Below are 115,343 nucleotides of genomic sequence, written 5' to 3' on the forward strand. Positions count from 1 at the left end.
GACGAAGATGTGGACCGTTGTGTGGATGCCATCGTCAAGGCGGCCCGCACCGGCAAGATCGGTGACGGCAAGATTTTTGTGACCTCGGTAGAGCGTGTGGTGCGCATCCGCACGGGTGAGCAGGACGAAACGGCCATCTGAGTCGGCTCGTGTGCAGGGCTCCAAAGCCGGTCAGTGCCGGTGGGCCTGCACCGGAAATTTGAGGCGGACGGGGTGCCCCCGTCACACCCTCCAAGTCGGTCAGAGCAGTTCGACTTTGGCGCGGGGAGAAAAGCCCGCTTTTTGCACCAAGCTTTGCAGCAGTGCCTCGGGTTCAGTGCCCACAGTCACCAGTTCAGTTTGCCAATCGGCCATGAAGCCGTCTTGTACCACCTGGCCAATGAATGACATCAGGCCGTCGTAATAGCCCAGGCTGTTGAGAATGCCCACAGGTTTGTCGTGGTAGCCGAGCTGGCGCCAGGTCCAGACTTCAAACAGCTCTTCAAACGTGCCAATGCCTCCAGGCAAAGCCAAAAACGCATCGGCTTTCTCGGCCATCAGGCGTTTGCGCTCGTGCATGGTGTCCACCACATGCAACTCGGTGCAGCCGTGGTGTGCCCATTCCTTTTCAACCAGTGCGGTGGGAATGATGCCGACGACAGTGCCGCCAGCGGCCATCGTGGCTTCTGCCACCAGGCCCATCAGGCCGTTGCGTCCACCGCCATAGACCAATTGGCCGCCGTGCGCACCGATCCAGGTGCCCACTTGTATGGCAATTTGCGCAAATTCAGGTTGGTTGCCGGGTTTGGAGCCACAGTAAACGCAGACCGAGAATGCGGGAGAGGCTTGGGGTGCGGTTATGGAGGTCATGTGGGTCAGGCGAACCGATGCCAAACCGCGCTCAGCCAAACCCCGGCGCACAGCAGCAAGCTGAGCAACACGGCGGCGCTGCCCATGTCTTTGGCGCGTTTGGACAGGTCATGCCATTCCGGCCCGATGCGGTCGATGGCCGATTCCACGCAGGTGTTGAGCAATTCCACGATCATGACCAGCAAGACCGATCCGGCCAGCAAAGCGGTTTCGATCCAGCTTTGACCCAGCCAGAAGGCCAGCGGCACCAAAGCCATGGCCAAAATGGCCTCCTGGCGAAAGGCCGTTTCTCCCCAGCCAGCACGAAGGCCCTGGATGGAGTAACCCCCTGCATGAAGAATGCGGTTCAGGCCTGTGCGTGACTTTTGAGGGTTGACCTCGGGGTCTTGGGATGTCTGATTTTTGGACATATCGGTCGGAGTGGATGGAATTTAGTCCACAGAAATGAGTCGGGTGCCAGCCCAAGCATCGTGCCAAAACTGCCGATCAGAGCGCAAGCGGCTGAGCAATGCCCACACAAGCACCCACCCCAGCGTGAACAGGCCGACTTCGATGGCGGGCAAGTGAAAAGGGGCTGTTGCTGCAACCGGTGGCATGAACCACAGCCAACTGGCGATGTAGCGTTTGAAGGCTGTTTTGCGACTCAATCGGTGGCCCATCGCGTCCACGATTTCAATGCGCCAGGTTTTCATGGCCAAAGTCTGACCACGGTGCCAAAACCAAGTGAAATAAACGCCCAGAACGAAGAAGCTGATCGCTTGCAGGCCGGATTTGAGTTGGGGGTGCATGCTCATCTCGCCCGGAGCAAGGCCGGTCAGCCAATAGGCTGCAATGAAATAGGCCAAGCCAGCGGTCACCATGACGCCGAACAGCAGCATGCCTTCGTACAGCCAGCAGGCCATGCGGCGAATCAAGGGCGGGGCAAAAAGGTCTGAGGTCTGAGGGGTGGGGGCGCCGCGTTGCGTCATGAAGGTGCGGTTTCTGTAGCCTGCCGAGCCGCATCAGTGGCCGGGGCGGGCGTCGTGCTCGCTGGTGCGGCCACGGCGGGTGGACGTGGCAGCAGTGTTTTGCGGTTGATTTCGGTGCCGGGTGCGCGGTTTTCAGAGCCAGCGGTTTTGGCTGGCGTTTGAACCACGCGGTGGGCTTCCAGAGGTTTGGCTGTGGGGGCAGCACTCTTGATCGGTGTCGCAGAGCCCGCAGACAGCAGCCGTTTTTCTTCAGGGGACAGCGCTTGATAAGCTTCCCATTTGGCTTTTTTGTCTTCTTTAGGCAGATTTTGCAGCTTGTTGAAGTTCAATCGGGCCAATGTGCGTTGTTGTGGGCTCAATGCGACCCAATCCGCCATCCTGGCGTGCATGGTGATTTGCTCGGCAACGGGCAGTTGCGCAAAGTTCTGAGAAATGGCGATCCATTTGCTTTGTTGTTGCGCGGTCAGCGCGCCCCATTGCGCGCCCAAAGGTGCCAACGCCTGTTTTTGCGGAGGCGTCAGTTGTTGCCAGGCTTGAGATGCTGGTGCCGCTGGCGCAGCGGCGCTGACACTGGTTTTGGGGGCCGCTGTCACCTCTGGCGTCATGGTTTGACCGCCAGCGCTCATTAAATAAACCGACAGCAACAACCCGCAACCCATTTTCAGGGCTGTGCTCAGCTTGGGTTGAGCGTGATGCGTCATGTCAGTCATGCGAGGCGCTGGTGCCAAGCCCTTGCTTCAAAAATTGTGCGAAACCGGCATCTGTGTAAGCGTCCGGGGGCAACTCATCGGTGAGCAAGGCTGAGTCGATGGCTGCGATTTCGGAGGTGACATTGTCTTGTTGCACCCACTGAATCGTCATCAAGCCGACCACCAAGGCCAGCAAAGGCAGGGCAGAGGCCAGGATGCTCCAAAGGTTCAGACCTTCGTCAGCAGGCGCAGTCAAACTGCCGTCGTTGTTCGTTTGTGCATTTTTGGCCAGTCGTGACTGCATTAGCGGCTTGCGCTGGGCCAGCGCCAGTTGGCGCGCCACGCGCAGGCGCTCGGTGATGTCATGCGGCAGGCCCGGGGTGGCCAAATTCAGTTGACCCGAAAAGTACTGGCCCCAGCGGTCAACGTCTTGTTCGGTTGGTGTCATTTGGTTTTTCATGGTCTGATTCCTTGTGTTCCCAAGGTTTTGCTCAAGGCTTGAATGGCTCGAGAACAATGGGTTTTGACGCTGCCTTCTGAGCAGCCCATCACTGCAGCGGTTTCTGCAACATCCAGCTCCTCCCAGTAACGCAGCAGAAAGGCTTCCCGTTGACGTGCAGGCAATGCCATGACGGCTGTTTCGATGTGCTCCAGGGTTTGGACGCGACCAATCCACTGTTCGGCGCTCTCTGATGTGGCTTCGTCAGACGTGTTGGCGGTGACTTCCAGCAAGTCAAAATCGCCATCCCCGTCGCCGGAGTTGAAGTCACTTAAATTGGTGAACAGCGCATTTCGGGTTTTTTGCCGACGAAACCAGTCCAACATGGTGTTGGAGAGGATGCGCTGGAACAGCAGCGGCAGTTCGGCGACAGGCTTGTCTCCGTAGTTGGTGCACAGCTTGATCATGCTGTCTTGCAAGATGTCCAAGGCCGCATCTTCGTTCCGCACATGGTAGTAGGCGCGTTTGAACGCCTTTTTTTCCACGTTTTTCAGAAATTCTGAGAGTTCGGAGTCGGATGCCAACTTTTTTCAGCCCTCGCGAGGGGCGAGGCTTTTGCCTGTGTTTGGAAAGAGGAGGGCGAATTTGCCAGTCGCGCGGTGAACAGCCCGACCGGGGAGGATTATGGCACCGACATGATCGCGGCTGCATGGGTTTTGGGAGGGGCTTTCACAAATGCGATAATGTGCGATTGCAATTGAAAAAAAGCAAACGGATCACCGTCCGGCACTTTTACAGTTTGGTGCCCATGTCTGTGGTCTTAAGTCCCAAAGCCACTCCACAAGAGTCGAGCCCAGGGGCACCCAAGGTTTTTCGTTAGAGAAATTCACAAAGGTTGAATATGGAAATGAACAAAGCCGAATCGGCATCTGGTTCTGTGGGCGCTCAAGAGTTGCGCGGCGCAGAAATTCTCGTCAAAGCGCTTCAAGCTGAAAACGTGCAGTACATCTGGGGATACCCCGGCGGTGCCGTCCTTCACATTTACGACGCTTTTTACAAACAAGACACCATTCAGCATGTGCTGGTGCGCCACGAGCAAGCTGCCGTGCACGCGGCAGACGGCTTTGCCCGTGCAACGGGCGAAGTGGGTGTGGCATTGGTCACGTCGGGTCCGGGCCTCACCAATGCCGTGACCGGTATTGCAACAGCCTACATGGACAGCATTCCCATGGTGATCATCAGCGGGCAGGTGCCCACTGCGGCCATCGGTCTGGATGCGTTCCAGGAATGCGATGCCGTGGGCATTACCCGCCCGATCGTGAAACACAATTTCTTGGTCAAAGACGCCAAAGACATGGCCGAGGTCATGAAGAAAGCCTTCCACATTGCGCGCAGTGGCCGTCCGGGTCCTGTGGTGGTGGACATTCCGAAAGACGTTTCTTTCAACAAGGTGTTGTATTCGGGCTATCCCGAGTCGGTTGAAATGCGCTCTTACAACCCCGTGCGCAAAGGCCACGGCGGTCAGATCCGCAAGGCTTTGCAGTTGTTGATGGCGGCCAAACGCCCCTACATCTACACCGGCGGCGGCGTGCTGCTGAGCAATGCCAGCCCAGAGTTGCGACAGTTGGTGGACATGCTCAACTACCCGGTGACCAACACGCTCATGGGTCTGGGTGCGTTTCCGGCCACGGATCGCCGCTTTGTGGGCATGCTGGGCATGCACGGCACGCTGGAAGCCAACAACGCGATGCAAAATTGCGATGTCTTGTTGGCTGTGGGTGCTCGGTTTGACGATCGCGTGATCGGCAATCCCAAGCACTTTGCCTCGGTGGACCGGAAAATCATCCACATTGACATTGACCCCTCGAGCATTTCCAAGCGCGTAAAGGTGGATGTGCCGATCGTGGGCGATGTGAAAGACGTGCTGACCGAACTCATGGGCATGATCCGTGAATCAGGCCTCAAGCCGGATGCGCAGGCGTTGGGCCAGTGGTGGGAGACCATCGAAGGCTGGCGCAGCCGCGATTGCATGAAGTACGACAACAGCAACAGCTTGGTCATCAAGCCCCAAAAGGTCATTGAGACCTTGTGGGACATGACCAAGGACGCCGATGCGTACATCACCTCCGACGTGGGTCAGCACCAGATGTGGGCAGCCCAGTACTACAAGTTCAACGAGCCACGCCGCTGGATCAACTCGGGTGGCCTGGGCACCATGGGTGTGGGTATTCCTTACGCCATGGGCATCAAGCTGGCCAAGCCCGACAGTGAAGTGTTTTGCGTAACAGGCGAAGGCTCGGTGCAGATGTGCATTCAGGAGCTGTCCACCTGCCTGCAATACAACACCCCGATCAAGATCGTGGCGCTGAACAACCGTTATCTGGGCATGGTGCGTCAGTGGCAAGAGATTGAATACTCGGGCCGCTACAGCCACAGCTACATGGACGCGTTGCCCAACTTCGTGAAGCTGGCCGAAGCCTATGGCCACGTCGGCATCCTGGTTGAAAAACCCGAAGACGTTGAGCCTGCGCTGCGCGAAGCACGCCGACTCAAGGACCGCACGGTGTTTCTGGACATCCGCACCGACCCCACGGAGAACGTGTTCCCCATGGTCAAGGCGGGCAAAGGCATCACCGAGATGCTGCTGGGCTCGGAGGATCTGTAATCATGAAACACATCATTGCCGTACTGATTGAAAACGAAGCGGGTGCCTTGTCCCGTGTGGTGGGCTTGTTTTCGGCCCGTGGCTACAACATCGAGTCCTTGACCGTGGCCCCGACCGAAGACCCCAGCCTGTCTCGCATGACCATCCAGACCACCGGGTCTGACGATGTCATCGAGCAGATCACCAAACACCTGAACCGCCTGATCGAGGTGGTCAAGGTGGTGGACCTGACCGAAGGTGCTTACACCGAACGCGAGCTGATGCTGGTGAAGGTGCGCGCCGTGGGCAAGGAACGCGAAGAAATGAAACGCATGGCCGACATTTTCCGTGGCCGTGTGATTGATGTCACCGACAAGAGCTACACCATTGAGCTCACCGGTGACCAGTCCAAGAACGACGCCTTTTTGGAGGCGATCGACCGCAGCGCCATCTTGGAGACCGTGCGCACGGGTGCGTGCGGTATCGGGCGCGGCGAGCGCATCCTGCGCGTCTAAACCCACTCATTGAACCTGTTTATTCCTAAGGAGAACCCTGTGAAAGTTTTTTACGACAAAGATTGTGATCTGAGCGTCATCAAGGGCAAGACTGTTGCCATCATTGGTTACGGCTCGCAAGGCCACGCACACGCCCAGAACCTGAACGACAGCGGCGTCAAAGTGGTGGTCGGTCTGCGCAAAGGTGGCGCATCGTGGGACAAAGTCGGCAAAGCCGGTTTGACCGTGATGGAAGTCAACGACGCTGTCAAAGCCGCTGACGTGGTCATGATCTTGTTGCCCGACGAGCAAATCGCCGATGTGTACAACAACAACGTCGCTCCCAACATCAAGGCTGGCGCTTCTTTGGCGTTTGCCCACGGTTTCAACGTGCATTACAACCAAGTCGTTCCACGCGAAGACCTGGATGTCTGGATGGTCGCGCCCAAGGCCCCTGGCCACACCGTGCGCAACACCTACACCCAAGGCGGCGGCGTGCCCCACCTGGTGGCGATTCACCAAGACAAGAGCGGCAAGGCCCGTGCTTTGGCCCTGAGCTATGCCATGGCCAACGGTGGCGGCAAAGCCGGCATCATCGAAACCAACTTCAAAGAAGAGACTGAAACCGACTTGTTCGGCGAGCAAGCTGTTCTGTGCGGTGGCGCGGTGGAGCTGATCAAAATGGGTTACGAGACCCTGGTGGAAGCCGGTTACGCCCCTGAAATGGCTTACTTCGAGTGCTTGCACGAGTTGAAGCTGATCGTGGACCTGATCTACGAAGGCGGCATCGGCAACATGAACTACTCGATCTCGAACAACGCCGAGTACGGCGAGTACGTGACAGGTCCTGAGGTCATCAACGAGCAAAGCCGTGAAGCCATGCGCAATGCCTTGAAGCGCATCCAGACCGGTGAATACGCCAAGATGTTCATCTTGGAAGGCAAGACCAACTACCCAAGCATGACCGCTCGTCGTCGTTTGACTTCGGAGCATTCCATTGAAGTCGTGGGTGCCCAACTGCGCGCCATGATGCCTTGGATTGCCAAAAACAAGCTGGTTGACAAGACCCGCAACTGATTTTGCCTTGACGGTGATTTCAAAAAAGGCCACTGCGGTGGCCTTTTTCAATGGGCGCTCACGCTGGCTTAAACTTGTGTGACCAAGGCTGTAGCAGTGACACCTCATTACAGGAACAGACGATGAACAACGGTAGAGAAAAATCTGAAGACATGGACACGCCGATGCCTGTGCGCAAGCCCTCCAAAGGCATTTACATGTTGCCCAACATGATCACTTTGGCCGCCTTGTTTGCCGGTTTTTATGCGGTGGTCATGGCGATCAACGGTCGTTTTGATTTGGCGACAGTCGGCATCTTCTGTGCCATGGTGCTGGACAGCCTGGACGGCCGAGTGGCCCGGATGACGAACACCCAAAGTGCGTTTGGCGAGCAAATGGATTCGCTCTCCGACATGGTGTCTTTCGGGGCAGCGCCAGCGCTGATTGCGTATGTCTGGACACTCAAAGAGCTGGGCCGCTGGGGTTGGATCGCTGCATTCGTTTATTGCGCTTGCGCAGCTTTGCGCTTGGCCCGTTTCAATGTGAACACGGCGGTGGTCGATAAACGTTACTTTCAAGGCTTGCCCTCGCCAGCGGCTGCGGCATTGGTGATGGGTTTCGTCTGGATCATGTTCGACAACGCTGTGCCCGCCAAAGCCGTGGCTTGGGGCATGTTTGCCGTGTGCCTGTTTGCGGGCTTGACCATGGTGACCAATGTGCCGTTTTACAGCTTCAAGGACATGCACATGAAAAAGAGCGTGCCTTTTGCCACGCTGGTGCTGGTCGCCTTGGGCATTGCGGTGGTCAACATCGACCCACCCACGGTGCTCTTTGCGGTCTTTGTGGGTTACGGATTGAGCGGTTATGTGATCTATGTCTGGCGCAAGGCCAAAGGCCAGCCGACCAGCATGATCAGCACATCCACCGATGAGCCCGAAGAGCGTGGTTTGCACCAGTGATGTCGTGCGCACGACAAAGCCAGTTTTGAACTGTGCTACAGTGTTTGCATGAACTTTTCCTTGTTTGCACTACTGCTACTGCCCAACGGGCGGGATGTGTAGCGCACGCAAACATTTTCCCAAAAGGCCCGTATGCCATCCGCAACGGGCCTTTTGCATTTTTGCTTGGACTTGCGGGTTTCTGACCAGGAGTAGACATGACTGACAAACTGATTATTTTCGACACCACCTTGCGCGACGGCGAGCAATCGCCCGGCGCCTCCATGACCCGCGATGAGAAGCTGCGCATTGCCCGTCAACTGGAGCGTCTGCGCGTGGACGTGATCGAAGCCGGTTTTGCCGCCAGCTCCAATGGCGACTTCGAGGCCGTCAAAACCATTGCGGAAGCCATCAAGGACTCCACCATTTGCTCTTTGTCACGCGCCAATGACCGTGATATTTCGCGCGCAGCCGAAGCCCTCAAAGGGGCCAACAGCGGGCGTATTCACACCTTCATTGCCACATCGCCGCTGCACATGGAAAAGAAGCTGCGCATGACACCCGATCAAGTGTTCGAGCAGGCCAAGCAATCGGTGCGTTTTGCCCGTAATCTGGTCGGTGATGTGGAGTTCAGTCCTGAAGACGGTTACCGCAGTGACATGGACTTTTTGTGCCGCGTCCTGGAAGCTGTGATTGCCGAAGGCGCCACCACCATCAACGTGCCCGACACGGTCGGTTATGCGGTGCCTGAACTGTATGGCCAGTTCATCAAGACCCTGCGTGAACGCATCCCCAACTCCGACAAAGCCATTTGGTCTGTGCATTGCCACAACGACCTCGGGATGGCGGTGGCCAACTCTTTGGCGGGCGTCAAGATCGGCGGTGCCCGTCAGGTTGAGTGCACCATCAACGGTTTGGGTGAGCGCGCTGGCAACTGCTCGCTGGAAGAGGTGGTCATGGCCGTGAAAACGCGCCGCGACTATTTTGGCCTGGATGTGGGCATTGACACGAGCCACATCGTGGCGGCCAGCCGCATGGTCAGCCAGACCACGGGTTTTGTGGTTCAGCCCAACAAGGCGGTGGTGGGGGCCAATGCCTTTGCACACGCCTCGGGCATTCACCAGGATGGCGTGCTCAAGGCCCGTGACACTTACGAAATCATGCGTGCCGAAGATGTGGGCTGGACCACCAACAAAATCGTGCTGGGCAAACTCAGTGGCCGCAATGCTTTCAAACAGCGTTTGCAGGACTTGGGCGTCACGCTGGACAGCGAAACCGAAATCAACAACGCTTTTGCCAAGTTCAAAGAATTGGCGGACCGCAAGAGCGAGATCTTTGACGAAGACATTCTGGCCTTGGTGGGCGATGAGAGTGTCACCGTTGAGAAAGAGCAATACGGTTTTGTGTCCATGGCCCAGCACAGTGAAACAGGCGAGCGGCCTCATGCTGCCGTCGTCTTCACGGTGGAAGGCAAAGAAGTGCGTGCAGAGTCGGATGGCAATGGTCCTGTAGACGCATCACTCAAAGCGATTGAGTCGCATGTCAAAAGTGGCGCGGAAATGGTGCTTTATTCGGTCAACGCCATCAGTGGCTCGACCGAAAGCCAAGGCGAAGTGACGGTGCGCTTGCAAAACAGCGGCCGTGTCGTCAACGGTGTGGGTTCGGACCCGGATATCGTGGTGGCTTCGGCCAAGGCCTACCTCAGTGCACTGAATAAACTGCAAAGCAAAGCCGATCGGGTGGCTGCCCAAGGTTAAAAAGCATCCTTTGGATATACTTTTTGGCTTCAATAAAGTCACGCAAGTTGTTGTTCTTGCGTGACTTTTTTTATTTGAGTACACTCAGGCACAATATTCAGTTAATTCTTTCCAAGATGCCCTCCATGCGATCCATTTCCGTATTCAAAGACCCAGCCGCCAACCCGTGGGGGCAAGGGCTGGTTGGCGCTTTGACGGCTGCTGTTTTGGCCGCTGTTTTTGTGCTGCCCATGTCGGCGCAAGCGCAGGATACAAAGTCATCGGCCAAAAAACGGCCTGTGGTCACCGCTGCCAAGTCCGTTAAAAAGACAAAAGCGAGTACAGGCAAAGCGAACAAGCGCGTGCCTGTCGCAGCCAAAGCTGTTCCGATGCGCGCATCTTTTGGTCAGATGGCCGGTCTTCATGCCGCCTCGGATCCTTTGGATCTGCGCTCCAGTGTGGCGCTGGTCATTGACCAAGACACCCGTGAAGTCCTGTTTCGCAAGAACGACCATGCCGTGTTGCCCATCGCTTCCTTGACCAAATTGATGACCGGTTTGGTCATTTCCGAGGCCCAGTTGCCCATGTCGGAAATGATTGCCATCACCCAGGCCGATGTCGACACCGAAAAGGGCAGTTCTTCGCGTTTGGCTGTGGGCACCGTTTTGAGCCGGGGTGATTTGTTGCACCTGGCACTGATGTCCAGCGAAAACCGCGCTGCACACGCTTTGGGTCGCACTTTTCCGGGTGGTTTGGACACCTTTGTGGCCCGCATGAATGCACGCGCCCAGGCTTTGGGCATGTCCGATACGCGTTATGTCGAACCGACAGGGCTGTCCAGTCGCAACCAGTCCAGCGCCAATGACCTGGCTGTTTTGGTGGGGGCCGCTTACAAAGAGCCCGTTTTGCGCGAACTGTCGACTTCACCCGGCCGAGAGATTGAAGTGGGCAGCCGCACTCTGCAATACAACAACACCAACCGATTGGTGAAAAGCCCGCAATGGGACATTGGCATCCAGAAAACAGGCTACATCTCGGAAGCAGGCCAATGCCTGGTGATGCAGGCCCAGGTGGCGGGTCGCAAGCTGATCATGGTGTTTCTAGATTCGGCCGGCAAACTCAGTCGCATTGCGGATGCTGAGCGCGTTCGGCGTTGGGTGGAAAAGTCGCCTGCTGTTTCCGCAAACAAGCATTCGGCGCTGACCGATCGCCTGCCTGGTTGAGTTGAGACCGTTCAGATGTGAAAAAGGCCTCTGTTGAGGCCTTTTTCACGTCTTGTGCGACTCAATGGTCTCCGTGGTAGCCCAAGGTTCTGGAGATGTCGTGCGCAGTGGCCTGCAGCTTGGGCAGCCAGCCTTCGTCCAGGCGATCGGCCGGAGCCGAGATGGACAAGCCTGCCAGCAATTTGCCTTGATCGTCGTAGATGCCGGCGGCGATACAACGCACGCCCAGTTCCAGCTCTTCGTTGTCACGGGCGATGCCGTATTGCTTGACGCGCGCCAGCTCTCTTTCGAGCACTTGCAGTTGCGTGATGCTGTTGCGTGTTTGGCCCACCAAGCCGGTGCGCGTGGCATAAGACCGCACGCGCAGAGGATCGTCCGCAGCCAGGAAAAGTTTGCCAACCGAAGTCAAATGCAAAGGGGCTCGCCCACCAATGGCCCGAACCACCTGCATGCCTGAGCGTTCGCTGTAGGCGCGCTCGATGTAAACGATCTCGTCGCCTTGTCGCATGCTGAGGTTCACCGGCTGCTGAATCAGCTTGTGCAAATCACGCATGGGGGTCAGGGCTGCATCGCGCACATTCAAGCGACCCTTGACCAGATTGCCCAACTCTAAGAGCCGCATGCCCAGGCGGTAATTGCCTGCTTCCGGGCGGTCTACAAATCGGCCTGTGGCCAAGTCATTGAGAATGCGGTGAGCGGTGGAGGGGTGCAGGCCCGTTTTTTCGCTGATCTCTTTCAGTGAGATGGCTTCCTCGCGTGAAGCGAGGACATCGATCAGCGAGAACATGCGCTCTATGACCTGGATCGTGGGTGTTGGCGTGAGTGCAGGGTCTTTTTTCATGGTGTCCGTGAGCAATCGAGAAATTTTACACTGTGAAAACTGCTGGGGCGCTCACGTCAACGCCTGCCACTGGCCCTGAACCCGTATTTCGCACGGACGGAACTTCGACTTGTAGTTCATTTTGGGACTGCTCTCTATCCAGTAACCCAGGTAAACATAGGGCAACTGGAGGTCTCCTGCTTGCTGTATTTGCCACAGGACACCGTAAATGCCATAGCTCGCGTTGTCTTCAGGTTCATAAAAAGTGTAGACGGCCGACAGGCCGTGGTTCAGCACATCCACGATGCTGACCATTTTCAAGCGGCCCAAATGGCCATCTGCGGCAGGCGAGCGGAACTCGACAATGCGCGAATTGACCCGGCTTTGAAGCAAAAATTGCCTGTATTGGTCCACACTGTCGTGGTCCATCCCGCCACCGGGGTGGCGCGTCGTCTGGTAGCGCAGGTACAGGGCGTAATGCTCGGGGTCGAATTGCAAGTCAAGGACCCGGACGTCCAGGTCTTTGTGGGCGAGCCATGCACGGCGCTGGCTGCGATCGGGCTTGAAGTCTTGGACTTTGACACGCAAAGGCTGGCAGGCGTGGCAACCATCGCAGTAAGGGCGGTAGGTGAACATGCCGCTGCGGCGAAATCCTTGCGCCACCAGGTCAGAGTAGACCTCGTTCTGGATCAGGTGGCTGGGTGTGGCCACTTGGGAGCGTGCCGAGCGATTGGGCAGATAGCTGCACTCGTAGGGTGCTGTGGCATAAAACTGCAATGCCTGGATGGGAAGGTCTTGAAGATGGGTCACAACGTGGTGTCCAAAGCCGTCAACGCATCCCAGTATAAAGTTTGCTCAGCCCACGGGACGGGCTGCATGAGCCTTGCTTGCTGGACACCTGTTAAAAACGCCGAACGCGGGATTTCTTGTGCACCCAACGAGGCCAAATGGCGGGTGTTTTGCTGGCAATCGATGGCCGTGATGCCGTGCTTCAGGCAAACGCTGACCAAACAGGCGAGGGCCATTTTGGAGCCGTCGGTCACCGTGGTGAACATGGATTCGCCAAAAACGGCATGGCCCAGCGCCACAAAGTAAAGACCCGCCACCAGTTCACCATTGAGCCAAACCTCGGCACTGTGCGCATGGCCTGCGCGGTGCAGATCTTCGTAAGCGGTCACCATGGCCGGAACGATCCAGGTGCCACTTTGCCCTGGCCTGGGCGCCGCACTGCAGCGGCGCACGACTTGGCTGAAGTCCTTGTCAAAGCTCAGTGAGAATTCGGGGTTGTGCAGCCAGCGTTTCATGGTCTGGCGCAAAGAGCGGTGAAAGCGGAAATGTTGGGCATGCAAGACCATGCGCGGGTCCGGACTCCACCACAACACAGGCTGACCTTCACTGAACCAAGGGAAAATACCGTGGCTGTAGGCCTCGATAAGCCGAGTGGCAGACAGGTCATGGCTGGCAGCCAGCAAGCCTGGCGCAGGCGATTGCGCATCCCATGCCAAGTGGGTGCTGGGCAAGGGTTCATCCGCTTGAATCCAGATCAGGTCCGGCATCTTGGGGGCACGTGGCATGGCTTCATTACACAATAAAAGGGTCGTGTGATGGGCTCCAGCTGTCCATGGTCTGGGTTTTTTCGGTTTATCCTTGATGACACCACATCAGGTTTGCTTGTTTTTAAAAGGCCAGCGTCCGACTCATGAACCCTCTTTTGCACAGTTGGCTGCGGCCAGAATGGCCTGCACCATCCCGGGTACAGGCCGTCATGACCGACCGAGAGGGCGGTGTCTCCGTGGCCCCATGGGACAGCATGAATTTGGGTGACCATGTGGGAGACCACTGGCAAAGCTTTCAAACCAACCGTCAGCGCTTGCAGGAGACCATCGGTGTTCGGCCTGTTTTTTTGAAGCAAGTGCATGGTGTTGATGCCGTCGTGCTGGATGCGTCCAGCCCAGATGGCGCAGAGGCCGATGCGTGCGTGACCAGCGTGACAGCGGCGGCTTGCACCATCATGGTGGCCGATTGTCTGCCCGTCTTGATGTGCGATGCCGCAGGGCGCTGGGTGGCGGCTGCGCATGCAGGCTGGCGCGGTTTGGCGGGTGTTGATGGCACCGGGGTGCTGGAAAGTTTGTTGAATTCGGCGTTGTTGTCGGGGACGGCGCGTCAAGACATTCTGGTTTGGCTGGGCCCTTGCATCGGGCCTCAAGCTTTCGAGGTGGGACCCGAAGTCAGGGGGGCTTTTTGTGCCGACGATCCCCAGGCTGCTTCGTTTTTCAAATCTGCCGCCCATGAGAAATACCGGGCGGACTTGGCTGGTTTGGCCAGGTTGCGCTTGCAGCGCATGGGCGTGCTAAGTGTATTTGGCAATGACAGTGGCGCAGCTTGGTGCACGTTCACACAGCATTCAAGATTCTTTTCGCACCGCCGTGACAGCCGCATCCTCGGTCAATCCGGGCGCATGGCCGCTTGCATTTGGCTCGCCGATTGATGTCAGCGGCACTTGTTGAGTTTGCTCTTCTGCCTGTCGTTGGGCTTTGCGCCGCAAAGGCGTTCCCATCAAGTACACCACCAAAGAAAGAGGCAGTGCGCCGTACAGCATGAACGTGATGATCGCGCCCAGCACCGTTCCCTGTGTACTAAAGGCCTCGACCAAGGCCATCAGCAGGGTGACGTAAAGCCAAGCCAAAATAATCAAATACATTTTTTTAGTCTTTGTAATTTAGGTGACAACAAATTGACAGATACTGAAGCCAGTAAATATCAAAAAAACAATTTAGGAGACAACGCATGAGTGCTTCCACGCCGGAATTCTGGGCCCAAATGAGCGAAGGCTTTCAGCAAAACCTGTCCAAAAGCTGGGGGCAGGCCATGCAGCATTTTCAGACCATCGACTTGGGCGGTCTGAAACCCGGTGTCGATTCCGCAGCACCACAGCTCAAATTCTCGCCCGAAAAGCTCCAGACCCTGCAAGGGCAGTACTTCAAAGACGCCTCGGAATTGTGGAACCAGAGCCTGCACAACAGCTTGCAGGTCAAGGACCGCCGGTTTTCGGGCGACGCTTGGTCGTCCAACCCGGTGGCCGCTTTCAATGCCGCGACCTATTTGCTCAACGCCCGCACCCTGATGGGCTTGGCCGACGCGGTCGATGCCGACGACAAAACACGCACCCGCATCCGTTTTGCCATTGAGCAATGGGTGGCTGCTGCCGCCCCCAGCAACTTCCTGGCCTTCAACGCCGAAGCCCAGAAAAAAGCGGTCGAAACCAAGGGCGAAAGCATCGCCAAAGGTGTGCAAAACCTGATGCATGACATGCAGCAGGGCCATGTGTCGATGACCGATGAAAGCCTGTTTGAGGTGGGCAAAAACGTCGCGACCACCGAGGGGGCCGTGGTGTTCGAGAACGCGTTTTTTCAGCTCATCGAATACAAGCCTCTGACCGCCAAGGTCTATGAAAAGCCTTTCCTCCTGATTCCGCCGTGCATCAACAAGTTCTACATCCTGGATTTGCAGCCTGAGAATTCGCTCATTCGCTACGCGGTCAGCCAAGGGCACCGCACCTTTGTGGTGAGCTGGCGCAACCCCGATGAGTCGATGCAGGATAAAACTTGGGACGACTACATCGAACAAGCGGCCATCCAGGCCATTCACACCGTGCAGGAGATCACTGGCGCCCCCAAGATCAATGCGCTGGGCTTTTGCGTCGGCGGCACCATCTTGTCCACCGCCTTGGCTGTGTTCGCTGCCCGTGGTGAAAAACCAGTGGCCAGCGCCACTTTCCTGACCACCCTGATCAACTTCACCGACACCGGCATCCTGGACGTGTTCATCGACGACAACTTCGTCAAGTTCCGTGAAATGCAAATGGGCCAGGGCGGTTTGCTCAAGGGCCAGGACCTGGCGTCCACCTTCAGTTTCCTGCGCCCCAACGACCTGGTCTGGAACTATGTGGTGGGCAATTACCTGAAAGGTGAGACGCCACCGCCTTTTGACCTGCTTTACTGGAACAGCGACTCAACCAATTTGCCCGGCCCTTTTTACGCCTGGTACCTGCGCAACACGTACCTCGAAAACAACCTGGTCAAGCCGGGCAAAGTCAAAGTTTGCGGTGAAAGCATCGACCTGGGTAAAGTGGATTTGCCGGTTTACATCTACGGTTCGCGCGAAGACCACATCGTACCGATTGGCGGCGCTTACGCCAGCACTCAGGTGCTGCCCGGCAAGAAGCGTTTTGTCATGGGTGCGTCGGGCCACATCGCCGGGGTGATCAACCCGCCCGCAGCCAAAAAACGCAGCCACTGGCTCAGCGACAGCAGCAAGTTCCCGGCCGATGTGAACGACTGGATTGCCAACGCCAAAGAGCAACCTGGCAGCTGGTGGACCGACTGGTCAGACTGGCTCAAGGGCCATGCGGGCAAGCAAATTGCGGCCCCCGAAACCTACGGCAAAACCAGCAAATTCAAAGCCATCGAAGCGGCTCCCGGTCGCTACGTGAAGGCCAAAGCCTGATTTTTTATTCATTCAACGGAGACAACCAAATGGAAGACATCGTCATCGTCGCAGCAGCTCGCACCGCCGTGGGCAAGTTTGGCGGCTCGCTCGCCAAAACCCCTGCCACCGAGCTGGGCAGCATCGTCATCAAGAGTTTGCTGGAGCGCAGCGGTTTGCCCGTTGACGCGATTGGCGAAGTCATCATGGGCCAGGTGCTGGCTGCAGGTGTGGGCCAGAACCCCGCCCGCCAAGCCATGATGAAAGCCGGTGTGGCCAAGGAAACCCCGGCACTGACCATCAACGCAGTGTGCGGCTCGGGCCTGAAAGCCGTGATGCTGGCCGCGCAGGCCGTGGCCTGGGGCGACAGCGAAATCGTGATCGCCGGTGGCCAGGAAAACATGAGCGCCAGCCCGCATGTGCTGAACGGCAGCCGTGACGGCCAGCGCATGGGCGACTGGAAGATGACCGATACCATGATCGTGGACGGTTTGTGGGATGTGTACAACCAGTACCACATGGGCATCACCGCCGAAAACGTGGCCAAGGCCCACGGCATCACCCGTGAAATGCAAGACGCCTTGGCGGCAGGCAGCCAGCGCAAGGCCGCTGCCGCGCAAGAAGCGGGCAAGTTCAAGGACGAAATCGTGGACGTGCTGATCCCCCAGCGCAAGGGCGATGCCCTGGTGTTCAACACCGACGAGTTCATCAACAAGAAAACCAATGCCGAAGTGTTGGCAGGTCTGCGCCCCGCCTTTGACAAGGCCGGCAGCGTGACGGCGGGTAATGCCTCGGGCATCAACGACGGTGCTGCCGCTGTGATGGTCATGAGTGCCAAGAAAGCCGCTGCATTGGGCCTCAAGCCTCTGGCCCGCATTGCCGCCTTCGGCACCAGCGGCCTGGACCCCGCCACCATGGGCATGGGCCCGGTGCCCGCCTCGCAAAAAGCGTTGGCCCGTGCCGGCTGGAAAGCGCAAGACGTGGACTTGTTCGAGCTTAACGAAGCCTTTGCCGCGCAAGCCTGCGCCGTCAACCAGGCGCTCGACATCGATCCGGCCAAGGTCAACGTCAACGGCGGCGCGATCGCCATTGGTCACCCCATCGGTGCGTCCGGTTGCCGCATTCTGGTCACCTTGCTGCATGAAATGCAGCGCACCCAAGCCCAAAAAGGCCTGGCTGCGTTGTGCATCGGCGGCGGCATGGGCGTGTCGCTGGCCATCGAGCGCGTTTAAAAACCTGCGCCGCTCAAGCCGCGTTTGTTGGCGCACTGCCCACCGTATAAGGGCAGCCAACAATGTGCACTTGAGCGGACTTCAATGATTTCACTTCACTCATAACAAGGAGACAAACCATGAGTCAAAAAGTAGCTTACGTCACAGGTGGCATGGGCGGTATCGGTACCGCGATTTGCCAGCGCCTTCACCAAGAGGGCTTCAAGGTCATCGCAGGCTGCGGCCCCACGCGTGACTACAACAAATGGCTGGACGAGCAAAAAGCACTGGGCTTCACTTTCTATGCATCGGTCGGCAACGTCGGTGACTGGGATTCCACGGTTGAAGCTTTCAGCAAAGCCAAAGCCGAGCACGGCAGCATCGATGTGTTGGTCAACAACGCCGGCATCACCAAGGACCGCATGTTCCTGAAGATGACCCGTGAAGACTGGCAAGCCGTCATGAACACCAATCTGGACTCCATGTTCAACGTGACCAAGCAAGTGGTTGCCGACATGGTGGAAAAAGGCTGGGGCCGCATCATCAACATCAGTTCGGTCAACGGTGAAAAAGGCCAGGCAGGGCAAACCAACTACTCGGCTGCCAAAGCCGGTATGCACGGTTTCTCGATGGCTTTGGCTCAAGAGATGGCCACTAAGGGCGTGACCGTGAACACGGTATCGCCCGGCTACATTGGCACCGACATGGTCAACGCCATCCGTCCTGACGTGTTGGAAAAGATCGTGGCCACCGTGCCCGTCAAGCGCTTGGGCAAGCCCAGTGAGATCGCTTCCATCATCGCTTGGATGGCCAGCGAAGACGGCGGCTACACCACGGGCGCTGACTTCGCCGTCAACGGTGGTTTGCACATGGGCTGATGCTTGTTCCTTGCTGAGCTTGGCAACGCCAAGCTGGACAAGACCAGCACGCTGCAGACACAAAAAAACCCGCTTCGGCGGGTTTTTTGTTGTCTGCAGGTCGGCGTTCAGTTCCCGGCTTGCTTGCCCGTCCCCACCATCTGCATGGCCGACGCGATCAGACCCGACACCTCGGTCATGTTGCCCGGCACGATGAGCGTGGTCTTGGCGTCTTGCGCCACTTTGCCGTAAGCCTGCACGGCTTGTTCGGCCACTTTGAGCTGCACCGCCTGCTCACCGCCGGGTTGGCGGATGGCGGCGGCAATGCGCTCGATCGCCTGCGCTGTGGCGTTGGCCATTTCGGTGATGGCGGCGGCGTCGCCTTGCGCCTTGTTGATGGCGGCCTGCTTTTCACCTTCAGAGCGGGCAATGAAAGCCTCGCGCTCGCCCGTGGCGATGTTGATTTGCTCTTGACGGCGGCCTTCGGACGCGGCGATCAGGGCGCGCTTTTCGCGCTCGGCCGTGATTTGCGACTGCATGGCGTGCAGGATTTCGTTGGGCGGTGTCAGGTCCTTGATTTCGTAACGCAGCACCTTCACGCCCCAGTTGAGCGCCGCTTCGTCGATGGCCGCGACCACCTGTGCATTGATGATGTCGCGCTCTTCAAAAGTCTTGTCCAGCTCCAGCTTGCCGATCACGCTGCGCAAACTGGTTTGTGCCAGCTGCGTCACCGCCGTGATGTAGTTCGACGACCCATAGCTGGCCAACTTGGGGTCGGTCACCTGAAAGTACAGGATGCCATCGACCTGCAATTGCGTGTTGTCGCGTGTGATGCAAATCTGGCTGGGCACATCCAGCGGGATTTCTTTCAGGCTGTGTTTCTGGATCACGTTGTCCACAAACGGCACCACAAAGTTCAGGCCCGGTGTGAGGCTGGCGTGGTATTTGCCCAGTCGCTCCACGACCCAGGCGTGCTGCTGGGGCACCACTTTGACGGTTTTGATGACGAACAAGACGGCGATGACCAGAAAAAGAATGGCGATTTCCATGCGAAGACTCCCTTTTTAAAACGATGTTCAGATTTTTTCGAGCACCAGGCGACTGCCCTGGATGGCTTGTATGCGATGAGTGCCGGGTGAGGGTGTGTGACCCAATGGGCAAATGGCCGTCCAGTTGGCTCCCCTGTGTTTGACCTGGGCGGTGCCCTGTGCGTCCCAGGCATCGACCTGTACCGTTTCGCCGATGTCCAAGTGCAGCTCGGTGGGGACTTGTGCCTCGTGGCGCAGGCTTTTTTGCCGCCACAAAACGACCGCCAGACCCCCCACGACGGCCGCTGTCACCAGTTGCGGGGTCAGGCCCGTCCCCATGTGCGCAGCCAGTGCGGCCGCCACCGCGCCGATGGCCAGCATCAGCAAATAAAAGGTGCCGGTCATCAGCTCGGCAGCCACGAGGGCTCCGGTGATCAACCACCAGACGGTTGTGTCGTTCATGCGTTCTTCCTGAAATGGGATGCTCCGATGCTGCATGCTACCTTTTGTTCACGCGTTTGTACGCGTTGACCGCGCCCGGACACGGATAATCAGGACCATGCAATTTCCCGATACTCAACGCTGGCGCCTGTCTGTGGCCCCCATGATGGACTGGTCTGATAGGCATTGCAGGTTTCTGCACCGTCTGCTGACCCACCACACCCTGCTGTACACCGAGATGGTGACCACCGGTGCCTTGCGCCATGGCAGCGTGCAACGGCACCTGCGTTTCAACGCCGAAGAACACCCGGTGGCGCTGCAGTTGGGCGGCAGCGATGCCGCCGACTTGGCCCACGCGGCCAAGCTGGGTCAGGAATGGGGCTACGACGAAATCAACCTCAACTGCGGTTGTCCTTCAGACCGTGTGCAGCGCGGCGCTTTTGGCGCTTGCCTGATGAACGAGCCGCGCACCGTGGCCGATGGCGTCAAGGCCATGCTTGACGTGGTGGACGTTCCGGTGACCGTTAAGCACCGCATTGGCATCGACAAGATCGAAAGTTACGACTTCGTGCGCGACTTTGTGGGCACCGTGAGCGATGCCGGGTGCAAGGTCTTCATCGTCCATGCCCGCAACGCCTGGCTCGATGGCCTGAGCCCGAAAGAAAACCGCGAAATCCCGCCGCTACGCTATGAGTTGGCCTACCAACTCAAAAAGGACTTCCCGGGCTTGGTCATTGCGGTGAACGGCGGCATCAAGACCAACGAAGAGATCGCCAGCCACCTGCAACATGCCGATGGTGTGATGGTCGGGCGCGAGGCGTACTACAACCCTTGGCTGCTGGGCAGCTGGGACGCTCAGTTCTATGGCGATGCCCATGAAGTGCCCAGCCGTGAAGCGGTCGAAGAAGCCATGGTCGCCTACATGGAACGCGCCTTTGCCGAAGACGGCTGCCCTTGGTACGCCATTGCCCGTCACATGCTGGGCCTGTACCACGGCGAGCGCGGCGGGCGTTTGTGGCGTCAGGTCTGGAGCGACCACAAGCTCAAGCCCTTGCCACCGCGTGAAGTCTGGCAACTGGCCCGCGCTGCGCTGGCGCGGGGCGCGGTCATCACGGATTGATTTACTGCGCCGCTTGCAAGCCGTTCATGAAGTGCGCCGACATGCGTTCGGCGGCCACTTCGGGCTGGCGCTCGGTCAAGGCTTGCACGATGGCTTTGTGCTCAGCCAGAGATTGTTCGATGCGGCCTTCCTTGAACAGTGAGCTGTGCCGGTTGAGCTTCATGACTTTGCGCAGGTCAGCCACCATCTGGTCGCGCCAGCGGTTGTCGGCCAACTCCAGCAACAGCATGTGGAAGGCCTCATTGATTTCGAAGAAACGGTCCCGGTCATGGGTGGCTTTTTCAAGATCTTGCTGCAAGCTAATGATCCGTGCCATTTGCTCGGCGCTGGCGCTTTGGGCCACCACACGGGCTGCGTCGGATTCCAGCAAAGCCAGCAGGTGGTACACATCGCGCAGGTCTTTTTCGCTGACTTCGGTCACATAAGCCCCTCGGCGCACCTTCATGGTCACCAGGCCTTCGGCGGCCAGCACTTTCAGGGCTTCGCGCAAGGGGGTGCGGCTGATGCCCAGGGCTTCTGAGATGCGCAACTCGTCAATCCAGCTGCCTGGCTCCAGTTCCCGCGCGAAAATCCGCTGCCGCAAGAGTTCGGCAACTTCTTCGTACAGGGCGCGAGGGGCAAGGGACAAGGCGGACATGGCTTGATGGGGCAGGGCGTGAATCAGCGGTTGTTTGGGCGTTTCAGATGCTGAATTGTAAGCGGGTTAAAATATTCTGCATCAATAATTATGAATCACGGTGCTTGTAAGCGGGTATGCAGCCATGGGCTGCCAAAATCAGCGCAAGCAAATTTTTGTCTCGAAAGTGGTGAGCCATGTCGTCGAAATCCTTTGAATTCAATGCGTCCAATCTGGAAGCCTGGCAAAAAGCAGCCATCAAGTCGGCCCCCGGTGGCGATGTGTCGGCGCTGAACTGGAAGACGCCCGACGGCATCATCGTCAAGCCGCTTTACACCGCCGAAGACACGGCCAACCTGCCTTACGCCAACACGCTGCCGGGTTTTGAGCCTTTCCTGCGCGGCCCGCAGGCCACCATGTACGCGGTGCGCCCCTGGACGATTCGCCAGTACGCCGGTTTTTCCACCGCAGAAGAGTCCAACGCGTTTTACCGCAAGGCTTTGGCCGCAGGCGGTCAAGGCGTGTCGGTCGCGTTCGACCTGGCCACGCACCGGGGTTACGACTCGGACCATCCCCGTGTCGAGGGCGATGTGGGCAAGGCCGGGGTCGCGATTGACTCGGTCGAAGACATGAAGATCCTGTTCAACGAGATCCCGCTCGACAAAGTGTCGGTCTCGATGACCATGAACGGCGCGGTGCTGCCGGTGCTGGCCGGTTACGTGGTGGCCGCTGAAGAGCAGGGCGTGAGCCAGGACAAACTCTCCGGAACAATTCAGAACGACATTCTGAAAGAGTTCATGGTGCGCAACACCTACATCTACCCGCCTGAGCCGTCGATGAAGATCATCGGCGACATCATCGAGTACACGGCCAAGAACATGCCCAAGTTCAACTCGATCTCGATCTCGGGCTACCACATGCAAGAAGCCGGGGCCAACCAGGCGCTGGAGATGGCGTTTACGCTCGCCGACGGCAAGGAATACGTGAAGACCGCGATTGCCAAGGGCATGGACGTGGACGATTTCGCAGGTCGACTGTCCTTCTTCTGGGCGGTGGGCATGAACTTCTACCTGGAAATCGCCAAGATGCGCGCCGCGCGCCTGCTGTGGTGCCGCATCATGAAAGGCTTTGACGCCAAGAACCCCAAGAGCCTCATGCTGCGCACGCACAGCCAGACCTCGGGCTGGTCGCTCACCGAGCAAGACCCCTACAACAACGTGGTGCGCACGACGATTGAGGCGATGGCGGCCGTGTTTGGCGGCACCCAGTCGCTGCACACCAACTCGCTGGACGAAGCGATTGCATTGCCTACTGAGTTCAGTTCGCGCATTGCCCGCAACACGCAGCTGATCATTCAGGAAGAAACCCACATCACCAATGTGATCGACCCCTGGGCTGGTTCGTACATGATGGAGAGCCTGACGCAAGAAATGGCCGACAAGGCCTGGGCCATCATCGAAGAAGTCGAAGCCATGGGCGGCATGACCAAAGCCGTGGACAGCGGCTGGGCCAAGCTCAAAATCGAAGCCGCCGCCGCTGAAAAGCAGGCCCGCATCGATTCCGGTAAAGACGTGATTGTCGGCGTCAACAAGTACAAGCTGGCCAAAGAAGATGCCATGGACAGCCTGTCGATCGACAACGTCAAAGTGCGCGATGGCCAGATCGAACGCCTCAAGCACATTCGCGCCACGCGTGACAGCGCCAAGGTGCAGGCCGCATTGGCTGCACTGACCGCTTCGGCCGAATCCGGCCAGGGCAACTTGCTGGAATTGACCATTCAAGCCATGCGCCTGCGGGCCACGGTGGGTGAAGTTTCCGACGCGCTGGAATCCGTTTACGGACGCCACCGCGCCGACACACAAAAGGTGACCGGTGTGTACGCTGCCGCTTACGACTCGGCCGAAGGCTGGGAACAACTGCAAAAAGAAATCGCCGCATTCGCTGACCAGTACGGCCGTCGCCCCCGCGTGATGATTGCCAAGCTGGGCCAGGACGGCCATGATCGCGGTGCCAAAGTGGTGGCCACCGCCTACGCTGACCTGGGCTTTGACGTGGACATGGGCCCGCTGTTCCAGACGCCCGAAGAATGCGCCCGCCAGGCGATTGAAAACGATGTGCATGCCGTGGGCGTCTCCACCTTGGCGGCAGGGCACAAGACCTTGGTGCCCGCCATCATTGCCGAGCTGAAAAAGCAGGGCGCGGACGACATCATCGTGTTCGTGGGCGGTGTGATCCCGCGCCAGGACTACGAGATGCTGTACGACGCAGGCGTCAAGGGCATCTACGGCCCCGGCACCCCGATCCCCGCCAGCGCCAAGGATGTGCTGGAGCAGATCAAAAAGGCTGTGGCCTGATCGCCCGCGAGGGTGGCTTGGCTGAGCGGGATCGCGTGCAATGACGCCTGAGCAATTGCTCCAGGGACTGCTGCAGGGCAACGCGCCCGTGCAGCGCCGCGCCATGGCCAAAGCCATCACGCTGCTCGAATCGACGCGTGCGGACCACCGTGTGCTGGCCGACGAGTTGCTCACCGCCATTCTGCCGCACACCGGCAACAGCTTTCGCTTAGGCATTAGCGGCGTGCCGGGCGTGGGCAAATCCACCTTCATCGAGGCGCTGGGCCTGTACCTGATTGCTCAGGGCCATCGCGTGGCGGTGCTCACCATCGACCCGTCCAGCACGGTGTCGGGCGGCTCCATCCTGGGTGACAAAACGCGCATGGAACATTTGAGCGTGCACCCACAGGCCTACATCCGCCCCAGCCCCAGCAGCGGTACGCTGGGCGGTGTGGCCGAGAAAACCCGCGAGTCCATGCTGGTGTGCGAAGCCGCAGGCTACGACGTGGTGATCGTCGAGACCGTGGGCGTGGGCCAGAGCGAGACCGCCGTGGCCAACATGAGCGACATGTTTGTGCTCTTGCAGCTGCCCAACGCAGGCGACGATCTGCAGGCCATCAAAAAAGGCGTGATGGAAATCGCTGACTTGGTGGTCATCAACAAGGCCGACATCGACGCCCTGGCCGCCACCCGGGCCCAGTTGCAGATCACCAGCGCGTTGCAGCTTTTGGGTATGCACGCCTCGTCGGGCCACATGCACGGCGACGACAGCGTGTGGCACCCCAAGGTGGTGCAAATCAGTGCTTTGTTGAACCAAGGCGTGGACAGCTTCTGGGCCGCCGTGAGCGAGTTCAAGGCCATTCAACTGAAGAACGGCCGCTTGGCCATGCGCCGCCAGCAGCAGGCTTTGTCGTGGATGTGGGAGCGCATCGACGCAGGGCTTAAACAAAATTTTCGGGCGCAGCCGCGTGTGCAAACGCTGCTGCCCCAACTCAGCCAACAAGTCGCAGCGGGCCAACTGGCCGCCTCGACGGCTGCCCGTCAACTGCTCAGCGCTTACCAAGCGCAGGGTTAATTTGAAATCTTCCTGGAGAAAAGAGAGCCACCATGCAAGACATCATTGAACAACTGGAAAAAAAGCGCGCTGCGGCCCGCTTGGGCGGCGGGCAAAAGCGCATTGATGCGCAGCACGCCAAAGGCAAACTCACGGCCCGTGAGCGCCTCGAAGTCTTGCTCGACGAAGGCACCTTCGAAGAGTGGGACATGTTCGTTGAGCACCGTTGCACCGACTTCGGCATGCAGGACAACAAGATCCCCGGCGACGGCGTGGTCACCGGCTACGGCATGATCAACGGCCGTCTGGTGTTCGTGTTCAGCCAGGACTTCACCGTGTATGGCGGTGCCCTGTCTGAAACACACGCCGAGAAGATCTGCAAAATCATGGACCAAGCCATGAAAGTCGGCGCTCCGGTGATCGGCTTGAACGATTCGGGCGGTGCGCGCATTCAAGAAGGTGTTGCTTCTTTGGGTGGTTATGCCGACGTGTTCCAGCGCAACGTGATGGCCAGCGGTGTGGTGCCCCAGATCAGCATGATCATGGGCCCATCGGCCGGTGGCGCGGTGTATTCGCCAGCGCTCACCGACTTCATCTTCATGGTCAAGGACACGTCCTACATGTTTGTGACCGGCCCCGAAGTGGTCAAGACCGTGACCCACGAAGAAGTGACGGCCGAAGAGCTGGGTGGCGCCCTGACCCACACCACCAAGAGCGGTGTGGCCGACATGGCGTTTGAAAACGATGTGGAAGCGCTGCTGATGCTGCGCCGTCTGTACAACTACTTGCCGCTGAACAACCGCGAAAAGGCGCCCGTGCGCGCCAGCGGCGACCCCTCCGGCCGCCTGGATATGAGCCTAGACACCCTGGTGCCCGAGAACCCCAACAAAGCGTATGACATGAAGGAACTCATCGTCAAAACCGTGGACGATGGTGACTTCTTCGAGCTGCAACCCGACTACGCCAAAAACATCCTGATCGGCTTTGCCCGCATGGAAGGCCAGACCGTGGGCATCGTGGCCAACCAGCCTTTGGTGCTGGCCGGTTGCTTGGACATCAAGAGCTCCATCAAGGCTGCCCGCTTTGTGCGCTTCTGCGATGCGTTCAACATCCCCGTTGTCACGTTCGTCGACGTGCCCGGCTTCATGCCCGGTACTTCGCAAGAGTACGGCGGCATCATCAAGCACGGTGCCAAGCTGCTGTACGCGTACGCCGAGTGCACGGTGCCGAAAATCACCGTCATCACCCGCAAAGCCTACGGCGGTGCGTACGACGTGATGGCCTCCAAACACTTGCGTGGCGACGTGAACTTTGCCTGGCCCAACGCCGAAATCGCGGTGATGGGTGCCAAGGGCGCGGTGGAAATCATCTTCCGCGAAGACAAAGGCGACCCCGAAAAACTGGCCGCCAAAGAAGCCGAATACAAAGCCCGTTTTGCCAACCCCTTTGTGGCAGGTGCACGCGGCTTCATCGACGACGTGATCCAGCCGCACGAAACCCGCAAGCGCATCTGCCGCTCGCTGGTCATGCTCAAAGACAAGAAGATTGAAAACCCATGGCGCAAGCACGGGAACGTTCCACTGTGATTGCCAAGGAGAAGAACAAGATGTTTACCAAAATCCTGATTGCCAACCGTGGCGAAATCGCCTGCCGTGTCATCGCCACCGCCCAAAAGATGGGCATCAAAACGGTCGCCGTTTATTCGGAAGCCGACAAGGAAGCCCGCCATGTGATGCTGGCCGACGAGGCCGTGTTGATTGGCCCAGCCGCTTCACGCGAGTCGTATCTGGTCGCCGACAAGATCATCGCCGCCGCCAAAGCCACAGGCGCACAAGCCATTCACCCCGGCTACGGCTTCTTGAGCGAGAACGCCGAGTTCTCCAAGCGCTGCGAAGACGAGGGCATTGCCTTCATCGGCCCACGCCACTTCTCGATTGCCGCCATGGGCGACAAGATTGAGTCGAAAAAATTGGCGGGCGCTGCGGGCGTGAACTGCATTCCCGGTGTGAACGACGCGATTGAAACCGCCGAGAAAGCCGTCGAGATTGCCAAAGGCATCGGCTACCCGGTCATGATCAAGGCTTCGGCCGGTGGTGGTGGCAAGGGCCTGCGCGTGGCCTTCAACGACAAGGAAGCCTTTGAGGGCTTCACCTCGTGCCGCAACGAAGCGCGCAACAGCTTTGGCGATGACCGCGTGTTCATCGAGAAGTTTGTCGAAGAGCCTCGCCACATCGAAATCCAGGTGCTGGGCGACAGCCACGGCAACGTGGTGTACCTGAACGAGCGCGAGTGCTCGATCCAGCGCCGGCACCAAAAAGTGATCGAAGAGGCGCCATCGCCTTTCATCAGCGAAGCCACACGCAAAGCCATGGGCGAGCAGGCGGTGCAATTGGCCAAGGCCGTGAAATACCAGAGCGCTGGCACGGTGGAGTTTGTGGTCGGCAAAGACCAAAGCTTTTACTTCCTGGAGATGAACACCCGTTTGCAAGTGGAGCATCCGGTCACCGAAGCCATCACGGGGCTTGATCTGGTGGAGCAGATGATCCGTGTCGCTGCCGGTGAAAAGCTGGCTTTCACACAAGCGGACGTGAAGCGCGACGGTTGGTCCATCGAGTGCCGCATCAACGCCGAAGACCCGTTCCGCAACTTCCTGCCCTCGACGGGCCGTTTGGTGCGTTTCCAGACGCCCAAGCAAACCATGTTCCAAGGCAACACGGCAGATCTGCATGGCGTGCGTGTGGACACTGGCGTGCAAGACGGCGGCGAGATTCCGATGTTCTACGACTCGATGATCGCCAAGCTGATCGTGCACGGCAAGGACCGCAACGACGCGATTGCCAAGATGCGCGAAGCCCTGAACGGTTTTGTGATTCGCGGCATCAGCTCCAACATCCCGTTTCAGGCCGCCTTGCTGGCGCACCCGCGCTTTGTATCGGGCGACTTCAACACCGGCTTCATCGCCGAGCAGTACAGCCAAGGCTTCCGTGCCGAAGACGTGCCGCACGACGACCACGACTTTTTGGCGGCTTTGGCGGCCTTTGTGCGTCGCAAATCGCGCGAGCGTGCAGCGGGTTTGAGCGGCCAGTTGCCAGGCTACGACGTGCAAGTCGGTCAAGACTATGCCGTGGTGGAGTTGGGCAAAGCGGGTGACAACCGCTACGTGCCTGTGCATGTGTCCGAATTTGCGGGCAAGCACGGCGAAGCCCAGATCACGGTGAATGGCAAAACCTACGCCATTGCCAGCAATTCACGCCTGAACGACATCCGTATCGAAGGTACTTGCAACGGCAAGCCTTTCACGGCGCAAATCGAACGCGGCACCTTGAAGAACCCTCTGGCCCTGCAAGTGCAGCACAACGGCACGCGCATTGAGGCGTTGGTGATGTCGCCCCGCATGGCCGAGCTGCACAAGCTCATGCCGTACAAGGCGCCGCCAGACCTGAGCCGCTTTGTGTTGTCACCCATGCCCGGCCTTTTGGTCGAAGTGTCAGTGACGCCTGGCCAAAAAGTCCAAGCAGGCGAACGCGTGGCCGTGATCGAAGCCATGAAGATGGAAAACGTGCTCTTTGCTGCGCAAGATGGCGTGGTCAAGAAAGTGGTCGCAGCCAAGGGCGAGTCGCTCACGGTGGACCAGATGATCGTGGAGTTTGAATAATGAGCGCCGCAGGACCGCTCCAAGGCGCGAAGGCCCCCTCGGGGGGCAGTGAAGCACACGAAGTGGCGAGCGTGGGGGCCAATGTTCAACGCCCGTTCAAAGTGCTGGGCGTCCAGCAGATCGCCATCGGCGGGCCTGACAAGGGTCGCCTGCAAAAACTCTGGGTCGACATGTTCGGCCTGGAAGTGACCGGCACCTTCAAAAGCGAACGCGAGAACGTGGACGAAGACATCTGCGCCATCGGCACCGGCCCGTTCAAGGTCGAGGTTGATTTGATGCAGCCGCTGGACCCCGAGAAAAAGCCCGCCGTGCACACCACGCCGCTCAACCACATCGGCCTGTGGATCGACGATCTGCCGGTTGCCGTGGAGTGGCTCACAGCCCAGGGCGTGCGCTTTGCGCCAGGCGGCATCCGCAAGGGTGCGGCCGGTTTTGACATCACGTTTTTGCACCCCAAGGCGAACGACGAGTTCCCCATTGGCGGCGAGGGCGTGTTGATCGAGTTGGTGCAGGCGCCGGCCGAAGTGGTCAAGGCGTTTGCGGCATTGGCTGCAGCTTCGCATTGAGTTGTTGTCGGGGCCTCGCCCCGACACTGCCACCTCAAAAGCCCGTCAGACGCCCGTTTGACGGGCTTTTGCTTTGGCCAGCGCCGCTTCGATGATGGCGCGTTTGCGGTCCACTTCGGGGGCGTTTTCTGTGCCCTTGGTGTGCGCGGCCAGGTCGGCCAGTTTGTGTTCGGCTTTGGATTGCAACTGCTTTTGGTGCACCTGTTCTTCGCGCACAAAGCGTGTTTGGCGTGCTTCGTAGCGCTGGCGGGCGGTTTGTGCCAGTGCGGGCGACCAGGCGGCCCAACCAGTTTTTTCGCCGGTCACATTCTCCAGCGCAATGCAGTCCACCGGGCACACGGGGATGCACAGCTCGCAACCCGTGCACCAAGGCTCGATCACCGTGTGCATCAGCTTGTTGGCGCCCAGGATGGCGTCGGTTGGGCAGGCCTTGATGCACAGCGTGCAGCCAATGCACCAGGCTTCGTCAATGATGGCCACATGGCGCGGGCCTTCTGAGCCGTGTTCAGGGTTGAGGGGCAGCACGGGCTGGCCCGTCAAAGCGGCCAACCGTTCAATGCCTGCTTGGCCACCGGGCGGGCATTGGTTGATGGGCGCTTGCCCTTCGGCCATGGCGCGCGCATAGCTGGCGCAATCCGGAAAGCCGCAGCGCGTGCACTGCGTTTGGGGCAGAGCATCGTTGAGCCATAGAAAAAGCGCCTGGGTCTCAGGCGCTGTGGAGGGCGAAGCGGGCATGTGCCTCAGGCTTTTTTCTTCGCGTCAACCCAAGTGGTTTTCACCGCTGTGTTGGTTTTGCCTGCCGCAGCAGATTTGCTGGGTGCTTTGGCGGCCACTTTGGCTGCTGGCTTGGCGACGGCTTTGAGTGCCACTTTGGCGGGCGTTTTCACCGCAGGCTTGGTCGCGGTCTTGACGGCTGCAGGCACTGCCTTGGGGGCAGTTGCGGCCGTTTTGCCCGCCGATTTGGTGTGGCTCAGGATGAACTTGACCACTTGCGGGTAAACCACTGAGCGCCAGCGGCTGCCGCTGAAAATGCCGTAGTGGCCTGCGCCGGGCACTTCGAGGTGCAGACGGTCGCTGGCGTTCACGCCAGTGCACATGTCCTGCGCGGCGCGGGTTTGGCCCGAGCCGGAGATGTCGTCGAGTTCACCTTCCACGGTCATCAGGGCCGTGCCCTTGATGTCTTGCGGGCGCACGCGTTCGACCTTGCCATCGACGCCCTTGACGTCCCAGGTGCCGTTGACCAGTTTGAAGTCCTGGAACACGGTCTGGATGGTTTCCAGGTAGTAATCGGCATCCATGTCGAGGACGGCGTTGTACTCGTCGTAGAACTTGCGGTGGGCTTCGGCGCTGGCGTCGTCACCCTTGATCAGGTCCTTGAAGTAGTCGTAATGGCTGGTGGCGTGGCGGTCGGGGTTCATGGCCACAAAGCCGGTGTATTGCAAAAAGCCTGGGTACACGCGGCGACCGGCACCAGGGAAGTTGGCCGGGACACGGTAGATCACGTTGTTCTCGAACCACTCAAAGCTCTTGTTGGTGGCCAGGTTGTTCACCGAGGTGGGTGATTTGCGCGCATCAATCGGGCCGCCCATCATGGTCATGGTCAGCGGGGTCTTCTCGCCACGGCTGGCCATCAGCGACACAGCCGCCAAGACCGGCACGGTCGGCTGGCAAACGCTCACCACATGGCAGTTGCCATAAATGGATTGCAGGTGGCGGATGAATTCCTGCACATAGTTGATGTAGTCGTCCAGGTGGAATTCACCTTCGGACATGGGCACCAGACGGGCGTTTTTCCAATCCGTGATGTAGACCTTGTGGTCTTGCAGCATGGTCTTGACGGTGTCACGCAACAAGGTGGCGTAGTGGCCCGACAGAGGTGCCACGATCAGCACGGCAGGTTGGCTTTTCAGCAGTGTCAAGGTCGCAGGATCGTCCGAAAAACGCTTGAAGCGGCGCAGTTCACAAAAAGACTTGTCAATCTCAATGCGCTCGTGAATGGCGACATCGGTCTTGTTGACCTTGACCGTCTTGATGCCGAACTCTGGCTTTTCGTAGTCTTTGCCCAGGCGGTGCATCAGGGCATAGCCTGCAGACGTCCGTTGGGCCAGAGGCGTTTGAGACATCGGATTCAGTGGGTTGCTGTAGAGCTTGGCTGCTGCCTGCGCCAGATCGGAAAAGGGTTCCATGATCGAGCGTTGTGTTTCGAAGATCTGGTAAAGCATGTGACAGTTTCCCTGGGGGTGCAACAAATGGTGCGGTGCAGCAATACTACAGGACGCTGGGGTGTATTTTTGGAGTAAGGACCCTAATCGGCAGTCACTTTCCGGACCGCCCAAAAAGAAACCGCCCCGTCTGGGGCGGTTGCAAGCCGGTTGTCAGAATTGATGGATGTCAATTCACATGACTTTGGCAATGGCCTGGCAGACGTAGTCGATGTTTTTGCTGTTCAGCGCGGCCACGCACATGCGGCCGGTGTCGGTGCCGTACACGCCAAATTCATTGCGCAGACGCACCATCTGGTCTTTGGTCAGGCCCGAGTAGCTGAACATGCCGATCTGGCTGGTGATGAAGCTCATGTCCTGCTTCACGCCAGCGGCTTTGAGGCTGTCCACCAGCTTTTGGCGCATGGCCTTGATGCGCACGCGCATTTCGGCAAGTTCCTGCTCCCATTGGGCACGCAGTTCTGGGTTGTTCAACACGGCCGCCACCACTGCACCGCCGTGGATGGGCGGGTTGGAGTAGTTGGTGCGGATCGCGATCTTGAGCTGGCTCAGCACGCGCGAAGCTTCTTCTTTGTCAGAAGCCACCACCGACAGGGCACCCACACGCTCGCCGTAGAGGCTGAAGCTCTTGGAGAAGGATGTGGACACGAAGATGTTCAGGCCTGCGGCCACGAACTTGCCGATCACGGCGCCGTCTTCGGCAATGCCGTGGCCAAAGCCTTGGTAAGCCATGTCGAGGAATGCGGTCAGGCCCTTGGCCTTGACCACGGCAATGACCTGATCCCACTGGGCGTCGGTGATGTCGTAGCCTGTGGGGTTGTGGCAGCAAGCGTGCAGCACGACGATGGTGCCGGGGGCTGCGGCATTCAGGCTGGCCAGCATGCCCTCAAAGTTCACACCGCGTTTAACAGCATCGTAATAGGCGTAAGTGTCGACTTCAAAACCCGCGTTCACGAAGATGGCGCGGTGGTTTTCCCAGCTGGGGTCAGAAATCAGCACTTTGGCGTTGGGGCTGACCTTTTTCAGGAAGTCGGCACCAATTTTCAGTCCGCCCGTGCCGCCAATGGCTTGCACGGTAGACACACGGCCGGACTTCACCACATCGGAGTCGGCGCCAAACACCAGTGCTTTGACCGCGTTGTCATAGGCCACAATGCCGTCGATCGGCAGGTAGCCACGCGCTGTGGGGGCGGCCATCATGGCTTTTTCAGCGGCTTGCACGCACTGCAGCAGGGGCAGTTTGCCGTTGTCGTCGAAGTACACGCCCACGCCCAGGTTCACCTTGTTGGGGTTGGTGTCGGCGTTGAATTGTTCGTTCAGACCCAGGATCGGGTCGCGGGGGGCCATTTCGACGGCGGAAAACAGAGACATGAAAAGTCCTTGGATTGTTCAGTGGTGGCAGGAAACCCGATCCTCGGTTAGGCTTTCGGGTTGTCCCTGATTTTAACGGTCCTGGCCGCCTGGTTTTGCCAGAGGCTGTTTTGCAAAGATGTCCACCTTGTCTGAATCCTCCGTTGTTGAAGTTGTGTCTGATGCGGACAAATATGCCGCCGGGAAGTTCGTCAGCTACCCCGGCTCGCCTTTCGAGCTGTTCCAGCCTTACCCGCCCGCAGGCGACCAGCCCGTGGCCATTGAGCAGTTGGTCGAAGGCGTGCACGACGGCGAAGTGTTCCAGACCCTGCTGGGTGTGACGGGTTCGGGCAAGACCTTCACCATGGCCAACGTGATTGCCCAGCTGGGGCGTCCGGCCATTGTGTTTGCGCCCAACAAGACGCTGGCGGCGCAGCTGTACAGCGAGTTTCGCGAGTTCTTCCCCAAGAATGCGGTGGAGTACTTCGTCAGTTATTACGACTATTACCAGCCTGAGGCCTATGTGCCGCAGCGCGATTTGTTCATCGAAAAAGACAGCGCCATCAACGAGCACATCGAACAGATGCGCCTGTCTTGCACCAAAAGCATCATGGAGCGGCGCGATGTGGTGATCGTGGCCACGGTGTCGGCCATCTACGGCATTGGCGAGCCCGAGAGCTACCACCGCATGATCATGACGCTGCGCACGGGCGACAAGCTGGGCCAGCGCGATGTGATTGCGCAGCTGATCCGCATGCAGTACCAGCGCAACGACATGGAGTTCTCTCGCGGCAAGTTCCGGGTGCGGGGCGACACGATCGACGTGTTCCCGGCAGAACACTCCGAGCTGGCGATTCGCATCGAGCTGTTTGACGACGAGATTGAAAGCCTGCAACTGTTTGACCCGCTGACGGGCCGCATTCGCCAGAAGATCCCGCGCTTCACGGTTTACCCCTCCAGCCATTACGTCACACCCCGTGACAAGGTGTTGGCGGCGGTGGAGACCATCAAGGTGGAGCTGGCCCAGCGCCTCAAAGAATTGGTCGGCATGGGCAAATTGGTCGAGGCCCAGCGCCTGGAGCAGCGCACCCGGTTTGATCTGGAGATGCTGTCCGAAGTGGGGCACTGCAAGGGCATTGAAAACTACACCCGGCATTTGTCGGGTGCGGCCCCTGGCGACCCGCCCAGCACATTGACCGATTACATGCCGCCTGATGCGATCATGTTCCTGGACGAGAGCCACCAGATGATCGGCCAGCTCAATGCCATGTACAACGGCGACAAGGCCCGCAAAACCACGCTGGTGGAATACGGCTTTCGGCTGCCCAGTGCGCTGGACAACCGGCCGCTTAAGTTTGAAGAATTTGAAAAGCGCATGCGCCAGTGCATCTTTGTGTCGGCCACCCCGGCTGACTACGAAAAGACGCACGCGGGCAAAGTGGTCGAGCAGGTGGTGCGCCCCACCGGCTTGGTCGATCCCCAGGTCGAAGTGCGTCCCGCCACCCACCAGGTGGACGACGTGCTGCAGGAAATCCGCATCCGGGTCGAAAAGAATGAGCGTGTGCTCATCACCACCTTGACCAAGCGCATGGCCGAGCAGTTGACCGATTACATGAGCGACAACGGCGTCAAGGTGCGCTACCTGCACAGCGATGTGGACACGGTAGAGCGGGTCGAGATCTTGCGGGATCTGCGCTTGGGTGCCTTCGATGTGCTGGTGGGCATCAACTTGCTGCGCGAGGGCCTGGACATTCCCGAGGTGTCGCTGGTCGCCATTTTGGATGCCGACAAGGAAGGCTTCTTGCGGGCCGAACGCAGCCTGATCCAGACCATTGGCCGGGCGGCGCGCAATCTGAACGGCCGGGCGATTTTGTACGCCGACCGCATCACTGAGTCGATGAAAAAGGCCATGGGCGAAACTGAGCGGCGGCGCATCAAGCAGCTCGCGCACAACGAGGCCATGGGCATCACGCCCAAGAGCATCGTCAAAAAGGTCAAGGACCTGATCGACGGCGTGTACAGCGAAAAGTCGGGCAAAGAAGCCGAACGCCTGGAGCAGGCGGCCATGCAAAAGGCCAAGGTCGAGGACATGAGCGAGAAAGACATCGCTCGGGCCATCAAGCAGCTCGAAAAGCAGATGATGGAACACGCCCGCAACCTGGAGTTCGAAAAAGCCGCGCAGGTGCGCGACCAGCTGACCATTTTGAAAGAGCAGGCGTTTGGGGCCACAGGCGGCGACAACATCGTGCCCTTGATCCGGGCTTGAGAAGCGCGTGAATAACCCTTTAACCCGAGTGATTTAATCGGGATTGCGTTATACTTGACTCGTTTAGTCGGGAACCTGCACACGCAGGGCAAAGACCGAGCTTCCACCCACTTCAGGAGCCTGCCATGCGTCTCACCACCAAAGGCCGTTTTGCCGTCACCGCCATGATCGATCTGGCACTGCGTCAGGACGCCGGCCCCGTGACTTTGGCCGCCATCAGCCAGCGCCAACAGATTTCGCTGTCCTATCTGGAGCAGCTGTTTGGCAAGCTGCGCCGCCACAACCTGGTCGAATCCACCCGTGGCCCTGGCGGCGGTTACACCTTGGGCCGCAAATCGACAGACATCACGGTCGCAGACATCATTTTGTCGGTGGACGAACCCATCGACGCCACCCATTGCGGCGGCAAGGAAAACTGCCATGGCGGCGATGGCCGCTGCATGACGCATGACCTCTGGGCCTCGCTCAACGCCAAAATGGTCGAATTCCTCGATTCCGTGTCCCTGCAAAAGCTGGTGGACGACCAACTGGCCAAAGGCCTGGTGGTGGAATCCAAACCCAACATCAAACGCGCCATTTCGCCCATGCCGGTCGTCAAGCCGATCCGCGTGAACGCGCCCAATTCGGTTTTTGACCTGGGCAATATGTTTGCCAAATCCTGATTTAAAAAGAAGTACTGACCATGACCACGCCACACTTCCCCATTTACCTTGACTACGGTGCCACCAACCCCTGCGATCCTCGCGTGGTGGACGCCATCATTCCCTGGCTGCGCGAGCACTTTGGCAACCCCGCATCGCGCAGCCACGCTTGGGGCTGGGAGGCCGAAGCCGCCGTTGAAAAAGCCCGCGAATACGTGGCCGAATTGATCGGTGCCGACCCCCGCGAAATCGTCTGGACCAGCGGTGCCACCGAGTCCAACAACCTGGCCATCAAGGGCGCAGCGCATTTCTACAAATCGCGCGGCAAGCACCTGATCACCGTCAAGACCGAGCACAAGGCGGTGCTCGACACCATGCGCGAGCTGGAGCGTCAGGGCTTTGAAGTCACATACCTTGACGTGCAGGCCGATGGCTTGCTGAACATGGATGCCCTGAAAGCCGCCATTCGCCCCGACACCATCCTGATCAGCGTGATGTTCGTGAACAACGAAATCGGCGTGATTCAGGACGTGACCGCGATTGGCAACCTGTGCCGCGAAAAAGGCATCGTCTTCCACGTGGACGCCGCGCAAGCCACGGGCAAGGTCGAGATCGACATGACCCAGCTGCCCATCGACCTGATGAGCCTGGCCTCGCACAAAACCTATGGCCCCAAAGGCATTGGCGCTTTGTATGTGCGCCGCAAGCCCCGCATTCGCCTGGAAGCGCAAATGCACGGCGGCGGTCACGAGCGCGGCATGCGCTCGGGCACGTTGCCCACGCACCAGTGCGTTGGCATGGGCGAGGCGTTTCGCATCGCCAAGCTCGAAATGGCGCAAGACAACGCCAAGGCCCGTGCCCTGCACGACCGCCTGATCAATGGCCTGAGCGACATGGAGCAGGTTTTTTTGAACGGCCACGCCACCCAGCGCGTGCCGCACAACATCAACATGAGCTTCAACTTCGTCGAAGGCGAATCGCTGATCATGGGCATCAAGGGCCTGGCGGTGTCGTCCGGCTCGGCCTGTACCTCGGCCAGCCTGGAGCCCAGCTATGTGCTGCGCGCGCTTGGCCGCAGCGACGAGCTGGCCCACAGCAGCCTGCGCATGACGATTGGCCGCTGGACCACCGAAGAAGACATCGACTACGCGATCAAGACCATCCGTGAGAACGTGGCCAAGCTGCGCGAACTCAGCCCCCTGTGGGAAATGCACAAAGACGGCATCGACCTCAGCACCATCCAATGGGCGGCGCACTGATTGGGCTTAGCGGCATAAATTTAGGAGAATTGAAATGGCTTATTCTGAAAAAGTGGTTGACCACTACGAAAATCCCCGCAACGTGGGCTCCTTTGACAAAGGCGACGACAGCGTGGGTACCGGCATGGTCGGCGCACCGGCTTGCGGCGACGTGATGAAGTTGCAGATCAAGGTCAACCCGACAACCGGCGTGATCGAAGACGCACGCTTCAAGACCTACGGCTGCGGCTCGGCCATCGCGTCCAGCTCGCTCGTGACCGAATGGGTCAAGGGCAAAACACTCGACGAAGCAGCGGCCTTGAAAAACAGCCAGATCGCCGAAGAGCTGGCCCTGCCGCCCGTGAAAATCCACTGCTCCATCCTGGCCGAAGACGCCATCAAGGCGGCTGTGGACGACTACAAAAAGAAACACCTGAACTGACATGGCCATCTCACTGTCTGCTGCCGCAGCTCGGCATGTGACCCGCTACTTGGCCAAACGCGGCTCGGGTGTCGGTGTGCGCCTGGGCGTCAAGACCACGGGATGTTCCGGTCTGGCATACAAGTTGGAATATGTGGACGAGATCGCCCCGGAAGACGTGGTCTTTGAAGGCCACGGCGTGAAGGTGCTGGTGGACCCCAAAAGCCTTGCCTACATCGACGGCACCGAACTCGATTTCGTGCGCGAAGGCCTGAACGAGGGTTTCCGCTTCAACAACCCCAACGAGCGTGACCGCTGCGGTTGCGGTGAATCGTTCCGCGTGTGAGTTTTGACGCGTGATTTCGCTTCAGGCCAACGACTTCGAGCTGTTTGATGTGCCCGTGCAGTACGCACAGGACCGCGCACAGCTCGACGCCCGCTGGAAAGCCCTGCAACGCGAAGCCCACCCCGACCGCTTTGCCGCCGAAGGTGCTGCAGCCCAGCGCGTGGCCATGCAGTGGTCGGTGCGCATCAACGAGGCTTACCAGCGCCTGAAAGACCCGCTCAAACGGGCTGCCTATTTGTGCGAGCTGCAAGGCGCGCCCGTGCAGGCCGAGAACAACACGGCCATGCCCGCAGCCTTTCTCATGCAGCAAATGGAATGGCGCGAAGGCCTGGACGACACCGACACGGCCGAGGGCCTGGAAGCGCTGGCAGGCGTTGTGGCCGCCGAGCAGCGCCGTGTGCAGCAAGAGCTGGCCCGTTTGCTGGACGAAGCCAAAGACCCCGCACAGGCCGTGGGGCAGGTGAGGGCGCTGATGTTCATCGAGCGGTTCACCCAGGAGGTGAACGCTAAACTCGACCGATTGACCTGAATTTTCCCGATTGACCATGGCCTTACTGCAGATTTCCGAACCGGGCCAGTCGCCCGACCCCCATCAGCGCCGCATTGCCGTGGGCATCGACCTGGGCACCACGCACTCGCTGGTGGCCTCGGTGCGCAACGGCGTGGCCGAGTGCTTGCCCGATGACGATGGCCGGGTGATCCTGCCCTCGGTCGTGCGCTTCATGCCCGGCCAAGGCCGTCAGATCGGCTTTGACGCGGTGCAAGCCGCCAGCACCGACCCGGTCAACACCATCGCCTCGGTCAAGCGTTTCATGGGGCGAGGCCTGAACGACATCACCGACCGCAGCAAGCTGCCCTATGAATTCATCGCCAGTGAACAAGGCATGCTGTCCATCCAGACGGTCCAAGGCCCCAAGTCACCGGTTGAGGTGAGTGCCGAAATCTTGGCTACCCTGCGTTACCGCGCCGAAGACACCTTCAACGACGATTTGTATGGCGCGGTCATCACCGTGCCCGCCTACTTTGACGACGCACAGCGCCAGGCCACCAAAGACGCAGCTCAACTGGCCGGTCTGAACGTGCTGCGCCTGATCAACGAACCCACTGCCGCCGCCATTGCCTACGGCCTGGACAATGCCAGCGAAGGCGTTTACGCCGTGTTCGACCTGGGCGGCGGCACCTTCGACATTTCCATCCTGCGTTTGACGCAAGGTGTGTTTGAGGTGCTCTCCACCGGTGGCGATTCGGCTTTGGGTGGTGACGATTACGACCAGGCCCTGGCCGACTTCGCTATGGCCCAGCATCCCGGCTTGCAAGCCGTCACGGCCGAAGACAAAACCCTGCTCAAGGCAGCGGCCCGTGCGGCCAAAGAGGCTTTGACGAATGCCGATACGGCCACCTTGAATGTGGCCCTGTCCACCGGCGCTTTGTCGGTGCACCTCAGCCGCGCCGATTTCGAGCAAGCCACCCAGGCCCTCACGGCCCGCTGCATCACCGCCGTGCGCAAAGCCCTGCGCGACGCCCAACTGGCCAAGGATGATGTCCAAGGCGTGGTCATGGTGGGCGGCTCCACCCGTATGCCGCAAATCCAGCAGGCCGTGGCCGACTTTTTTGGACAGGCCCCGCTCAACAACCTCAACCCCGACGAAGTCGTGGCATTGGGCGCGGCCATTCAGGCCAACCAGCTGGCGGGCAACAACGCTGCTGGTGAATTGCTGCTGCTCGATGTGATCCCTCTGTCGCTGGGCATCGAGACCATGGGCGGTTTGGTCGAGCGCATCATCCCGCGCAACCAGACCATTCCCACCGCCATGGCGCAAGACTTCACCACCTACCAGGACGGCCAAACCGCCCTGGCGCTGCATGTGGTGCAGGGCGAGCGCGACTTGGTGCAAGACTGCCGCAGCCTGGCCCGTTTTGAGCTGCGCGGCATCCCGCCCATGGCCGCAGGGGCCGCCCGCATCCGCGTGACCTTCACGGTCGATGCCGACGGTTTACTCAGCGTGGGCGCCAAAGAGCAAATCAGCGGTGTGGAAGCACGCATCGACGTGAAACCCTCTTATGGCCTAAGCGACGAACAAATCGCCACCATGCTGCAAGAAAGTTTCACCACCGCGCAAGCCGACATGAAGGCCCGTGCCTTGGTGGAGGCGAAGGTGGATGCCGACCGCATGCTGCTGGCCACACGCAGCGCCTTGCAAGCTGACGGCCATTTGCTCCAACCCGATGAACGCCGCGCCATTGACGCACTGATGGCCACGCTGCAAGCCTCGGTGCAAACCGAGCAAGATGCCAAGGCACTGGAAGACTGCACCCAGGCGCTGGCCAAGGGCACCGAAGCCTTTGCCGCCGAGCGCATGAACCACAGCATCCAAAAAGCCCTGGCCGGTCAAAACATCCAGACCTTGTAAAAGCCTGATCTGCCCCGAATTCGGAAGACACCTATGCCCGTCATCAAAATCCTGCCCCACCCCGAGTACTGCCCTCAAGGTGCCGAAATCACCGCGCCTGCAGGCACCAGCATTTGCGAGGCACTGCTGGACAACAAAATCAACATCGAACACGCCTGTGACATGAGCGCGGCCTGCACCACCTGCCATGTGGTGGTGCGTGAGGGCTTCAACACGCTCACCGAGATGGAAGAAACCGAGGAAGACCTGCTGGACCGCGCTTGGGGCCTGGAGCCCAACTCGCGCCTGAGCTGCCAGGCCTTTGTGGCCAAGAGCGATTTGGTGATCGAGATCCCGCGCTACACCATCAACCACGCCAAAGAACTGCACTGAGCGAAAGCGAGCAAGCATGCGTCAAATCGTTCTGGACACCGAAACCACGGGCCTGTCGGCCGAAGGCGGCGACCGCATCATCGAGCTGGGCTGTGTCGAGCTGTATGCCCGCAAGCTCACGGGCAACAACCTGCACTTTTATTTCAACCCCGAGCGCGACAGCCACGAAGACGCGCTCAAGGTGCACGGCATCAGCAACGAGTTTTTGCGTGACAAACCGAAGTTTGCCCAGCTGAGCGATGAAATCCTGGACTATCTGAGCGATGCGGAACTGATCATCCACAACGCCGCTTTTGACGTGGGCTTCCTGAACAAGGAACTTGAGCGGGCGGGTAAAAAGCCACTCAAGGCTTACGTCAGCAACGTCATCGACACCTTGGCCATGGCCAAGGAAATGTTCCCCGGCAAGCGCAACAGCCTCGACTCGTTGTGCGATCGTCTGGAGGTCGACAATTCCGGGCGCACCTTGCACGGCGCTTTGCTCGATGCCGAGTTGCTGGCCGACGTTTACATCAACATGACCCGTGGCCAAGAGGCCTTGTTGATTGACGCAGGCGATGCGCCCACCGACACCCAAACTGTGGTGGTGCAGGTGGACTTGAGCACCTATGTGCTGCCTGTATTGCCCGCCAACGCACAAGAGTTGGCGGCCCATGCAGAGGTGTTGGTTCAGCTCGACAAATCCAGCGGCGGGAAAACCATTTGGCGACAAACCGAAGCCGTCTGAGGCCAAGGCAGCAGCTGCGCATGATTTTTTCGTGAAGGGTTCTTGGGTGGGGTATTTTTTATGCCATAATTCAAGTCTTCGCTGCAAAGCGATAGGGCGGTTAGCTCAGGGGTAGAGCACTGCATTCACACTGCAGGGGTCGCAAGTTCGAAACTTGCACTGCCCACCAAAAATACCCAATTAAATCAAGCACTTGGAGTAATCCAAGTGCTTTTTTTATGCCCGTAGAGTAGTACGAAAACGCCGTACTACTTTTTTGCAGCGTACTACGCTAAATCCTTTGCTTATTTGTAGGAATTTCTCTCAAAGCCTCGTACTATGTGGCTTTGGAGGAGTGCATGGCAACTGCTAAGAAGCGAACAGTGGCGAAAACCTCTGCTTTGGACAAGAAGTTTTCACAGAGAACACGAGCCACTGAAAAACACTACATCCCAAACTACCCAACCAAGCTGTTCATCTACAAGCAAGCTGCCAGCAAATATTGGTGGGTGAGGTACTTTGTGAATGGCAACGCTGTGCGCAAGACCACCAAGTCTGAGAGCAAGCGTGAGGCGATTGCTTTTGCCAAATCGTTTTACGACACAGTGACCTATAACCAGCGCCATGGCATCTCAGCAACGCTGAGTGCAACCAGCTTTGCGGCATGCTTGAAGGAAATGCTCAAGGCTGAAAAAGCCAAGCTGGACAGGGGTGAAATCTCCAAGATAACTTTTGACAACAGCGTGTATCGCTATGAAAAGTCCATCACGCCCTTCTTTGGCAAGATGGAAGTCAAAGACATTGACTACATGTGTGTTGATCGTTATCTCAATCAACTCAGCACACTGTCGCTCAGTGCATCCACCATAACGGCCTATCTGGGTTTGACACGCAAGGTCTTGGCCTATGCAGCACGCAGACGACTGATTGCGTCAGTGCCAGAGTTTCCCAGCGTGCGACTCAATGACAAGCCACGTGGATGGTTTACATGGAGTGAGTACATCAAGCTTTGGCATGCTGCTGGTCGCTTGGCTGGCAAAAAGATACAAGTTCGCAAGTACTACGATGACCTGGGCGAAAAGCAAACCCAGTACGTGGATGCCCAATCTGCAGAGTTCAAATTTGGCGAGTTGATGCGAAACGTGGACATGACTGAAGACCTTCGCAGACTGATTGTGTTCATGGTCAACAGCTACATTCGACCTACAGACATCAAGTTCATGCAGCACAAACATGTGGACGTGGTGCGAAATAGAAATGTGTTTTTGAGGTTGCGACTGCCACCAACCAAGGGCCACAGTGACCCAATCACCACCATGCCCAAAGCTGTGGACACCTACAACACGCTGGTGCAGTACCACTTGGCCAATGGCTTTATTGGGCCAGAGCACAGCGAAGACTATGTGTTCCTTCCCCAGTACAAAAAGAACAGGGACTACGCACTCAAACAGCTGCAGCGCCAATGGGAAGTGCTGATGTACGAAACTGGATTGGCAACCAGTCCAGCTGGAGAAGAGCGCACCCTGTACAGCCTACGTCACACGTGCATCATGTGGCGACTGATGCTGGGGGAGGGGGTGAACACCTTGGCCTTGGCTCGCAACGCCAGAACTGGCGTGGACATGATTGACAGGTTTTATGCCAAGCCCTTGAGTGGCGAGATGAACGTGGAAATGCTGCAGTCACGCAGACGAAAACGCAAGATCTTTGATGGCGATGCGGACATCTTCAAGGTCGACAGCAGCGCTACTTAGGTAACGCTGCCATGACTTTCATGCTGCTTTGCGCAAGGGAGCTTGTGGTGGCGTGGCTGCAGTGTTTGCTGATGGCTTGAGACTTTGCGCAACTGCCTTGGCTGCAGCAGCGTCCTTGATGCCATTTGCACCCATCCATCGCAGCAGCACGTCCATGTTCAAGCCATGCTGCTGGCAGCGTTCGTAGAAGCTGCTTTGGTCGCTGCTGCATGCCACATCCAGCATGGTCAAGTACTCGCTCATGGCTTGACTCTCTAGGGCGCTGCTGGGATACATCACGCCCACAATCTCGTGTGTTTTGGTCACATGGTTGTAGCGACAAAGCAAGTGCTGAAACTCCACGTCGCAAGTCTTGGGCAGTGTGTGGCTGACTGCTGACAAGTCCACATTGCCAATTGGTAGCTTTTGGGCAAGTTGACCACGCAGTTGCAGCTGCAGGGTTTTTTCTGCTGCCTTGATCTGCTTGCTGGTCTCTGCACTGTTGACTGCCATGCGCATCTTGTCAATGCCTCCCTTGCTTTGGATAAATGCAACCAAGCCACTTGAGTCAATGCCGTTGGCTATGGCAACTTCCAGCACGCGACTGTAAACGTGTGCTGTTTTGCGACTGGCTCTGGTCACGTATTTGGTCACCAGTGCTGTGGTCTTGGTGTTGGCTTGCGTCTTGATGTTGTGTACTTCGCGCAAGTGTTTGCGCATTTCCTTGATGACTCGCTCTTTAATGTCGCAAGCTTCAAGCTGTTCGTAAACTTTGAAAATATCAGCAAGTATTTGATATAGAGCTGTGTTGCCACGAGTTACGAATTGCTCTACGTATTGAGTATGCTGATCTGCAATTGAATTTGCTTTGGTAATGATTGGGTGTGAAATAGCGATTTGATTGTTTGTGGGTTTCATATTGTTAATTGAATTTTATGATCGTTAATAATGTGCAAATGTGTTGTATTAACACATTTGCACAAGCTATGTTGCTTTACCAAATATCAGCCAAAGCATCTGCACCTTGTTCAGCAATCCACGCAGCTACTTCTTGCGCAATTGCATCAGCAAATTCTTCTGCATATTCTGCAGCTTCTTCAAGCGTTGCAAATTTGTAGCAAACAATATCAAACTGCGTAGCATGCTCTGTTGTGTGTTCCAGCCACAATTCCTCAGTATCGCTAAGGCGTGGATTTACAATGGAGCGATAAAGGCGCTTGCGCAAGCTATTTGCAAAGTTTGTATTAATAGGAGTAATTGGGAAATGCACGAGAGTAACGAGAGATTTTGACATATTAAAGTCCTTTTAAAGTTTAAAAATATCAAAGCAGTTATTCGCTTCGAAGCCTTAATTATAGTGATTTGTGAATATTTTGTAATCCCAAATAGTTAATAATCAAGTCTTTGTAGATCAAGAACTTGATTACTGAGAGTTTTGCCTGTACAACCATGGCAAGGAGTTAAAAACGTAATGGCACGTGCAACTGGCAAAGAGGCAATTAGGCTTTGGTATGAGTTTTTGAAACGTGCTTGTGCTGATACCAACATCGCAGTGAATGCCAAGTACTACAAAGACTGGGGCGATGTCACTGCGACCAAGTTTGAAACTTGGTGGAAGACCAATGCTGAACAGCTGTTTCCTTATCGCAAGGTGGAGGTGGTGCAGCGTTACTTAAGTGACGCTGGCATGGTCCATGTCAGCGTGCCCATGGCTTTGACGCCCACTGAGGCTGCCAATCAAGTTAGGCAAGTGCTAATTGACCACTACAAAGGGATTGACCATGATCCCAAGCCACAGCGTGTGTATCAGCTAACGCCTGGTGCAGAGCTCAAGGTCAGTGCGCTGCGTGCCTATTTGGCTACCTACGATGCCAACCAGCGTTTGATGGCTACACTTGAACTGCCACGATTGCCAGCCAAGCTGTTGTTGGCTGAGGTGCGGCGTGTGTACATGGCGCGAAGCCACAAGTGGAAGAACACCAAGCGCAAGGTTGAAGGGTTGCCTATGGCGCTGGCTGGCGACATTGTTTATGATGTTGAGAACGACCAAGTGATCTCAAACGACAATGATGTCAGCGCAGAGCGTGCTGTTCGTCGCTACTTGGCAATTGCCAACAACCTTGTGAAGGCTGCAGCTGTGGGCGACTTCCCCAGCAGAGACTATTTTAAATTGTAAAAAGCATCATGAAGCTGTAGGATGTACTTGTTGCTTTGGGACTTGTCCCATAGGCTGATAAAGCTGTGCCACAAAAGCTGCTGGACACATGTGCATTCATTGAGGACTTGCTGGGCGAGGATGCTTGGCAAGCCAAGTTGAAAAAGCACCACAAGTTGCTGAATGATGTGTTCAGCAAAGTGCCTCTTAAAAGCGTTGTTGCTGATGATTTTTTGCGGTAATTGGAATTATTGAATGTCTGATACTATTATTTCATTGTTGCCCTTAATTCTTATGACATTGATTTTTTTCTTTGTCAATAGATGGATTGGAAAGCGGTGTGGTGTTTGGGGGGTTAAACATATTATTTTGTCTTTGACTCCTGTGTTGAGTTACTTTGCAACAATTTTGATATTTGTTGATGCAGTTGTAATTTTAAGAAAAAGAATTGATGAACTTGAGTCGACTGAAATTAAGCCCGAACCTATTCAAATTGAAAGAAAACATGATTAAAAAATTTGCTGCTATTTTCCTCCTGTTTTGTACAATGCAAGCCAATTCAGAACCATTGGCAAAAGACGCACCTGAACGTAAGCAATTGATAGCTATGGGCTATGATATTGAAAAAGAAGATGAGGGTGATACTTTTACTGTTGTAAATACAGGACTGAATAAGATTGCATTCTCAAAAAATGCTGAAAGATTGGCTATTTCACGATACTTTAATAGGGAAAGAAAGAATCTTACTCCTGCAGAAGAGTTCGAGTTGTTGAAATTGATTAACACTTTCAATAAAGAGTATTCATATCAGTTCTCAGTGGGTGATGGAGTATTGACTGCAGTAATTTATGAGTTTGGTCTGTATGATCCAAAATCATTTGCAAGAATGGTTAGATTGATGGATAGAGTTAATTTCATTTTTGACTTGCATCCTCAAATTTACAAGCTTGTAAATAAGTAAATTAACTTATATTAACTCCACAGCTGCTTTCATAACTGTTGGATTTAATTCGATATACCTCAAAGTATTTTGAACTGATTTATGCCCAGCAAGTGCCATCAACACACGTACTCCAACGCCTTTGTTTGCTAGTTTGGTGATGAAAGTTCTGCGTCCACTGTGGCTAGTTGCGCCAGTCATGTGTGACTGCTTGTAAATTTTGTGGAACAACTGGCAAAGTGTGTTGGCAGTGAAGCCACGCTTGGGGTTCTTCTGCGTGGGAAACAAGGCACGTTGCGTGTCTGTCAGCGTAACTGCCAGCAAGTCCTTCAATCCAAAGCGTTGCTGCAAGTATTGCTCTAGCTCATCGCGCAGTTTTTTGGGCACTAGAACTGTGCGTGCCTTGTTGCCCTTTGTTTGGCTGGCGGACAAGGAAATCTCTTCAAGAACAGTGCCATCTGCTGCCAGCACGTCACAGATGCGTAGTGCTGCTACTTCTCCAACACGCATGCCAGCCTGGTGTGTGCACAGCAGCATGACACGATTGCGTGCAGCGTGGGGCTGTGTGAGGCAGTAGTTGAGGACTTTGCGCAGTTCGCGTTCAGTGAGCACACGTGCTTGAGCCATTGGGGTTGCCTTAAAAGTTGTGTTTGTGTGCATGCAAGTATGTTTTCTTTGTTTTGACTGGACGACCACTTTTTGACTGTGCAAAAAGTTGTTGAAATTCAATGAGATACGCAGCAACCAAAGCATTTACTTATTTCCTTTGTTTGTGCGTGAGCATGACTGCTGCGCGATGAGCAGCAAGCCCTACAAGCTGCTTTTGGTGCTGTCAGCTGCCCAAGCCTTGCTTGTATGTATTTAGCAGCTTGTAGGGCTTGCTAGCTTGCTTTTGGTCAGTTGTATACTTAAAATGGTAACAAGTAAAATGTACAAGGGTAAAAAGATATGAGCAATATGAATGAAAAAAAATCTTTGATAGTTATTGTGTCCTCAATACTTTTGATGACTTCATTTGAAGCTAGAGCACAATGGTGGAATCCTTTGGCGCCAAAAGATTTTGAGGACTGCGTTATTAAAAACTTGAAGTCTGGTATGGGTGAGGATGCAGTAAGAGCTCTCCGTTCAGCTTGTAGAGCAAAATTTCCTACAAAAGAATCTGCTGCTGAAAAATTGGAAGCCCAAAAGAAAGATGCAAGATACTTAAAATGTAATGAGGAAAATAAAATTGATTTAGATCATCGCTTTATTGCTATTGGGAGAGCCAATCAAATAAAAACAAATGAAATTCTATCAAATTTGAAATCTATTAAATTCGACCAAAGTGGAGCAGCTCCGTTTGTGAATTTTCAAAATATGAATTCTTTTGGGATTTCAGGTGTTATGATAGGGTTGACGAAGGATAAAAGTTGTCCTAGAAAAATTGAGGATTATATTTACACAACTTACTGTACTCAGGGAAATACAGAAAAAGGTGTATCTGGAGGTTCTTTTGGTGGGTTGAGTTGTGGATGGCTCCCTAAAGAAGCAAAGAATATTGGTTTTTGCCCAATTGGATTTTCACCAATGTATAATAGATTTGATGACAGTCTTTTAACTTTTCAAGAAAATAATGGATATTGCAATTAAAGGATAATTTGACATTTCGATGCTAAAGAAAAAAATTTTAGGTTTTTTGACTTTTTTTATGCATTGCATTGTAAATGCAGCTATCGAACTTGAAAAAATTAAGAGTGAAAATTCTTACACAATTAAAATTAGCAAATCAGTTGGGCTTGGTGATGTGGAAAAATTTCAAAATGTTGTTGATGAAGTAAAACGACGAAAACTTATTCTACACATGAATGCTGTGCAGTTGGATGTGTATGGTGGCGAGCCAAGTGTGGCAAGAGGAATTGGAAGAATAATTAGAGAAAACAAGTTCAATACATTTGTAGCGCCAGACAAAGATTGCGTGAGTGCATGTGTCTATCTCGCTATAAGTGGCGTAAGACGCATGATTTATGGGAGTGTTCTAGTTCATCGCTTTGCTCTTGTGAATGAAAAATTGACGGATGCCCAAATAGCCCAAATCATCACAGAGCACTTGAAAGAAGCCAATGCATATGTGTTGGAAATGGGGGGTAGTGTCAAGCTGATTGAAGCTACAAGTTTCACTCCAAACTGGGCTTTGAGAAGACTGTCAAAAGATGAATTAAATCATTGGGGTGTGTTTGGCTCAGAGCATATTGAAGATGAAATATTATTTAGGCGAAGTGCAAAGTTAGCTGGAGTCACTCCTTTGGAGTTCAACTCTGAGTATGTCAAATATATGGATATTTGTAAAAAGCAAGAATACTCGTTTAAAGAGCTTTCAACTAGATGCGTAGTCACTCAAATATTGAAGTCAAAAGGTAAAGCCAGCACTAAGACACTACTGGGACAATAAGTGTCAGCAGACGTTGCTAACCTATAATCAAACTAACTTTAGTTTGTATTGATTGCGTTGCTGGGAATCTAAGAATTCTGCGCATCCCATGTGCCATTCGTGTCCCATGCCAACTGTTTTATGCTGTTAGCTTCTTTAACAATGTAGCCAAACCACTTTTTGTGGATTGGCTGGGTAGTCATTCTTGTGTGTCAAATGAAAGTAATTTTGGAGATGTACTTTAAATGGATGCATATCAATATGAATGCATAATTGATTAAAATATGTGAGAAGTTTTTATTGTTCCAATGTGATTTGCACCCTGTATGGAGGTATGCATTTTCCAACACCTATATTGACTACTAAAAAACGACCGTTTTGTCCTTGAACAGTAATTTTCTCAATGCCTTGCCAAATAGTATCGTTTTCCAGATCAAATATTTTTACTCTTACGTTTCCATTAAATATTTCACTATTCCTGTTTATCAAATCTCCATATATAGTTCTGTTATCAAGTGTACTGCACCTGTAGTTTTTAATAACAAGACCTGGCACATTTGTTTCTATGGTTTGAGCTTTTAAGTTGCTCGAGAGTAAAATCAAAAATGCGATTCCAGTTGCTTGAAATTTATTGAGCAGTTTCATTTGAAGTCCTTAATTTTACGCAAATTTTATCGATGAATTTTACAAAAAGCAATAGCACTTGAATTGCTGTAAACCCCAATGCCTACCTACTAAATGGTTCACTTCATGTAGCTAGCAAACGAAATTCTATGGAAATGCCAGATTCAACGAATGGGGGTATAGTGTTACTGACAATGTCCAACGCATCATTATTTGTGTATCTCACTCTTGTTGTTGGTTGAGTGAACTGCGTTCACTCAGTGCTTTCGCAAAGCTCATTCGCTATCGCTCAATCGCATTTGCTCAGCACTTTTTTAGAAGTAATTTAAGCAGTGTTTTATGTGAGCAACTTGTAAAGGTGTCCATTGTTTTGAGCCAAGTTCACCCTACTAAAAATAGGGGTGAACTTGTTAGAAACATTGTCCGTCGCCACGTGACTGTTCAGTTGGGATTTGCATAGCATGTGCACTCATACATTGAGTAATGCAAATCTGATTTTATGCTAGTTCTAGTTTTCAATGGGCTCTGCTCCTTACCCAACCAACAGCGATTTTTAAAGCATCTTTAAGGTGTCATGATGCTATTTGAAAACTTTACGGAATAGACTAGTCTTGCTTCTTGTTGCCAAGCCGTTACTGTTACGATGTGGAAAATGTTACTTGCCAGTGGGCAGTTCATTTAAAGCGTCCTTGCGAGGATAGTTCCACAAAGCGTGTGCAGAACATCACACAGTCTACCGTCACTACACGAAGAGAACGGATTTTTGGCATGCTTTCAAGTGATGCTAACTTGTAGTTCTGTTATGCATTTATTTATGCAAAACCAAAGCTAATCAATAAAAACCAAAGACTTTTTTGGTGAAATCAGTGTGATTTTGGTCGCGCTCAATAGATTTTGAAAATAAAGTTACTGCACTCGTTCAACACACAAGGAGTAGAAAATGAGTGCATTGAATACATTGAAATTGGTCAGCGCCAAACGTCCCCAAACTGCAGCTCCAATCGTTCTTCGTCGCAACAAGCTCAGCAATCAACTGCATGAGCAAATTGAGCTGGCACGTTGCCAAGCTGATGGCAAAACCTATGCTCCCACTCGTGTGCGCAGCATCAAAGACAAGCACACTGGCGAACGCAAGCTGGTGGAAGCAGTCAAGCGTGTGAAGCAGTGGTGGTTTGTTGCTGACAGTGGGCGTGTTTGCTTGCAAGTGCGCTATGGCACACGCATGCTGGAACTGGCAAAAGGCAAGAACAGCATTGAGGTTGGCACAGTGGCTGACTTGCTGTCAGTGCTGGAAAAAGTCAAAAAGTGCGTGGAGGCTGGCGAGCTTGATGCACAGATTGATGCAGCCAGCGCTGCTTTTAGAGAACGGTTTAAACACTAACGAATTTCCGCATCCCATATTAAATTATGGGATCTTAATTATTTAATATTAAAAAATTAGGATTTATTCAATGGTTATGTATGATTTTTTCTCGGAAGTTATTTCTATGCTGTATTCAAGAGGAACTATTATTTTTCCAAGATAAATGTTTTCGAAATTTAAATTTGCTTTGCAGCCTATGCTGCCAATATTTTTATCCAAGTGCTTTATTCTTATATCTGATATTGTTTTCTTTTGTGAGTTGGGTTCATTAATTGATTTTTCTAAAATCGTGGTTGCATCATTAACTATTTCTTCGGAGAGTGTGGATAATTTTTTCGAGGATTTTATGTAGGAGTTGGCTTCGGGTAAGTAATTGTATATTAGCCAATTATATAGATTTGTATTTTTAAAATCTAATGATGCTGATTGTAGTATGTTTGCGTCTTCTCTTGCTGTATGTGGGCCATAGTATATCACTCTATCTTTTTCGCATATTTTTGAGTAGTACTGGAATTTACTCCAGTCCGATTCATAATATCCAGCCCCTGTTTTGTAAAATTTTTTCTCACATATTTTTATTGTATCTATTAATTTTACTTCTGATGCATTTTTTTGTTCTTTAAGAATCTGGTGCATATTGTTTCTGGGGTCACTTGCAATCAGCTTCATGAGTGCATTGTCCCAAGCATCTTTGGAATAAATATTTCTAATATTTATTTTGTTGCTTGAATGATTTAATATGTAATTTTTTACTGGCATTTCTGCACAATTTAAGCTTGCGGAAAATGAGGTGCTTGTTAATGTGTAAATTATTATAAAGAGGAAATTTTTCAGTATATTTTTTTTAAATAATCTAAGCATGGATTTTCGCTATATGAAATGTGAAATTTACTTTGTGAAGTATAGATAAATATGTCTGGAGGTGCAATAGTGTTGATAAATGAAATTGCAAGTGCAGAAGAGCAGATGGGGTTGTGGAAGTTGGTGAGTGACAACGTTTGGCAAGCCATCAGCACACAAGCTGAACAAGAGTCTCGTGCCAAAGCTGAAAAAGCAGCTGCTGCCAAGTCCAAGCGTTCCAAGCGTGGAGGAGGGCGAAAGTCTTCGCCTAAATCTGTTGGCCCAGTTGCTATGCCATCGCTCAAGATAAGTGCGCCACCTCCACCCAAGGCAAGTGATGTGAAAGCAGCAGATGCTGATGCACAACCTCAAAAGTCAGCACAGCAAAAAGCAGCACCACAAGGTCAAGGCCCACTGCCACGTTTGGGTGCTGTGCAAGCTGCAAAAACACCAGCAATGCAGCAAGTTTTGCCATCAAGCATTGCTAGGCCACAGATGCCAGGCACTGCATTGCCAGCAGTGCAAACAGCACGCCCCAAGCTCAGTGCTAGGTATGGAGGGCTAGTAGCTGGTGACGCTCCCAAGTAATTGTTTTTTATCGTTGCTGGTGCGTACTACTGTGCCGTACTACAATGCAATTACTGGCTTTTAGACCGCATAAATGCTGGGTTCTTTAAAAAGTCAGGGGTCTTCACACTGCAGGGGTCGCAAGTTCGAAACTTGCACTGCCCACCAAAAATTCCCTGAAATAAAAAGCACTTGAGAGAAATCCCAAGTGCTTTTTTGTTTGTCATCGGCATCTCAGTGATTCTTCCGTGTGAATGAATTCGTCTGGACTTGCGCCTTCTAGTTGCAGTAAGCTACAAGGTTTTCCACGTAACTTGTTGTCGTTCATGGACAGTCCGCTTCCCTCCATCCCAGCCAAACGCTATTTCACCATCGGTGAAGTGGGCGAATTGTGCGGTGTCAAGCCGCATGTTTTGCGCTATTGGGAGCAGGAGTTCACCCAGCTCCGACCTGTCAAGCGTCGGGGCAACCGCCGTTATTACCAGCACCATGAGGTGTTGATGATTCGTCGTATTCGGGATTTGCTGTACGACCAAGGCTTCACCATCAGTGGTGCACGCAACAGGTTGCAGGAGTTGGTGCAGGCCGACCGCCAATTGCGCCGTGGGCCAAGCGAAGTGGCAGACATGGACGATGACATGCTCAACGAGACTGAACAGTCCGCCATGCCATCAGGGCAATTTGAGACAGCTGAGCTTGAATGGGTCGAAGAGGGCGCGCGTGGCCCTTCGCTTTACAAGGAACTGATTGAAATTCGTGCTTTGCTCACGCTTTGAGCGCCAATTTATGAGGTTATAATTTAAAGCTTGTCGGCGTGTAGCGCAGCCTGGTAGCGCACTTGCATGGGGTGCAAGGGGTCGCGAGTTCGAATCCCGCCACGCCGACCAATATTGATAAGGGTTAGCAGATGAAAGTCTGCTAACCCTTTTTCATTGGTGGGTCCAGAAACGATATATGCAGGTCGGTGATACCGGGTCTTGTGTAGGCGCCAGCCCTGCTGGCGATTGTTTGCGGACCACCGTCAATCGCTTGCAGGCAAGCTCCTACAAACTCACGGTTATTCGCAGGCGCCAGCCCTGCTGGCGATTGTTAGCGGACCATCGTCAATCGCTTGCAGGCAAGCTCCTACAAACTCCCGGTATTCGCAGGAGCCAGCCCTGCTGGCGATTGTTTGCGGACCACCGTTAATCGCTTGCAGGCAAGCTCCTACAAACTCCCGGTATTCGCAGGAGCCAGCCCTGCTGGCGATTGTTTGCGGACCGTCGTCAATCGCTTGCAGGCAAGCTCCTACAAACTCCCGGTATTCGCAGGAGCCAGTCCTGCTGGCGATTGTTCGCGGACCATCGTCAATCGCTTGCAGGCAAGCTCCTACAAACTCCCGGTATTTGTAGGAGCCAGCCCTGCTGGCGATTGTTCGCGGACCACCGTCAATCGCTTGCAGGCAAGCTCCTACAAACTCCCGGTATTCGCAGGCGCCAGCCCTGCTGGCGATTGTTCGCGGACCACCGTCAATCGCTTGCAGGCAAGCTCCTACAAACTCACGGTTATTCGCAGGCGCCAGCCTTGCTGGCGATTGTTCGCGGACCACCGTCAATCGCTTGCAGGCAAGCTCCTACAAACTCCCGGTATTCGTAGGAGCCAGCCTGCTGGCGATTGTTCGCGGACCACCGTCAATCGCTTGCAGGCAAGCTCCTACAAACTCACGGTTATTCGCAGGAGCCAGCCCTGCTGGCGATTGTTTGCGGACCACCGCCCATCGGTGATCGGCATCCGTGAAGAAAAAATTGTTTTAATCAAATTTGAGATATTTAAAGCCGGAAAAATAAAAAATTTTGGTATTTTGGGATGAATTTCCCTAATTAGGGATTCTATTTTTTTGGCATTTTTGTGATAGTTGTCGGTATGTGGCTAAAGGCCTCAATTTCGACAATTAATCACTTGAAGAGTACACCATGAACAAAAGTCTCTCCCATTTCGCTGCACTCGGTCTTTTGACTTTTGGCATGTCTGTGCAAGCTCAAAGTTTGCAGGAAGTGATTCAAGCTGCACTGACTGAATACCCCGGCGTCAAGGCGGCACAAGCCGGTGTGGTGGGTGCCCAAGCCGAGATCGATCGGGCCAAGGGTGCGCAAATGCCCACCGTCAGCTTGAACGCCAGCAGCAGCCGATTCGACGGTGCCGAGGCGCAAAACCTCGTCACCCCCTTGCTGGTTTACAAAACCCCGCTGGGTGGCCGTGTGCAAGCCGACATCTTGCGCAGCGAGCAAGCGGCCAAAGTCGCCCAAGCCAAAATGCAAGTCAATCGCGATGAAGTCGCCTTGCAAGTGTCCGAAGCCTGGCTGTCCGTGGTGCGTGGCCAAGACATGGTGAAACTGGCCCAATCCAACTTGGCACAACACGTTGCGATCCTGGGTGACATCCGCAAAATTGTCGAGGTCGATGCCGGTCGCTCCATTGACCTGGTTCAAGCCCAAGTCCGTGTGGAATCTGCCCGCATCAATCTGGTGCAGCGCGAATCCGAGCTCGCGCAAGCCCAAGAAAAGCTCAAGCGCTTCTGGGCGCAACCCCTGAGCGCCTCTGCCTTTGGTGCTTATCCCAGCTTGCCCAAAGCCACTGCCGCCGACGAAAGCCAGGCCTTGGCTCAAGCCCAAGGCTTGCCAGCTGTCGTGCAAGCCCAAGCTCAACTGCAAGAAGCGCAGGCCAAAGTCGAAGGGGCCCAAGCGCAATACAAGCCCACGCTGGACTTCAGCCTTGGCCGTGAATACACCGGTGTAGCCCGTGGCAACCAAGCCAAACTGCAAGCCCAGTTCAGCTGGCCCCTTTACAACGGTGGGCAAACCGACGCCAGCGTTCGCTCTGCCCAATCCCAAGTGGTGGCCGCCAAGGACACCTTGAGCGAAGTTGAACTCATGGCGCGCGAACGCGTTCGCCTGGCCTACACCGAATGGACCTCGGCCAAAACCCGTGCCGACATTGCCAGCCAGCAACGTGTCCAGGGCGAAAAACTGGTGGATGGTTACCAACAGCAGTTCCGCATGGCGCGTCGCTCCTTGCTCGACTTGCTCAACATTCAGGGCGAATACGCCAGCTACCAACAAAGTGCAGCGCAAGCGCAATACGACGTGAAGCTGGCCGAGTACCGCATCAGTGCGGCCTTGGGCGAGTTGTCGGCCCACTTCGCCAAGCCCTGATCTGCCTCAAAAGCCACAGCTTCGACCACGCGTCACACCGAGCAACAGCACCGGTTCGTGACGCGTTCCGCGTTCAATTTTCAGAATTTATCAAGCGGTGATCACACTCCGCGCAAGCAAGTCCTATGGCCAACTTCACACTCCAGCAAATCCGCGACCAACAAATGCTTGACACCCCGCTGAGCGGGCAAGCGATCACTGCGCAAGCGCGCACGGTCTACCGGGTCAAGGACGCCACGGGCGCACAGCCGCACAAACTGGTGCTCAAGCGCCTGGGCAAAGACCTGATGGTTGAAGTGCAAGGCCAGCTCGTGTTGACGCTGAAAAACTTTTACGGCCAAGCCGAAGTGGCAGGCCAGCGTTCCCAATACCTGCTCGACGGCAACACCCCTGGAGACCCATGGGTGGTCGATGGCCGTGAGCCGCAGCAAAAAATCTCCGCCAACGAAGATCTCGTCTGGAAGCTGGATGACAGCTTCACACCAGCTGCGATGTCGTTTGAGCAACAGCAATCGGTTTGGCAGCAATCCGAGTTGAAACAAGAGCGCTCGCTGGACGAGCAGCTTCGCCACAACATCGCCCAAGTCCTGGCCCGCGATGCATCAGGCACCCCAGCGCCTTTGTCTGCAGCCGCCTCGGCAGGCCTGCCGCCGGCAGCGGCCACACAGGCTCCACAAGAGCCAGCGCCTCCTGCCCCTACCGCTCTGCTCGAAGCCAGCAGCGACAACGGCCTGAGCAACTCAGACCGCATCACCAGCATCACCACGCCCATGCTTTCAGGCAAGGGTTTGGCGGGGCACACCATCACCATCAAAAACGCGGCAGGCCAAGTGCTTGCCACCACCCAAGTGGACGCCAATGGTGATTGGCGCGTTGTGACCACTGCGCTGCCACAAGGCGTGCAAACCCTCAGCATCACCCAGACCAGCCCCTCGGGCCTGAGCAGCCAGCCGGCCACCATCGAGCTGACCATCACTGGGGACCTCACCATTGTGGGCAGCGTCACCGCCGGACCGACCAGCGAAGGCGTCACGCTGTTCGCCTACGACGACCAGGGCAACGAGCTCGGTTCGGCCGCTATCCAAAGCAACGGCACCTTCAGCATCCTGGCCCCCACGCGGGGCAACTACCGTGGTGTGGTGCTCCTCAAAGCCGTGGACAGCAACGGCGCAGGCAACAACTACCTTGACGAAGTCACCGCCGCCAACAAAAGCCTGGGCGTCACATTGCGTGCCATGGGTGTGGCACAAGAAGGCCGCAGCCAGTTCACCATCAACCAGCTCGATGCCCAGCTCGAAATCCACATCACACCCGTGACCGAGTTGGCCGTCATCAAAGCCGGCGTGAACAGCAATACCGCCCCCGCCACCCAGGCCCTGGTGGACCAAAGCAACCAGGCCGTAGCCAAGGTGCTGGGTCTGAACGGCATCGACATCACCGCTGCCCCAATACCCACCAACAGCGGCCGCTTCAACGGGGCAGACGGTCTGAGTGACGCCGAAAAATACGGTCTGCTGCTCACCAAGCTCTCTGGCCTCGACAGCCTCAATGGCGGCAGCGTGTCCATCACGCTCACGCAACTGGCGCAAAACATCAACACCAGCGGCGCCGGTGCCATCACTGCCGAAGGCGCGGCCATGGTCGACCAGGGCCGCCAGCAAGCCCTTACCGCCCTCAAAAACGCCCCCGGCACCGCCGAAAAAACCTTCACCACCGACAGCACGCTCAACCGCCAGTTGCTGGGCGATGTCATCGTCCAGGCGCAAACCCTTGACGCCAACGGCAAGCTGGCGGTCAGCGGTATCGCGCTACCCGGCAGCACCGTGACCATCACTTTCCCGGATGGCAGCACTGGCAGCGCCGTGGCCAACGGCAGTGGCGTGTTCACGCTCACCAGCGCAGCCGTTCAGCCCACGCTCGACATTGCATTGAAAATCGTCGGTGCCGACGGCTTGGCCCAGCCTACAGTGCTCACCCCACCTGCAGCCCCCATCATCGACACCGGCAACGGCAAAATCGTCAGCGGCACCGGCACCCCGGGCACCACCGTTACCGTCACCGACGCCGCAGGCCAGGTTGTGGGCACCGCCGTCGTCGACGCGCTGGGCCAATGGAGCCTTTTGCCTGCCGCACCACTGGCCGACAACGCCGTGCTGCGCGCCTCGGCCTCCGACAGCTCAGGCAACGTCTCTGGCCCCGGCGTGGGCACGGTCGACGTTGACCAAGTCAGCGTGCGCTTGGGCGAAGCGGCCGACGGCTACATCAACGCCGCCGAGAAAGCCAGTGGCGGCATCAACCTCGACATCGGCCTGCCCGCCACAGCCCATGTGGGCGACACCATCAGCACCGTGATCACCCTGCCCAATGGCAGCACACTCACACTGGTCGATGTGCTCACCGCCGCCGACATCACCGCCGGTGCCATCACCCGCACCCTCACACCGGCCCAACTGGCCACCGACGGCCTCTACAACGCCGGCATCTCGCTCGTCACGCAAGTGGGCCAGAGCGTGCCCGTGCGCCAAAGCTTCATCGTGGACGCCACGCCGCCTGCAGCGCCCATCGTCTCGCCATCCAACGGACAGATCATCAACGGCACAGCCGAAGTTGGCAGCTTCGTCACCGTCAAGGACGGCAGCGGCCGCATCATCGGAACCGTTGGCCCGGTGGGAACCGACGGCAACTGGACGCTGCTGCCTGCACAGCCACTGCCCGACGGCACCGTGCTCAACGCCACCGCCACCGACGTGGCTGGCAACACCAGTCCCGTGGGCAGCAACAACGTGGATGTGGACGCGCTGCTGATCACCGGCGCGATCGACAGCGTCGGCCCCCAGCTTGGCCTGCTGGCTGACGGCTCCACCACCAACGACACCAGCCCCCAACTTGCGGGCACCCTGGGCGCCGGCCTCATGCCTGGCCAGACCCTGGCTGTCTACCGCCAGTTGAACAACGGCACCCTGGTCAAAGTTGGCACGGCCGACATCAGCGGCACCGCCTGGACCTTCCAGGACGGCACGGGCAGCGGCCTGACCGCGCCCCTGGCCGACGGCAGCTACACCTACCAAGTCGTGGTTGAAAGCAACGGCACTCCCGTTGGCGGACTCACGCCCTCTGGCTTTTTTGACATCACCGTCAGCACCGCTGCACCCGCTGCGCCAGCCACCACCGTGCCTGAAGCCACGGCAGGCGACACCTACATCAATGCCGCAGAAAAAGCTTCGGGCGGCGGCGTGCCCATCGTCACCCAGCTGGCTGTCAACGCCCGTGTGGGCGACGTGGTCACCACCACCGTCACGCTGCCTGACGGCAGCACCCGCGTGCTCAGCACCACCCTCACGCTGGCTGATATCCAGGCTGGCCAAGTCAGCCAACTGCTCAAATCCAGCGTGCTCGCTGGCGACGGCGTCTACACCGCCAGCACTACCATCACCTCCGGCGTCAATGGCCTGGTGAGCGCCCCCACCACCAACAGCTTCACGCTTGACACCGTGGCCCCCCCGCCATTCATCAGCGGTGGTGGTCTCGTCACGGCCTCAGGCGCACTCGACACCAGCAGCGACACTGGCACCCTGGGCGACAACAAAACCAAAGACAACACGCCCACCCTGAGCGGCTTCGCCGAACCTGACGCCACCGTGCAAATCGCGGTCAACGGGCAAACCTACACCGTCACCGCCAACAGCACCGGTGCCTGGACATTGCCCGCCACCGCCACGCTGCCCGACGGCACCTACACCCCCGTCATCACCGTCACCGACGCCGCAGGCAACAGCACCACCGGCAACGGTACCCCGTTCACAGTCGACGCTTCTGCCCCCGCCACACCCGGCGTGCAAATTCCTGAAGCCACCAGCGGCGTCAGCGCCGCCGAAGCAGCCAACGGCGTGGCCCTGGTCATCACGTTGCCCAACGACGCAGTCGAGGGCGACACCCTCACCACCGTCGTCAGCGCACCCGGCGGCGGCACCCTCACGCTCACCCGTGTGCTCACCGCCGCCGACATCACGGCCGGGCAAGTCACGCAAACGGTGCCTCAAACTAACCTGCTCACCAGCGGCAGCACCACCCAATACCGCGACGGTGCCTGGACCACCAGCACCACGCTCACCGACACCGCAGGCAACACCAGCGCCGCGCAAACCGACGGCTTTGAACTCTCGGCCAACGCCCCCACGATCGCGCTCAACACCATCGCCGTGGACGACACCGTCAACGCGCTCGAAAAATCCGGCGACCTGCCCATCAGCGGCACCACCAACGCCGAAGCCGGTCAGCCCGTCACCGTCCAGCTCATGAACGGCAACACCGTTGTGGGCACTTTCTACACCGTCGTCCAGCCCGATGGCACCTTTGCCCTCAACATCCCGCAGGCCCAACTGCCTGCAGACGGTGCTTACACCCTGACCGCCAACGTCAGCAACTTCGCAGGCACCCCGGCCACGCAAGAAAACCGCCCCCTCGCGTTCGACACCGCAGCCCCCGCCATCAGCGTCACCAGCGTGGCGGGTAATCCAGTCACGGGTTCGCAAAACGGTGAGTTCAGCGCTGCCGAACGCGGCCTCTTGAACGACAACACCGTTGACGTGTTGCCCGTCATCAGCGGCACCACCGACGCCGAGGTGGGGCAGACCGTCACGCTCACGCTCAACGGCAAGGCCTACACCACTGCGGTGCTGGCAGGTGGCACCTGGTCCTACACACTCAGCAACGCGGATGCCTTGGCCCTGAACCACGGCAGCACCTACGCCATTTCGGCAAGCGTCAAGGACGTGGCGGGCAACAGCGCCAGTGACATCAACAACAGCCTGGTGGCCAACATTGCCAACCCCGACATCCCCACCGTGGTGGAGCAGTTCACCGGCAGCCACACGCCCACCATCACCGGTCGGGCGCAAAAGGATGCAGGTGGCGGCAGCTACATCGCCCTGGCCAATGGTGACGTCCTCAGCGTCACGGTCAACAGCGTCACTTACACCCTCACCGTGGGTGGCACCTCAGCGCCCGCAGGCCTGAGCTACAACAGCACCAACAGCACATGGTCTCTGGTGCCCGCCAGCATTCCCAACGGCGACCACAACGTCACTGTCAGCGTCACTGCCGGCAGCGTGACGCAGGTCGACATCAGCACGACCGAGCTGCACATCAACGATGTGCCCTCGGCCATCACGCTCAACCCCATCAGCGGCGGTACGCTCAACGCCGCCGAAGAAAACCAACCCCTTCCCATCAGCGGCAGCACCAACGCCCCTGTGGGCTCGGCCGTCACGGTCAACATTGGCGGCGTCGACTATCCAGCCACCGTCCAGGTCGGCGGTACCTTCACCGTCACCGTGCCCGGCACCGCAGTAGCAGCCCTAGTCGATGGCACACAAACTGTCACCGCCAGCGTGGTCAACCGCTACGGCGTCACCGGCACCGACACCGAAACCCTGATCGTCGACACCACCGCGCCGAGCGCCCCCACCGTGGCCCTGCCCGAAGCACCGGGCGGCATCAGCGCACTCGAAGCCGCCAACGGCACACACCTCGTCGTCACGCTGCCTGCTGACGCCCGGGTCGGTGACACCGTCACCACCGTGGTGCTCGACCCCAACGGGGGCAGCACTGTGCTCACGCACGTCATTCAGGCCAGCGAGCTGCCCGCTGCTCAAGGCGGCACCGCCACGGGCACCGGTCCGTTCACCATCACCCAGACCGTCCCGTCTACCGCCTTGACGGTCGACGGCCCCTGGACCACCAGCACCACCCTCACCGACACCGCAGGCAACACCAGCGTGCCGCAGCCAGGCGCCTTTGTGCTCGACACCACGGCCCCCGGCGTGCCCGGCGTGGCATTGCCCGAGGCCGCCAACGGCGTCAACGCAGCCGAAGCGCTGAGCAACGGCGGTACACCGCTCAACGTCACATTGCCCGGCGATGCCGGTGTGGGCGACACCGTGACCACCGTGGTCACCTTGCCCACCGGCGGCACCCTCACGCTCACCCATGTGCTCACGGCCGCCGACATCACGGCCGGCACCATCAGCCAACTCATTCCCACCAGCGCCCTCACGCAGGACGGCACCTGGACCACCAGCACCACCGTCACCGACCTCGCAGGCAACGCCAGCGCCCCGCGCACCGGCAGCTTTGTGCTCGACACCACGCCGCCATCGGCACCGGCAGCTGCACTGGCACCCGCCAGCGATTCCGGCACTGTGGGCGACAGCATCACCGCTGACAACACGCCCAGCATCAGCGGCACCGGCACCGCTGGCGACACCATCACCGTCACCTTCCCGGGCGGTGAGGTCAAGACCGCCGTGGTTGCCGCTGACGGCACTTGGTCCGTCACGCCCACCACCCCCCTGGCCGATGGTGTGAACACCATCACCGTCACCGCCACAGACCCGGCGGGCAACGTCAGCGCCCCCACCGCGCTGCCGATCACCATCGACACCACCGTGCCTGCAGCGCCCACGGCCGCGCTGGCCACCGTGAGTGACACTGGTACCCTGGGCGACAGCCTCACCAAAGACAACACACCCACTGTTCAAGGCACCGGCGCGCCCGGTGACACCATCACCATCAAGGACGCGGCGGGCAACGTCATCGCCACCGCCTTGGTCGACGCCAACGGCAACTGGAGCGCCACCACCACCACGCTGCCCGACGGCCTGAACACCCTCAGCGTCACCGCCACCGACCCGGCAGGCAACACCGGCCCGGCCGTGGCCTTGCCCCTCACCATCGACACCAGCGCACCCGCAGCGCCAGCAGCCGTGCTGGACCCCGCCAGCGACAGCAGCACCAAACTCGACGGCATCACCAGCGACGCCACGCCCACCATCAGCGGCACCGGCACCAACGGTGACACCATCACCGTCACCTTCCCCGGTGGCGAGGTCAAAACCGTCACCGTGGTCAACGGCGTCTGGAGCGTCACGCCCACCAACCCGCTGCTCGACGGCCTGAACAACATCAGCGTCACCGCCACCGACCCAGCAGGCAACACCAGCCCCGCCACCACGGTGCCCGTCACCATCGACACCACGCCGCCGGCCGCACCGCTGGCCGACGTGGCTGCCGCCAGCGACACCGGCCCGAGCAATACCGACAACATCACCAGCGACACCACGCCCACCATCAGTGGGGCAGGGGTAGCGGGTGACACCATCACCGTGACCTTCCCGGGGGGCGAAGTCAAAACCGCCGTGGTGGCGGCTGACGGCACCTGGTCCGTCACACCCACCACCGCCCTCGGCACCGGGCTGAACAACATCACGGTCACTGCCACCGACCCGGCTGGCAACACCAGCGCGGCCACCACCGTGCCCGTCACCATCGACACCACGGCTCCGCTTGCGCCCACCGTCAGCGCACAAGCCACCAACGACAGCACCCCGGTCATCACCGGCACCGCCACCCTCGGCGCAGGCGAAACACTCACCGTCACCGTCAACGGTGCCACCTACAACGTCACTGTGGGTGCAGGCGGCGTCTGGAGCCTCAACACCGGCGCCACCGCGCCGGTCAGCGGCACCCTGGGTGCGTTTGTCGATGGTCAGACCTACCCCGTGATTGCCACCGTCACCGATGCGGCAGGCAACGCCACCAGCGACACCACCACCGGCGAGCTGGTGTTTGACACCACGGCCCCCTCGGTGCCCACCGTCAACCCCCTGGCCACCAACGACAGCACCCCCGTCATCACCGGCACGGCGAATCTGCTGGCCGGTGAGACGCTCACCGTCACCATCAACGGCGCCACCTACAACGTGACCGTCGCCACCAACGGCACCTGGCGTCTGGACACGGGCGCCACCACGCCTGCCAGCGGCACCTTGGGTGTGTTTGTCGATGGCACCAGCTACCCCGTCGTGGCCACCATCACTGACGCGGCTAACAACAGCACCAGCGACACCAGCACCAACGAACTGCGGTTCGACACCACCGCCCCCTCCGCCCCGGCAGGCGACGTGGCCGCGGCCAGCGACACCGGCATCAGCGCCACCGACAACATCACCAGCGACACCACGCCCACCATCGTGGGCACCGGCACCGCGGGCGACACCATCACGCTGTATGCGCCCAACGGCACCACCGTGCTCGGCACCGCCGTGGTCGATGCGGCAGGCAACTGGGCCATCACGTCCACCGCCTTGCCGCCAGGCACCAGCGCACTGCAAGTCACCGCCACCGACCCGGCAGGCAACACCAGCGCACCGGGCACCGTGAGCGTGACGATTGACACCACCGCCCCCGCAGCACCCGCCGCCGTGCTCGACCCCGGCAGCGACACCGGCACCCTGGGCGACAGCACGACCAACGACAACACGCCCACCCTCAGCGGCACCGGCGTGACCGGTGACACCATCACCATCAAAGACGCGGCAGGCAAAGTCATTGCCACCGCCGTGGTCGATGACTATGGCAACTGGAGCGCCACACCCACCACCGCGCTGCCCAACGGCCTGAACGCGCTGAGCGTCACCGCCACCGACCTGGCGGGCAACGTCAGCCAGCCCACCGCGCTGCCCATCACCATCGACACCACCGCGCCTGCCGCACCTGCCGCCGCCCTGGCCAGCAGCAGCGACACCGGCATCGTGGGCGACGCCAAAACCGCCGACACCACACCCACCCTCACGGGCACCGGCACGCCTGGCGACACCATCACCGTCAAAGACGCCAGCGGCAACGTGATCGCCACGGCCACTGTGGCCCCGGACGGCAGCTGGTCTGCCACACCCACCACGCCGCTGGCCGACGGTGTCTACAACCTGAAAGTCACCGCCACCGACCCGGCCGGCAACACCAGCGCGCCCACCACCGTGCCCGTCACCATCGACGCCACGGCCCCCAACGCCCCCACGCCCGACGTGGCCGCCACCAGCGACACCGGCAGCAGCAGCACCGACAACATCACCAGCGACACCACGCCCACCATATCGGGCACCGGCAACGCAGGCGACACCATCACGCTGTATGCGCCCAATGGCACCACCGTGCTCGGCACGGCCGTGGTCGACGGCAGCGGCAACTGGGCCATCACGCCCACCACCGCCTTGCCCGACGGCACCACCAGCCTCAGCGCCACCGCCACCGACCTGCAGGGCAACACCAGCGCACCCGGCAGCGTGAGCGTCACCATCGACACCACTGCGCCCGCCGCGCCTGCAGCGGCTTTGGACAGCAGCAGCGACACGGGCAACCTGGGCGACAGCAAAACCAACGACACCACGCCCACGCTCAGCGGCACCGGCACGCCCGGCGACACCATCACCATCCAAAACGCAGCGGGCACCACCGTGGGCACCGCCGTGGTCGATGCCAACGGCAACTGGAGCACCGCCACGACCACGCTGGCCGAAGGCCTCAACGCCCTCAGCGTCACCGCCACCGACAAGGCCGGCAACACCAGCGCACCCACCGCGCTGCCCATCACCGTCGACACCACCGTGGCCGCACCCGTCATCGCGCCCACCAACGGCGTGGGCGCGGTCTCTGGCACCGGTGAGCCGGGTGCCACCGTCACCCTCATGAACGGCGCCACCGTGCTGGGCACCGCCGTGGTCGACGCCAGCGGCAACTGGAGCGTCCCTCTGGCCGCTGCCGTGCCCAACGGCACCTCGCTCAGTGCCACCCAGACCGACCTGGCGGGCAACACCAGCGGCCCCGACACCGAAGCGGTGGACACCTCCGTCCCCGTCATCAACCCGACCAACGGCGTGGTCCTGACCGGCACCGGCAAACCCGGCGACACCATCGCGCTGACCTTGGCCGACGGCACCGTGCTGCGCGACGCCAATGGCGCACCCCTGACCGCCGTGGTCGACAGCAACGGCAACTGGACCGCCACCCCCGGCGCACCCGTGCCCGACGGCACCGTGGTCACCGCCACCGCCAGCTACGACGCAGACAACAACCCCGCCACCGCCCCGGTGGTGCGCTCGGTCACCGACAGCACCACCGTCGACGCTCTGCCACCCCCGGCCCCCGTGGCCAGCCTGGCCCTGGCCAGCGACAGCGGTCGCGTGGGCGATGGCTTGACCAACAACACCACACCCACCCTCAGCGGGGCGGGCGCCAGCCCGGGCGACACCATCACCTTGTACGCCCCCGACGGCACCACCGTGCTGGGCACTGCCGTGGTCGCGGCCGATGGCACTTGGTCCATCCCCGTGCCCACACCCCTGGCCCAAGGCACCCACAACTTCCAGCTCACCGCCACCGACCCCGTGGGCAACACCAGCGCCCCCACCACGCTGCCGGTCACCATCGACACCAGCGCACCAGCGGCGCCCACCGTCGCACTGGCCACCAGCAGCGACAGCGGCACCCTGGGCGACAGCATCACCAGCGACAACACGCCCACCCTGAGTGGCACCGGCACGCTCGGCGACACCATCACCATCCGCGACGCCGCAGGCAACATCATTGCCACCGCCACCGTGGCCGACAACGGCAGCTGGACAGCCACGCCCACCGCCGCCTTGCCCGAGGGTCTCAACACCCTCAGCGTCACCGCCACCGACCCGGCTGGCAACACCGGCCCCGCAGCGGCACTGCCCCTGACCATCGACACCACCGCGCCAGCTGCGCCCACAGCGGTGCTGGCCAGCAGCAGCGACAGCGGCACCTGGGGCGATGGCATCACCAACGACACCACGCCCACCCTCAGTGGCACTGGCACGCCCGGCGACACCATCACCATCAAGGACGCGGCGGGCAACGTCATCGCCACCGCCGTGGTTGGGGCAGGGGGCACCTGGACGGCCACGCCCACCACCGCCTTGCCCGAGGGCCTGAACACCCTCAGCATCACCGCCACCGACCCGGCCGGCAACACCGGCCCTGCCACCGCGCTGCCCATCACCATCGACACCACCGGCCCTGCTGCACCTGCTGCCGTGCTGGCCCCCGTGAGTGACAGTGGCAAGCTGGGCGACAGCACCACCAGCGACACCACGCCCACGATTCAAGGCACCGGTTTTGCGGGTGACACCATCACCATCAAGAACGCGGCAGGCACCGTCATCGCCACCGCCACCGTGGCCCCCGACGGCACCTGGTCGGCCACACCCACCACCGCCTTGCCCGAGGGCGTCAATACCCTGAGCATCACCGCCACCGACCCCGCTGGCAACACCGGCGCGGCCACCACGCTGCCCATCACCATCGACACCACTGCGCCCGCTGCCCCATCGGCCGCGCTGGCCAGCAGCAGCGACACCGGCACCGTGGGTGACGGCAAAACCAACGACAACACGCCCACCCTGAGCGGTACCGGCACGCCCGGCGACACCATCACCATCCAGGACGCGGCAGGCAACGTCATCGCCACTGCGGTGGTCGACGCCAACGGGCAATGGAGCGCCACCACGTCCACGTTGCCTGACGGCGTGAACAACCTGAGCGTCACCGCCACCGACCCGGCAGGCAACACCAGCGCCCCCACGGCGCTGCCCATCACCGTAGACACCAGCATCGGCCCGATCAGCATCGACGCCAGCAACGGCATCGGCGCCATCACTGGCACCGGCGAACCGGGGGCCACCCTGACCCTGAAGGACAGCGCCACCGGCGCGGTCATCGGCACCGTCACCGTCGCCCCCGACGGCAGCTGGAGCGTGCCGCTCACCACGCCGCTGCCCGATGGCACCATCCTCAGCGCCACGCAGGTCGACGCGGCAGGCAACACCAGCAGCCCAGAAAGTGAAACCATCAACACCGCCATCCCGGTGCTCGCGCCCAGCAATGGCAGCGTCATCACCGGCACCGGCAAACCATTCAACACGATTTCAGTCACCGACGATAACGGTGCCGTGATCGGCACTGCATTGGTGGACGCCAACGGCAACTGGAGCCTCACCCCCACCAGCCCGCTGCCCGACGGCACGGTCGTCACCGCCACCGACACCTCCAGCGGCCTGACCGACACCACCGTGGTCGACGCCACGCCTCCTGCACTGCCCGTGGGCGACGTGGCAGCCAGCAGCGACACCGGCACCAGCAACACCGACAACCTCACCAGCGACACCACGCCCACCATCACGGGCAGTGATGCCACGCCGGGCGACACCATCAAGCTCTACGCCCCCGACGGCACCTTGCTCGGCACCGCCGTGGTCGATGCCAACGGCAACTGGGCCATCACACCCACCACCGCGCTGAACGATGGCGTGCAAGCCCTCAAGCTCACCGCCAGCGACCCGCTGGGCAACACCACTGCGCCGGTGACCCTGAACGTCACCATCGACACCACCGCACCGGCTGCGCCCACCGCCACACTCAGCAGTGCCAGCGACAGCGGCACCCAGGGCGACAACATCACCAGCGACACCACGCCCACGCTCAGTGGCACGGGTGAGGCGGGTGCCACCATCACCATCAAAGACGCGGCAGGCAACGTGCTCGCCACCGCCGTCGTCGCCGCCGATCGCAGCTGGAGCGCCACCACCACCGCGCTGCCCGAGGGCGTCAATGCACTCAGCATCACCGCCACCGATGCGGCTGGCAACACCAGCGCCCCCACTGCGCTGAGCCTGACCATCGACACCACGGCCCCCGCCACACCGGCCGCGCCCGACATGACGGCCGCCACCGACCTGGGTGCCAGCCCCACTGACAACCTCACCAAAGACAGCACGCCAGACCTGGCCGTCACCGCGCCGCCTGCAGGCGGCTCGCTGGTGCTGTATGTCGACGGTGTGGCCGTGGCAGCCACCTACAACGCCGCCACCGGCACGCTCACACCCAATGTGGCGTTGACGGACGGTGCGCACAGCCTGACCTACGCCGTGGTCGACGCCGCAGGCAACGCCAGCCCGACCAGCACCGCCTTGGCGGTCACCATCGACACCGCGGCCCCGGCCCAACCGGCCGCGCCCGACATGACCGCGGCCACCGACAGCGGCAGCAGCGCCACCGACAACACCACCAACATCAGCACCCCGGCGCTGGCCGTCACCGCACCGCCCGCAGGCGGCTCGCTCGTGTTGCTGGTCGATGGCGCACCGGTGGCCGCCACCTACAACGCCACCACCGGCACCCTCACGCCCGTTGTCCCCCTCACCGACGGTGCACACGCCATCACCTACCAAGTGGTCGACCCTGCAGGCAACGCCAGCCCGGCCAGCGCCGCCTTGTCGGTCACCATCGACACCACCGCGCCCGCGGCCCCTGGCGGCATATTGGCCCCCATCAGCGACAGCGGCACCGTGGGTGACAACACCACCAACGACGCCACACCCACCATCACTGGCACCGGCACGCCTGGCGACACCATCAAGCTCTACTCCCCTGATGGCATCACCGTCATCGCCACCGCCGTGGTGGCAAGCGACGGCACCTGGTCGGCCACGCCCACCGCCTCGCTGCCCAACGGTTTGCAAACCCTGCACATCACCGCCACCGACCCGGCCGGCAACGTCAGCCCCACCAGCGATTTGGCCCTGACCATCGTCAACACACCCACCACCTTTGGCGGTGACATCGCCAAAGCCATCACCGAAACCAACGCAGCCCAAACCGTCAGCGGCACGCTCACCTTCACCGACCCCGACGGCCCCACCACCATCACCGCGCTCACCAACGCGGCGGGCACGGGCGGCTACGGCACCTTTACGACCAACGCCACCACTGGCGCCTGGTCTTACACCATGAACACGGCGCAAGACGCGCTCACGGCAGGGCAGGTGGTCACCGACACCATCACCGTCAGCGCTGCCGACGGCAGCAGCCAAGTGCTCACCGTCACCATCACCGGCACCAACGACCAGCCCGTAGCGACCGAAAGCTTCAACGAGGTCTGGTTCCAGACCAACGAAGACTCACCCGCGCCGACCAACGGCGTGACGCTGGGCACCAAGGTCAGTGACATCTACGGCGGGCGAGTCGATGCCGAGGGGGCCGCCTTGGGTCTGGCTTTTGTCGGACCCAACGTGGCAGCCTCTCCCTATGTGGCGTCCACCAACAGTTACGGCACCGCCTGGTACAGCAACGACGACGGCGCCACCTGGCTCAACCTGGAAACCGCCACTGCCAGTGCCAGCCTCACCAACGCCTTCATCCTTGGCCCCAACGCTCGTCTTTATTTTCAGGGCAACCTCAACGAATACGGCACGACAGAGAAGGGACCCATACGTCTGTGGGACGGCACCGACGGCGCAACCTCGGGCACCTACAAAGACCTCACTGGCCTGACCGGCGCCACTGGTGCCTACTCGGCCGTCAATACAAATCTGCTTTACGGCCTGGACGGCGTCAACGACGCCCCCGTCAACACCCTCCCGGCAGGCTCCATCGTCACGAGCCCCAACACCGCCAAGGTCATCACCGGCCTGCAAATCTCTGACGTGGATACGTACAGCAACACCATGTCCGTCACCCTGTCGGTGACAGGCGGCACGCTGACGGTCTTGTCCGGGACAGGCGTGACGCCCACGGGAAGCGGCACGGCATCCGTCACCTTAAGCGGCACACTCAGCAGCCTGAACACGCTGCTGGCTAAAGCCAACGCGGTGACTTACACCCCCACCACCGGCTTCCTTGGCAGCGCCACGCTGACCATGACCACCAATGACCGCAACGGCATCAGCCCCAACTGGGACAACGGCTCCGGCGGTGCCTTGACGGATGTAGACACCCTGACCATCAGCGTTCTGCAAGAACAAGTCACGGTCGCCATCACCAACATCACCACCGACAGCGGCACCAGCAGCACCGACCGTATCACCAACGACAAAACGCCCACCATCAGCGGCACCAGCGACAAGTTCAACCGGCCGCTGACCCTGACCATCGCAGGCGTCACCTTCTCGGTCGTGACCGACAGCAGCGGCAACTGGAGCGTGGACACCGGTGTGCTCACGCCCACCTCGGGCACTTACGACAAAACCGTGGGTTTTGCCGACGGCCTCAAGGCCATCACGGTCAGCCTCTCGGGCACGCAGGGCGGCACCGGCACGGCCAGCAGCGATGTGACCATCGACACCAGTGCGCCCGCCGTGCTCGTCACCAGCGTGTTTGGCGACGCCGTGGTCGCAGCAGTCAACGGCACCTTCAGTGGCACCGAGCGTGGCTTTGACACACAGACCTACACCCTGGCCAGCAGCGTCAGCCCGCTGCCCGTCATCAGCGGCACCACCACCGCCGAAGATGGCCAGACCGTCACCGTCACCCTGAACGGCAAGACCTACACCGCCACCGCCTCTGCTGGCGCCTGGTCGGTCAGTGTGCCCTCGGCCGACGCCGTGTTGCTCAACCACGGCAATACCTACGCCATCAGCGCCAACGTCAGTGACAAAGCAGGCAACGCCGCTGTGGCCGACACCAACAACGGCGTGCTCGTCAACATCGCCCCGCCCGACGTGCCCACCGTGGTCAGCCAGACCACCCTCAGCACCACGCCCACCATCACGGGTGTGGCGCAAAAGCTCAACAACGGTAGCCCCGTCAGCCTGGCCACGGGTGACGTGCTCACCGTGGTCATCAAAGACAGTGGTGGGACAGCGCTAACCAATGGCACCTACACCCTGACCGTGAGTGGTGCCATCACCACCGACGGTAACCTGACCTACAACACCACCACCGGTGCCTGGAGCTTGGCTGTGCCCGCGGGCGTGTTGCCCGCTACCCTGGCCACCTACAACATCGACGTCAGCACCTCCGTCACGGGCTTCCCAACCCGCAGCGACATCAGCAGCGGCGAACTGCAGATCGTGGTGGCCCCCACCATCACCAGCATCCCCGAAGCGGCAGGTTCCTTGAACGTGGCCGAATCCACCAGCTTGGGCGGCACACCGCTCAACGTCGGCATCACCGGCACGGGCGCAGTGGCAGGCCAGACCATCACTGTCAATTGGGGCGGGCAGACCTTCACGCAAGTACTCACCGCCGCCGACATTGCGGCCAACAGCGTGTCCATCGTGGTGCCCACAGCCACCTTGCAGGCCGAAACCCCGGCCAACACCAGCGAAACCATAGCAGTCCGCGTGTCGCTGGGCAACGGCGTGACCAGCACAGCCACCAACGTGGCGGTGAACTTTGTGACGCCTGCTGCGCCAATCATCAGCAATACGCCGTGGACAACGACCAACACCATCAGCGTGATTGCGGGTATCCCAGAGGCCTACTACGACAAACACGCAGCCACATTTGCTGGGGTCACGTCTACAGCCTTTGACAACAAGCTTTACTACAGTGAAGCTGTCGCCACAGCGGACAGTGGTACCATTGTTCGCGTGCAGCTGCCTGTGGGCACAGGGGCCGTCAATCCCCCAGTGGTAGGTGATACGGTCACGCTGACCTGGGGTGACCAAACACTGGCGACCTATACGCTGACGGCAACCGATATCACTACCAACAAGTTTGTAGATATCACGGTGCCCTTTGCAACCATTGACAGCCAGGCTTTCGGTAACGTAGCGGTGACTGCCAAAATCACCAGTACAGCCAGTGGCAACTCTTCTGCCGCAGCACAAGTTTCTTTGGTTTGGGCATACGACCAACAGACTGCAGATCTGGCCAGTACCAGCAGTGGCTTCAACATCAATGGCCGCGCAGCCAGCAACACCACCGGGGTGAGCGGTCAGGACGCTGGCGTAGCCAATGTGGGTGATGTCAACGGCGATGGTTACGATGACTTTATCCTGCGTGACGCCTCGACGGCTTACCTTGTGTATGGACGTCCGGGCTTGGCCAACGTCGAACTGTCCACCTTGCAAATCGCTGGCAACACCAACGGTTTCATCATCAATGGCACAGCAGGTTCGATGGTCTCGGTCGGTGGCGACATCAACGGTGACGGTCTGAACGACGTCATCGTCAATGCGACATCGACCACCGCGTACGTTTACTTGGGTCAAACAAGCAGTCCAGGGTCCGTGACCCTGAGTACTTTTGCAGCAAGCAATGGCTACACCATCACTGCGCCATCGGCCATTCAAAGCTCCAGTGCGATTGGCGATGTGAATGGTGACGGTTATGACGACATGATCATCAAGTTGGGAACCGGCACAGGCTTCCCTACAGGCACGACTTATGTGTTGTATGGCAGTTCAAGTGTCAGCAACATCACACTGCCTACGGCGACATCCGGCTCGTTCAGCAACGGATACATTATCAACACACCCGCATCTGCTGGTTCCATTCAAATCGGCAGTCAAGTGCCGCCAGAAATTGGCGACTTCAACGGCGATGGCTACGGTGACTTTGCGGTCAGTTGGCGTAACAACTCGACAGGTGGTGCCACCACCGTCGGCGGCGTGAACGTGTATTTTGGTGGCCCTAACTTGACGGGCATGACGACAACAGACATGAGTGTCGCGGGGTCTGGTCGAGGATTCTCCATCAACGGCTTGACGATGCATTATTCGTTCACATCCAACAACGCCGGTGACGTGAACGGTGATGGTCTGGACGATCTGATCGTCAACGAAGGCAGTGATGCACAAGCCGGAACGCGCAGTTTTGTGATTTTCGGCAAGACAAGCGATGCACCTATCAACGTCTCATCGGTGGCGGCGGGCGTGGGTGGTTTTGTGATGAACGGCACTGCAAGCGATGTGGATGTGGTTGGCGACTTCAACGGCGATGGTTTGGCTGATTTGGTCGTGACACAAAGTGGGTTGACCGTGAATGGTGTCGCGTCTGGCGGTGCTTACCTAATCTACGGCCGAACAGCCACCACTGCGTTGACCCTGTCCAACTTGGCCGTCTCAGAAGGCTTCCGCATTGACGGTGTGACTGCTGGCGACACCACAGGCCAATCGGTCACAGGCGGTGGAGACATCAACGGTGACGGCTTTGCTGATTTGGTGATCACGTCACCTTATGGTGACCCTATCAGTCCTGCTCGCACAGACGCAGGTATTACCCGCGTGGTGTTTGGCGGGCCGAGCCGCCTGAATCCCATGACCTTCCAGCCCCTCAACGGCGACGCCATCGGCACCAGTGTTGCAGAAACGTTCGCAGGCACCAGCGGTGCCAACCAAATCGTTGCCGGCGACGGCAACGACACGCTGATCGGCGCAGGCGGGGCCGACGTGCTGTACGGCGGCCGCGGTGACGACCTCATCGAAATCAATGGCAGCAACATCGCGGCTTTGGGCACCAACAGCGGCAATGCTTCGCAAGCCATTTCCCGCATCGACGGCGGCAGCGGCACCGACACTTTGCAGCTGCTCGACTCGCTGGACCTGGGCACCATCCGCCCGGCCGCCATTCAGAGCATCGAGCGCATCAACATGTTCTCTGCAGGCACCTCGCTGACCATGGGCCTGCTCGATGTGCTGGGCTTGTCCGAGAAAAACAACCCGTTCAACACCGCCACCGGCTGGATCGCCACGAGCACTGGCGGGGCAACCGGTTGGGGCACCGTCAACGTGGGTGCGCAAGTGGTGGTCGATGGCACATCAACCAATGACCTGTACCTGAGCGGCAGTTGGCAAAGCATTGGCACCGTGCAAAACACCGTTGGCGGCGTGACCAAGACCTACAAGGTATTGAGCGACCTGACCAACGCCGAAGCGCAGGTGCTGGTGGACAGCAACGTCAAGGTGCACATGGCACCGACCATCGTGAGCACAGCCAATGAGTTGGCCGGGGGGCTGAGTCCGACAGAAGCCAACAGCAACAGTGGCACACCCGTGGCCATCAGCTTGTCTGACACCGGCGCGGTGGCAGGCAACACCATTCAGCTCAACTGGGGCGGGCAGATCGTTCGCTACACCCTGACAGCCAATGACATTGCCGCAGGCACCGCCAATGTGCTTGTGCCCACAGCCACATTGACCACCGTGACGGCCATGGGCACCACGGCCAATGTGCCCGTATCGGTCACCTTGCTGGACGGCTCGACCACCGTGTCGGCAGGCGACCCGCAGACCATTCCGGTTAACTTTATTGTGGCCACGGCCCCGACCATCTGCGCCACCGCCTGGGCCGCCACCGGCGCAGGCAGCACCAGCAACCTGACGGGTATTCCTGAGGCGAACTACGCTTACCAAACCACCACCGTGCCCACCACAGCACCCGCAGGTGTACCGGTAGACGCCGCGCTGTACAACTCCGAAGTCTATGGAACTGGCACCGTGGTGCGTGTACAACTGCCTACGGCAGGCACCGTGCCACCCAAGGCGGGCGACACCGTGCTGCTGGTCTGGGGTGCCGCTGCACCGGTCAGCTACACGCTGGTGTCCGCTGACATCACGGCCAAGTATGTGGACTTCACAGTACCCGAGGCCACCATCCGCAGCCAGGGCTATGGCATCGCTTCGGTCACGGCGCAAATCATCACGGCCAGCGGGGCCGAGTCTTCCTTGGCCAAAGTCGATGTCAACTTTGCCTTTGACTTGCCGCTGGCCATTCCGGGCAGCCCCACTGCGCCGGGCTATGGCTATGTCTTGAACGGTGGCGGCGTCGCTGGCACCACCGGCGCAGTCAACAACCAGTACGACGCTGTGGGCGGCTCGGTGATCAGTGTGGGCGACCTAAACCGCGATGGCCTGGACGATGTGCTGGTTGCCGACAGCGCCAACTACAAAACCTATGTGGTCTATGGCCAGACCGGTAACACCAAGGTGGAACTGTCGACGTTGGACGCGGGCAGCAACACCCAGGGTTTTGCCATCTCCAGCCCCGCTTACATAGGGCGCCTGTACTACAACTCGGCCAGCACCGACTTCAACGGCGACGGCCTGAACGACATCATGCTGACCATGGCCAAATCGGCGACAAACCCTGACGGTGGCGGTAACCGTGTGTTTGTGGTTTATGGCCGTACCGATGGTTCGGTGGTCAACGTTGCCAACATCGAAGCAGGCACCGCCGTGAGCCAGGGCCTCATGGTCATCGACGCCAACTCGGGCGCCGGCATGGGTAATAACAACTACACCTACGCAGGTTCAACCGATACAAGACCCCGTTTCGGTGGCAATGGTTTGCCGTCCAACATTGGCCTGTTCGATGCGGGTGATGTCAACGGCGACGGCATCAACGACTTCATCGTGGGTGAAAGCTGGGCTAACACCGACACGATCAATGGCCGTGCCTTTGTGATGTTTGGCACCACGGGCACCAACACGCCCAATTTGGTGCTGCCGCACATGAGCAGCAACCCCACGTCCATGAGCAACGGCTTCTTCATCAATGGCGATGGTCCGCAAACCATCGGAAGCGTGGGCGGTGGTGGCGACGTCAACGGCGACGGCCTGGCCGATCTGGTGGTGGGCGGCACCTTTGGCAAAGCCGGTGGTTCAGCCTATGTGGTGTTTGGCAAGGCCAATGGCAACACACTGAGCGTGTCGTCATTGACGGCAGCCGCAGGCACCAGCGGCTTCAAGATCACCGACGCCGTGCAAGGTCTGGACGCCTTGGGCGTGGACCTGTCACCCAAAATCCAGATGCTGGGCGACGTCAACGGTGACGGGCTGGACGATGTGTCTGTTACCCAATACGACCGCGCCGTGGTGGTGTTTGGCAAGGCCGATGGCAGCTCGGTCAGTGTCAGCGCCATTGCCGCAGGCACCAGCAGCGCAGGCTTTGTGGTCAAGGGCTCGTCTGCCCTCGACGGCTACATGGGCTTCTTGTCGAATGTGGGCGACGTGAACGGCGACGGCCTGGACGACATGGCCGTGAACTCTTCGCAAGGTCGCTCTTACCTGGTGTTTGGCCAGACCGGCAGCGCCGCAGTCGATTTGATGGTGCCCGACCTCAACAAGTTTGTGCCCATTACCAACCAGATCAACCCCAACGGCACCGTGCAAAGCGCCATGGGCCAGGCCATGATCACGGCAGCAGGCGACGTCAACGGTGACGGCTTTGCCGACCTGTTGGTGGGTGTGCCCAAATCCGATCCAAGCGGTGCAAATGCCGTGACCGAAGGCAGGTCTTACGTTGTGTTTGGTGGTTTCTCTGAAGCATCGTCGCTGGTGGTGCAAGCCAGCAACGGCGACATCATCGGCACCACAGCCGCTGACACGCTGACCGGCACCAGCGGCAACAACCAGCTCATTGGCGGTGACGGCAACGACACCATCATTGGCGCAGGCGGTGCAGACGTCATGTATGGCGGCAAGGGCAACGACGTGTTTGTGCTCAATGCCGACAACGTGGCCATGCTGGCGCGCAACACGGGCAACGCCGCACAGGCGGTGGCCCGCATCGACGGCGGCAACGGCATCGACACCATCCGTCTGAATAATGCCAATCTGGACCTGACGGTGATCCGCAACGCGGCCATCGACGACATCGACCGCATTGACCTGAACGGAACCAGCAACACCCTGAAAATGGGCAAGCTCGACGTGATCGGTCTGGCCAGCGAAAACAACAACTTCAACACCACCACCGGCTGGGTGGCCAGCGCCACAGGCGGCGCCACCAACTGGGGCGCCATCAACAGCTATGCCCAGGTCGTGGTGGACGGTGACAGCACCAACACCCTGAACCTGAGCAGCAGCTGGGTGAACATTGGCACCGTTGAAAACAGCGGCAAGGTCTACAAAGTGCTGCAAAGCGCCACCGGCAATGCGCAGGTCATCGTGTACAACGATGTGAAGTTGATCTTGGCCCCCACACCGCTGACCAACGTCAACGAACTGGCCAGCGGCCTGAACCTGACCGAAGCCAACAGCGACGGCATCACGCCAGTGGCCATTTCCTTGCTGAACACCGGCGCTGTGGTAGGCAACACGCTGCAACTGAACTGGGGCGGCCAGATCATCAGCTACACGCTGACGTCAGCAGACATTGCCTCAGGCACGGCCAGTGTGCCCGTGCCTACCGCCACACTGACCACTGTGACCGCCGTGGGCACCGCCGCAAACGTCGGCGTGGGCGTCACGCTGCTGGACGGCGCTACGGCCATCTCGGCCTCTGACTCATTGCCTGTGACAGTCAACTTCGTGATGCCCACTGCACCCACCATCAACTCAGCCGCATGGGCGGCAACGGGTGCAGGCAATACCAGTTCGCTCATGGGTATTCAGGAAGCCTATTACGACAAACAACTCAGCGCTTTCACGGCCACCACAACGGGCTTTGTTGTCGACAACAAGCTTTATTACACCGAAGCAGTGGCCAGTGCCAACAGTGGCACGTTCATCCGGGTGCAACTGCCCACTATCGGTGCTGTGCCACCCGCCGTCAACGACACCCTGACCATCAACTGGGGCTCAGTCACGCTGCCGGTCATCACGCTCACCTCGACCAACATCACCACCAACAAATACGTTGATGTGTTCGTGCCATTCAGCGTCATTGACAGCCTGACATTTGGCGATGTGGCGGTCACCGCCACCATCACCAGCGCGGTCTCTGGCAACAGCTCGGCACCGGCCACCGTCACTGTGGACTGGTCTTACGATTTGCCTGCTGCACAGCTGACGGCTCTGAGTGCTGGCTTTGCCATCAATGGCGTCTTGACTGGCGATGGCACCGGCAACCGTGCCCAAGGGGTCGTCAACATTGGCGATATCAACGGCGATGGTTACGACGACTTGTCGATCAACCAGATCACCACAGGTGGTGATGTTTCTACCTACCAATACATCGTGTATGGCCGCTCAGACCTGACCACCGTTGAGCTGTCCAGCATGACGACGGCGGGCAACATCAATGGCTTTGTGATCAACGGAAGCTCTGACAACAACAGCAGAGGAGGCGACATCAACGGAGACGGCTACAACGACTTGATCATCAAGCAAAACGGCACCACAACTTATGTGGTTTATGGTGGCAGCGTCAGCCCTGGGATGCTCAATATCAGCGCCCTGGCGGCGAGCGCTGGCTTCAAGATCACCACCGCTTCATCGCTTGGATATACGTCCAACATTGTGGGTGACGTCAATGGCGACGGTTTTGATGACATCTTGATCAACTTGCCGACGGGCGACAACTTCTTGATGTACGGCGCTGCCAACAACACAGACGTGACTGTGCCCACAGACATGACAGTCAGCTATACCAACGGATTCTTCCTGGATGGTCTGGCCGGTGCCACATCGGGTGGTTCACTTAGCACAACAAGTGGCGACATCAACGGTGACGGTTACAGCGACATGGTTCTCAACAACTACGCTGCTAACGGTGCCAATGGCTTTGTGGTGTTCGGTGGCTCTAACCTCAGCACGATTGCACTGACCGCACTGGCCGCTGCCAGCAGGGGCTTTGCCATCTCGCCCGTGAGCGCAGGGCAAACCTCGTATTTGATCCAGAACACCGGCGATGTGAACGGTGATGGCCTGGCTGACATCATCTTCAACAACGGCGATACAAGCGGCAACGCTGCGTATGTGGCGTTTGGAAAGACGAGCAGCAGCACTGTTCAGATCAGCGCTTTGGCAGCTGGTTCGGGCGGTTTCATCATCAATGCAGGCGGAACCAGCACGATCACGAGTGTCGATGTGATCGGCGACTTCAACGGCGATGGTCTCGCCGATATGGTGGTGGCCTCCACGACGGCGACGATAGATGGCGCGGCCTCGGCGGGAGCGGCTTACGTTGTGTTTGGCCGAACGGGTACAACAGCGCTCACGATGAGTGACTTGTCGGGCAGTGAAGGTTTCCGAATCAACGGTATTTCGGGCGTGAAATTCTCTTCTGCAGTGAGTGCGGCGGGCGATGTGAACGGCGATGGTTTTGACGATCTGCTGGTGTCGGCTCCCATTGACAGTCCGACCAGCGGCCGTGTCCAAGCCGGTATCACCCGTGTGATCTATGGTGGCGTTGACAAGCTGGAAAGCATGACCTTCCAGCTCTCCAACGGTGATGTGATTGGCACCAGCGGTGCCGATACGCTCACCGGCACCAGCGGTGCCAACCAGTTAGTGGCCGGTGACGGCAACGACACCTTGATCGGCGGCGGCGGTGCGGATGTGTTGTACGGCGGCAGGGGTGACGACACCATCGTCATCGACGCCAGCAACATTGCGGCCTTGGCGGTCAACAGCGGCAACAACAGCCAAGCCATTGCCCGCATTGACGGAGGTAACGGCACCGATACCTTGCAGCTCACAGCCTCGCTGGACCTGGGCACCATCCGTCCGGCCGCCATCCAGAGTATTGAGCGCATCAACCTGACAGGCACAGGGACCTCACTCAAGATGGATCTGATGGACGTCATGGCTCTGTCGGAGAAGAACAACCCGTTCAACACGGCCACCGGCTGGACCGCTACAACCGCCACCAATTGGGATGCCGTGAACAACGGCGCACAAGTGGTGGTGGATGGCACAGCTGCCAACGACCTGTACCTGACCGGCGCATGGCAGAGCATCGGTCTGGTCACCAACAATGGCAAGACCTACAAAGTGCTGAGCGACCTGACCAAGGCCGAAGCGCAGGTGCTGGTGGACAGCAACGTCAAGGTGCACATGGCACCGACCATCGTGAGCACAGCCAATGAGTTGGCCGGTTCATTGAACCTGACCGAAGCCAACAGCAGCGGCGGCACGCCGGTGCGCATCAATTTGCTGGACACCGATGCGGCAGCCAACATGACGCTCACCCTCAACTGGGGTGGCCAGCAGATCACGGTCACGCTGTTTGCAGCTGACATCACCAATGGTTATGTGGATGTCAATGTCTGGACATCAAAGCTGACAGCCGAAACGCCGATTGGCACCACCGAAGCCGTGTCAGCTTCGGTCACCTTGCTCAGCGGCACCACCACGGTGGCTCAATCTGCTGCGCAACCGGTTGCCGTCAACTTCACGGTGCCGACCACGCCGATCATTGACAGCGCGGCGTGGTCTGCGACGAACATCGACAGCACGTTGACCGGTATCCCCGAGGCGTCTTACAGCGCAGACATCACCGCGATGTCCGCTGTCCCAGCTTCTCCTATGTGGGACAACACTTTGTATTACTCGGAGGTGTCCAATACAACCAATACCGGTAGCACGATTTTCCGGGTGCAGTTGCCGACCGCCGGGGCTGTGCCGCCGCAGGTGGGCGACACGCTCACCGTGCGTTGGGGTGACCAGGTGATTACCGTGGGCACATTGACGTCGACCGACATCACCACCAACAAGTTCAAAGACGTGACGATCTCGCAAGCCACGTTGGAGACGCAGGCATTTGGCAACGTGGTGGTGTCTGCCGAGATCACCAGCGCAGCCAGCGGCAACACTTCGCTGACCTCGCCTTTGACCGTGAAGTGGGCGTATGACTTGCCATTGGCTCAGCTCTACAGCTTGAGCCAAGGTTTCACGATCGAGGGCAATGTGGCCAGCGGAAAACTGGGTTATTCCAACGAAAACCAGGGCGCTCAAAACATTGGCGACGTGAACGGTGACGGCTACGACGATCTGGAAGTTTCCGACATCAACAGCAACCGTTACATCGTGTACGGCGGCAACCGTGATGTGGCGGTGAATGTGTCGCAGTTGACCGCTGTGGGCAACAGCTTTGGTTTTGCGATCACCGGTGTTGGTGGCTTTGGCGTCAGCATTCAATCTACCCGTGGTGGCGACATCAACGGCGATGGCTTGAGTGACATCTTGATTGGCAACGCCACAACGACACACTATGTGATTTACGGCTCGAAAACCAGTATCGGACAGGTTAACTTGACAGCGTTGCAGGCCAGCAATGGCTTCAAAATCACGTCGGCCAATACCGTTGTCGTGCCGTCGGTCGTTGGCGATGTGAACGGTGACGGTTATGAAGACATGCTGTTCAACGACCAGATCAACTACAACAATTACCTGGTTTTTGGTGGCCCTAATCTGACCAACATGACGCTGCCTACGGCATTGGGCACGTTCAGCAACTACGTGAGCATCACGAACGGCGCTTCATATTTTTCCGGTGGCAAGAATTCGACCTTGCATGGAGACTTCAACGGTGACGGCTACAGCGACTTCGCACTGGTCAATTACCCCGCTGCTGGAGGCACAGGGCCTGTGTATGTGTATTACGGCAGCTCGAATGTCTCGGCATGGGACAGTAGAACGCTGACAGCGGCAGGCAATGGCCGGGGCTTCCAGATCACGGGGCTGGGTACGGGCGCTAGATTTCAATCAACCAATGCTGGGGATATCAACGGCGATGGTATGGATGACATGGTGTTCAACGATGGCCTTACGAAAGCTTTTGTATTGTTTGGCAAGACCAACAGCACATCGGTGACTGCGGCTGATCTGGCAGCGGGCAATGGGGGCTTCATCATCAATGCCGGCACGCTCAACGTGAACTCACAGTTATGGGACGTGGACGTGGTGGGTGACTTCAACGGCGACGGCTTGGCCGACATGGTGGTGAGTAACAACGTCTTGAGCACTGTTGGTGTTGTCGGCGGTGGGGCTTACCTGGTGTATGGCCGCACAGCCACGACGGCCCTGACACTGGATTCGCTGGCCGTGTCGGAAGGTTTCCGCATCAGCGGCTACTCTGCGACGGCGGGCATGGAACTGGGTCGCACTGTGACAGCGGCAGGTGATATCAACGGTGACGGTTTTGCTGATTTGGCGATCACGAACCAAGGCAGTGAAACGGTGGGTTCTGCGACCTTGGCCGGTATCGTGCGTGTGGTTTACGGCGGTGTGGACAAGCTCGAAAGCATGACCTTCCAGGCGGCTAACGGCGATGCTGTGGGCACCACGGGCGCAGACACCCTGAATGGCACGAGCGGCAACAACCAGATCGTGGCTGGCGATGGTGCCGACACGATCACGGGCGCAGGCGGTGCGGATGTGCTGTACGGCGGACGCGGCGACGACCTGATCATCGTCAACGCCGACAACGTGGCCAAGTTGGGCCAGAACATTGGCAACAACTCGGAGGCGATTGCCCGCGTTGATGGCGGCGCAGGCATCGACACGCTGATGCTGGACGGCGGCGGCATCATGCTGGACTTGAGTCTGGTGAGTGGCCCCGCCATTCAGAACATCGAGAAAATCGACCTGACCGGCAGCGGCAACAACACGCTGAAGCTGAGCCTGACCGACATGTTGCAAGGCTTTGACAACTCCAACGTGTTCAACACCAGCAACACCACCAGCGGCCTGGCCGCCACGGTCAGCAAGAACCAGTTGATGGTGGACGGCGACACCGGCGACAAGCTGGTGCTGAGCGATTTGGCCAACTGGGCAACCGGAGGCAACGTGGTCGCCAACGGCCACACGTATGTGGCCTACAACCACAACACCAGCGCCCAGCAATTGCTGATCGACCAGAACGTCGTCGTCTCTGCCTCATGAGCCTGAGTTTTGTTTGAGCCATTGGGTTTGCTGTAGGAGCCAGCCCTGCTGGCGATTGTTAACGGACCACGCCCAATCGCTTGCAGGCAAGCTCCTACAACCCGCCGGTATTCGTAGGAGCCAGCCCTGCTGGCGATGAATGGGAGCTTCATGAGCACTATGCTGAAAACAGTCTTGAATGTGGGCTGCGGCCCACGGAATCGGGCGCATGGCTTTGCTGGCTTTACCCAAGGCTGGACCGAACTGCGCTTGGACATTGACCCGACGGTAGCCCCCGATGTGGTGGGCACAATGACCGACATGTCGGCTGTGGCCACGGGCTCGGTCGATGCGGTGGTGTCGAGCCACAACATCGAGCATTTGTACCCGCATGAGGTGCCGCTGGCTTTGGCGGAGTTTTTGCGGGTGCTCAAGCCCGATGGTCGGGTGCTGATCACTTGTCCTGATTTGCAGTCGGTGTGTGCACGGGTGGCCCGTGGTGAGCTGGCTTCGCCTTTGTACGAGTCGGCCGCCGGTCCGATTTCGGCGCTGGACATGATGTACGGTCACCGCGGCGCGATGGCGGCCGGTAATTTGTTCATGGCGCACCGCTGCGGTTTTACATTGCAGGTACTGGCCGACACCCTGCAAGCCTGCGGCTTCCCCCGCACAGCAGGCATCGCCCGCCCCGAAGTGTTTGATCTGTGGATGGTGGCCAGTAAAGCCGCCTTGAGCGACGCCGAGTTGAGGACATTGGCCGTGCAACATTTGCCAAGGCGAGGGCCCCCGTCCCCCTGAATCCCCCTGTCCCCTGTAGGAGCCAGCCCTGCAGGCGATAGCAACGGCCCATCGCTTGCAGGCAAGCTCCTACAAACCCCAAATACCCCAAACCCGTGCCCCTGTAGGAGCCAGCCCTGCTGGCGATGTACCGCTTGCTAACTGGCCGACGCTTTAACCCGTGTGTAAAGGTCTGGAAGGTCGTTGCAAATGGTCTTCCAAACGATTTCAAAGTCCACTTTGTCGTAGCCGTGCGACACACGATTGCGCATCGCGTACATGACTTGCCATGGAATGTGGTCGTTCTGTGCTGCAAATGCCGGGTCTACGCGCTGAATGTTGTTCGACGCTTCGCCGATGATCTCAATGTTGCGGATCACGGCATCCTGGACGAGGTTGCTGGCCAGAAAAGCCATTTCATCCATGTCGGCTACATATTCCTCAATGCGCTTGATGGCCTCAAGAATATGGCCCAAGTAGTCGGGCACTCGCAATGCCTTGTTCATACTGGGACCGCCTCTGCTAACACCTTGCCGCGAAACTTGTCGGGTAGGGCATTGGGGGTCAGCACATCGACCGACACACCCAGGAGCTTTTCCAGCTCAACTTGAATCCTGGCGACATCCATCAGTGTTGTGTTGGCTGTCGGATCGATCAAAATGTCCAGGTCGCTGCCCTCCTGGTCGTCACCGTGAAGCACAGAGCCAAAAACCCGCGCATTGCAAGCGCGATGGCGTTCAACCACGGCACGAATACTGGTCCGGTGGGTTTGAAGGGCAAGGGATGGCTTCATGAACGTTCTCCAACATCTAAATCCAGTTTCATCATAAAGCAGTAGGAGCCAGCCCTGCTGGCGATGGATGGTTCGCTGAGATTTGTAGGAGCCAGCCCTGCTGGCGATAACAACGGCCCATCGCTTGCAGGCAAGCTCCTACAAACCCCAAATACCCCAAACCCGGTCCCCTGTAGGAGCCAGCCCTGCTGGCGATAACAACGGCCCATCGCTTGCAGGCAAGCTCCTACAAACCCCAAATACCCCAAACCCGGTCCCCTGTAGGAGCCAGCCCTGCTGGCGATAGCAACGGCCCATCGCTTGCAGGCAAGCTCCTACAACAAAAATTGAGTCTCTTTGTTTGCGTATATGTGATGCATTGGCTACGATGCCAGCCAAGGAGGGCCGTGCGATGGCGCAAAAACCCCATGCCAGTCAGTTGCGGTTCGGTCGCTTTTCACAGCCGGGCGGTGTGTATTTGGTGACCACCGTCACGGCCCTGCGGCGGCCTGTATTTTTGGACTTTTTTGCAGCCCGAAAATTGATTCAAATCCTGCACCACCCAGACCTCATGTCGCATGCGCAGACGCTGGCGTTTGTGGTGATGCCGGACCATCTGCACTGGTTGATGCAACTGGGTCACACGGACAGTTTGTCGCAGTGTGTGCAGCGCATGAAGTCGCTGACCAGTAAAGCCTTGGGCGCAGGTTTGTGGCAGAAGGGCTTTCACGATAGAGCGGTTCGCCAGGAAGACGACCTGCCTGCCATCGCGCGTTATGTGGTGGCCAACCCCGTGCGCGCGGGCTTGGTCACCAAAACCGGCACCTACCCCCATTGGGACGCCATATGGGTATGAGCTATCTGCATCCCCTGTAGGAGCCAGCCTGCTGGCGATTGCTCGCGGACCACAACCCATCGCTTGCAGGCAAGCTCCTACAAAGCCCGAATGCCCCAAACCCCGTCCCCCTGTAGGAGCCAGCCCTGCTGGCGATGGCAACGGCCTATCGCTTGCAGGCAAGCTCCTACAAAGCCCGAATACCGCTGACCCCTGTGCCTTTGTAGGAGCCAGCCTGCTGGCGATGGCATTCGCCCATACACGCAGCTGGATCATGGTTGGTCCCCTTGTGGACAACGTCTGCGCAGCCAAACAAGGTCATCAGAAGGCGATTTTTGGGGGGAATTTCAAAAACACCAAAATCCATATTTTGGGTTGTTTTTTGTGATTTTGCAGTTGTTTCGAGGGCGAATTTCCCCAATTGGGGATTCCTGACTCAAGCCATGTTTGACACACTTCAAACCCGCCTGTAGCTCCCAGCCCCGTCCCTTGTAGGAGCCAGCCCTGCTGGCGATGAAACTGTGAACCACCAACCAATCGCTTGCAGGCAAGCTCCTACAGGCACCAAATGCCCAATCGCTTGCAGGCAAGTTCCTACAAGCCCCCAACCCCGTCTTTTGTAGGAGCCAGCCCTGCTGGCGATGAACCCCCCATCGTTTGCAGGGCAAGCTCCTGCAGACCCCGAAAACACCATTTTTATGATGAATCAGAATTCACCGATCAAGGCCGATGAGGTGTCGCTTTTGCTGCAGCAAGGCTTTGAAAAGCGTCAGCAAGGTTTGCACGAGGAGGCTTTGGCTTTGTACCAGCAGGCGGCAGATTTGCCTGGTGCGACGGAGGTGGCGTTTTTCAATTTGGGCAATGTGTTGTTTGATCTGGGCCGTTGGGCGCAGGCGAAGGTGGCCATGCAGCAGGCTTTGGTGTTGCAGCCGTCTTTGTGGGCGGCCGCCATGCAGAGCGCCCGCTGTGATGTGAGGCTGGGCCAGTTTGAGGCGGCTCGGGCGCAGTTTGCGGCGATTTTGCGGGCCGAGCCACAGAACTTCAGCGCTTGGCTGGAGTGTGGGCATGTGTGCCGCCAGTTGGGTCAGACGGCGCAGATGTTGTCTTGTTATCAGCGTGCTGCGGCGTGTGGGCCTGAGCGCTGGGAGGCGTCGCTGACGCTGACCCGAGCCTTGGAGGAGGCGGGTCAGTTTGACTTGGCCGCCGCCAGTTATCACCGGGCTGTGAGCCTGGCTGGTGCGGCCCATGCCAAGGGCCAGGAGCCTGCTGCGGTCCGTCAGGTGCATTGGCGCATGGCCAAGTACCGCCTGGAGCGCGGCGATGCGGCACGTGCGCTGGAGTCGATGCGCCAGGCTTTGATGTCGGCGCGCATTGAGAGCGCGCAGACGCCTTTGTCTGTCGATGACAAAGCCGAGATGCAGATTGACCTGGGTGACATGTTGATGCGTGTGGGTTTGGCCGAGGATGCACACCGCGCTTTTGAGCGTGCGTCGGCGGCCACTTCAGAGGCGTCGTTGGTGCGCTTGGCCGATTTGTCTTTTCGCTACAACTTGTGGCAAGAGGCGCAGGCGGTGCTCAAGCGCAACGTGGCGTTGCACCCGCAAAGTGCCACCGCACACTGGAACTTGGCCCATTCGTATGCCGAGAGTTGGCAGATGGAGGATGCGCTGGCTTGTCTGGCGCAGGCCGAGGCGATTGCGCCGCAGCCGGGGGCCATGTCGATGCGTGCGAGTGTGGCCGGGCGCACGGGTGATGCCGAAACGGCGCTCAAGTTGTACAAGGCCTTGGCCGATGCCGAGGGGCCGCTGTCGAAGATGCGTTCGAGTGCAGCGATGAGTTCGCTTTACAGCGACCAGTTGTCGGCACAAGAGGTGGCGGCTTTGCACCGTGAGCTGTTTGCCCCGCTGGGTGAGGGCGCGCGCAGTGCCGGGAGCTTTGCCAACCCGCGTGAGCCGGGCAAGCGTTTGCGCGTGGGCCTGGTGTCGGCGGACTTTCATCACCAGCATCCGGTCAATATTTTCATGCAGCCGGTGCTGGCGCGTTTGGACCGCACGCAGTTTGAGGTGACGGTGTATTTCACCGGGGTGACGAATGACGAGCAGACCCGTTTGGCGCGTGCGCGTGTGGCGCATTGGGTGGAGTGCTCGAGTTGGAGTGATCTGCAGTTGGCGCGGCGCATTGAGGCCGATGGCATCGACATCTTGCTCGACCTGGCGGGCCACACCAGCATGCAGCGCATGAGTTTGTTTGCGCAGCGTGCCGCGCCGGTGCAGGCCACGTTTTTGGGTTACCCCGCTTCGACTGGCGTGCCGCAGATGGACTGGATTGTGGCCGACCCGGTGGTGGCACCCGAGGGCAGTGAACACCTCTATTCGGAGCAGGTTTACCGCCTGCCGAACACGGTGTTTTGTTTCGCGCCCGAAGCAGACTACCCCCTGGTGCTGCCCACCTGTAGGAGCCAGCCCTGCTGGCGATCTGAGGAGGCTGATCCCTTGCAGGGCAAGCTCCTACAGGGAGATGGGCATGCACAGCGGCCGTTGACGTTTGGCTCTTTCAACAATGTGCCCAAACTCACGCAGCACACGTTGGCCCTGTGGGCGCGGGTGTTGCAGGCGGTGCCGGGTTCGCGTTTGTTGCTGAAGGCCCCGAGCTTCAAGGATGAAGGGGCCATTCGTGCTTTCAAGGCGCGTTTTGCGGCGTTGGGCATTGGCGAAGACCGGCTCGAATTTCGTGGTCCGGTGGGCCTGGCCGACATGATGGCAGAGTACGCCGATGTGGACATTGCGCTGGACCCGGTGCCCTACAACGGCGGCACCACCACGCTGCAGGCCATGTGGATGGGCGTGCCGGTGGTGGTGAAAGCGGGGCACAACTTTGTCTCGCGCATGGGCGCGAGCTTCATGCGCGCTGCCGGTTTGCCCGAGTGGGTGGCTGCAGACGATGACGCTTATGTGGCCGTTGCCGCACGCATGGCGGCCGACCGTCAGGCTTTGCTGGCCCTCAAACAAGGTTTGCGCGAACGCCAACGGACTGCCCCTGCCTGGAACGTGGATCAGTACACCCTGGATTGGGCAGCAGCCTTGCGCCAGATGTGGCAGCTGCATTGCGATGCGATGAATTCAACAAAAGGAAAAACGCGATGAACGCGATACCCGAAGCGGCGCTGACCAGCGCCCCATCGACCCAGGGAGGGTCTGACCCCTTGTTGCATTGCCTGGCCTTGGCCTCGCACTTGCTCGGCTTGCCGGTGCATGTGTCGGCGTTGCGGGTGGGTTTTGCGGTGGACGACAACGGCCATGTGCCTGCGGCGTCGATGCCCGACATGGCGCGCCAGCATGGGCTGATGGCTGCCTGGTCGCGCACCAAACCGAGTGCGGTGCCGGGCTATGTGTTGCCAGTGATCGTGCCTTTGCAAGATGGCAGGGCTTGCGTGTTGCGCACCATCGAGCAGGGGCGGGCGCAGATTTTGTCGCCCGAGACGGGTCAGCAGGAGCTGGTGATGTCGGCTGACGAGCTGGATGCACTGGCCACGGGCGAGGTGCTGGTGGTCAAGCTGACTCCGCAGCAGGCCGACCAGACGCTGACACCCATGAAGGGCGCGGCCTTTGACTGGTTTTGGGGCACGCTGTGGCGCTTTCGGCATTTTTATGTGGAGTCGATGCTGGCCACGGTGGTGGCCAACATTTTGGCGCTGGCGAGTGTGTTTTTCACGATGAACGTGTATGACCGTGTGGTGCCGACGCAGGCTTATGCCTCGCTGTGGACGCTGGCCATTGGCACGTTGGTGGCGGCGGTGCTGGAGTATGTGATGCGTTGGCTCAAGGCGCGCTTGGTGGACCTGGGCGGCAAGCGGGCCGATCTGGCGATCAATGCCACGCTGCTGCGCGAGATCATGTCGATCCGTTTGGAGCACCGGCCTCAGTCGATTGGCATTTTTGCCAGCTCGATGAAAGACTTTGAGGCGCTGCGCGATTTCTTTTCGTCGGCCTCGTTGGTGGTGTTGGCCGATTTGCCATTTGTATTGGTCTTTATCTTGTTGATCGCCATCGTGGGCGGGCCGTTGGCCTGGGTGCCTGCGCTGGCCGTGCCTCTGGTGTTGCTGCTGGCCTGGTGGGTGCAAAAGCCCTTGACGGTGGCCATGCGCGAGAACATGAAGGAGTCGGGCGACAAGCAAAGCGTGTTGGTGGAGGCGGTGCTGAACATGGAGCTGCTCAAGGCGCACAACGCCGAGGGCTATTTGCAGCGCCGCTGGGAGCAGTCGAACCTGGCCGGGGCCGATTCGTACCGCAAGATCCGTTCGCTGTCGAATGCGGTGACCGGCTTCATCGGCACCTTGTCGCAGGTGGCCACGGTGGTCACGGTGGTGTGGGGGGTCTACATGATCCACGCCAACCAGTTGACGCTGGGCGGTTTGATTGCTTGCGTGATTTTGCTGGGCCGTGCAATCTCGCCGCTGGGCAGCGTGATGGGCTTGGCGGCCCGTTTTCAGCAGGCCCGCACGGCGTTGGACACACTCGATGGTTTGATCAAGCGCCCGCGTGACCGTGAGGTGGGCAAGCGCTATGTGGTGCCCGAGCAGGTGCAGGGGCGCATCGAGGCGATGGATCTGGAGTTTGCCTATCCGGGCGAGTCAAGGGTGCCTGTCATTCGCCGCCTGAACATGGTGGTGGAGGCGGGCTCGCACATGGGCTTGTTAGGCCGCGTGGGCAGTGGCAAGAGCACGCTGATCCGCTTGATGGCGGGTCTGTATGACCCGCTGGGCGGCAGTGTGCGGGTCGATGGTGTGGACTTGCGCCAGCTGGACCCGGTCGAGTTGCGGGCCCGGATGGGCTATGTGTCGCAAGACCCGCAGTTGTTCATGGGCACCCTGCGCGAGAACCTGGTGCTGGCAGACAGTTGGATTTCGGACGCCAAGATCGTGCAAGTGCTGCAGGCGCTGGACATCTACAACATGGTGGCGGCGCATCCCAAGGGCCTGGACATGCCGCTGACCGAGGCCGGTGGCGGTTTGTCGGGTGGGCAGCGCCAACTGGTGAGCTTGGCGCGGCTGATGCTGCGCGACCCGGCCATTGTGTTCATGGACGAGCCCACGGCCAACATGGACCAGAACACCGAAGCCCGTGTGATCGCGGTGCTGGGCCAGTGGCTGCAAGGCCGCACGCTGGTCTTGTCGACCCACCGCACGCAGTTGCTGGAGTGGGTGGACCGCATGGCCGTGATCGATGCAGGTCAGTGCCTTTTGGAAGGCAGCAAGGACGAGATGATTGAAAAACTGAGCAAGGGCATTGCGGTTCCCGCGAAAGCCAATGCCGCACAAGGAGGTGCAGCATGAGCCGCAAAGAATTTGGCATCCTGACGGTGGACGAGGAAGAGCGCCGCGCCAGCCAGTGGTTGCTGTGGTCGACCGTGGTGACTTTGGTGGTGGCCTTGTTGTGGGCCGCCTGGTTTGAACTGGACGAGGTCACCCGAGGTCAGGGCAAGGTGATCCCGGCCAGCCGCGAGCAGGTGGTGCAAAGCCTTGACACAGGGGTGGTCAGCCAGATCCTGGTGCGCGAGGGGGCGGTGGTCAAAAAAGACGATGTGCTGGTTCGTTTTGACGATGCGCGTTCGGGCCCGGTGTTTCGCGAGGCCAATGAAAAGAAGCTCGCACTGGCCGCGCTGGCGGTGCGCTTGCGTGCAGAGGCTTACGGGCGTCCGTTGGAGTTTGACAAGCGTGTTCCTTCCGAGTTGGCTGCGCGCGAGCGCCAGGCCTACGCAGCGCGTCGCCAGTCACTCGACGAAGCGCAGGCCAGCTTCAAGCGGTCGCTGGAAGCGCTGAACCGCGAGATCGCCATGACCGAGCCCTTGACCAAACAAGGTGTGGTGTCCGAGGTGGAGTTGCTGCGCCTGAAGCGTCAGCAGGCCGATTTGTCGGGCCAGATGGCCGAGCGCCGCAACCGGTATGCCACCGATGCGGCCAACGAGCTGGTGCGGGTGGATTCTGAGTTGTCGCAAACCCGCGAGAACGCGTCGGCACGGGAGGATGCGTTCATCCGCACCGTGATCAAGGCACCCATGGATGGCGTGGTGAAAAACGTGCAGGTGACCACCATTGGCGGTGTGGTGCAGGCGGGCATGCCGATTCTGGAGATCGTGCCCACACAAGACCAGATGCTGGTGGAGGCCTATGTCAAACCGGCCGAGGTGGCCTTCCTGAAGAACAACCAGAAGGTGATCGTCAAGCTCACGGCGTATGACTACAACCGCTTTGGCGGGCTGGAAGGGGTGCTGGAGCACATCAGCCCCGACACGATGCGCGATGAAAAACAGCGCCGCCCAGGCGTGGCGATGGAGCTGGAAGAGGGCTATTACCGCTTGCTGGTGCGCATCACCGAAACCAACTGGCAGCGCAATGGCCTGCGCATGCAGCCGCTGCCGGGCATGACGGCCACGGTGGAGATCAAGACGGGGCAGAAGTCGGTGCTGGAGTACCTGTTCAGACCGTTGCAAAGCGTGACGCAGGCACTGCGCGAGCGTTGACGGTTTTCGGGTTTTGAAGCCTCAGGGCTTCAGCTCCCGGATGATCACCGCCAAGGCGTGTCGCAGGTATTGCCCGGCCAGTGAGTGGGCTTGCGCATCGATGGCCAACATGCCGCGTTGCGTGGCCATCAGGTCGTGGGTGTAAGCCTGGTCGAGTTCCAGGCTGACCCGGTAAACCGCTTGCTCGGGGATCCACTTGCCCTGTTGTTCCCTGACCAGAATATGCCCACCATGCAAGGCCGTGAGTTGGCCGTCGGGCAGTACCCGGGTGGTGTCCTTGTCGATGCTGACCACTTGGGCCGTGAGTGCTTGGGGCAAGCCTTCGGCCCTGAAGCGGGCAGGGGCACCGATCCGGATGCGGCTGGCCTGCTCTTCGTCGACCCAGGTTTCAATGCGCCAGGGGGCATGACCAATGACCACACCGATCTTTTCGTTTTTGTCCAGCCATTGCCCTGAGCGCATGTCCGGGTCGCTCAGCAAGAAACGCCCGGCAAAAGGCGCTTGAGGTTGGTAGCGCTGCTGCATTTGCTGTGCGCGGTCGAATTCGGCCTGTGCCGATTGCAGTTGGTTGTGTGACAACGCCAAGGGTGTGCCTTGTTGCCCCTCTGGCATGCCTGCCGTAGCGGCCTGCCAGTTCAGGCGCTGCCAGCGCGACTGGCTGATGTTCATTTGCAGCAACACATCGGGTGCGCGCAAATGAACCAGCGTTTGGCCCGCGGTGACATCCTGGCCATGCCGTGCGTGGAGTGTTTCAACCACGGCCGGGCCGGGGGTGTGCACCGGCCATATTTCGGAGGGCTTGAACAAAGCCATGACCGAGACATGCGTTGGCAAAGGGATGGCAAACAGCACCAGCAACACAGCGGCCACAGCCCCCGTCACTTTGGCGCGTGGACTCTGCACGATGTGGGTGCGCCGGGTCAGCCATTCGCGCAGTTCACTGCGCAAGGGAAACCAGATGAACCAGTAAATTTCGATGCCGAACAGCACCACCCCCAGCAGTTTGGTGAACAGGTGGTAGACCATCAAGGCAATGCCGACGAAGAGCACCAATCGGTAAATCCAGGTGGCCCAGGCGAAAACGATCAAGGCGGTGGATTTCCAGGCTGGCAACACCTCGGGGGTGGGCTCATTGAGCTTGAACAGCCACTCTCGCAGACGCCAGCGCGCCAGGGCAAAACTGCGCTGATGCAAGTTGGGCATGTCCAGCAGGTCACACACGATGAAATAGCCATCGAAGCGCATGAAGGGGCTGGTGTTCAGGGCGATGGTCATGCCCAAGCTGATGAAGGCCACAAAAAACATGGCCGAACGCAGTGCGCCATCGGGCAAAAGTGACCAGGCCAGCAGGGCCCAGGCGGCCAGCATGGCTTCGGTGGCAATGCCCGCGCTGGAGATTTGCAGGCGCTTGCGCCGGTCAGCGATTTTCCAGGCTTCGTTGGTGTCGGTGTAGGCCATGGGCCACATCACCAAAAATGCCACCCCCATGGTGGGCACCCGTCCGCCATGCCGCTTCAAGGCATAGGCATGGCCGAGTTCGTGCAGCACCTTGACCACAAACAGGGCCAGGCCATAAGAGGCAAAGCCCTCCAGGGTGAGCGTGTCCAGCAAGAACGCGTGAAAGATGTCCCATTGCTGGACGACTTGTGACAGCCCGAAAACCAGTGCGGCCGCGGTGAGCCACCGAAAGGGCGTGGAAAAGAACACCTCGGCGATCCGCATCGTGCGTTCCAGCCACGGGTCCGGGCGCACCAATGGAAACCTGAAAAACAGGTAATGGTGGATCAGCCATTGCCACCAGGTGTTTTGGGCGGCTTGTTTGCGCTCGGCCATTTTTTGAATGCCTTCGGCGCTGTCGACGCGCAAAAGCTGCTGCTCTGCCAGGAACTTCAGGGTGCGTTCCAGGTCTTCCAGCTCCACCTCAAGGGGGGTGTCACGTTCAATGGCTTGCACGATGGCCGGTCCATCGTCCAGGCTCCAGCGGCTGAGGATTTCAAAGGTCAGCCAGTCGATTCTGAAAAACTGTTGGCGCACCGGGTCTTGCAAAACCCAGCTGGGCTGGCCGTTGGCCAGTTTGGGGCCTTCAAAAATATCCAGTTCTTCGCGCAGAGAGGGCAGTGCCATGTCAGATGCCCAATGTGGTTCGGATGACGGCCAGTGGTCTGCGCAAAATCCAGTAGCTCAAAACCGTCCAGCGGCCCGTGATCTTGGCGGTGCCTTTGAGGCCCACGCGCGGCGACTGGTCGGCGTCGATGTGGCCCCGTATGCGGTAGGCGTAGTTGCCGTCCGGGCGTTGCACCGCTTCGTGCGAAAAGTATTGCAGCCGCGCTTGCACCGGCGACAAGGGGTCGGATTGCAGGTACAGCACGATGCTGTCGCCCAGTTGTAAATCAACCGCATCGGCCACGGGCAGCCAGGCTTCCACCTCGGCATCGCCGTTTTTGGCGATGCGCATGATGCGTTCACCAATCGCCACCGGTTTGCCGATCCAGGTGGACGGGTCGTCGAACAGGACCATGCCGTCGGCAGGCGCTTTGACGGTGGAGCGCTGCTTTTGGTCTTTGAGGTATTCGAACTCGGCGCGTTTTTCTTCAATGCTGCCGGCTTGACTGGCCAGTTCGATCTTGTATTTGGGATCGACCAGCGCCATCTGGCTGGTTTGTCGGTACTGGGCCAGTGCGGTTTCCAGCGACTGACGGGCCACGTTGACTTTGGTTTCGATCAGGACAGGGTCAAATGCAAAAAGCGCCTGGTCCTTCTTCACCGTCGTGTTGGGTTGCACATCAAACCGTGCAATGACGCCTTCGATGGGGGCCCGCACCACCACCGGTTGCGAGGGGACCACTTCGCCCGGGGCCAGCACCGTGGTGCGCACGGGGGTGAACAAGAAAAGCAGGCAGACGCCGACAATCCAGCTGATTTTGCGTCGGTACCAAACCCGGTCGCTGTCCCGCAAATCGAACCACTGTCGCCATTGACGCCAGGACCGCCCCCCGGCAGGGGCGTTGCGCGCACGCCAGGCGTGCAGCCAGGTTTGGCCCCATTCCTGCAAGAGTGCCAGTTCGCCATCGGTCCATTCGGTGTCGCGCGCCAGCAGCAGTGCACCAGCGGGCTGGCCGGGCAGGGGCAGCATGATGGCGTGCGCAGGCAGCCAGTCGGCCCAGGTGCTGCGCACCTCTTCGGGCAGCTCTGCGGGCGAGAGGCGCACAGGGGCATCTTGCAGCGCAGACCGGGCCTTGAACAATTGCTTGAGCCAGTCGACATAAGGCGCGTTCTGGTCGGGTTGGACCACACCCGACAAGGCCTGCACCCCGGAGTCAGACCACCACAGTGCGGCTTGCCGGTAGGGCGTGAGGCTGTGACTGCCATTGACCAGCATGAAGGCCAATTCATCGGCAGAGGTCGCATTGCGGGCGCGGCGACCCATTTCCAGCAAGCTCAGCAAAGCGGGCGGGACACCGGCAGCGATTGCCGACGGTTCACGTTCTGGCGCTTTTTTTTCAGGTTTGACCATGACGAAGGATGATTTCCATGTTGAACAGTGTTGCCGACAAGGTGACGCTGCTAGATTGCCGCAATTTATCGCTGAAGCTCATGCGACCTCCGGGCGTTGAAAGGGTGGGTTTTATTTTCAGGCGGAAGGTCGTCGTCACCTTTTCTCCATCCTGGTCCACGGCGGTGAGGTGCAACTCCAACTCTTGCTGTGCACCTTCAGGTGGTTGCACCAGCAGTTGACCTGTTTGACCGTTGAAGCGAGCCCAGGCAGGCAAGGCTTGGCCATCGGCCAAGCTCAGGCTCAGCGCCACTTGAGCATCAGCGCTGACATGGGCAAACGCATCGGGTGCGATCAGCACGATGCTGGTTTCCCCAACCGGAACGGTCTGGTCGGTTTGACCGCGCAGCACGCCGATGCGCCCTTCTGCGAGGCGGGTCACCACCACCGGGAAACCATCCGCGCGGGTGATGACCGGTTCCGGCGTGAACCAGTTGGCGACCGCCAGCGCAGGACCCCAGTCTTCGCCTGTGTTCATCCAGTTTTGTGTCGTGGATGGGCCGGCATCCCATGAGCGGTGACCGCCGACCAGTTTCATCCAGTCGCTGCCTGGGCTTAGCAGTGAAGCTGCAGGCTTGGGCAGTTCGCCTTTGATGGACCTCCATTCGACAGGCGGAGTGTCCAGGCTTCTGGAGTCGAAGCCAAGGGCGCTGAAGTCGATGCCTTCGCTGAAGGCGCTCGTTGTCTTGTTGCCTTGGGCATCGCTGGATTTAACCGACGAAGGTGACACGATTTCCAGACCAATGCCATCACCTTTCAGAACGTTGCCTGCAGTGTCGGTCACGACCCAACGGAACAAGTAGCGACCATCGGCCAGAGCTGTTTGCTGGGCGGTGGTGGTGAGCCAGGTTTGACCGTTGTCGGTGGAGCGTTCAAACACCACACTGGCGCCCACCTCGACATTTGATGCGGTGAGGTTGAAGTCACGGTCTTGGGTGACGATGTCTGCGGTGGCGTTGCCGCTGTCGTTCAAGTCGATAAAGAGCAAGGTGGCTGCAGTGGGTGACTGGGTGTCTACCACCACATGCTGAGCCAATGAAGATTGTGCATTGCCCGCGGCATCGGTGATGACGGTGCGGAACAAGTACGAGCCATCGGCCAGAGCTGTTTGCTGGGCGGTGGTGGTGAGCCAGGTTTGACCGTTGTCGGTGGAGCGTTCAAACACCACGCTGGCATCCAACTCGACGTTGGAGGCCGTGAGGCTGAAATCACGGTCTTGGGTGACGAAGTCTGCGGTGGCGCTGCCGCTGTCGTTCAGATCGACGATCGAGAGAGTCGCTGAAGGCGTGGCCCGGTCGAGCTCAAAAGTGTGGCTTTCTGTCGCTGTGGCATTGAAGCTGTTGGTGACAGTGGCCGTGACCTGAATAAAGCCGTCGACCAGCGGCGTCAAATCGAGTGTGGACACGAGCCAAGCGCCTTGCGCGTCGGTCGTGGTCTGGACGGTGACGTTGTTTTGAGTGATATCGGTCAGGGTCAGAGTCACCGTCTGGCCTGCGCCCACGCTGGAGGTATTGCCGCTGAGCGTCACTGAGCGTGCTTCTTGTGCGTTGACGATGTTGTCCGTTGTGAAGCTGATCACGGGTGTGCTCATGGCCACAAAGCCCGGGTCCAGAATCACGCCGTCGGCCACGCCGTCGTCGTCACCGCGTCCACCGTCCCGAATGAACAGGCTGACGGTGTCGGTCTGGCCATCGGCATTGCTGTCAATGAATTGGGCGCCGGTGCCTGAAACAGCATCCCAGGTGAAGGCCCAGACGGTTTGCGTGGTGGCATTGACCTTGAAGTAGGTGTTGTACTGGCCTTCACGCAAGCGCAAATCGATGCGGTGGATTTGTCCAACGGATTGGTTGATCACCTGTGCGGCCAGCAGGTCGACCTGGCTTTCGTCCACCAGACCGGTCCGCACAATTTGCGGGTACATGCGGAACTCCAGCACATCGGTGATGTTGGTCACCGTTTGGGTGCTACCCAGCGAGGCGCTCAAGAGCTCACCACTGCTGACGGCCCGGTTCTGGATGCTGTCGATCTGCATCTCGACTTTGAGGTAACCCCCGGCGTTGAAGCTGGGGTTGTCGAGCAGGTTGACGAATGCGGGGGCCTGGACGGTGGCATCCATCGCCACATTCAGGCCACTGGTCATTTTCAAGGTGGCCACGTCGCGTTGGTCGGCGTCGTCGATGCCGTCGGTGTTCAGGTCAAAGAAACCTTTTTCCTCGGCAAAGACGATGCCATCGCCGTCCAGTTCTTGCAGGTCGTTCTGGCTTTGTGGCGACACAATCCGAACGGGTGTCGAGGGGCTGATTTGCGAGACGTTGCCCGCCCGGTCCTCGAATTGGTATTGCACAGTCCAGTCGCCTTCAGGCAATGCTGCCAAGGCCATGATGGTGTGGGTGGCCGCGTGGTACAGGCTTGGAATGACCCGGCCGTCCACCACCAAAGCCACGCGCGCAGCGCCCGTGGGCAGCGGTTGGACGTTCAGGCTGATCATGCCGCTCGGTGAGGGGTTGGGTCCGATCAACGTCGGCGCTTCGGTCGGTGCCGCAGGGGCTGTGGTGATCAGCTCATAGGCTTGCACCAGGCCTTGGCTCAGGTTGGCATTGCCATTGCGCACGATCTGCAGCTGGATGGTCTTGCCGCTGCCTGTCTCCAGTTGGGCGTTGGACCAATACAGGTCGGTGCCTTGCACCATGGCCGTCAGGTCCACCCATCCGGTGCTGCCCGCAGCAGACACCACACCGTCCAGTCGGCCATACAGGCGGTCGTTGGCCCCCAGCGTGGACGTCAGGCGGGCATTGATGGTTTGTTGGGCCTGGCTGGTCACAAAGTCATTGGCCTGCACACCGGTGTCGCTGGACAGTTGCAGTCCGGTCACCGAGGGCAGACGGTTCATGATGGCTTCAATCAGGCTTTGCAGATCACCGACGGTGGCCACACCGCTGCCGTTGTCGGCGGTGGCGGCAATGCTGGCTTTGAGTGTGGCCAGATCAGTGCTGCTCATGCCCGATGTATTCAGGCCTAGGGCCTGCAGATCGGCCAGGCTCAGCGCCTGGGTGTTGCCTGCAGCCGCGTCCAGAGTGCGTTGCACTGCAGCGGCCAGGGCTTCGATCTCGGCCACCGAATCCACTTTGTCTGAGCTCAGACCGGCAATGGCGCTGTTGAGCAATTGCAAGCCGACGGGCGTCAGGTTGGCTGCGGTGCTGGCGCCAATCGTGCTGTAGGCCGAAGCGGCAGGATCGAGGCCTGGCGTCACATCGGTCAGGGCCCCATTGGCCTCGGCCAGGATGGCGCTGTAGGCGTTGACGATGTCTTGCACCTTTGCGCGGGTGTCTGCCTGTGCGCCGGTGACCGCCGCAGACGCGAGGGCGCTTTGCACGGCCGCCAGGTTTTGGCTGTTGACCCCGGTCACACCTGCAAATACAAAGTCTGCCGCTGTGGGGGGCGTGCCAGCGTTGTTTTGGGCGTATTGGGTGATGGCGCTCAGGGCATATTGTTCCGCCGATGTTTGCAGCAGCATGCGCAACTCGCTGAGCGAATCGGCGCTGGCCGCCGTGACAGCCGAAGTGCGCAACAGGTCTGCCAACGTCTGCAACTGACCTGCCGTCACGCCCGTGATGCCCAGCGCCTGCATGTCCTGGATGGTCAAGGCTTGCACCAGAGTCTGGTCATTGGCCAAGGCCATGATCTTGCTGACGGTGCTGGCCAAGGCTTCGATCTCGGAGACCGAGTCCACCGCATAGAACGGCAAGTCTCCGATGACGTCGTTCAGCAAGGCCAGGCCCTGGGCATCCAGTGCAGCGGCCTTGACGGCACCGATGCGCAAGAAGTCTTGCACCGTCGGGTTTTGGCCGGGTGTGGCATCGGCGGTCAGGCCGTTGGCTTCGGCCAGGATGGTGCGGAATGAATCCACCACAGCTTGCGCCTTGGCCACGGTGTCCACCGACGTTGCCGTGACCGCCGCTGAGGCCAGTGCGCTGTTGACGGCAAAGATGTTCACGCTGTCCACGCCCGAGATACCGGCGCTGGCATAGTCCACCACGGTGGGGACGGTGCCGCTGTTGGCCTGGGCGTATTGCTGGAGGATGCCCAGCAAGTGTGCGTTCACAGTGTCCACCAGGGTCTGCAGTTGGGCGGGTGTGCGCACACCCGATCCGTCATCGGCCGTGGCTTGCAGCGCCGACAGGACGGTGCTCAGGTTGTTGGCGTTGACGCCGGTGATGCCCAGTGTGGCGAAATCGGTCAGCGTGGCTTGAGCCATGGCGCTGTTGGCGGCTGTGGCCATGACCGCGTTCACGGCATGGGCCAAGGCCTCGATTTCGGCCACGCTGTCCACTTGCGAGGGCAAGGACTGGCCGATCACCAGGTTGAGCAGCGTTTGGGCGGAACCGCTGTTGGCCATCGCCGCTGCGGTGGTCGCCCCTAGGGCCGCATAGGTGCTGGCCGTGGGGTTGACGTTGGGTGTGGCATCGGCATTGCTGCCATTGGCTTCGGCCAGCAGCAGGTTGTAGGCATCGACCAGGCGCTGGATGCTGAGCGTGCTGACCACTTGCGTGCCGGTGATGGCGGCGGTGGCCAGGGCGCTCTCGATGGCGGCCAGATTCCCCGCATTGACGCCCGTGACGCCCGCTGCGCTGAAATCAGTCAGCGTGGGCGCGATGCTGCCTGCAGCGGTGCTGCTGTCGCCTGCATACGCCTGAATCACCTGAATGGCAGCTTGCTGGCGCTGCTGCGCCAACAAGATTTGTGCATGGTCTTGCTGGGCTTGGGTCACCAAGGCCTGCAATTCGGCCAGGGTGTCGACGCCTGTGGCGTCGTTGGCAGACGCTGCCACCAAAGCCAGGAACACCGGCAGGTTGTCGGCATTCAGGCCGGAGATGCCCAAGGCCCCCAGTGCTGCCAAATCGATGACGGGCAACGGTGTGGGCGTGGCACTGAGTGCGGCCAAGGCCTGCAGCTGGGCCACGGTTTGGGCCAGGGCCTCGATCTTGGCGACGGTGTTGACGTCAGGGGTGCTGAGGTTGCCGATGGCATCGCCCAGCAGAGCCAGGCCGGAGCTGCTCAAAGCGGCTGCGGTGGTGGCACCGATGGCGCTGTAGCTGGCCGCGCTTGGGTTGCTGCCCGGTGTGGCATCGGCGGCGCTGCCATTGGCTTCGGCCAGGATGCTGTTGTAGGCATTGACCAAAGTTTGCACATCGCTGGCTTGGGTCAGGCTGGTGGCTTGCACAGCAGACGAGGCCAAGGCGCTGGAGATCGAGGCCAGGTTGCTGGCGTCCACGCCGGTGATGCCCAGCAGCAGATAGTCGTTGAGCACAGGGGCATTGCCAGCAGACGGCAGTGTGGCGTCGCCCGCGTAGGTTTGCACCGCGAGCAGCGCAGCAGCCACGGCATCGCTTGCCGCCTGGGTGACCAGGGTTTGCAACTCAGACAGGGTGTCGACGGCGCTGCCATCGTTGGGCGATGCCGCGATCTGTGCCAGCACAAAAGCCAGGTTGTAAGGCGTCACACCCGAGATGCCCAGGGCCGCAAAGTCGGCCATGGTCAAGGGCTGTGCAGGGGCTGCGCCTGCGGCCGTGCTCATCAGGGCGTCCACGCGGGTGGCCAAAGCCTCGACCTTGGCGACAGTGTCCACACCGCTGGTGGTCTGGCTACCGATGACGGTGTTGAGCAGCGACTGTGCAGCAGAACCGTTGGCAAAGCCTGCGGCGGTGGTGGCCCCAATGGCGGAGTAGTCGGCAGCATTGGGGTTGACGGAAGCGTTGGCATCGACCGCTGCGCCGTTGGCCTCAGCAAGGATGCGGTTGTAGGCGTTGACCAGGGTCTGGATGTCGGCGGTGGTGGCGACGGCAGAGCTGACCACGCTGGCGCTGGCCAGGGCGCTGTTGAGCGCAGAGAGGTTGGCACTGGAGACGCCCGTGACGCCAGCGACCTGGTAGTCACTGAGGGTGGGCAAGGTACTGCCAGCGGCGGTGGTTGCGTCGCCTGCGTAAGCTGCGATTCGGTCAATGGCTGCTTGAACCGCCTGCGTGTCGCTGGCAAGGACCAAGCTCACCAAGGCTTGCAGCTCCGTGACGGAGTCGACAGAAGACGCATTGGCCGTGGCCGCGATGGCGGCCATGACGGCCGTCAGCGTATTGGCGGTGACACCCGTGATGCCCATGGCTGCGAAATCGCCTTCGTTCAAGGCCGGCGAAGCGCTGCCGTCTGTTGCAGTGGTCACGACTCGGGAAGCGATGCTGGCCAGCGACTCGATCTTGGCGACGGTGTTGACGTCAGAGGTGCTCAGGTTGCCGATGGCATCGCCCAGCAAGGCCAGGCCGGAGGTGCTCAAAGCGGCTGCGGTGGTGGCACCGATGGCGCTGTAGCTGGCCGCGCTTGGGTTGCTGCCCGGTGTGGCATCGGCGGCGCTGCCATTGGCTTCGGCCAGGATGCTGTTGTAGGCGTTGACCAAAGTTTGCACATCGCTGGCTTGGGTCAGGCTGGTGGCTTGCACAGCAGACGAGGCCAAGGCGCTGGAGATCGAGGCCAGGTTGCTGGCGTCCACGCCAGTGATGCCCAGCAGCAGATAGTCGTTGAGGACCGGGGCATTGCCAGCAGACGGCAGTGTGGCGTCGCCTGCGTAGGTGTGCACGGTGGCCAGCGCTGCGGCGATGGCATCGCTTGCCGCCTGCGTGACCAGGGTTTGCAACTCAGACAGGGTGTCGACGGCGCTGCCATCGTTGGGCGATGCCGCGATTTGTGCCAACACAAAAGCCAGGTTGTACGGCGTCACACCCGAGATGCCCAGGGCCGAAAAGTCGGCCACGGTCAAAGCCTGTGCAGGGGCTGTGCCTGCGGCCGTGTTCAGGATGGCGTCCACGCGGGTGGCCAAAGCCTCGACTTTGGCGACAGTGTCCACACCGCTGGTGGTCTGGCTACCGATGACGGTGTTGAGCAGCGACTGTGCAGCAGAACCGTTGGCAAAGCCTGCGGCGGTGGTGGCCCCAATGGCGGAGTAGTCGGCAGCATTGGGGTTGACGGAAGCGTTGGCATCGACCGCTGCGCCGTTGGCCTCAGCAAGGATGCGGTTGTAGGCGTTGACCAGGGTCTGGATGTCGGCGGTGGTGGCGACGGCAGAGCTGACCACGCTGGCGCTGGCCAGGGCGCTGTTGAGCGCAGAGAGGTTGGCACTGGAGACGCCCGTGACGCCAGCGACCTGGTAGTCACTGAGGGTGGGCAAGGTGCTGCCAGCGGCCGTGTTGGCGTCGCCTGCATAGGCCGTGATGTGGGCAATCGCCGCATCGCGCAGGGCATTCAGGGCGACTTGCTGGTTGTACGCCCCGATGGCCGCATTGACCACGGACTGCAGTTCAGCCTGTGTGTCGATGGCCGACCCGTCGTTGGCCGTGTTGGCAATGCCCGCCAGCACGCTGGCCAGGTTGTCGGCCGTGACGCCTGCGATGCCCATGCTGGCCAAGTCTGCAGCGCTCAGGCTTGGCGCTGGTGCTGGCACCGCGTTTTGTGCCGCCAGGCCGCTGATGGCCACAGCGGTGGTGGCCAGCGCTTCAATCTTGCTGACCCGGTCCACACTGCCAGCGCTCAGGTTGGCGATGGTGTCATTGAGCAAGGTCTGCGCAGCAGAGCCATTGGCCAAGCTGGCGGCGGTGGTCGCACCGATGGCGCTGTAGGTCGCCACTGTGGGGTTTTGCGCCGGTGTGGCGTCTGTGCCAGAACCGTTGGCCTCGGCCAGGATGAGGCGGTAGGCGTCGACCAAGGCTTGCAATTCGGCCGTGGTGTTGACTTCCGCGCTGGTGATGGCCGTGCTGGCCAAGGCGCTGGCGATGGCCAGGCGGTTGCTGTTGTCCACACCGGTTACCCCGGCTTGGCTGAAATCGCTCAGGCTTGGGGCGCTGCTCAGCGCGGCATTGCTGTCTGCATAGCTTTCGATGGCCGACAGGGCATTGAAGCGGCTGATGGCCGCATCGACGACCGACTGCAATGCGGCGAGGCTGCTGACCTGCGCACCCGAGTCGGTGGTGGCGGCGATGGCCGCCAAAACTGCAGCGATGTTGCTGTCGTTCACGCCGGTGAGGCCCAAGCTGCTCAGAGCCGTGGCCGTCAGGGCTGGGCTGGCGGTGTTGCCAGCCGCAGTGACCATGACGCCCGTGACGGTTTGCGCCAGTGCATCGATCTCGGGCACGCTGTCGACCGCGCTGAGCACTTGAGCGCCCAGACTGTCGTTCAACAGCGCCAGGGCGTTGGTGCCTTGGGCGGTGTTTTGCGCCGCCAGGCCAATGCTGGCACCCATGGCCGCGTAGGTGCTGGCTGTGGGGTCAGCCACGGTCAGGTCGTTGGCCGAGCCGTTGGCTTCGGCCAGGATGCGGTTGTAGGCATCGACCAGGGTTTGCAGCTCAGGCAGCGAATCCACTTGGGCCGAGGTGATGGCGTTGGCGGCCAAAGCGCTGTTGAGTGCTGGCAAATTGGCTGCGGTCACGCCAAGCGCGCCTGCCACAACGTAGTCGTTGAGCGTGGGCATGACGGCGGTTTGAGGCGCGTCGGCATAGGCTTGGAGCACGGCAAATGCGGCATTGACGGCCGCCTGCGAGCGAACGGTGAACAGGATCAGGGCCTGCAGTTCATCGAAGCTGTCGATGGCGCTGCCATCGTTGGCCGTGCTGGCAATGGCACCCAGCACCTGCGACAGGTTGAGCGTGTCCACGCCCACCAGACCCAGCAAGGCGAAGTCGGCGGCGGTCAACGCACCCGCCAAGGTGCTGCTGGCCGCATTCGGTGTGCTGGCTGCTGTCAACATCAAGCGTTGCACCACGCTGGCCAGGGCATCGATCTTGGGCACGGTGTCCACATCGGACCGGCTCAGTTGGGCGATGGCGTTGTTGAGCAACAGCTGGGCATTCGACCCGTTGCCCAGGCTGGCGGCTTGGGTCGCGCCGATCAAGGCGTAGTCTGCCTTGGTCGGGTTCACCGTGGGGCTGCTGTCTGCTGCGCTGCCATTGGCTTCGCCCAGAATGCCGTTGTAGGCACTGACCAGGGCTTGAACTTCGGCCAGGGTGTCGGTTTGTGCGCCTTGAACCCCGGTGGTGAGCAGTGCACTTTGTACAGAACCCAGGTTGGCCGCTGAAACGCCGGTGATGCCCGCCATCGCAAAGGTGCTCTCGGTGGGGGCTGTGCCACCATTGTTCTGGGCATACGCTGTGATGATGCCCAAGGCACCATTGACGGCATCCACCAGGTTTTGCAGTGTGCTCAGGTTGTGAATGGCGCTGCCATCGTCAGCACTGCTGTCCACCGTGGCGAGGATGCGGCCCAAGTTGCTGCTGTCCACGTTTTGCAAGCCCAGCAAGGCCAGGTCTTGCACCATGAGTGCGGGCACCGGGGTGGCCCCTTGTGCTGTGAGCATCAGGCGGTTGACCACGGAGGCCAGCGCGTTCAGCTCGGCGATGCTGTCCACTTCTGCCGGATCGGCGGCCAGCACGGTGGTGTTGAACAACTCGAACGACGCTGCGTCGAGTGCAATGCCACCCAGCGACACGCCAAGGGTCTGGTAGTCCTGCAGTGTCGGGGTGTTGTCGTTCAGGATGCGACCGTAAGCGTCAGCCAAAGCCTGTACTTCGGCGGTGCTGTCCACGGCAGTGCCGGTCACGCTGGCGGTGAGCAGGGCACTGTTCAGGGAGTCAACCACTTGGCTTGAGCTCAGGCCCGTGACGCTCGGCAAGGCCACACCTGCCGTCGTGAAGGTGTCCGATGTCGGCACCGGCAGACCGTTGATGGCTGCGTTGGCTTGTGCAAAAGAAGCGATCGTTGCCAAAGCATCGGCGCGGGCCATAGCGGTGTCGGCCAAGGCTTGCAGCTGCGCCAGGCTGGCGATGCCGCTGCCGTCGTCGGCCGTGGCGGCCACGAGTTGCAGCAACACCGTCATGGCCGAATCGGTCAGGCCGGTGATGCCCAGGCGCGTGAGGTCGGCCGCCAGCAGCACCGGGCTGCCGGTGCCGCCTGCTGCCGTGGTGAGCAGGCTGTTCACCCCTGCGGCCAGGGCGTCGATCTCGGACACGCTGTCCACACCTGCCCCGTTTTGTGCGCCCTGGCTGTCGTTGAGCAGTGCCAGACCTGATGTGTTGGTGGCGATCGCGCCCAGTGTGACGCCGATGGCCTGGTAGTCGGCCACTGTTGGGTTTTGCGCCGTGGCATCGGCCGCTGCGCCATTGGCCTCGGTCAGGATGCGGTTGAACGCATCGACCACGGTTTGCACTTCGGTCGTGGTGTCGGCCAGAGTGCCGGTGATGGCGGTGCTGGCCAGCGCGCTTTGGATGGCAGCCAGATTGCCGCTGTCCACGCCGGTCACGCCCGCCTGTGCAAAAGTGGTGGGGGTCGGCGCAGTGCCGCCGTTGCTTTGCGCGTAGCTGCTGATGGACCCGAGCGCTGCCGTGTAGGCGTTGGTGGCGGCCGTGACGACCGATTGCAGTTCGCTCAGACTGTCCACTTGGCCTGTGCTGGCGCTGGCGATGGCCTGCTGCACCACGGCCAGGTTGGCGGCGGTGACGCCGCTCACGCCCAGCGCGCTCAGATCGGCCAGGCTGGGGGCGTTGCCCAGGCTGTCGCTGCTGGCGGTGTTCACCACGCGGCTGACCTGTGCGGCCAGTGTGGCCAGTTCGGCGCAGGTGTCGACTGTGCTGGGGGCCAGTCCGCTGATCACGGTGTTCAACAAGTAGGCTTCTGCCGCGGTGATGGCGGTCAGGCCCAGTGTCGCGAATTGGGCCTGGCTCAGGCTGGCGGGGGTGGCCAGGTTGCTGTCGGCCGCGGCCAACAGGGCGTTGAATGCCGTGACCACGCTTTGCACCTCGGTGGTGCTGTCGGTGCTGCCCGAGGGCAGCTGCGCGATGAAAGTGTTCAGGTGGGCCAGTTCGGTGCTGCTCACGCCCGCCACTTCGGCGTTCAGGTAGTCCTGCAGCTGCGGTGCGGTGTTGCTGCCGGTGTAGGCGCTGATCACCGCCAGGGCATCGTTGTAGGTGCTCGCAGCGGCATCGACGATGGCCTGCAGTTTGGCCACCGTGTCGGCACCCGAGCCATCGTTGGCGGTGGCTTCGATGCGCTCCAGGATGGCGGCCAGGTAGTGGTCGCTGACGTTGTTCAGACCCAGGTCGGTCAGCCTTGCCACGCTCAGGGGCGTGGCAGGCGTGCTGCCCAAAGCGGTGAGCATGATGTCGCTCACCGTGCTGACCAGGGCCGTCAGGTCGGCATAGCTGCTGACCTGCGCGCTGGTTCGGCCATCCAGCACGTCATTGAGCAGGCTCAGTTCGGTGGCGGTGTCGATGCCGTGCAGGCCCATTGCGTTGACTTGCGCCGGGCTGAGGGCCATGTCGTTGTCGCTGCCATCGCCATCCAGACTGATTTGCAGTGCGTTGACGGCATTGACCAGGGTCTGGATTTCAGCGGTGGTGTCGGCGTCCGAACCGGTCAAAGCCTGGCTGGCCAAGGCTTGCTGGATGAAGGCCAGGTTGTTGATGTCGACACCGCTGACGTTGGCTTGGGTGAAGCTGCTCAGGCCAGGCAGGCTGCCGCCGTCGTTTTGTGCGTAATCGCGGATCACAGACAGGGCCGTGTTGTACGCGTTCAGGCCTGCGTTCACGGCGGCGGCCAGATCGACCACGCTGTGGATGGGGGCGTAACTTGCACTGCTGTTGCCAATGGCGGCCTGGATGTTGGCCAGGGTGTCGGGTGTGGCTTGGGTCACGCCCAGCAGGGCCAGGTCTTGCAAGCTCAGCGTTTGCGGTGCACTGGTCAGGCGGTTCACTGCCGCAGCCAAAGCATCTAGATCGGCAATGGTGTCGATGTCGGCTACAGCCTTGTCACCGATCACGTCGTTCAGCAAGGCCAGCGCGTTGGCGTTGGTGGCAATGCCGCCCAGCGTCACGCCCAGTGTCTGGTAGTTGGCCACAGTAGGGTCCGAGCCGGTGGCGTCGGCCAAAGCGCCATTGGCTTCGGCGAGCACCAGCGCATAGGCGTCAACCACCGCCTGGATGGCGGCGGTGGTGGCGACATCGGTCGCATCGACCGGTGTGCTGGCCAGGGCGCTGTGAACGGCGGCCAACAACACGGTGTCGGTGGTGCCGTTGGACAAGCTCAGGCCCGAGACACCGGCGGTGGTGAAGGTGGCCAGATCGGGCGGTGTGCCCGAGTTGCTTTGAGCGTAAGCGCCGATGGCCGACAGGGCGGTGTTGTAAGCCGAGACGCCGGAGGCGACCACGGTTTGCAGGCTGCTCAGGCTGTTGATGCCACTGCCGTTGTCGGTGGTGGCGGCCAGGGCCTGCAGCACCGAAGCGAGGTTTTCGGGCGTGATGGTGCTGATGCCCAGCAAAGCGTTGAGCTCGGCTGCGGTGAAAGCGGGCGTGGCTGTGCCCCCAGCGGCCACCACCAAAAGGCGGTTGACGGCATCGGCCAGGGTGTTGAGCTCGGAGACCGAGTCCACGGCAGAGGCAGCATGTTCACCGACGAGGTCGTTGAGCAGGCTCAGGCCGTTGGCGCTGGTGGCCGGGTTGGAGGCAAAGGCCCCCAAAGAGACACCCACGGTTTGGTAGGTGGCGACAGACGGATCTGTGCCTGAGGCATCGGCGGTGCTGCCATTGGCTTCGGCGAGGATCAAGGCATAGGCATCGACGATGGCCTGGACTTCGGCGGTGGTGTCGACCAAAGAGCCGGTGACCGGGGCGCTGGCCAGTGCCGAGTTGACGGCGGCGAGCAAGCTGGCGTTGCCTTGCAGGCCGGTAACGCCAGCAGTGGTGTAAACGGACTCGGCCGGTGCGGTGCCGGTGTTGCTTTCGGCATAGCCCACCAGCGTGGTCAAGGCGTTGGCTTGGGCATTGACGGCAGCGGTCACCAAGGCTTGCAGGCCATCGAGGGATGTGATGTCTGCCGGCGTGGCATTGGCAATGGCTTGCAAAATCACGGCCAGTTGGGCCTCGCTCACGCCGGTGATGCCCAGTGCACTGAGCTCGGCGCTGGTCAGCGTCGCGGCCGATGTGCCGCTGCTGGCCACGGCCATCACTTCGCTCACGATACCGGCCAAGGTGGCCAGCTCGCTTGGGCTGTCCACACTGGTGGCGGTTTTCAGGTCGATCACGCTGTTGAGCAGGCCGACTTCCTCAGGGGTGTCAATGCGGCTTGCACCCAAGAGTTGGAACTGGCCCTGTGTCAAAGCGGCGTTGTTGTTGTCGCTGCCGTCAGCAGCCAGCAGCAGCGCGTTGACGGCATCGGCCACGTCTTGCAATTCGGGGGTGCTGTTGCTGCTGCCTGTGGTCACCGGTGCCAAATAGGCGTTGGCTGCAGCCACGTTGGCGGCTGTGACGCCTTCCACACCGGCCAAATTCCAGGTGTCGGTGGTGGGGGCGGTCTGGCTGCCGTCGTACACACTCAGTTGCGTGACGGCATTGGTCCATGCCGTGTTGGCGGTGGCGATCACGTTTTGCAGTTTCGCCAAGCTGTCGGTGCCGCTGCCGTTGTCCGCTTGTGTGGCTAAGGTGGCCAGCACCGCGTTCAAGTTCTCGGCGGTCACACCGGTCAGGCCGATGCGTTCGAAGTCGGCCACGGTTAAGGCCGGGTTGGCGGTGCCACCTGCGGCCGTGAACTGGATGGCATCGACCACGCGGGCCAAATCGGCGAGCTTGGGGTGGGTGTCGACTTCGGCTGTGGTGGCTTGCTCCAGCACATCGTTCATCAAACTGGCCTTGGCGGCCGTGTTGATGGCGGGCAGTGCCATGGCTTGGTATTGCGCCGCGCTGAGGCTCAGGTCGTCGTCGTTGGTGTCGTCGGCTGCAGCCAGGATGGCCAAGTAGCTGTCGACCACGCCTTGCACTTCGGCCAGCGAGTCGCTGTCTGCGGCGGCAATGGCTGCAAATGCCGAATTGACCGAGACCAGGTTGCCGTTCGTGACGCCAGTGGCCCCTGCATCGCTGTAAGACAGCAAGGAAGGCACGGCGGCACCTGCGCTGCTGCTGGTGTGGTCGCGGATCACGCTCAAGGCAATGCTTTGGGTGTTGATGGTGATCGCGCTTGTGTCGGCGGACGCAGGGCCGACGTTGCCCGCGGCATCGAGGGCCAGCGCTTTGAAGGTGTAAGTTGCATCGAGCAGAGGCGCGAGCGTGGCAGACCACGCACCGCTGCCATCGGCCACCACCGTCTTGAGCAGGGTGTTGCCGGTGTAGATGTCGACTTTGGCGTTGGCCTCGGCCGTGCCGCTCAGGGTGGGCGTGTTGCGCAGTGGCGTGAGCACGGGCGTGCTCGGGGCCAGTGGTGCCTGTGTGTCGACGGTGAAGTTCAGCGGCGAGGTGTCACCGCTTGCGTTGTTGGCCGCATCGCTTGCCAGGAATGCCAGGCTGTGGGGGCCGTCAGCCAAGGGGTTGACGGGTTGCCAAGCCCATTGGCCTTGCGCGTTGACCTGCACCGTGGCGATGGTGCTGCCGTTGTCGCGGATGCTCAGGGTGCTGTTGGCTTCGGCCGTACCGGTGAAAACCGGCTGGGCATCGCGTGTCAATGCAGTGCCGGTCAGGGCGGTGATGGCGGTATTGCCACCCACGCTGGTGACCACCGCACTGCCCAGCACCGGGGTTCCGGGAGCGACGGTGTCGATCACCAGTTCTGCGCTGGAGATGTCGGTCTTGGTGGTACCTGCCGCTGTGGTGCTCACCTGCACGTTGTAGGTGCCGTCGGCCAAGGCTGTCGGGACGTTCAAGGTCCAGACGCCGGTGCCACTGTTGTAGGCGAGTTCGGTGCTGCCCGCTGTGCTGTTGGTGGCAGGGTCGCTGTTGGTGGTGTCCACCAAGGTGACGCCGGTGCCAATCACCAATTCGTAGCGCGTCGTGCCCAAGGTGACATGGACTCGGTCTCCAGCTGCCAGTTGGATGTATTGATCCAGCGTATTGTTGCCCGCGTAGGCGGGATTGAGCTTGAACGCATTGCCGGTCACCATGGGCGTGTTGTCGTTGGTGAGCTGGCTCACCACCGTGGGCACATCGGGTGGGGCAATGTCGATTTTCAGGCTGTTGGCCGTGTCGGTGCTGCTGTTGCCTGCGGCATCGCTGACGCTGGCCGACACGGTGTAGGTGTTGCCATGGTTCAGGGCGATGCTGTCGGCGTCGGTCAGAGTCAGGCTCCAGGTGTTGGTGCCGCTGCCTGCTGTCACCACCGTGGTGTAGGTTTTGCCGTTCAGGCTGACGTTCACAGTCCGACCCACGTCGGCACTGGTGTTGCCTTCGATCACGATGTCGGAGGCTACGCTGGTGGTGTTGACCAGACTGCCTCGTTCAAGGGCATTGAACACGGCTGTTCTGCTGCTGCCGTTCACGACATCGCCTGCAATGTGGGTGACCGTCAGTGTGGGCGGCGTGCTGTCCACGGTGATGGCATGGGTCTGGCTGCTGCTGTTGCCGTAGCTGTTGGTGCCCGTCACAAGCAGGGTGTATGTCTTGTCGCTCAGGGTGCTGACCCCTGCGCCAGGCAGGCTGACGGTCCATTGTCCGTTGCTGACCGTGGCGGTGACCGGTGTGAAGCCGCCAGAGCGCACAGGCGTTGCACCATCGAGCAGGTCGATGGTCACGGTGCTGCCATTCAGGAAGGTGGCCTGACCACTGACGGTGATCGCACCGGCTTTTTCGGCCGCATTGACGGTGTCGTCGCCTGCCACGGCGTTGACCGTGATGACCGGCACTTGCGTGGCGTATGAAATGCCCACATCCACCCGGTTTTGCAGTTCGCTGAGCGAGTCCACGCTGCCGGTGTTGAGCAACTCACCTATGGCCAACAGCACGCCGGACAGGTTGGTGCTGCTGACCCCGGTGATGCCCAGGGCCGCAAAGTCGGTGTCGGTCAACGCGGGTGCCGCTTGTCCGCCCAAGGCGGTGGTCATGATGCGGCTCACGATGGCAGCCAGCGCATTCAGTTCGCTGTATTCGTCCACGGCAGTGGCGGCTTTGGCATCGACCACGTCACCCAGCAAGCTGGCTTCGGCGGTGGTGTCGATGCTGCTCAGGCCCAGCAGCTGGTATTGCGCGGCGCTCAGTTGCACATTGTTGTTGGTGCCATTGCCGTCGGCACCCGCCAGCAACAGCTGGTAGGTGTTGATGATGGCTTGCACTTCGGCCGCCGTGTCGGTGGCCGCGCTGGACAGGGGTGCAATGAAGGTGTTGAAGCCCGCCACGTTGCTGCTGCTGATGCCGGTGATGCCTGCAGCCTGGTAGGTGGTGTCGCTTGGCGCCGTATTGGCACCGGTGTAGGCACTGATCACACCCATGGCGGCAGTGAATGCCGCGACCGTGGTGTCGGTCAGGCCTTGCAGGGCCGACATGGACGCAATGCCGCTGCCGGTGTTGGCCGTGGCCGTGATGCCCGCCAGCACGGCGGCCAGGTTGTCGGTGGTGACGCCGGTCACCCCGATCAAGGCCAGCTCGGCGGGGGTCAATGCGGGCGAAGGGGTTTGCCCGGCTGCCGTTTGCAGCAAGCGGCTGACCACGCTGGCAATGGCATCGAGTTCGGCGATGGTGTCCACCTGCCCGGTGCTCATGCTGCCGATCACGTCGTTGTACAAGGCCAAACCGTTGGCACCAAAGTCGGTGGTGTTGCTGATTGAACCCAGCGTCACGCCCAGTGTCTCGTAGACCGACTGTGCGGGGTCTGAGCCGGTGGTATCGGCCAAAGCGCCGTTGGCTTCGGCGAGCACCAAGGTGTAGGCATCGACCACGGCTTGCACGGCAGCGGTGGTGCTCACATCGGTGTTGTCCCCCGGTGTGCTGGCCAACGCGCTGTTGACGGCGGCCAACAGCACGGTGTTGGTGGTGCCGTTGGACAAGCTCAGGCCTGTGACGCCTGCGGTGGTGTAGGTGGCCAAGTCGGGCACCGTGCCGCTGTTGTTCAGAGCGTAGTTGCCGATTACGTCGAGCGCTGCGCGATGCGCCGAGACGCCGGAGGCGACCACGCTTTGAAGGCTGGCGAGGCTGTTGATGCCACTGCCGTTGTCGGTAGTGCCCGCAAGGGCTTGCAGCACCGAAGCGAGGTTTTCGGGCGTGACGGTGCTGATGCCGAGCAAGGTGTTGAGCTCGGCTGCGGTGAAAGCGGGCGTGGCTGTGCCCCCGGCGGCCACCACCAGCAGGCGGTTGACTGCATCGGCCAGGGTGTTGAGGTCGCTGACCGAATCGACGGCAGAGGCGCTGCGCTCGCCGACCAAGTCGTTGAGCAGGCTCAGGCCATTGACGTTGGAGGCGATGGCACCCAAGCTAACGCCCACGGCTTGGTAGGTGGCTGCAGACGGATCTGTCCCCGTAGTGTCAGCCGCGCTGCCATTGGCCTCGGCCAGGATGGCGGCATAGGCATCGACGATGGCTTGCACTTCGGCGGTGGTGTCGACCAGCGCGCCGGTGATGGTGGTGCTGGCCAGTGCGCTGTTGACGGCACTCAGGAGCGTGGTGTTGCCTTGCAGACCGGTGACGCCTGCGGTGGTGTAGACCGATTCGGCAGGCGCGGTGCCGGTGTTGCTGTCGGCGTAGCCCACCAGCGTGCTCAGGGCAGCGGCTTGGTTGGCGGCGGCGGTGTTCACGATGGTCTGCAGATCGGTCAGCGAATCGATGCTGCCCAGGCTGGCCGCAGCGATGGCGTTCAGGATGGCCCACAGGTTGGCGCTGTTCACGCCTGTGAGGCCCAGTGCGCTCATGTCCTGCACGCTTAAAGCGGCAGGTGTCCCGCTGGTCGACGAATCGATCAGTGCCGTGACGGTGTTGGCGAGCGTTTGCAGTTCGCCATAGGTGCCAATGGCCGAAGAGGGCAGTGCGCCGATGACGCTGATGAGCAAGGCCGATTCGGCATTGTCAGCGGCAGTTGGGGTGGGTGATGCCACGCTGATCAGTTGAAGAGCGGTCAGGTCGCCCGTGTTCAGATCGGGTGTGGTGCTGGCACTGCCATCGGCGGCGCTGAGCACGCGGGTGTAGGCATCGACCACAGCCTGGATCTCCAGGCCCGCATCGGTGGCTCCAGTGGGCAAAGCGGCGATGGCGCTGTTGACGGCGGCCAGGTTGCTGCTGTCCACGCCGCTCACGCCTGCTGCTGCATACGTGCTGGTGGCAGGGGCCGTGTTGCTGCCCGTGAAAGCGCCAATGGTGCCGACGGCGCTGTTGTATGCCGTGATGGCATTGGCGATCACGGTTTGCAGTTCAGCCAAGCTGTCCACGCCAGAACCATTGTCTGAGGTGGCCGCGATGGCGGCCAACACGGCAGCGAGGTTGTCGGGGGTCAGGTTGGGGATGCCCAGAGCGCTCAGGCTCGCCACGCTCAGCGCTGGGTTGGGCGTGCGTCCTGCTGCGGTGTCCAGCACGCCGCTGACGGCTTGGGCCAGTGCCGCCAGTTTGGCTGGCGTGTCCACGCCGGTCGCACTTTGTGTGTCCACCACATCGTTGAGCAGGCTCACTTCGGCCGCGGTGTCGATCTGGCTCGCCCCCAGGGCCTGGTATTGGCTGGCCGTCAGGTTGAGGTTGTTGTTGTCGGTGCTGTCTGCACCGGCCAACAAAGCCACCACCGCACTGGCCAAGGCCTGCAGTTCGCTGCTGCTGTCGGTGGCGTTACTGCTTTGCGCGGCCAGGTAGGCGTTGGCAACCGCCAAGTTGCCAGGGGTGACGCCTTCCACGCCCGCCAGGTTCCAGGTGTCGGTCGTGGGGGCTGTGCCGCTGCCACTGTATTGGCTCAATTCGGCCACAGCTTGGGTGTAGGCCAGGTTGGCGGCCGTGACCAAGGTTTGCAGTTCGGACAGGCTGTCCACACCTGTGCCCGTGTCGGTGGTCGCCGTGATGGCGGCCATGATGGCGTTGAGGTTGTCCGGGGTGACACCGGTCAGACCGAGCAAAGCCAAATCTTCTGCAGTCAGGGCAGGGTTGGGGGTCACGCCATTGGCCGTGTCCATGATGCCATGCACGATGCGGGCCAGATTGGCCAATTCGGATTGGGTGTCGACAGACGAGGTGCCCATCACATCGATGACCTCGTTCAGCAGATTCGCTTCAACTTGTGTGTCCACCGTGCTCAGGCCCAGCAATTGGTACTGCGCCATGCTCAGCGCGGGCTGGCTGTTGTCCACCCCGTCAGCGCCGCCCAGCAGCTGGTTGTAGGCGTCGACGATGGCCTGGATTTCCGAGGCCGAATTGCTGGCTGTGGCGTCGATGGCCGCCAGCACCGAGTTGACCGCAGACAGGTTGCTGCTGGTCACGCCAGAGATGCCTGCTTGGGCATAGGTCTGCGCGTCAGGGACGGCGGCACCGGTTTGTGTGCCGTTGAAGTTGCTGATTTCCGTGACGGCTGCTGCGCAAGCGCTGGCTGCAGCGGCCACGATGGCTTGCAGTTCGGCCTGTGTGTCCACAGCCGAGCCGTCGTTGGCGGTGGCGGCAATGGCACTCAGAATCGCCGCCAGGTTGTCGGCGGTCACGCCGGTGATGCCCAGTTTGGCGATCGAGGCGTCTGTGATGGCCGGACTGCCGGTTTGCCCAGCCGCAGTGGCCAGGACGCTCAGGTACAGATCGGTCAGTTCACGGATTTCGGCCACGCTGTCGGTGGCTCCGACGCTCAGGGGGGAGACGAATGTGTTGAACCCGTCGACCTGTGCGGCCGTCAAGGTGGTGATGCCGATGTGGGTGTACTCGCTCAATGTGGGCACCGGATGGGTGCCACTCTCGCCGTAGTCACGGATGATGTTGAGCGACGCGCCGACCAGCGACTGCGTGACCAGGGCCTGCAAAGCCGCTGGCGAGCTGATCTGGCTGCCGTCGTCGGCCGTGGCTGCAATCAGGGCCAGGATGATCGGCAGGTTGTTTTCGTTGACGCCGGTGATGCCCAAGGCTTCCAGATCCGACACGGTGACCGTGGGTGTGGGCGAGACGCCTGCGGCCACGTCGAGCAGTTCGTTGAACGCATCGACCATGGCCTGAATTTCTTCGCCAGTGTCTTTGCCTGTGGTGGGCAGTGCGCCCAGGAAATTGTTCAGGGCCGCCAGGTTGGTGCCGTTGACATCGGCAATGCCGGCGTCGATGTAGATGGCATCGGTGGGGGCGGTGCCTGCGCCGCTGTAAGCGGTCAGGATGGACAGACTGCCCGCGCTCACCGTGAGGGTGAGCGCCGTGGCCTGTGTGGACACGTTGCCCGCCAAGTCGGTGGCCACCGCGGTGAAGCCGTAGGTGCCTACGGGCAATGGGTTCTCAATGGGGGCGCTGGTGGTGCTGTCCAGCACCAAAGCGCCGCTCAAGTCGCGTTGGTAGCGCAGGTCCATGGACCAGCTGCCGCTGGCACTCACATTGACCACCCCAACCAACTGGCCGTCCTGGAAAATTTGCAGCTGGCTGTTGGGTTCCGAGGTGCCGCGCAGCACTTGCTGGGTCAAGCTGTTGATGGTCAGCGCAGGCGTGGCGCTGGTGTCTTCGCTGAAACCGCGCAAGACCGGTGCGTTGGGCGCCAGGGTGTCGATCTTCACACTCAAGGTGTCTGACAAATTGGACGCGTTGCCTGCCGCATCGACCACTTCGGCACGCAGGGTGTAGATGCCGTCGGCCAGGTTGCTGGCGGATGTCCAGCTGAAATTGCCGTTGCCGTCAGCCCGGACGGTGCCGAGCAGGATGCTGCCGTTGTAAATGTTGACGTCGGCGTCCGCTTCGGCGATGCCTTTGAATGCGGGGCGGGGGTTGTTGGTGAGT

General features: G+C 59.6%; 70 protein-coding genes and 2 tRNA genes (2 of these 72 cut by a window edge). 44 read left to right on the top strand and 28 right to left on the bottom strand.

Annotation, left to right across the window (positions count from 1 at the left end):
- Nucleotides 1–141: the final stretch of a P-II family nitrogen regulator gene (locus tag ACZ5VE_RS04875; RefSeq protein WP_108427832.1), read on the top strand. The gene continues 198 nt to the left of window position 1, outside the view; the window shows 141 of its 339 coding nt (coding positions 199–339); the start codon falls outside the window, past its left edge; the stop codon is at nucleotides 139–141.
- A gap of 99 nt (nucleotides 142–240) precedes the next feature.
- Here ACZ5VE_RS04875 and ACZ5VE_RS04880 read toward each other — a convergent pair whose 3' ends face one another.
- From ACZ5VE_RS04880 to ACZ5VE_RS04905, 6 genes are read right to left on the bottom strand one after another with little or no spacing between them, the layout of a single operon-like run.
- The gene (locus ACZ5VE_RS04880) at nucleotides 241–849 is read right to left on the bottom strand and encodes an LOG family protein (RefSeq protein ID WP_464456920.1); all 609 of its coding nucleotides are present in this window, start codon (nucleotides 847–849) and stop codon (nucleotides 241–243) included.
- A 5-nt stretch (nucleotides 850–854) separates the two neighbouring features.
- Entirely contained in the window at nucleotides 855–1,259 is a 405-nt protein-coding gene (locus ACZ5VE_RS04885; RefSeq protein WP_464456921.1) for a diacylglycerol kinase, read from the bottom strand.
- Nucleotides 1,260–1,280: 21 nt separating this feature from the next.
- Nucleotides 1,281–1,817 (bottom strand): RDD family protein, encoded by a 537-nt coding sequence (locus ACZ5VE_RS04890; protein ID WP_464456922.1) that lies wholly within the window; start codon nucleotides 1,815–1,817, stop codon nucleotides 1,281–1,283.
- Nucleotides 1,814–2,518 (bottom strand): DUF3106 domain-containing protein, encoded by a 705-nt coding sequence (locus ACZ5VE_RS04895; protein ID WP_464456923.1) that lies wholly within the window; start codon nucleotides 2,516–2,518, stop codon nucleotides 1,814–1,816. Before ACZ5VE_RS04895 ends, ACZ5VE_RS04890 begins: the two co-directional genes overlap by 4 nt.
- A gap of 1 nt (nucleotide 2,519) precedes the next feature.
- The gene (locus ACZ5VE_RS04900) at nucleotides 2,520–2,966 is read right to left on the bottom strand and encodes a DUF3619 family protein (RefSeq protein ID WP_464456924.1); all 447 of its coding nucleotides are present in this window, start codon (nucleotides 2,964–2,966) and stop codon (nucleotides 2,520–2,522) included.
- Nucleotides 2,963–3,529, bottom strand: coding sequence for an RNA polymerase sigma factor (locus tag ACZ5VE_RS04905; RefSeq protein WP_464456925.1), 567 nt, complete (start codon nucleotides 3,527–3,529; stop codon nucleotides 2,963–2,965). The genes ACZ5VE_RS04900 and ACZ5VE_RS04905 overlap by 4 nt, the downstream gene beginning before the upstream one ends.
- A 317-nt stretch (nucleotides 3,530–3,846) precedes the next feature.
- On the opposite strand from ACZ5VE_RS04905, the gene ACZ5VE_RS04910 reads away from it, so the two are divergent.
- From ACZ5VE_RS04910 to ACZ5VE_RS04935, 6 genes are all read left to right on the top strand, one after another.
- The gene (locus ACZ5VE_RS04910; protein ID WP_464456926.1) at nucleotides 3,847–5,610 is read left to right on the top strand and encodes an acetolactate synthase 3 catalytic subunit; all 1,764 of its coding nucleotides are present in this window, start codon (nucleotides 3,847–3,849) and stop codon (nucleotides 5,608–5,610) included.
- A 2-nt stretch (nucleotides 5,611–5,612) separates the two neighbouring features.
- A complete protein-coding gene (gene ilvN, locus ACZ5VE_RS04915; protein ID WP_089953931.1) occupies nucleotides 5,613–6,104 on the top strand; it encodes an acetolactate synthase small subunit in 492 nt (163 codons plus the stop codon).
- Between the two features lie 39 nt (nucleotides 6,105–6,143).
- Nucleotides 6,144–7,160, top strand: a complete 1,017-nt coding sequence (gene ilvC / locus ACZ5VE_RS04920; protein ID WP_019429373.1) for a ketol-acid reductoisomerase — start codon at nucleotides 6,144–6,146, stop codon at nucleotides 7,158–7,160.
- A gap of 122 nt (nucleotides 7,161–7,282) precedes the next feature.
- Nucleotides 7,283–8,098 (top strand): CDP-diacylglycerol--serine O-phosphatidyltransferase, encoded by an 816-nt coding sequence (pssA, locus tag ACZ5VE_RS04925; RefSeq protein WP_464456927.1) that lies wholly within the window; start codon nucleotides 7,283–7,285, stop codon nucleotides 8,096–8,098.
- A 197-nt stretch (nucleotides 8,099–8,295) separates the two neighbouring features.
- Nucleotides 8,296–9,834 (top strand): 2-isopropylmalate synthase, encoded by a 1,539-nt coding sequence (locus tag ACZ5VE_RS04930; protein WP_464456928.1) that lies wholly within the window; start codon nucleotides 8,296–8,298, stop codon nucleotides 9,832–9,834.
- A gap of 125 nt (nucleotides 9,835–9,959) precedes the next feature.
- Nucleotides 9,960–11,036 carry a serine hydrolase gene (locus tag ACZ5VE_RS04935; RefSeq protein ID WP_464456929.1) on the top strand — a complete coding sequence of 359 codons (1,077 nt, stop codon included), beginning with the start codon at nucleotides 9,960–9,962 and terminating at the stop codon, nucleotides 11,034–11,036.
- Between the two features lie 61 nt (nucleotides 11,037–11,097).
- On the opposite strand, the gene ACZ5VE_RS04940 is transcribed toward ACZ5VE_RS04935, so the two are convergent.
- Genes ACZ5VE_RS04940 through aat form a run of 3 tightly spaced genes read right to left on the bottom strand, consistent with a single transcriptional unit; the run spans nucleotide 11,098 to nucleotide 13,430 of the window.
- A complete protein-coding gene (locus tag ACZ5VE_RS04940) occupies nucleotides 11,098–11,877 on the bottom strand; it encodes an IclR family transcriptional regulator (protein ID WP_464456930.1) in 780 nt (259 codons plus the stop codon).
- Between the two features lie 51 nt (nucleotides 11,878–11,928).
- Complete coding sequence (locus tag ACZ5VE_RS04945; RefSeq protein WP_464456931.1) at nucleotides 11,929–12,666, bottom strand: arginyltransferase; 738 nt, start codon at nucleotides 12,664–12,666, stop codon at nucleotides 11,929–11,931.
- A complete protein-coding gene (gene aat, locus ACZ5VE_RS04950; RefSeq protein ID WP_464456932.1) occupies nucleotides 12,663–13,430 on the bottom strand; it encodes a leucyl/phenylalanyl-tRNA--protein transferase in 768 nt (255 codons plus the stop codon). The genes ACZ5VE_RS04945 and aat overlap by 4 nt, the downstream gene beginning before the upstream one ends.
- Nucleotides 13,431–13,555: 125 nt before the next feature.
- On the opposite strand from aat, the gene pgeF reads away from it, so the two are divergent.
- From pgeF to phbB, 4 genes are all read left to right on the top strand, one after another.
- Nucleotides 13,556–14,344, top strand: coding sequence for a peptidoglycan editing factor PgeF (pgeF, locus tag ACZ5VE_RS04955; RefSeq protein WP_464456933.1), 789 nt, complete (start codon nucleotides 13,556–13,558; stop codon nucleotides 14,342–14,344).
- Nucleotides 14,345–14,643: 299 nt separating this feature from the next.
- Nucleotides 14,644–16,362, top strand: a complete 1,719-nt coding sequence (locus ACZ5VE_RS04960) for a PHA/PHB synthase family protein (protein ID WP_464456934.1) — start codon at nucleotides 14,644–14,646, stop codon at nucleotides 16,360–16,362.
- A gap of 29 nt (nucleotides 16,363–16,391) precedes the next feature.
- On the top strand, nucleotides 16,392–17,573 hold the full coding sequence (locus ACZ5VE_RS04965) for an acetyl-CoA C-acetyltransferase (RefSeq protein WP_464456935.1): 1,182 nt from the start codon (nucleotides 16,392–16,394) through the stop codon (nucleotides 17,571–17,573).
- Between the two features lie 119 nt (nucleotides 17,574–17,692).
- Nucleotides 17,693–18,430, top strand: coding sequence for an acetoacetyl-CoA reductase (phbB, locus tag ACZ5VE_RS04970; RefSeq protein ID WP_108286555.1), 738 nt, complete (start codon nucleotides 17,693–17,695; stop codon nucleotides 18,428–18,430).
- A 107-nt stretch (nucleotides 18,431–18,537) separates the two neighbouring features.
- On the opposite strand, the gene ACZ5VE_RS04975 is transcribed toward phbB, so the two are convergent.
- Both ACZ5VE_RS04975 and ACZ5VE_RS04980 read right to left on the bottom strand, forming a co-directional pair.
- The gene (locus tag ACZ5VE_RS04975; protein WP_464456936.1) at nucleotides 18,538–19,458 is read right to left on the bottom strand and encodes an SPFH domain-containing protein; all 921 of its coding nucleotides are present in this window, start codon (nucleotides 19,456–19,458) and stop codon (nucleotides 18,538–18,540) included.
- A gap of 27 nt (nucleotides 19,459–19,485) precedes the next feature.
- Nucleotides 19,486–19,899 (bottom strand): NfeD family protein, encoded by a 414-nt coding sequence (locus ACZ5VE_RS04980; RefSeq protein ID WP_464456937.1) that lies wholly within the window; start codon nucleotides 19,897–19,899, stop codon nucleotides 19,486–19,488.
- Nucleotides 19,900–19,996: 97 nt separating this feature from the next.
- On the opposite strand from ACZ5VE_RS04980, the gene dusA reads away from it, so the two are divergent.
- The gene (gene dusA / locus ACZ5VE_RS04985; protein WP_464456938.1) at nucleotides 19,997–20,998 is read left to right on the top strand and encodes a tRNA dihydrouridine(20/20a) synthase DusA; all 1,002 of its coding nucleotides are present in this window, start codon (nucleotides 19,997–19,999) and stop codon (nucleotides 20,996–20,998) included.
- Between the two features lies 1 nt (nucleotide 20,999).
- On the opposite strand, the gene ACZ5VE_RS04990 is transcribed toward dusA, so the two are convergent.
- Nucleotides 21,000–21,635, bottom strand: a complete 636-nt coding sequence (locus tag ACZ5VE_RS04990) for a GntR family transcriptional regulator (protein WP_464456939.1) — start codon at nucleotides 21,633–21,635, stop codon at nucleotides 21,000–21,002.
- A gap of 176 nt (nucleotides 21,636–21,811) precedes the next feature.
- Here ACZ5VE_RS04990 and scpA point away from each other — a divergent pair, with 176 nt between their 5' ends.
- Genes scpA through ACZ5VE_RS05015 form a run of 5 tightly spaced genes read left to right on the top strand, consistent with a single transcriptional unit; the run spans nucleotide 21,812 to nucleotide 29,222 of the window.
- Nucleotides 21,812–23,968: a methylmalonyl-CoA mutase gene (gene scpA, locus ACZ5VE_RS04995; protein WP_464456940.1), complete on the top strand. Its 2,157-nt coding sequence runs from the start codon at nucleotides 21,812–21,814 to the stop codon at nucleotides 23,966–23,968.
- A gap of 40 nt (nucleotides 23,969–24,008) precedes the next feature.
- On the top strand, nucleotides 24,009–25,022 hold the full coding sequence (gene meaB / locus ACZ5VE_RS05000) for a methylmalonyl Co-A mutase-associated GTPase MeaB (RefSeq protein ID WP_464456941.1): 1,014 nt from the start codon (nucleotides 24,009–24,011) through the stop codon (nucleotides 25,020–25,022).
- A gap of 32 nt (nucleotides 25,023–25,054) precedes the next feature.
- Nucleotides 25,055–26,587 (top strand): acyl-CoA carboxylase subunit beta, encoded by a 1,533-nt coding sequence (locus ACZ5VE_RS05005; protein ID WP_464456942.1) that lies wholly within the window; start codon nucleotides 25,055–25,057, stop codon nucleotides 26,585–26,587.
- A gap of 20 nt (nucleotides 26,588–26,607) precedes the next feature.
- On the top strand, nucleotides 26,608–28,656 hold the full coding sequence (locus ACZ5VE_RS05010) for an acetyl-CoA carboxylase biotin carboxylase subunit (RefSeq protein WP_464456943.1): 2,049 nt from the start codon (nucleotides 26,608–26,610) through the stop codon (nucleotides 28,654–28,656).
- A complete protein-coding gene (locus tag ACZ5VE_RS05015; RefSeq protein ID WP_464456944.1) occupies nucleotides 28,656–29,222 on the top strand; it encodes a VOC family protein in 567 nt (188 codons plus the stop codon). The genes ACZ5VE_RS05010 and ACZ5VE_RS05015 overlap by 1 nt, the downstream gene beginning before the upstream one ends.
- A gap of 45 nt (nucleotides 29,223–29,267) precedes the next feature.
- Here the strand turns inward: ACZ5VE_RS05015 and rsxB are convergent, their stop codons facing one another.
- The 3 genes from rsxB to ACZ5VE_RS05030 form a co-directional block, all read right to left on the bottom strand.
- Nucleotides 29,268–29,957 (bottom strand): electron transport complex subunit RsxB, encoded by a 690-nt coding sequence (gene rsxB / locus ACZ5VE_RS05020; RefSeq protein WP_464456945.1) that lies wholly within the window; start codon nucleotides 29,955–29,957, stop codon nucleotides 29,268–29,270.
- A 5-nt stretch (nucleotides 29,958–29,962) separates the two neighbouring features.
- Nucleotides 29,963–31,444: a polyhydroxyalkanoate depolymerase gene (locus ACZ5VE_RS05025; protein ID WP_464456946.1), complete on the bottom strand. Its 1,482-nt coding sequence runs from the start codon at nucleotides 31,442–31,444 to the stop codon at nucleotides 29,963–29,965.
- Nucleotides 31,445–31,618: 174 nt separating this feature from the next.
- Nucleotides 31,619–32,815, bottom strand: a complete 1,197-nt coding sequence (locus ACZ5VE_RS05030) for an amino acid aminotransferase (protein WP_464456947.1) — start codon at nucleotides 32,813–32,815, stop codon at nucleotides 31,619–31,621.
- Nucleotides 32,816–32,942: 127 nt separating this feature from the next.
- Between ACZ5VE_RS05030 and uvrB the strand changes: the two genes are divergently transcribed.
- The 11 genes from uvrB to ACZ5VE_RS05085 all read left to right on the top strand — a co-directional run bounded on the left by uvrB (nucleotide 32,943) and on the right by ACZ5VE_RS05085 (nucleotide 42,949).
- Nucleotides 32,943–35,060, top strand: a complete 2,118-nt coding sequence (uvrB, locus tag ACZ5VE_RS05035) for an excinuclease ABC subunit UvrB (RefSeq protein WP_464456948.1) — start codon at nucleotides 32,943–32,945, stop codon at nucleotides 35,058–35,060.
- Between the two features lie 125 nt (nucleotides 35,061–35,185).
- Entirely contained in the window at nucleotides 35,186–35,722 is a 537-nt protein-coding gene (gene iscR, locus ACZ5VE_RS05040) for a Fe-S cluster assembly transcriptional regulator IscR (RefSeq protein ID WP_464456949.1), read from the top strand.
- 20 nt (nucleotides 35,723–35,742) lie between these two features.
- Entirely contained in the window at nucleotides 35,743–36,960 is a 1,218-nt protein-coding gene (locus ACZ5VE_RS05045) for an IscS subfamily cysteine desulfurase (RefSeq protein ID WP_464456950.1), read from the top strand.
- Nucleotides 36,961–36,994: 34 nt separating this feature from the next.
- A complete protein-coding gene (gene iscU, locus ACZ5VE_RS05050) occupies nucleotides 36,995–37,381 on the top strand; it encodes a Fe-S cluster assembly scaffold IscU (RefSeq protein ID WP_062405706.1) in 387 nt (128 codons plus the stop codon).
- A gap of 1 nt (nucleotide 37,382) precedes the next feature.
- Nucleotides 37,383–37,706 carry an iron-sulfur cluster assembly protein IscA gene (gene iscA, locus ACZ5VE_RS05055; protein WP_019425275.1) on the top strand — a complete coding sequence of 108 codons (324 nt, stop codon included), beginning with the start codon at nucleotides 37,383–37,385 and terminating at the stop codon, nucleotides 37,704–37,706.
- A gap of 13 nt (nucleotides 37,707–37,719) precedes the next feature.
- Nucleotides 37,720–38,235 (top strand): Fe-S protein assembly co-chaperone HscB, encoded by a 516-nt coding sequence (hscB, locus tag ACZ5VE_RS05060; protein WP_464457441.1) that lies wholly within the window; start codon nucleotides 37,720–37,722, stop codon nucleotides 38,233–38,235.
- Between the two features lie 16 nt (nucleotides 38,236–38,251).
- Nucleotides 38,252–40,117, top strand: coding sequence for a Fe-S protein assembly chaperone HscA (gene hscA / locus ACZ5VE_RS05065; protein ID WP_464456951.1), 1,866 nt, complete (start codon nucleotides 38,252–38,254; stop codon nucleotides 40,115–40,117).
- 33 nt (nucleotides 40,118–40,150) lie between these two features.
- Nucleotides 40,151–40,489 carry an ISC system 2Fe-2S type ferredoxin gene (fdx, locus tag ACZ5VE_RS05070; RefSeq protein WP_464456952.1) on the top strand — a complete coding sequence of 113 codons (339 nt, stop codon included), beginning with the start codon at nucleotides 40,151–40,153 and terminating at the stop codon, nucleotides 40,487–40,489.
- Between the two features lie 16 nt (nucleotides 40,490–40,505).
- Nucleotides 40,506–41,216, top strand: a complete 711-nt coding sequence (gene dnaQ, locus ACZ5VE_RS05075) for a DNA polymerase III subunit epsilon (protein ID WP_464456953.1) — start codon at nucleotides 40,506–40,508, stop codon at nucleotides 41,214–41,216.
- A 94-nt stretch (nucleotides 41,217–41,310) separates the two neighbouring features.
- A tRNA-Val gene (locus ACZ5VE_RS05080) sits at nucleotides 41,311–41,385 on the top strand.
- A 193-nt stretch (nucleotides 41,386–41,578) separates the two neighbouring features.
- Nucleotides 41,579–42,949 carry a hypothetical protein gene (locus tag ACZ5VE_RS05085; RefSeq protein ID WP_464456954.1) on the top strand — a complete coding sequence of 457 codons (1,371 nt, stop codon included), beginning with the start codon at nucleotides 41,579–41,581 and terminating at the stop codon, nucleotides 42,947–42,949.
- Nucleotides 42,950–42,967: 18 nt separating this feature from the next.
- On the opposite strand, the gene ACZ5VE_RS05090 is transcribed toward ACZ5VE_RS05085, so the two are convergent.
- Together ACZ5VE_RS05090 and ACZ5VE_RS05095 are read right to left on the bottom strand one after the other, a co-directional pair.
- Entirely contained in the window at nucleotides 42,968–43,846 is an 879-nt protein-coding gene (locus ACZ5VE_RS05090) for a hypothetical protein (protein WP_464456955.1), read from the bottom strand.
- A gap of 76 nt (nucleotides 43,847–43,922) precedes the next feature.
- Complete coding sequence (locus ACZ5VE_RS05095) at nucleotides 43,923–44,222, bottom strand: hypothetical protein (protein WP_464456956.1); 300 nt, start codon at nucleotides 44,220–44,222, stop codon at nucleotides 43,923–43,925.
- A 177-nt stretch (nucleotides 44,223–44,399) separates the two neighbouring features.
- Between ACZ5VE_RS05095 and ACZ5VE_RS05100 the strand changes: the two genes are divergently transcribed.
- The 3 genes from ACZ5VE_RS05100 (at nucleotide 44,400) to ACZ5VE_RS05110 (ending at nucleotide 46,044) form a co-directional block, all read left to right on the top strand.
- Nucleotides 44,400–45,104 carry a hypothetical protein gene (locus ACZ5VE_RS05100; RefSeq protein WP_464456957.1) on the top strand — a complete coding sequence of 235 codons (705 nt, stop codon included), beginning with the start codon at nucleotides 44,400–44,402 and terminating at the stop codon, nucleotides 45,102–45,104.
- A 234-nt stretch (nucleotides 45,105–45,338) separates the two neighbouring features.
- Nucleotides 45,339–45,596 (top strand): hypothetical protein, encoded by a 258-nt coding sequence (locus ACZ5VE_RS05105; RefSeq protein ID WP_464456958.1) that lies wholly within the window; start codon nucleotides 45,339–45,341, stop codon nucleotides 45,594–45,596.
- The gene (locus ACZ5VE_RS05110) at nucleotides 45,589–46,044 is read left to right on the top strand and encodes a hypothetical protein (protein WP_464456959.1); all 456 of its coding nucleotides are present in this window, start codon (nucleotides 45,589–45,591) and stop codon (nucleotides 46,042–46,044) included. Before ACZ5VE_RS05105 ends, ACZ5VE_RS05110 begins: the two co-directional genes overlap by 8 nt.
- 6 nt (nucleotides 46,045–46,050) lie before the next feature.
- On the opposite strand, the gene ACZ5VE_RS05115 is transcribed toward ACZ5VE_RS05110, so the two are convergent.
- Nucleotides 46,051–46,776, bottom strand: coding sequence for a tyrosine-type recombinase/integrase (locus ACZ5VE_RS05115; RefSeq protein ID WP_464456960.1), 726 nt, complete (start codon nucleotides 46,774–46,776; stop codon nucleotides 46,051–46,053).
- Nucleotides 46,777–46,971: 195 nt separating this feature from the next.
- On the opposite strand from ACZ5VE_RS05115, the gene ACZ5VE_RS05120 reads away from it, so the two are divergent.
- Both ACZ5VE_RS05120 and ACZ5VE_RS05125 read left to right on the top strand, forming a co-directional pair.
- Nucleotides 46,972–47,652: a hypothetical protein gene (locus ACZ5VE_RS05120; protein WP_464456961.1), complete on the top strand. Its 681-nt coding sequence runs from the start codon at nucleotides 46,972–46,974 to the stop codon at nucleotides 47,650–47,652.
- Nucleotides 47,653–47,671: 19 nt separating this feature from the next.
- Nucleotides 47,672–48,451, top strand: a complete 780-nt coding sequence (locus tag ACZ5VE_RS05125; RefSeq protein WP_464456962.1) for a hypothetical protein — start codon at nucleotides 47,672–47,674, stop codon at nucleotides 48,449–48,451.
- A gap of 276 nt (nucleotides 48,452–48,727) precedes the next feature.
- Here the strand turns inward: ACZ5VE_RS05125 and ACZ5VE_RS05130 are convergent, their stop codons facing one another.
- Nucleotides 48,728–49,075 carry a hypothetical protein gene (locus ACZ5VE_RS05130; RefSeq protein ID WP_464456963.1) on the bottom strand — a complete coding sequence of 116 codons (348 nt, stop codon included), beginning with the start codon at nucleotides 49,073–49,075 and terminating at the stop codon, nucleotides 48,728–48,730.
- A gap of 943 nt (nucleotides 49,076–50,018) precedes the next feature.
- On the opposite strand from ACZ5VE_RS05130, the gene ACZ5VE_RS05135 reads away from it, so the two are divergent.
- Complete coding sequence (locus ACZ5VE_RS05135) at nucleotides 50,019–50,435, top strand: DUF6641 family protein (RefSeq protein ID WP_464456964.1); 417 nt, start codon at nucleotides 50,019–50,021, stop codon at nucleotides 50,433–50,435.
- A gap of 63 nt (nucleotides 50,436–50,498) precedes the next feature.
- Here the strand turns inward: ACZ5VE_RS05135 and ACZ5VE_RS05140 are convergent, their stop codons facing one another.
- From ACZ5VE_RS05140 to ACZ5VE_RS05150, 3 genes are read right to left on the bottom strand one after another with little or no spacing between them, the layout of a single operon-like run.
- A complete protein-coding gene (locus tag ACZ5VE_RS05140; protein ID WP_464456965.1) occupies nucleotides 50,499–51,278 on the bottom strand; it encodes a hypothetical protein in 780 nt (259 codons plus the stop codon).
- A complete protein-coding gene (locus ACZ5VE_RS05145) occupies nucleotides 51,248–51,562 on the bottom strand; it encodes a hypothetical protein (protein WP_464456966.1) in 315 nt (104 codons plus the stop codon). The genes ACZ5VE_RS05140 and ACZ5VE_RS05145 overlap by 31 nt, the downstream gene beginning before the upstream one ends.
- Nucleotides 51,559–51,732: a hypothetical protein gene (locus tag ACZ5VE_RS05150; RefSeq protein ID WP_464456967.1), complete on the bottom strand. Its 174-nt coding sequence runs from the start codon at nucleotides 51,730–51,732 to the stop codon at nucleotides 51,559–51,561. The genes ACZ5VE_RS05145 and ACZ5VE_RS05150 overlap by 4 nt, the downstream gene beginning before the upstream one ends.
- A 418-nt stretch (nucleotides 51,733–52,150) precedes the next feature.
- Here ACZ5VE_RS05150 and ACZ5VE_RS05155 point away from each other — a divergent pair, with 418 nt between their 5' ends.
- From ACZ5VE_RS05155 to ACZ5VE_RS05180, 6 genes are all read left to right on the top strand, one after another.
- The gene (locus tag ACZ5VE_RS05155; RefSeq protein ID WP_464456968.1) at nucleotides 52,151–52,600 is read left to right on the top strand and encodes a MerR family transcriptional regulator; all 450 of its coding nucleotides are present in this window, start codon (nucleotides 52,151–52,153) and stop codon (nucleotides 52,598–52,600) included.
- A 34-nt stretch (nucleotides 52,601–52,634) separates the two neighbouring features.
- Nucleotides 52,635–52,711 (top strand) — tRNA-Pro (locus ACZ5VE_RS05160).
- Between the two features lie 284 nt (nucleotides 52,712–52,995).
- Nucleotides 52,996–53,673, top strand: coding sequence for a hypothetical protein (locus ACZ5VE_RS05165; RefSeq protein ID WP_464456969.1), 678 nt, complete (start codon nucleotides 52,996–52,998; stop codon nucleotides 53,671–53,673).
- Between the two features lie 103 nt (nucleotides 53,674–53,776).
- Entirely contained in the window at nucleotides 53,777–55,015 is a 1,239-nt protein-coding gene (locus ACZ5VE_RS05170; protein WP_464456970.1) for a TolC family protein, read from the top strand.
- 125 nt (nucleotides 55,016–55,140) lie between these two features.
- The gene (locus ACZ5VE_RS05175) at nucleotides 55,141–82,206 is read left to right on the top strand and encodes an Ig-like domain-containing protein (protein ID WP_464456971.1); all 27,066 of its coding nucleotides are present in this window, start codon (nucleotides 55,141–55,143) and stop codon (nucleotides 82,204–82,206) included.
- 150 nt (nucleotides 82,207–82,356) lie between these two features.
- Nucleotides 82,357–82,983 (top strand): class I SAM-dependent methyltransferase, encoded by a 627-nt coding sequence (locus ACZ5VE_RS05180; protein WP_464456972.1) that lies wholly within the window; start codon nucleotides 82,357–82,359, stop codon nucleotides 82,981–82,983.
- Between the two features lie 137 nt (nucleotides 82,984–83,120).
- Here the strand turns inward: ACZ5VE_RS05180 and ACZ5VE_RS05185 are convergent, their stop codons facing one another.
- Both ACZ5VE_RS05185 and ACZ5VE_RS05190 read right to left on the bottom strand, forming a co-directional pair.
- Complete coding sequence (locus ACZ5VE_RS05185; protein WP_464456973.1) at nucleotides 83,121–83,468, bottom strand: HepT-like ribonuclease domain-containing protein; 348 nt, start codon at nucleotides 83,466–83,468, stop codon at nucleotides 83,121–83,123.
- Nucleotides 83,465–83,755 carry a nucleotidyltransferase family protein gene (locus tag ACZ5VE_RS05190; protein ID WP_464456974.1) on the bottom strand — a complete coding sequence of 97 codons (291 nt, stop codon included), beginning with the start codon at nucleotides 83,753–83,755 and terminating at the stop codon, nucleotides 83,465–83,467. Before ACZ5VE_RS05190 ends, ACZ5VE_RS05185 begins: the two co-directional genes overlap by 4 nt.
- A 391-nt stretch (nucleotides 83,756–84,146) precedes the next feature.
- Between ACZ5VE_RS05190 and ACZ5VE_RS05195 the strand changes: the two genes are divergently transcribed.
- Complete coding sequence (locus ACZ5VE_RS05195; protein ID WP_464456975.1) at nucleotides 84,147–84,590, top strand: REP-associated tyrosine transposase; 444 nt, start codon at nucleotides 84,147–84,149, stop codon at nucleotides 84,588–84,590.
- Nucleotides 84,591–84,756: 166 nt separating this feature from the next.
- Here the strand turns inward: ACZ5VE_RS05195 and ACZ5VE_RS05200 are convergent, their stop codons facing one another.
- Nucleotides 84,757–84,990, bottom strand: a complete 234-nt coding sequence (locus ACZ5VE_RS05200; RefSeq protein ID WP_464456976.1) for a hypothetical protein — start codon at nucleotides 84,988–84,990, stop codon at nucleotides 84,757–84,759.
- A 280-nt stretch (nucleotides 84,991–85,270) separates the two neighbouring features.
- On the opposite strand from ACZ5VE_RS05200, the gene ACZ5VE_RS05205 reads away from it, so the two are divergent.
- The 3 genes from ACZ5VE_RS05205 to ACZ5VE_RS05215 are packed head-to-tail and all read left to right on the top strand — an operon-like array spanning nucleotide 85,271 to nucleotide 91,088.
- Nucleotides 85,271–87,712 (top strand): tetratricopeptide repeat protein, encoded by a 2,442-nt coding sequence (locus ACZ5VE_RS05205; protein WP_464456977.1) that lies wholly within the window; start codon nucleotides 85,271–85,273, stop codon nucleotides 87,710–87,712.
- Nucleotides 87,709–89,901 carry a type I secretion system permease/ATPase gene (locus ACZ5VE_RS05210; protein WP_464456978.1) on the top strand — a complete coding sequence of 731 codons (2,193 nt, stop codon included), beginning with the start codon at nucleotides 87,709–87,711 and terminating at the stop codon, nucleotides 89,899–89,901. Before ACZ5VE_RS05205 ends, ACZ5VE_RS05210 begins: the two co-directional genes overlap by 4 nt.
- On the top strand, nucleotides 89,898–91,088 hold the full coding sequence (locus tag ACZ5VE_RS05215; protein ID WP_464456979.1) for a hemolysin secretion protein D: 1,191 nt from the start codon (nucleotides 89,898–89,900) through the stop codon (nucleotides 91,086–91,088). The genes ACZ5VE_RS05210 and ACZ5VE_RS05215 overlap by 4 nt, the downstream gene beginning before the upstream one ends.
- Before the next feature lie 21 nt (nucleotides 91,089–91,109).
- Here ACZ5VE_RS05215 and ACZ5VE_RS05220 read toward each other — a convergent pair whose 3' ends face one another.
- The 3 genes in view from ACZ5VE_RS05220 to ACZ5VE_RS05230 are tightly spaced (at most 1 nt apart) and all read right to left on the bottom strand, a layout consistent with a single transcriptional unit that may run on beyond the window.
- Entirely contained in the window at nucleotides 91,110–93,212 is a 2,103-nt protein-coding gene (locus ACZ5VE_RS05220; RefSeq protein WP_464456980.1) for a site-2 protease family protein, read from the bottom strand.
- Nucleotide 93,213: 1 nt separating this feature from the next.
- Nucleotides 93,214–94,602, bottom strand: coding sequence for an efflux RND transporter periplasmic adaptor subunit (locus ACZ5VE_RS05225; RefSeq protein WP_464456981.1), 1,389 nt, complete (start codon nucleotides 94,600–94,602; stop codon nucleotides 93,214–93,216).
- On the bottom strand, nucleotides 94,589–115,343 hold the end of the coding sequence (locus ACZ5VE_RS05230) for an Ig-like domain-containing protein (protein ID WP_464456982.1). The gene runs 28,004 nt beyond the window's last position; only the last 20,755 of its 48,759 coding nucleotides appear in the window; its start codon lies off the right edge, out of view — the gene reads right to left on this strand; it ends in the stop codon at nucleotides 94,589–94,591. Before ACZ5VE_RS05230 ends, ACZ5VE_RS05225 begins: the two co-directional genes overlap by 14 nt.

Source organism: Limnohabitans sp. INBF003, assembly GCF_055396645.1.

Excerpts from the sequence above, each read along its gene's own strand:
- ACZ5VE_RS05215 (WP_464456979.1), top strand. The coding sequence starts at position 89,898 with ATGAGCCGCAAAGAATTTGGCATCCTGACGGTGGACGAGGAAGAGCGC.
- meaB (WP_464456941.1), top strand. The coding sequence starts at position 24,009 with ATGACGCCTGAGCAATTGCTCCAGGGACTGCTGCAGGGCAACGCGCCC.
- iscU (WP_062405706.1), top strand. The coding sequence starts at position 36,995 with ATGGCTTATTCTGAAAAAGTGGTTGACCACTACGAAAATCCCCGCAAC.
- rsxB (WP_464456945.1), bottom strand. The coding sequence starts at position 29,957 with ATGCCCGCTTCGCCCTCCACAGCGCCTGAGACCCAGGCGCTTTTTCTA.
- dusA (WP_464456938.1), top strand. The coding sequence starts at position 19,997 with ATGCAATTTCCCGATACTCAACGCTGGCGCCTGTCTGTGGCCCCCATG.
- iscR (WP_464456949.1), top strand. The coding sequence starts at position 35,186 with ATGCGTCTCACCACCAAAGGCCGTTTTGCCGTCACCGCCATGATCGAT.
- dnaQ (WP_464456953.1), top strand. The coding sequence starts at position 40,506 with ATGCGTCAAATCGTTCTGGACACCGAAACCACGGGCCTGTCGGCCGAA.
- ACZ5VE_RS05170 (WP_464456970.1), top strand. The coding sequence starts at position 53,777 with ATGAACAAAAGTCTCTCCCATTTCGCTGCACTCGGTCTTTTGACTTTT.
- ACZ5VE_RS05115 (WP_464456960.1), bottom strand. The coding sequence starts at position 46,776 with ATGCTTTGGTTGCTGCGTATCTCATTGAATTTCAACAACTTTTTGCAC.
- ACZ5VE_RS05180 (WP_464456972.1), top strand. The coding sequence starts at position 82,357 with ATGAGCACTATGCTGAAAACAGTCTTGAATGTGGGCTGCGGCCCACGG.
- ACZ5VE_RS05025 (WP_464456946.1), bottom strand. The coding sequence starts at position 31,444 with ATGCTTTACCAGATCTTCGAAACACAACGCTCGATCATGGAACCCTTT.
- ACZ5VE_RS05185 (WP_464456973.1), bottom strand. The coding sequence starts at position 83,468 with ATGAACAAGGCATTGCGAGTGCCCGACTACTTGGGCCATATTCTTGAG.
- ACZ5VE_RS04900 (WP_464456924.1), bottom strand. The coding sequence starts at position 2,966 with ATGAAAAACCAAATGACACCAACCGAACAAGACGTTGACCGCTGGGGC.
- ACZ5VE_RS05125 (WP_464456962.1), top strand. The coding sequence starts at position 47,672 with ATGCTAAAGAAAAAAATTTTAGGTTTTTTGACTTTTTTTATGCATTGC.
- ACZ5VE_RS05045 (WP_464456950.1), top strand. The coding sequence starts at position 35,743 with ATGACCACGCCACACTTCCCCATTTACCTTGACTACGGTGCCACCAAC.
- ACZ5VE_RS04885 (WP_464456921.1), bottom strand. The coding sequence starts at position 1,259 with ATGTCCAAAAATCAGACATCCCAAGACCCCGAGGTCAACCCTCAAAAG.
- ACZ5VE_RS05030 (WP_464456947.1), bottom strand. The coding sequence starts at position 32,815 with ATGTCTCTGTTTTCCGCCGTCGAAATGGCCCCCCGCGACCCGATCCTG.
- ACZ5VE_RS04890 (WP_464456922.1), bottom strand. The coding sequence starts at position 1,817 with ATGACGCAACGCGGCGCCCCCACCCCTCAGACCTCAGACCTTTTTGCC.
- ACZ5VE_RS04895 (WP_464456923.1), bottom strand. The coding sequence starts at position 2,518 with ATGACGCATCACGCTCAACCCAAGCTGAGCACAGCCCTGAAAATGGGT.
- ACZ5VE_RS04965 (WP_464456935.1), top strand. The coding sequence starts at position 16,392 with ATGGAAGACATCGTCATCGTCGCAGCAGCTCGCACCGCCGTGGGCAAG.
- iscA (WP_019425275.1), top strand. The coding sequence starts at position 37,383 with ATGGCCATCTCACTGTCTGCTGCCGCAGCTCGGCATGTGACCCGCTAC.
- ACZ5VE_RS05140 (WP_464456965.1), bottom strand. The coding sequence starts at position 51,278 with ATGCTTAGATTATTTAAAAAAAATATACTGAAAAATTTCCTCTTTATA.
- ACZ5VE_RS05195 (WP_464456975.1), top strand. The coding sequence starts at position 84,147 with ATGGCGCAAAAACCCCATGCCAGTCAGTTGCGGTTCGGTCGCTTTTCA.
- ACZ5VE_RS05105 (WP_464456958.1), top strand. The coding sequence starts at position 45,339 with ATGTCTGATACTATTATTTCATTGTTGCCCTTAATTCTTATGACATTG.
- ACZ5VE_RS04960 (WP_464456934.1), top strand. The coding sequence starts at position 14,644 with ATGAGTGCTTCCACGCCGGAATTCTGGGCCCAAATGAGCGAAGGCTTT.
- ACZ5VE_RS05210 (WP_464456978.1), top strand. The coding sequence starts at position 87,709 with ATGAACGCGATACCCGAAGCGGCGCTGACCAGCGCCCCATCGACCCAG.
- ACZ5VE_RS04930 (WP_464456928.1), top strand. The coding sequence starts at position 8,296 with ATGACTGACAAACTGATTATTTTCGACACCACCTTGCGCGACGGCGAG.
- ACZ5VE_RS05110 (WP_464456959.1), top strand. The coding sequence starts at position 45,589 with ATGATTAAAAAATTTGCTGCTATTTTCCTCCTGTTTTGTACAATGCAA.
- ACZ5VE_RS05150 (WP_464456967.1), bottom strand. The coding sequence starts at position 51,732 with ATGGCAAAACTTGCTGCATTGCTGGTGTTTTTGCAGCTTGCACAGCAC.
- ACZ5VE_RS05155 (WP_464456968.1), top strand. The coding sequence starts at position 52,151 with ATGGACAGTCCGCTTCCCTCCATCCCAGCCAAACGCTATTTCACCATC.
- ACZ5VE_RS05100 (WP_464456957.1), top strand. The coding sequence starts at position 44,400 with ATGGCACGTGCAACTGGCAAAGAGGCAATTAGGCTTTGGTATGAGTTT.
- ACZ5VE_RS04910 (WP_464456926.1), top strand. The coding sequence starts at position 3,847 with ATGGAAATGAACAAAGCCGAATCGGCATCTGGTTCTGTGGGCGCTCAA.
- ACZ5VE_RS05010 (WP_464456943.1), top strand. The coding sequence starts at position 26,608 with ATGTTTACCAAAATCCTGATTGCCAACCGTGGCGAAATCGCCTGCCGT.
- pssA (WP_464456927.1), top strand. The coding sequence starts at position 7,283 with ATGAACAACGGTAGAGAAAAATCTGAAGACATGGACACGCCGATGCCT.
- aat (WP_464456932.1), bottom strand. The coding sequence starts at position 13,430 with ATGCCACGTGCCCCCAAGATGCCGGACCTGATCTGGATTCAAGCGGAT.
- ACZ5VE_RS04980 (WP_464456937.1), bottom strand. The coding sequence starts at position 19,899 with ATGAACGACACAACCGTCTGGTGGTTGATCACCGGAGCCCTCGTGGCT.
- hscA (WP_464456951.1), top strand. The coding sequence starts at position 38,252 with ATGGCCTTACTGCAGATTTCCGAACCGGGCCAGTCGCCCGACCCCCAT.
- ACZ5VE_RS05095 (WP_464456956.1), bottom strand. The coding sequence starts at position 44,222 with ATGTCAAAATCTCTCGTTACTCTCGTGCATTTCCCAATTACTCCTATT.
- ACZ5VE_RS04975 (WP_464456936.1), bottom strand. The coding sequence starts at position 19,458 with ATGGAAATCGCCATTCTTTTTCTGGTCATCGCCGTCTTGTTCGTCATC.
- ACZ5VE_RS04935 (WP_464456929.1), top strand. The coding sequence starts at position 9,960 with ATGCGATCCATTTCCGTATTCAAAGACCCAGCCGCCAACCCGTGGGGG.
- ACZ5VE_RS05205 (WP_464456977.1), top strand. The coding sequence starts at position 85,271 with ATGAATCAGAATTCACCGATCAAGGCCGATGAGGTGTCGCTTTTGCTG.
- ACZ5VE_RS05120 (WP_464456961.1), top strand. The coding sequence starts at position 46,972 with ATGAGCAATATGAATGAAAAAAAATCTTTGATAGTTATTGTGTCCTCA.
- scpA (WP_464456940.1), top strand. The coding sequence starts at position 21,812 with ATGTCGTCGAAATCCTTTGAATTCAATGCGTCCAATCTGGAAGCCTGG.
- ACZ5VE_RS05175 (WP_464456971.1), top strand. The coding sequence starts at position 55,141 with ATGGCCAACTTCACACTCCAGCAAATCCGCGACCAACAAATGCTTGAC.
- phbB (WP_108286555.1), top strand. The coding sequence starts at position 17,693 with ATGAGTCAAAAAGTAGCTTACGTCACAGGTGGCATGGGCGGTATCGGT.
- ACZ5VE_RS05130 (WP_464456963.1), bottom strand. The coding sequence starts at position 49,075 with ATGAAACTGCTCAATAAATTTCAAGCAACTGGAATCGCATTTTTGATT.
- ACZ5VE_RS04880 (WP_464456920.1), bottom strand. The coding sequence starts at position 849 with ATGACCTCCATAACCGCACCCCAAGCCTCTCCCGCATTCTCGGTCTGC.
- ACZ5VE_RS05220 (WP_464456980.1), bottom strand. The coding sequence starts at position 93,212 with ATGGCACTGCCCTCTCTGCGCGAAGAACTGGATATTTTTGAAGGCCCC.
- ACZ5VE_RS05190 (WP_464456974.1), bottom strand. The coding sequence starts at position 83,755 with ATGAAGCCATCCCTTGCCCTTCAAACCCACCGGACCAGTATTCGTGCC.
- ACZ5VE_RS05090 (WP_464456955.1), bottom strand. The coding sequence starts at position 43,846 with ATGAAACCCACAAACAATCAAATCGCTATTTCACACCCAATCATTACC.
- pgeF (WP_464456933.1), top strand. The coding sequence starts at position 13,556 with ATGAACCCTCTTTTGCACAGTTGGCTGCGGCCAGAATGGCCTGCACCA.
- ACZ5VE_RS05015 (WP_464456944.1), top strand. The coding sequence starts at position 28,656 with ATGAGCGCCGCAGGACCGCTCCAAGGCGCGAAGGCCCCCTCGGGGGGC.
- ACZ5VE_RS05225 (WP_464456981.1), bottom strand. The coding sequence starts at position 94,602 with ATGGTCAAACCTGAAAAAAAAGCGCCAGAACGTGAACCGTCGGCAATC.
- fdx (WP_464456952.1), top strand. The coding sequence starts at position 40,151 with ATGCCCGTCATCAAAATCCTGCCCCACCCCGAGTACTGCCCTCAAGGT.
- ilvN (WP_089953931.1), top strand. The coding sequence starts at position 5,613 with ATGAAACACATCATTGCCGTACTGATTGAAAACGAAGCGGGTGCCTTG.
- ACZ5VE_RS05005 (WP_464456942.1), top strand. The coding sequence starts at position 25,055 with ATGCAAGACATCATTGAACAACTGGAAAAAAAGCGCGCTGCGGCCCGC.
- ACZ5VE_RS04990 (WP_464456939.1), bottom strand. The coding sequence starts at position 21,635 with ATGTCCGCCTTGTCCCTTGCCCCTCGCGCCCTGTACGAAGAAGTTGCC.
- ACZ5VE_RS04940 (WP_464456930.1), bottom strand. The coding sequence starts at position 11,877 with ATGAAAAAAGACCCTGCACTCACGCCAACACCCACGATCCAGGTCATA.